General features: G+C 66.7%; 100 protein-coding genes and 3 tRNA genes (2 of these 103 running past the window's edge). 60 read left to right on the forward strand and 43 right to left on the reverse strand.

Annotated elements, in window-relative coordinates; translation table 11 throughout:
- Nucleotides 1-605 carry the end of a sensor histidine kinase gene (locus R1L06_RS02765; RefSeq protein ID WP_049399192.1) on the forward strand. It extends 748 nt beyond the left edge of the window, so only the last 605 of its 1353 coding nucleotides appear in the window; its start codon lies off the left edge, out of view; it ends in the stop codon at nucleotides 603-605.
- A 47-nt stretch (nucleotides 606-652) separates the two neighbouring features.
- Here the strand turns inward: R1L06_RS02765 and R1L06_RS02770 are convergent, their stop codons facing one another.
- Together R1L06_RS02770 and glmU are read right to left on the reverse strand one after the other, a co-directional pair.
- On the reverse strand, nucleotides 653-1186 hold the full coding sequence (locus tag R1L06_RS02770; RefSeq protein WP_317216867.1) for a GNAT family N-acetyltransferase: 534 nt from the start codon (nucleotides 1184-1186) through the stop codon (nucleotides 653-655).
- Complete coding sequence (gene glmU / locus R1L06_RS02775) at nucleotides 1155-2522, reverse strand: bifunctional UDP-N-acetylglucosamine diphosphorylase/glucosamine-1-phosphate N-acetyltransferase GlmU (RefSeq protein WP_317216868.1); 1368 nt, start codon at nucleotides 2520-2522, stop codon at nucleotides 1155-1157. The genes R1L06_RS02770 and glmU overlap by 32 nt, the downstream gene beginning before the upstream one ends.
- Before the next feature lie 83 nt (nucleotides 2523-2605).
- Here glmU and R1L06_RS02780 point away from each other — a divergent pair, with 83 nt between their 5' ends.
- Complete coding sequence (locus tag R1L06_RS02780) at nucleotides 2606-2989, forward strand: GtrA family protein (RefSeq protein ID WP_049460896.1); 384 nt, start codon at nucleotides 2606-2608, stop codon at nucleotides 2987-2989.
- A gap of 210 nt (nucleotides 2990-3199) precedes the next feature.
- Here R1L06_RS02780 and R1L06_RS02785 read toward each other — a convergent pair whose 3' ends face one another.
- From R1L06_RS02785 to R1L06_RS02825, 9 genes are all read right to left on the reverse strand, one after another.
- On the reverse strand, nucleotides 3200-3622 hold the full coding sequence (locus tag R1L06_RS02785; RefSeq protein ID WP_005419509.1) for a F0F1 ATP synthase subunit epsilon: 423 nt from the start codon (nucleotides 3620-3622) through the stop codon (nucleotides 3200-3202).
- A 113-nt stretch (nucleotides 3623-3735) separates the two neighbouring features.
- Nucleotides 3736-5142 (reverse strand): F0F1 ATP synthase subunit beta, encoded by a 1407-nt coding sequence (gene atpD, locus R1L06_RS02790; RefSeq protein ID WP_032129045.1) that lies wholly within the window; start codon nucleotides 5140-5142, stop codon nucleotides 3736-3738.
- Between the two features lie 38 nt (nucleotides 5143-5180).
- On the reverse strand, nucleotides 5181-6044 hold the full coding sequence (atpG, locus tag R1L06_RS02795) for a F0F1 ATP synthase subunit gamma (protein ID WP_032129046.1): 864 nt from the start codon (nucleotides 6042-6044) through the stop codon (nucleotides 5181-5183).
- Between the two features lie 97 nt (nucleotides 6045-6141).
- Complete coding sequence (gene atpA / locus R1L06_RS02800) at nucleotides 6142-7689, reverse strand: F0F1 ATP synthase subunit alpha (protein WP_032129047.1); 1548 nt, start codon at nucleotides 7687-7689, stop codon at nucleotides 6142-6144.
- Between the two features lie 44 nt (nucleotides 7690-7733).
- Nucleotides 7734-8261 carry a F0F1 ATP synthase subunit delta gene (locus R1L06_RS02805; RefSeq protein WP_032129048.1) on the reverse strand — a complete coding sequence of 176 codons (528 nt, stop codon included), beginning with the start codon at nucleotides 8259-8261 and terminating at the stop codon, nucleotides 7734-7736.
- A gap of 2 nt (nucleotides 8262-8263) precedes the next feature.
- Nucleotides 8264-8734, reverse strand: a complete 471-nt coding sequence (locus R1L06_RS02810) for a F0F1 ATP synthase subunit B (protein WP_005419512.1) — start codon at nucleotides 8732-8734, stop codon at nucleotides 8264-8266.
- 106 nt (nucleotides 8735-8840) lie between these two features.
- Entirely contained in the window at nucleotides 8841-9146 is a 306-nt protein-coding gene (gene atpE / locus R1L06_RS02815; protein ID WP_005411133.1) for a F0F1 ATP synthase subunit C, read from the reverse strand.
- Nucleotides 9147-9219: 73 nt separating this feature from the next.
- Nucleotides 9220-10020 (reverse strand): F0F1 ATP synthase subunit A, encoded by an 801-nt coding sequence (gene atpB, locus R1L06_RS02820; protein WP_010481316.1) that lies wholly within the window; start codon nucleotides 10018-10020, stop codon nucleotides 9220-9222.
- 31 nt (nucleotides 10021-10051) lie between these two features.
- Entirely contained in the window at nucleotides 10052-10417 is a 366-nt protein-coding gene (locus tag R1L06_RS02825) for a hypothetical protein (RefSeq protein ID WP_317216869.1), read from the reverse strand.
- A 462-nt stretch (nucleotides 10418-10879) separates the two neighbouring features.
- Here R1L06_RS02825 and R1L06_RS02830 point away from each other — a divergent pair, with 462 nt between their 5' ends.
- Nucleotides 10880-11698, forward strand: a complete 819-nt coding sequence (locus R1L06_RS02830) for a hypothetical protein (RefSeq protein WP_010481314.1) — start codon at nucleotides 10880-10882, stop codon at nucleotides 11696-11698.
- A 457-nt stretch (nucleotides 11699-12155) separates the two neighbouring features.
- Here the strand turns inward: R1L06_RS02830 and lpdA are convergent, their stop codons facing one another.
- The 3 genes from lpdA to R1L06_RS02845 form a co-directional block, all read right to left on the reverse strand.
- On the reverse strand, nucleotides 12156-13964 hold the full coding sequence (gene lpdA, locus R1L06_RS02835) for a dihydrolipoyl dehydrogenase (protein ID WP_317216870.1): 1809 nt from the start codon (nucleotides 13962-13964) through the stop codon (nucleotides 12156-12158).
- Nucleotides 13965-14071: 107 nt separating this feature from the next.
- Nucleotides 14072-15784, reverse strand: a complete 1713-nt coding sequence (gene aceF / locus R1L06_RS02840; protein ID WP_049399181.1) for a dihydrolipoyllysine-residue acetyltransferase — start codon at nucleotides 15782-15784, stop codon at nucleotides 14072-14074.
- Between the two features lie 167 nt (nucleotides 15785-15951).
- Complete coding sequence (locus tag R1L06_RS02845; RefSeq protein WP_049399259.1) at nucleotides 15952-16467, reverse strand: DNA-deoxyinosine glycosylase; 516 nt, start codon at nucleotides 16465-16467, stop codon at nucleotides 15952-15954.
- 186 nt (nucleotides 16468-16653) lie between these two features.
- Between R1L06_RS02845 and R1L06_RS02850 the strand changes: the two genes are divergently transcribed.
- The 3 genes from R1L06_RS02850 (at nucleotide 16654) to glpK (ending at nucleotide 20530) form a co-directional block, all read left to right on the forward strand.
- The gene (locus R1L06_RS02850) at nucleotides 16654-17289 is read left to right on the forward strand and encodes an OmpW/AlkL family protein (RefSeq protein WP_032129052.1); all 636 of its coding nucleotides are present in this window, start codon (nucleotides 16654-16656) and stop codon (nucleotides 17287-17289) included.
- Between the two features lie 183 nt (nucleotides 17290-17472).
- On the forward strand, nucleotides 17473-18951 hold the full coding sequence (gene glpD, locus R1L06_RS02855; RefSeq protein WP_317216871.1) for a glycerol-3-phosphate dehydrogenase: 1479 nt from the start codon (nucleotides 17473-17475) through the stop codon (nucleotides 18949-18951).
- Nucleotides 18952-19030: 79 nt separating this feature from the next.
- On the forward strand, nucleotides 19031-20530 hold the full coding sequence (glpK, locus tag R1L06_RS02860; protein ID WP_125893384.1) for a glycerol kinase GlpK: 1500 nt from the start codon (nucleotides 19031-19033) through the stop codon (nucleotides 20528-20530).
- Nucleotides 20531-20625: 95 nt separating this feature from the next.
- On the opposite strand, the gene R1L06_RS02865 is transcribed toward glpK, so the two are convergent.
- Together R1L06_RS02865 and R1L06_RS02870 are read right to left on the reverse strand one after the other, a co-directional pair.
- Nucleotides 20626-21420 carry a MetQ/NlpA family ABC transporter substrate-binding protein gene (locus R1L06_RS02865; RefSeq protein WP_049399178.1) on the reverse strand — a complete coding sequence of 265 codons (795 nt, stop codon included), beginning with the start codon at nucleotides 21418-21420 and terminating at the stop codon, nucleotides 20626-20628.
- A gap of 26 nt (nucleotides 21421-21446) precedes the next feature.
- A complete protein-coding gene (locus R1L06_RS02870; protein WP_010481302.1) occupies nucleotides 21447-22418 on the reverse strand; it encodes a helix-turn-helix transcriptional regulator in 972 nt (323 codons plus the stop codon).
- Nucleotides 22419-22499: 81 nt separating this feature from the next.
- Between R1L06_RS02870 and R1L06_RS02875 the strand changes: the two genes are divergently transcribed.
- Nucleotides 22500-23102, forward strand: a complete 603-nt coding sequence (locus R1L06_RS02875) for a LolA-like protein (RefSeq protein WP_317216872.1) — start codon at nucleotides 22500-22502, stop codon at nucleotides 23100-23102.
- 107 nt (nucleotides 23103-23209) lie between these two features.
- Entirely contained in the window at nucleotides 23210-23986 is a 777-nt protein-coding gene (locus R1L06_RS02880) for a DUF481 domain-containing protein (protein ID WP_010481298.1), read from the forward strand.
- A gap of 115 nt (nucleotides 23987-24101) precedes the next feature.
- On the opposite strand, the gene hemC is transcribed toward R1L06_RS02880, so the two are convergent.
- The 4 genes from hemC to R1L06_RS02900 all read right to left on the reverse strand — a co-directional run bounded on the left by hemC (nucleotide 24102) and on the right by R1L06_RS02900 (nucleotide 27995).
- A complete protein-coding gene (gene hemC / locus R1L06_RS02885; RefSeq protein WP_049421426.1) occupies nucleotides 24102-25013 on the reverse strand; it encodes a hydroxymethylbilane synthase in 912 nt (303 codons plus the stop codon).
- 441 nt (nucleotides 25014-25454) lie between these two features.
- Complete coding sequence (locus tag R1L06_RS02890) at nucleotides 25455-26357, reverse strand: sulfurtransferase (RefSeq protein WP_317216873.1); 903 nt, start codon at nucleotides 26355-26357, stop codon at nucleotides 25455-25457.
- Nucleotides 26354-27157 carry a CoA pyrophosphatase gene (locus R1L06_RS02895; RefSeq protein ID WP_277779355.1) on the reverse strand — a complete coding sequence of 268 codons (804 nt, stop codon included), beginning with the start codon at nucleotides 27155-27157 and terminating at the stop codon, nucleotides 26354-26356. Before R1L06_RS02895 ends, R1L06_RS02890 begins: the two co-directional genes overlap by 4 nt.
- Before the next feature lie 136 nt (nucleotides 27158-27293).
- Nucleotides 27294-27995: an FKBP-type peptidyl-prolyl cis-trans isomerase gene (locus R1L06_RS02900; RefSeq protein ID WP_032127896.1), complete on the reverse strand. Its 702-nt coding sequence runs from the start codon at nucleotides 27993-27995 to the stop codon at nucleotides 27294-27296.
- Between the two features lie 167 nt (nucleotides 27996-28162).
- Here R1L06_RS02900 and R1L06_RS02905 point away from each other — a divergent pair, with 167 nt between their 5' ends.
- From R1L06_RS02905 to nth, 3 genes are read left to right on the forward strand one after another with little or no spacing between them, the layout of a single operon-like run.
- Complete coding sequence (locus R1L06_RS02905; RefSeq protein ID WP_317216874.1) at nucleotides 28163-28945, forward strand: enoyl-CoA hydratase/isomerase family protein; 783 nt, start codon at nucleotides 28163-28165, stop codon at nucleotides 28943-28945.
- Nucleotides 28946-28949: 4 nt separating this feature from the next.
- On the forward strand, nucleotides 28950-29303 hold the full coding sequence (locus R1L06_RS02910) for a hypothetical protein (RefSeq protein WP_049399879.1): 354 nt from the start codon (nucleotides 28950-28952) through the stop codon (nucleotides 29301-29303).
- A complete protein-coding gene (nth, locus tag R1L06_RS02915; RefSeq protein WP_049463598.1) occupies nucleotides 29303-29995 on the forward strand; it encodes an endonuclease III in 693 nt (230 codons plus the stop codon). The genes R1L06_RS02910 and nth overlap by 1 nt, the downstream gene beginning before the upstream one ends.
- A gap of 81 nt (nucleotides 29996-30076) precedes the next feature.
- On the opposite strand, the gene R1L06_RS02920 is transcribed toward nth, so the two are convergent.
- Nucleotides 30077-31309 carry a porin gene (locus R1L06_RS02920; protein WP_032127900.1) on the reverse strand — a complete coding sequence of 411 codons (1233 nt, stop codon included), beginning with the start codon at nucleotides 31307-31309 and terminating at the stop codon, nucleotides 30077-30079.
- A gap of 552 nt (nucleotides 31310-31861) precedes the next feature.
- Here R1L06_RS02920 and pstS (R1L06_RS02925) point away from each other — a divergent pair.
- The 11 genes from pstS (R1L06_RS02925) (at nucleotide 31862) to rnt (ending at nucleotide 41640) form a co-directional block, all read left to right on the forward strand.
- The gene (gene pstS, locus R1L06_RS02925) at nucleotides 31862-32878 is read left to right on the forward strand and encodes a phosphate ABC transporter substrate-binding protein PstS (protein ID WP_317216875.1); all 1017 of its coding nucleotides are present in this window, start codon (nucleotides 31862-31864) and stop codon (nucleotides 32876-32878) included.
- Between the two features lie 511 nt (nucleotides 32879-33389).
- Nucleotides 33390-34478: a phosphate ABC transporter substrate-binding protein PstS gene (pstS, locus tag R1L06_RS02930; protein ID WP_317216876.1), complete on the forward strand. Its 1089-nt coding sequence runs from the start codon at nucleotides 33390-33392 to the stop codon at nucleotides 34476-34478.
- An 82-nt stretch (nucleotides 34479-34560) separates the two neighbouring features.
- Nucleotides 34561-35529, forward strand: coding sequence for a phosphate ABC transporter permease subunit PstC (pstC, locus tag R1L06_RS02935; RefSeq protein ID WP_049421601.1), 969 nt, complete (start codon nucleotides 34561-34563; stop codon nucleotides 35527-35529).
- Entirely contained in the window at nucleotides 35529-36392 is an 864-nt protein-coding gene (pstA, locus tag R1L06_RS02940) for a phosphate ABC transporter permease PstA (protein ID WP_032127902.1), read from the forward strand. The genes pstC and pstA overlap by 1 nt, the downstream gene beginning before the upstream one ends.
- A gap of 19 nt (nucleotides 36393-36411) precedes the next feature.
- The gene (gene pstB / locus R1L06_RS02945; RefSeq protein ID WP_005408788.1) at nucleotides 36412-37242 is read left to right on the forward strand and encodes a phosphate ABC transporter ATP-binding protein PstB; all 831 of its coding nucleotides are present in this window, start codon (nucleotides 36412-36414) and stop codon (nucleotides 37240-37242) included.
- A 97-nt stretch (nucleotides 37243-37339) separates the two neighbouring features.
- Nucleotides 37340-38047: a phosphate signaling complex protein PhoU gene (phoU, locus tag R1L06_RS02950; protein WP_008265615.1), complete on the forward strand. Its 708-nt coding sequence runs from the start codon at nucleotides 37340-37342 to the stop codon at nucleotides 38045-38047.
- Between the two features lie 258 nt (nucleotides 38048-38305).
- Complete coding sequence (locus tag R1L06_RS02955; RefSeq protein ID WP_032127903.1) at nucleotides 38306-38662, forward strand: HvfA family oxazolone/thioamide-modified RiPP metallophore; 357 nt, start codon at nucleotides 38306-38308, stop codon at nucleotides 38660-38662.
- Nucleotides 38649-39524 (forward strand): HvfB family MNIO-type RiPP peptide maturase, encoded by an 876-nt coding sequence (locus R1L06_RS02960; RefSeq protein WP_121503827.1) that lies wholly within the window; start codon nucleotides 38649-38651, stop codon nucleotides 39522-39524. Before R1L06_RS02955 ends, R1L06_RS02960 begins: the two co-directional genes overlap by 14 nt.
- Entirely contained in the window at nucleotides 39517-40272 is a 756-nt protein-coding gene (locus tag R1L06_RS02965) for an HvfC family RiPP maturation protein (RefSeq protein WP_317216877.1), read from the forward strand. The genes R1L06_RS02960 and R1L06_RS02965 overlap by 8 nt, the downstream gene beginning before the upstream one ends.
- Before the next feature lie 26 nt (nucleotides 40273-40298).
- Nucleotides 40299-40820, forward strand: a complete 522-nt coding sequence (locus tag R1L06_RS02970; RefSeq protein WP_317216878.1) for an HvfX family Cu-binding RiPP maturation protein — start codon at nucleotides 40299-40301, stop codon at nucleotides 40818-40820.
- A 169-nt stretch (nucleotides 40821-40989) separates the two neighbouring features.
- Nucleotides 40990-41640, forward strand: a complete 651-nt coding sequence (rnt, locus tag R1L06_RS02975) for a ribonuclease T (protein WP_014036542.1) — start codon at nucleotides 40990-40992, stop codon at nucleotides 41638-41640.
- Nucleotides 41641-41735: 95 nt separating this feature from the next.
- On the opposite strand, the gene R1L06_RS02980 is transcribed toward rnt, so the two are convergent.
- The 3 genes from R1L06_RS02980 to R1L06_RS02990 form a co-directional block, all read right to left on the reverse strand.
- The gene (locus tag R1L06_RS02980; RefSeq protein WP_317216879.1) at nucleotides 41736-44762 is read right to left on the reverse strand and encodes a two-component regulator propeller domain-containing protein; all 3027 of its coding nucleotides are present in this window, start codon (nucleotides 44760-44762) and stop codon (nucleotides 41736-41738) included.
- Nucleotides 44763-44939: 177 nt separating this feature from the next.
- A complete protein-coding gene (locus R1L06_RS02985) occupies nucleotides 44940-46349 on the reverse strand; it encodes an ATP-binding protein (protein WP_032127908.1) in 1410 nt (469 codons plus the stop codon).
- A 6-nt stretch (nucleotides 46350-46355) separates the two neighbouring features.
- Nucleotides 46356-47084, reverse strand: coding sequence for a response regulator (locus R1L06_RS02990; protein WP_005408779.1), 729 nt, complete (start codon nucleotides 47082-47084; stop codon nucleotides 46356-46358).
- A 204-nt stretch (nucleotides 47085-47288) separates the two neighbouring features.
- On the opposite strand from R1L06_RS02990, the gene R1L06_RS02995 reads away from it, so the two are divergent.
- Genes R1L06_RS02995 through R1L06_RS03005 form a run of 3 tightly spaced genes read left to right on the forward strand, consistent with a single transcriptional unit; the run spans nucleotide 47289 to nucleotide 51921 of the window.
- Complete coding sequence (locus tag R1L06_RS02995; RefSeq protein ID WP_087922020.1) at nucleotides 47289-48530, forward strand: efflux RND transporter periplasmic adaptor subunit; 1242 nt, start codon at nucleotides 47289-47291, stop codon at nucleotides 48528-48530.
- On the forward strand, nucleotides 48527-50485 hold the full coding sequence (locus R1L06_RS03000; RefSeq protein WP_032127910.1) for a MacB family efflux pump subunit: 1959 nt from the start codon (nucleotides 48527-48529) through the stop codon (nucleotides 50483-50485). Before R1L06_RS02995 ends, R1L06_RS03000 begins: the two co-directional genes overlap by 4 nt.
- Nucleotides 50482-51921, forward strand: a complete 1440-nt coding sequence (locus R1L06_RS03005; RefSeq protein ID WP_317216880.1) for an efflux transporter outer membrane subunit — start codon at nucleotides 50482-50484, stop codon at nucleotides 51919-51921. Before R1L06_RS03000 ends, R1L06_RS03005 begins: the two co-directional genes overlap by 4 nt.
- 76 nt (nucleotides 51922-51997) lie before the next feature.
- Here the strand turns inward: R1L06_RS03005 and rlmB are convergent, their stop codons facing one another.
- The 3 genes from rlmB to rnr all read right to left on the reverse strand — a co-directional run bounded on the left by rlmB (nucleotide 51998) and on the right by rnr (nucleotide 55947).
- Nucleotides 51998-52741: a 23S rRNA (guanosine(2251)-2'-O)-methyltransferase RlmB gene (rlmB, locus tag R1L06_RS03010; RefSeq protein ID WP_005408775.1), complete on the reverse strand. Its 744-nt coding sequence runs from the start codon at nucleotides 52739-52741 to the stop codon at nucleotides 51998-52000.
- Nucleotides 52742-52882: 141 nt separating this feature from the next.
- On the reverse strand, nucleotides 52883-53377 hold the full coding sequence (locus R1L06_RS03015) for a GFA family protein (protein ID WP_317216881.1): 495 nt from the start codon (nucleotides 53375-53377) through the stop codon (nucleotides 52883-52885).
- Nucleotides 53378-53481: 104 nt separating this feature from the next.
- A complete protein-coding gene (gene rnr / locus R1L06_RS03020) occupies nucleotides 53482-55947 on the reverse strand; it encodes a ribonuclease R (protein ID WP_032127913.1) in 2466 nt (821 codons plus the stop codon).
- 128 nt (nucleotides 55948-56075) lie between these two features.
- Here rnr and R1L06_RS03025 point away from each other — a divergent pair.
- Together R1L06_RS03025 and R1L06_RS03030 are read left to right on the forward strand one after the other, a co-directional pair.
- Nucleotides 56076-56160, forward strand: a tRNA-Leu gene (locus tag R1L06_RS03025).
- Nucleotides 56161-56323: 163 nt separating this feature from the next.
- A tRNA-Leu gene (locus tag R1L06_RS03030) sits at nucleotides 56324-56408 on the forward strand.
- Between the two features lie 85 nt (nucleotides 56409-56493).
- Here R1L06_RS03030 and R1L06_RS03035 read toward each other — a convergent pair.
- Complete coding sequence (locus R1L06_RS03035) at nucleotides 56494-57240, reverse strand: sulfite exporter TauE/SafE family protein (protein ID WP_317216882.1); 747 nt, start codon at nucleotides 57238-57240, stop codon at nucleotides 56494-56496.
- A gap of 99 nt (nucleotides 57241-57339) precedes the next feature.
- Between R1L06_RS03035 and R1L06_RS03040 the strand changes: the two genes are divergently transcribed.
- From R1L06_RS03040 to R1L06_RS03050, 3 genes are all read left to right on the forward strand, one after another.
- Nucleotides 57340-58239, forward strand: a complete 900-nt coding sequence (locus R1L06_RS03040) for a LysR family transcriptional regulator (RefSeq protein WP_317216883.1) — start codon at nucleotides 57340-57342, stop codon at nucleotides 58237-58239.
- 50 nt (nucleotides 58240-58289) lie between these two features.
- A tRNA-Leu gene (locus R1L06_RS03045) sits at nucleotides 58290-58374 on the forward strand.
- Between the two features lie 323 nt (nucleotides 58375-58697).
- A complete protein-coding gene (locus tag R1L06_RS03050) occupies nucleotides 58698-58976 on the forward strand; it encodes a hypothetical protein (protein WP_049461950.1) in 279 nt (92 codons plus the stop codon).
- 110 nt (nucleotides 58977-59086) lie between these two features.
- Here R1L06_RS03050 and emrB read toward each other — a convergent pair whose 3' ends face one another.
- The 4 genes from emrB to emrR are packed head-to-tail and all read right to left on the reverse strand — an operon-like array spanning nucleotide 59087 to nucleotide 63804.
- Complete coding sequence (gene emrB, locus R1L06_RS03055; RefSeq protein ID WP_317216884.1) at nucleotides 59087-60673, reverse strand: multidrug efflux MFS transporter permease subunit EmrB; 1587 nt, start codon at nucleotides 60671-60673, stop codon at nucleotides 59087-59089.
- A 7-nt stretch (nucleotides 60674-60680) separates the two neighbouring features.
- A complete protein-coding gene (gene emrA, locus R1L06_RS03060) occupies nucleotides 60681-61859 on the reverse strand; it encodes a multidrug efflux MFS transporter periplasmic adaptor subunit EmrA (protein ID WP_049399501.1) in 1179 nt (392 codons plus the stop codon).
- Nucleotides 61860-61870: 11 nt separating this feature from the next.
- Nucleotides 61871-63364, reverse strand: coding sequence for a multidrug efflux transporter outer membrane subunit EmrC (gene emrC, locus R1L06_RS03065; protein WP_317216885.1), 1494 nt, complete (start codon nucleotides 63362-63364; stop codon nucleotides 61871-61873).
- A complete protein-coding gene (gene emrR / locus R1L06_RS03070) occupies nucleotides 63361-63804 on the reverse strand; it encodes a multidrug efflux system transcriptional regulator EmrR (RefSeq protein ID WP_032127923.1) in 444 nt (147 codons plus the stop codon). The genes emrC and emrR overlap by 4 nt, the downstream gene beginning before the upstream one ends.
- A 172-nt stretch (nucleotides 63805-63976) precedes the next feature.
- On the opposite strand from emrR, the gene R1L06_RS03075 reads away from it, so the two are divergent.
- Nucleotides 63977-64858: a helix-turn-helix domain-containing protein gene (locus R1L06_RS03075; protein ID WP_049399506.1), complete on the forward strand. Its 882-nt coding sequence runs from the start codon at nucleotides 63977-63979 to the stop codon at nucleotides 64856-64858.
- A 60-nt stretch (nucleotides 64859-64918) separates the two neighbouring features.
- On the forward strand, nucleotides 64919-67162 hold the full coding sequence (gene parC / locus R1L06_RS03080; RefSeq protein WP_317216886.1) for a DNA topoisomerase IV subunit A: 2244 nt from the start codon (nucleotides 64919-64921) through the stop codon (nucleotides 67160-67162).
- A 263-nt stretch (nucleotides 67163-67425) separates the two neighbouring features.
- Here parC and bfr read toward each other — a convergent pair whose 3' ends face one another.
- Nucleotides 67426-67914 carry a bacterioferritin gene (bfr, locus tag R1L06_RS03085; protein ID WP_005408763.1) on the reverse strand — a complete coding sequence of 163 codons (489 nt, stop codon included), beginning with the start codon at nucleotides 67912-67914 and terminating at the stop codon, nucleotides 67426-67428.
- 123 nt (nucleotides 67915-68037) lie between these two features.
- Here bfr and R1L06_RS03090 point away from each other — a divergent pair, with 123 nt between their 5' ends.
- Complete coding sequence (locus R1L06_RS03090) at nucleotides 68038-70365, forward strand: penicillin acylase family protein (protein WP_317216887.1); 2328 nt, start codon at nucleotides 68038-68040, stop codon at nucleotides 70363-70365.
- A gap of 88 nt (nucleotides 70366-70453) precedes the next feature.
- On the opposite strand, the gene R1L06_RS03095 is transcribed toward R1L06_RS03090, so the two are convergent.
- Both R1L06_RS03095 and asnB read right to left on the reverse strand, forming a co-directional pair.
- Nucleotides 70454-71842, reverse strand: a complete 1389-nt coding sequence (locus R1L06_RS03095; protein WP_317216888.1) for a cation:proton antiporter domain-containing protein — start codon at nucleotides 71840-71842, stop codon at nucleotides 70454-70456.
- 100 nt (nucleotides 71843-71942) lie between these two features.
- Nucleotides 71943-73634, reverse strand: a complete 1692-nt coding sequence (gene asnB, locus R1L06_RS03100; RefSeq protein WP_049399515.1) for an asparagine synthase B — start codon at nucleotides 73632-73634, stop codon at nucleotides 71943-71945.
- 339 nt (nucleotides 73635-73973) lie between these two features.
- Between asnB and R1L06_RS03105 the strand changes: the two genes are divergently transcribed.
- Nucleotides 73974-74852, forward strand: a complete 879-nt coding sequence (locus R1L06_RS03105) for a tetratricopeptide repeat protein (RefSeq protein WP_317216903.1) — start codon at nucleotides 73974-73976, stop codon at nucleotides 74850-74852.
- Between the two features lie 66 nt (nucleotides 74853-74918).
- Here R1L06_RS03105 and dapE read toward each other — a convergent pair whose 3' ends face one another.
- The 6 genes from dapE to map are packed head-to-tail and all read right to left on the reverse strand — an operon-like array spanning nucleotide 74919 to nucleotide 81842.
- Complete coding sequence (dapE, locus tag R1L06_RS03110; RefSeq protein WP_317216889.1) at nucleotides 74919-76055, reverse strand: succinyl-diaminopimelate desuccinylase; 1137 nt, start codon at nucleotides 76053-76055, stop codon at nucleotides 74919-74921.
- Complete coding sequence (locus R1L06_RS03115; RefSeq protein WP_317216890.1) at nucleotides 76052-76423, reverse strand: arsenate reductase; 372 nt, start codon at nucleotides 76421-76423, stop codon at nucleotides 76052-76054. The genes dapE and R1L06_RS03115 overlap by 4 nt, the downstream gene beginning before the upstream one ends.
- Nucleotides 76424-76454: 31 nt before the next feature.
- Nucleotides 76455-77324, reverse strand: coding sequence for a hypothetical protein (locus R1L06_RS03120; RefSeq protein WP_317216891.1), 870 nt, complete (start codon nucleotides 77322-77324; stop codon nucleotides 76455-76457).
- A 2-nt stretch (nucleotides 77325-77326) separates the two neighbouring features.
- A complete protein-coding gene (gene dapD / locus R1L06_RS03125) occupies nucleotides 77327-78436 on the reverse strand; it encodes a 2,3,4,5-tetrahydropyridine-2,6-dicarboxylate N-succinyltransferase (protein ID WP_317216892.1) in 1110 nt (369 codons plus the stop codon).
- Nucleotides 78436-81045: a [protein-PII] uridylyltransferase gene (locus R1L06_RS03130; RefSeq protein ID WP_489686048.1), complete on the reverse strand. Its 2610-nt coding sequence runs from the start codon at nucleotides 81043-81045 to the stop codon at nucleotides 78436-78438. The genes dapD and R1L06_RS03130 overlap by 1 nt, the downstream gene beginning before the upstream one ends.
- Before the next feature lie 20 nt (nucleotides 81046-81065).
- Complete coding sequence (gene map, locus R1L06_RS03135) at nucleotides 81066-81842, reverse strand: type I methionyl aminopeptidase (protein WP_032127933.1); 777 nt, start codon at nucleotides 81840-81842, stop codon at nucleotides 81066-81068.
- A 238-nt stretch (nucleotides 81843-82080) separates the two neighbouring features.
- Between map and R1L06_RS03140 the strand changes: the two genes are divergently transcribed.
- From R1L06_RS03140 to R1L06_RS03255, 24 genes are all read left to right on the forward strand, one after another.
- The gene (locus R1L06_RS03140; protein WP_032127934.1) at nucleotides 82081-82611 is read left to right on the forward strand and encodes a Csu type fimbrial protein; all 531 of its coding nucleotides are present in this window, start codon (nucleotides 82081-82083) and stop codon (nucleotides 82609-82611) included.
- Nucleotides 82611-83360: a fimbrial biogenesis chaperone gene (locus tag R1L06_RS03145; RefSeq protein ID WP_317216893.1), complete on the forward strand. Its 750-nt coding sequence runs from the start codon at nucleotides 82611-82613 to the stop codon at nucleotides 83358-83360. Before R1L06_RS03140 ends, R1L06_RS03145 begins: the two co-directional genes overlap by 1 nt.
- Nucleotides 83361-83367: 7 nt before the next feature.
- Nucleotides 83368-85746: a fimbria/pilus outer membrane usher protein gene (locus R1L06_RS03150; RefSeq protein ID WP_317216894.1), complete on the forward strand. Its 2379-nt coding sequence runs from the start codon at nucleotides 83368-83370 to the stop codon at nucleotides 85744-85746.
- Nucleotides 85743-86780, forward strand: a complete 1038-nt coding sequence (locus tag R1L06_RS03155; protein WP_317216895.1) for a Csu type fimbrial protein — start codon at nucleotides 85743-85745, stop codon at nucleotides 86778-86780. Before R1L06_RS03150 ends, R1L06_RS03155 begins: the two co-directional genes overlap by 4 nt.
- Nucleotides 86781-87039: 259 nt before the next feature.
- A complete protein-coding gene (locus tag R1L06_RS03160) occupies nucleotides 87040-87258 on the forward strand; it encodes a hypothetical protein (RefSeq protein ID WP_154353600.1) in 219 nt (72 codons plus the stop codon).
- On the forward strand, nucleotides 87258-87956 hold the full coding sequence (locus tag R1L06_RS03165) for a fimbrial biogenesis chaperone (RefSeq protein ID WP_317216896.1): 699 nt from the start codon (nucleotides 87258-87260) through the stop codon (nucleotides 87954-87956). The genes R1L06_RS03160 and R1L06_RS03165 overlap by 1 nt, the downstream gene beginning before the upstream one ends.
- 219 nt (nucleotides 87957-88175) lie before the next feature.
- Nucleotides 88176-88982 (forward strand): 30S ribosomal protein S2, encoded by an 807-nt coding sequence (gene rpsB / locus R1L06_RS03170; RefSeq protein ID WP_005408748.1) that lies wholly within the window; start codon nucleotides 88176-88178, stop codon nucleotides 88980-88982.
- A gap of 126 nt (nucleotides 88983-89108) precedes the next feature.
- Complete coding sequence (gene tsf, locus R1L06_RS03175; protein ID WP_032127939.1) at nucleotides 89109-89984, forward strand: translation elongation factor Ts; 876 nt, start codon at nucleotides 89109-89111, stop codon at nucleotides 89982-89984.
- A gap of 276 nt (nucleotides 89985-90260) precedes the next feature.
- Nucleotides 90261-91799 carry a GGDEF domain-containing protein gene (locus R1L06_RS03180; protein ID WP_049399536.1) on the forward strand — a complete coding sequence of 513 codons (1539 nt, stop codon included), beginning with the start codon at nucleotides 90261-90263 and terminating at the stop codon, nucleotides 91797-91799.
- Between the two features lie 121 nt (nucleotides 91800-91920).
- A complete protein-coding gene (gene pyrH / locus R1L06_RS03185; RefSeq protein WP_032127941.1) occupies nucleotides 91921-92649 on the forward strand; it encodes a UMP kinase in 729 nt (242 codons plus the stop codon).
- Nucleotides 92650-92745: 96 nt separating this feature from the next.
- A complete protein-coding gene (gene frr, locus R1L06_RS03190) occupies nucleotides 92746-93300 on the forward strand; it encodes a ribosome recycling factor (RefSeq protein WP_032127942.1) in 555 nt (184 codons plus the stop codon).
- 5 nt (nucleotides 93301-93305) lie between these two features.
- Nucleotides 93306-94073, forward strand: a complete 768-nt coding sequence (gene uppS, locus R1L06_RS03195) for a polyprenyl diphosphate synthase (protein ID WP_032127943.1) — start codon at nucleotides 93306-93308, stop codon at nucleotides 94071-94073.
- Nucleotides 94070-94906: a phosphatidate cytidylyltransferase gene (locus R1L06_RS03200; RefSeq protein WP_010486331.1), complete on the forward strand. Its 837-nt coding sequence runs from the start codon at nucleotides 94070-94072 to the stop codon at nucleotides 94904-94906. The genes uppS and R1L06_RS03200 overlap by 4 nt, the downstream gene beginning before the upstream one ends.
- Nucleotides 94907-94908: 2 nt before the next feature.
- On the forward strand, nucleotides 94909-96099 hold the full coding sequence (locus R1L06_RS03205) for a 1-deoxy-D-xylulose-5-phosphate reductoisomerase (RefSeq protein ID WP_279912328.1): 1191 nt from the start codon (nucleotides 94909-94911) through the stop codon (nucleotides 96097-96099).
- Between the two features lie 55 nt (nucleotides 96100-96154).
- Nucleotides 96155-97513: an RIP metalloprotease RseP gene (rseP, locus tag R1L06_RS03210; RefSeq protein WP_032127946.1), complete on the forward strand. Its 1359-nt coding sequence runs from the start codon at nucleotides 96155-96157 to the stop codon at nucleotides 97511-97513.
- Between the two features lie 74 nt (nucleotides 97514-97587).
- Nucleotides 97588-99951: an outer membrane protein assembly factor BamA gene (gene bamA / locus R1L06_RS03215; protein ID WP_049463624.1), complete on the forward strand. Its 2364-nt coding sequence runs from the start codon at nucleotides 97588-97590 to the stop codon at nucleotides 99949-99951.
- A gap of 384 nt (nucleotides 99952-100335) precedes the next feature.
- Nucleotides 100336-101358 carry a UDP-3-O-(3-hydroxymyristoyl)glucosamine N-acyltransferase gene (gene lpxD / locus R1L06_RS03220; RefSeq protein WP_010486339.1) on the forward strand — a complete coding sequence of 341 codons (1023 nt, stop codon included), beginning with the start codon at nucleotides 100336-100338 and terminating at the stop codon, nucleotides 101356-101358.
- Nucleotides 101355-101813 (forward strand): 3-hydroxyacyl-ACP dehydratase FabZ, encoded by a 459-nt coding sequence (gene fabZ / locus R1L06_RS03225; protein ID WP_032128326.1) that lies wholly within the window; start codon nucleotides 101355-101357, stop codon nucleotides 101811-101813. Before lpxD ends, fabZ begins: the two co-directional genes overlap by 4 nt.
- A 16-nt stretch (nucleotides 101814-101829) precedes the next feature.
- Nucleotides 101830-102621 carry an acyl-ACP--UDP-N-acetylglucosamine O-acyltransferase gene (gene lpxA, locus R1L06_RS03230; RefSeq protein ID WP_317216897.1) on the forward strand — a complete coding sequence of 264 codons (792 nt, stop codon included), beginning with the start codon at nucleotides 101830-101832 and terminating at the stop codon, nucleotides 102619-102621.
- Nucleotides 102622-102674: 53 nt separating this feature from the next.
- On the forward strand, nucleotides 102675-103877 hold the full coding sequence (gene lpxB / locus R1L06_RS03235) for a lipid-A-disaccharide synthase (protein WP_100437555.1): 1203 nt from the start codon (nucleotides 102675-102677) through the stop codon (nucleotides 103875-103877).
- Nucleotides 103874-104542, forward strand: a complete 669-nt coding sequence (gene rnhB, locus R1L06_RS03240) for a ribonuclease HII (RefSeq protein WP_049399552.1) — start codon at nucleotides 103874-103876, stop codon at nucleotides 104540-104542. The genes lpxB and rnhB overlap by 4 nt, the downstream gene beginning before the upstream one ends.
- A 218-nt stretch (nucleotides 104543-104760) precedes the next feature.
- Nucleotides 104761-108351, forward strand: coding sequence for a DNA polymerase III subunit alpha (gene dnaE, locus R1L06_RS03245; protein ID WP_317216898.1), 3591 nt, complete (start codon nucleotides 104761-104763; stop codon nucleotides 108349-108351).
- Nucleotides 108352-108415: 64 nt separating this feature from the next.
- Nucleotides 108416-109285 (forward strand): hypothetical protein, encoded by an 870-nt coding sequence (locus R1L06_RS03250; protein ID WP_317216899.1) that lies wholly within the window; start codon nucleotides 108416-108418, stop codon nucleotides 109283-109285.
- Nucleotides 109286-109398: 113 nt separating this feature from the next.
- Nucleotides 109399-110358 (forward strand): acetyl-CoA carboxylase carboxyltransferase subunit alpha, encoded by a 960-nt coding sequence (locus tag R1L06_RS03255; protein WP_032128332.1) that lies wholly within the window; start codon nucleotides 109399-109401, stop codon nucleotides 110356-110358.
- A gap of 313 nt (nucleotides 110359-110671) precedes the next feature.
- Here R1L06_RS03255 and R1L06_RS03260 read toward each other — a convergent pair whose 3' ends face one another.
- Nucleotides 110672-111127, reverse strand: coding sequence for a CopD family protein (locus R1L06_RS03260; RefSeq protein WP_125893828.1), 456 nt, complete (start codon nucleotides 111125-111127; stop codon nucleotides 110672-110674).
- Between the two features lie 149 nt (nucleotides 111128-111276).
- Between R1L06_RS03260 and R1L06_RS03265 the strand changes: the two genes are divergently transcribed.
- Both R1L06_RS03265 and R1L06_RS03270 read left to right on the forward strand, forming a co-directional pair.
- Nucleotides 111277-111867: a class I SAM-dependent DNA methyltransferase gene (locus R1L06_RS03265; protein WP_032128334.1), complete on the forward strand. Its 591-nt coding sequence runs from the start codon at nucleotides 111277-111279 to the stop codon at nucleotides 111865-111867.
- A 93-nt stretch (nucleotides 111868-111960) separates the two neighbouring features.
- Nucleotides 111961-113268, forward strand: coding sequence for a polyhydroxyalkanoate depolymerase (locus R1L06_RS03270; RefSeq protein ID WP_317216900.1), 1308 nt, complete (start codon nucleotides 111961-111963; stop codon nucleotides 113266-113268).
- A 214-nt stretch (nucleotides 113269-113482) separates the two neighbouring features.
- Here R1L06_RS03270 and R1L06_RS03275 read toward each other — a convergent pair whose 3' ends face one another.
- Nucleotides 113483-114050 carry the 3' portion of a sensor domain-containing protein gene (locus R1L06_RS03275; RefSeq protein WP_132809691.1) on the reverse strand. 422 nt of this gene lie beyond the right edge of the window, so the window shows 568 of its 990 coding nt (coding positions 423-990); the start codon falls outside the window, past its right edge; it ends in the stop codon at nucleotides 113483-113485.

Below are 114050 nucleotides of genomic sequence, written 5' to 3' on the forward strand. Positions count from 1 at the left end.
AGCTCAACAACTCGCTGGCACCGATTGCCTCGCTGGCCCACTCCGGCGGTGTACTGGTGCAGCGTGAGCGCTTTGACCGGCTGCCGGAGATCTTCACCACCATCGAGGATCGTGCACGCCACCTGGAGGGCTTCATCCGCGGCTATGCGCGCTTTGCCAAGCTGCCGCAGCCGCAGTTGCAGACCGTGCACTGGGCCCCCTTCCTGTCCAGCCTGCGCCAGCAGATCCCGTTCGGCATGGAACGTGAGCCGGACGAGGAACTGAGCAGCCGCATCGACATCGCCCAGTTCGGGCAGGCCCTGCTGAACCTGTTGAAGAACGCGCACGAAGCCTGCGCCGAAGCAGAACCGCCCAACGACGACGTACAGGTGCAACTCACGCGGCTGCCGCAGTGGCTGCGCCTGGACGTACTGGATCGCGGCAAGGGCATGAACGAGCAGGTGCTGCAGAATGCGCTGATGCCGTTCTATTCGACCAAGCGCAATGGCACCGGGCTGGGCTTGGCCTTGACCCGCGAGATCGTGGAAGCGCATGGCGGCCGGGTATCACTGCAGAATCGCGGCGATGGCGGGTTGTGCGTGTCGATCCTGTTGCCGGTGGGTTGAGCGGATAGGTCCACGCCATGCGCGGATGTGCCGACCAAGGTCGGCACCTACCAAACCTGCCGCATCGCCACCCGCAGGTGCATCGGGAACCCGAGCGCAGCCTCTTCGGCCATCACCGCGCGCAGGCCATCGTTCCACTGCACCTCGGGCACTACGTCGAATCCTTCGCTGGCATAGAAGGCCGCATTCCACGGCACATCGGACAGCGTGGTCAGCACCGCGGCCGCGTAGCCTCCCACCCTCGCCTGCGCCAAGGCATGGCGCAGCAAAGCGCGGCCGTAGCCACGCCGCGCGTGTGCGGTATCCACGTCCATCTGCAGCACATGGAATTCACCGCAGAGTTCACCGGCCAGCAGGTAACCCGCGATACCACCGTCAGCCGCATCCACCACCCACAACTGGCCACGTTGAAGGCCATCCTGCAGCGTCGGCAGGTCCAGACCATGCCCGGCAAACACCGGGTAGGCCTGGTGACCCTTCAGCAGTTCACCGGCACGTTGTTCAATTGCCGGCAGCATGCCGAGTTCATCGGCATGCGGGATGCGTGGCTCAGGACTTCTTGAGCGGGCGCTTCCAGCCATCGATGGTTTCCTGTCGTGCACGTGCCAGTGTCAGCTTGCCATCCGGGGCGTCGCGGGTGATGACCGAACCGGCGGCAATCGTCGCACTGTCGCCAATGGTCACCGGTGCTACCAGCGAACTGTTGGAACCAATGAAGGCGTTGTCGCCGATGGTGGTGGTCGACTTGTTCACGCCGTCGTAGTTGCAGGTGATGGTGCCGGCACCGATGTTCACCTTGCTGCCGATCACCGCATCGCCCAGGTAGGTCAGGTGGTTGGCCTTGCTGCCAACACCGAGGGTGACCTTCTTGGTCTCGACGAAGTTGCCCACGTGCACGCCGTCTGCGAGCACGGTCCCCGGACGCAGCCGCGCGAACGGTCCCACCAGCGCAGCACCTTCGGTGACCACGCCTTCAAGATCACAATGCGCGCGCACTTCAGTGCCCGGGCCAAGATTGACGTCCTTCAGCCGGTTGAACGGGCCCACGGTGACGCCGTCGCCGAGCACGATGTGGCCTTCCAGAACGACATCGACATCGATCAGCACATCGCTGCCCACGGTGACGGTGCCACGGATATCCAGTCGTGCCGGGTCACGCACGCGCGCGCCCTGCGCGCACAGGGCCCGTACCGCGCGGCGCTGCCAGGCACGCTCCAGCTGCGAAAGCTGCCAGGGATCGTTTGCCCCTTCGGCTTCCTGCGCGTCGGCCACCAGTGCCATTTCGGCAGGGGTGTACTCGTGCGCGGCAAAGGCGAACACGTCGGTCAGGTAGTACTCGCCCTGCGCGTTGCTGTTGGACAACTGCGACAGCCAGCGCCGCAGCGCGGTCGACTCGGCGGCAATGATGCCGGTATTGATCGTGCGCACACGCAGCTGGTCGTCGGTAGCGTCCTTCTGCTCGACAATGGAGCCCACCTTGCCTTCGGCATCGCGCAGCACGCGGCCATAACCGGTCGGGTCATCGACATCGGCGACCAGCACCGCCAGGCGACCCGGCTGCGCCAGCAGGTCGCGCAGGGTCTGCGCGCGGATCAGTGGCACGTCGCCGTACAGCACCAGCACCTGCGCGGCGTCAGGCACCTGCGGCATCGCCTGGGCCACCGCATGGCCGGTGCCCAGCTGCCGTGCCTGTTCAGCCCATTGCAGGTCGGGCTGGTCGGCGAAGTGCTGGCGCACCGCTTCACCACCATGGCCGTAGACCACGTGGATCGCCGAGGGCTGCAGTTCGCGGGCCGCATCGATCACATGCGCCAGCATCGGCTGGCCGGCGATCGGCTGCAGCACCTTCGGCAGCACCGACTTCATGCGCTTGCCCGCGCCAGCGGCGAGGATGATGACGTGCAGGGGTTGGGTCATGGAAACGGCAGTCCGTGGTTCGTTGCCGATGATTCTAGAGCGTGGGCCGTTAACATGTGCATCCCACCTCCTTCACCGCACTGATGGGCCTCGTCCGCCAGGGAAGCACCTATCTCATCATCGGGCTCGTGCAGCTGCTGCTCGACTGGCTGGTGTTCGTCACCGCGACCGCGCTGGGCCTGCCGGTGGTGCCTGCCAACATTGCCGGTCGCCTGGCCGGGATGCTGCTGGGCTTCTGGCTCAACGGCCGTTACACCTTTGCCAACGCAGGTGATGCGCGCCTTGGCTGGCGTCGATTTTCACGCTTCTTCGGGCTGTGGCTGCTGCTGACCGCGACAAGCACGTTGCTGGTGAGCCTGGTCGACCACGCGCTGGGCCTGCAGTACACCTGGCTGGCCAAGCCGCTGGTGGAAGGCGGGCTGGCGTGCGTGTCCTTCCTGCTGATGCGCTGCGTGGTCTACCGCTGATACGGCGCTGGGATCGGGATCGGGATCGGGATCGGGATCGGGATCGGTAGAGTCGACTGTTGGTCGACTGCTCTTCCATCAGACTGCGGAAATCCCGCGCTGCGCGCGATAGTCGACTGACAGTCGACTCTGCCCAGCCGACACTCTACCTCGCACAAACAAAAACGCCGGCACAGGGCCGGCGTTCTCGTGGATGCAGCGCGAGAAACCTCAGTGCTTGAGGTTCTTGCGCAGGCGCTCCAGGGCCTGCAGCTGGACGACGGCTTCGGCCAGCTTCTGCTGGGCTTCAGCCACTTCCATCGCTTCGCCGCGGTTGGCCAGGATGCGCTCGGCTTCTTCCTTGGCCTTGCGGACCGAGGCTTCGTCGATGTCCTGCGCGCGGATCGCGGTGTCGGCCAGCACGGTCACCACCTGCGGCTGCACTTCCAGGATGCCGCCGGAAATGGCGAAATCCAGCTGCTCGCCATTCGGCGTGGTCACCACCACCTTGCCCGGCTTCAGGCGGGTGATCAGCGGCGCGTGCTTGGGCGCGATGCCCAGTTCGCCCAGCTCACCGGTGGCCACGACCAGGGTCGCTTCGCCACGGAAGATTTCCTGCTCGGCGCTGACGATGTCGCAACGGATCGTGCTCATGCAAATCTCTTCGCTGTTCGCGGCGGCGCAATGCCACCGTGGGAGTCCACCGGCGCGGGCGGTTGCCCGGCGCCGGCGTCAGGTCGGGCAGGATCGCTCCCGCCCGTCCCGGATCAGGCCTTCTCGGCCATCTTCTTGGCCTTCTCGACCGCTTCTTCGATGCCGCCGACCATGTAGAACGCCTGCTCCGGCAGGTGGTCGTACTCGCCATCGACGATGGCCTTGAAGCCACGGATGGTGTCCTTCAGCGGCACGTACTTGCCCGGCGAACCGGTGAACACTTCGGCCACGTGGAACGGCTGGCTGAAGAAGCGCTCGATCTTACGGGCGCGCGACACGGCCTGCTTGTCCTCTTCGGACAGCTCGTCCATGCCCAGGATCGCGATGATGTCCTTCAGTTCCTTGTACTTCTGCAGGGTCTGCTGGACGCGCTGGGCGGTGTCGTAGTGCTCGTGGCCGATGACCAGCGGATCCATCTGGCGGCTGGTGGAGTCCAGCGGATCGACGGCCGGGTAGATACCCAGCGAGGCGATCGAACGCGACAGGGTGACGGTCGAGTCCAGGTGGGCGAAGGTGGTCGCCGGCGACGGGTCGGTCAGGTCGTCCGCGGGAACGTAGACGGCCTGGATCGAGGTGATCGAACCGTTCTTGGTGGAGGTGATGCGCTCCTGCAGGACGCCCATTTCCTCGGCCAGGGTCGGCTGGTAACCCACGGCGGACGGCATGCGGCCCAGCAGTGCCGACACTTCGGTACCGGCCAGGGTGTAACGGTAGATGTTGTCGACGAACAGCAGGACGTCCTTGCCCTTGCCGTTTTCGTCCTTCTCGTCGCGGAAGTACTCGGCCATGGTCAGGCCGGTCAGGGCGACGCGCAGACGGTTGCCCGGCGGCTCGTTCATCTGGCCGTACACCATCGCAACCTTGTCGAGGACGTTGGAGTCCTTCATTTCGTGGTAGAAGTCGTTGCCCTCACGGGTACGCTCACCCACGCCGGCGAACACGGACAGACCGCTGTGCGCCTTGGCGATGTTGTTGATCAGCTCCATCATGTTGACGGTCTTGCCGACGCCGGCGCCGCCGAACAGGCCGACCTTGCCGCCCTTGGCGAACGGGCACATCAGGTCGATGACCTTGATGCCGGTTTCCAGCAGCTCGGTAGCCGGGGACTGGTCTTCGTACGACGGGGCCGCACGGTGGATTTCCCAGCTGTCGCTGGCGGCCACCGGGCCGGCTTCGTCGATCGGACGGCCGAGCACGTCCATGATGCGGCCCAGGGTGCCAGCGCCGACCGGCACGGAGATGCCGCGGTCGGTGTTGGTGGCAACCAGGTTGCGCTTCAGGCCGTCGGTGGAACCGAGGGCGATGGTACGCACCACGCCGTCGCCCAGCTGCTGCTGGACTTCGAGGGTGATTTCGGTGTTGTCGACCTTCAGTGCGTCGTACACCTTCGGCACCGACTCACGCGGGAATTCGACGTCGACGACCGCGCCGATGATCTGAACGATCTTGCCCTGACTCATTGCTGCATCCTCTAAATGTGTGCTTTGAACGAACGCGGTCAGACTGCTGCCGCGCCGCCGACGATTTCGGAGATTTCCTGGGTGATCGCTGCCTGGCGTGCCTTGTTGTAGACCAGCTGCAGCTCACCGATCAGCTTGTTGGCGTTGTCGCTCGCCGCCTTCATCGCGACCATACGTGCGGCATGTTCGGAGGCAACGTTTTCCAGCAGCGCCTGGTACACCAGCGACTCGATGTAACGCGTCATCACGTGCTCCAGCACGGTCGCGGCATCGGGTTCGTACAGGTAATCCCAGTCGTGGTGAGCGACCTGCTTCTCAGCCGGCGGCAGCGGCAGCAGCTGATCGAAGCTGGCCTTCTGCGTCATGGTGTTCACGAAGCGGTTGTAGACCAGGTACACGCGGTCGACCTTGCCTTCGGTGAAGGCGTCGAGCATGACCTTGATCACGCCGATCAGCGATTCCAGCTTCGGCACGTCGCCGATGTGGGTCACGCTGCCGACCATGTTGACCTTCACGCGGCGGAAGAAGGTCGATGCCTTCTGGCCGATGGTCACCAGGTCCACTTCCGCGCCCTTGTCCTGCCATGCCTTGGCTTCGCCCAGCATCCTGCGGAACAGGTTGTTGTTCAGGCCGCCGGCCAGGCCGCGATCGGAGGAGATCACGATGAAGCCGACCCGCTTGACCTGCTCGCGCTCGACCAGGAACGGATGCTGGTAGTCGGTGCTGGCCTGGGCCAGGTGACCGATCACCTGCTTCATCGCCTGCGCGTACGGACGCGAGGTCTTCATCCGATCCTGCGCCTTGCGGATCTTGGAGGCCGAGACCATTTCCAGGGCGCGCGTCACCTTGCGGGTGTTCTGCACGCTCTTGATCTTGGTTTTGATTTCGCGTCCGCTTGCCATCTCTTGTTTCCCGTGGCGCGGGGCTGCTGCCCCGCGTTGTTCAACCGTTTGTCATCTGGTCCAGCGGAGCCAGAGGCTCCGCTCTACAGGACCGCGATTACCAGCTGCCGGTGGTCTTGAACTCGGCGATGCCCTTCTTGAAGGCACCTTCGATGTCGTTGTCCCAACCGCCGGTGGCGTTGACCTTGCTGACCAGCTCGCCCTGGGTGTTGGCGAAGTGGGCGTGCAGGCCTTCTTCGAACGCCAGCAGCTTGTTGACCGGCACGTCGTCGAGGTAACCCTCGTTGACGGCGTAGATCGACAGCGCCTGGTTGGCGATCGACATCGGCGCGTACTGCTTCTGCTTCATCAGCTCGGTGACGCGCTGGCCACGCTCCAGCTGCTTGCGGGTGGCTTCGTCCAGGTCCGAGGCGAACTGCGCGAACGCAGCCAGCTCGCGGTACTGGGCCAGCGAGATACGGATGCCGCCCGACAGCTTCTTGATGATCTTGGTCTGGGCCGAGCCACCGACGCGCGACACCGAGATACCGGCGTTCACGGCCGGGCGGATGCCGGCGTTGAACAGGTCGGTTTCCAGGAAGATCTGGCCGTCGGTGATCGAGATCACGTTGGTCGGAACGAAGGCGGACACGTCGCCGGCCTGGGTTTCGATGATCGGCAGCGCGGTCAGCGAACCGGTCTTGCCGGTGACCTTGCCTTCGGTGAACTTCTCGACGTATTCCTCGGACACGCGGGCAGCGCGCTCGAGCAGACGGGAGTGCAGGTAGAACACGTCACCCGGGTAGGCTTCACGGCCCGGCGGGCGCTTCAGCAGCAGCGAGATCTGGCGGTAGGCGACGGCCTGCTTGGACAGATCGTCGTACACGATCAGCGCGTCTTCGCCGCGGTCCATGAAGTACTCACCCATGGTGCAGCCCGAGTAGGCGCTGATGTACTGCATGGCAGCCGATTCGGAAGCAGTCGCGGCCACCACGATGGTGTGGGCCAGCGCGCCGTTCTCTTCCAGCTTGCGCACGATGTTGGCGATGGTCGAAGCCTTCTGGCCGATCGCAACGTACACGCACTTGATGCCGGTGCCCTTCTGGTTGATCACCGCATCGATCGCCATCGCGGTCTTGCCGGTCTGGCGGTCACCGATGATCAGCTCGCGCTGGCCACGGCCGATCGGGATCATCGAGTCGACCGACTTGTAACCGGTCTGCACCGGCTGGTCGACCGACTTGCGCCAGATCACGCCCGGAGCAACGCGCTCCACCGGAGCGGTCAGGTCGGTGCCCAGCGGGCCCTTGCCGTCGATCGGCTCGCCCAGCGCGTTCACCACGCGGCCCAGCAGTTCCGGACCGACCGGCACTTCCAGGATGCGGCCGGTGGTCTTGGCGACGTCGCCTTCGCGCAGGTTTTCGTAGTCACCCAGGACCACGGCGCCGACCGAGTCGCGCTCCAGGTTCAGGGCCAGGGCGAAGGTGTTGTTCGGCAGTTCGATCATTTCGCCCTGCATCACGTCGGCCAGACCGAAGATGCGCACGATGCCGTCGGACACGCTGGTCACGGTGCCTTCGTTGCGCGATTCCGCGGCCAGCTTGACCTTCTCGATGCGGTTCTTGATCAGTTCGCTGATTTCGGAGGGGTTGAGCGTGGTTGCCATCGTCAAGTCCTAGTGCCGGCAGCGGGGCCGGACGTTAAATGAATTCAGTTAGCGAGCGCGGTCTGCAGACGGGCCAGCTTGCCCTTCAGCGAACCATCGATGACCACGTCGCCGGCGTCGATCACGGCGCCGCCGATCAGCGAAGCATCGACCGCGGTGGTCACGTCGACCTCGCGGTTGAAGCGCTTGCGCAGCGCAACCTTGATCGCGTCCAGCTCTCCGGCCGACAGCTCGGAAGCCGAGGTCACCGTGGCCTTGACCACGTGCTCGGCTTCGGCGCGCAGGGCGTCGAACATGCCGGAGATTTCCGGCAGCAGCGGCAGACGATGCGATTCGGCCAGGATGGCCAGGAAGCGCGAGTAGGTCTCGCCGTGGGACACCGGCGCCAGCAGGGCGACGGCGTCGTCACGACCCAGCTCCGGGTTGGCGAGCAGGGCCGCCACGCGCGGATCGGCGGCGACGTGGGCGGAGAACGCCAGGGCGTCCGACCACGGCGCGAACGCGCCTTCGTCGCGCGCGGTCGCGAACGCGGCGCGGGCGTACGGGCGGGCAAGCGTGAGGGCCTGGCTCATCCTTAGATCTCCGAGGCCAGCTCGTCGAGCAGCGCCTTGTGGGCGTTGGCGTCGATTTCGCGCTTGAGCAGCTTTTCGGCACCGGTCACGGCCAGCGCAGACACCTGCTTGCGCAGATCTTCACGGGCACGGTTGGCGGCGGCGTCGATTTCAGCCTGGGCCAGTTCCTTCTGACGGGTGGCTTCGGTGATCGCTTCGTTACGGGCAGCATCAACGATCTGGTTGGCACGTGCGTGGGCCTGATCGATGATCTCGTTGGCCTTGGTACGTGCTTCCTTCAGCGCTTCGTTGACCTTCTCCTGCGCCTGGGCCAGATCTTTCTGGCTGCGGTCGGCAGCAGCGAGGCCTTCAGCAATCTTCTGCTGGCGCTCTTCGATCGCGTTCATCAGCGGCGGCCAGATCTTGGTCGCGATGATCCAGATCAGACCAGCGAAGGCCAGCGCCTGCGCAAGAAGGGTGAAATTGATATTCATGGTTAGCTCGATCGCTGGTTTCGGGGTGGACGCGCCGCCGTAGCGGCGCATCCGGCCTTCATCCGAAACCGGGTGCATCAGCACCCGGTCGTCTCAAACCGCTGTATCAGCCGGCCAGAGCCTTGGTGACGGCGCCAGCGAAGGCAGCCGACAGCGGGTTGGCGAAGGCCAGCAGCAGGCCGACGGCGACCGAGATGATGAACGCGGCGTCGATCAGGCCGGCGGTGATGAACATGCGGACCTGCAGGACCGGGATCAGTTCCGGCTGGCGGGCGGCCGACTCCAGGAACTTACCAGCCATGATGGCCAGACCCAGACCGGCGCCCAGCGCGGCCAGGCCGATCATGATGCCGACGGCAAGGGCGGTGGAGCTCTGAATCTGCGCGAAGTTGGTCAGGACGGCGAAGTACATGGTTATCTCCAGGAACTTAAGTTGCTAAGGGTGATGAAACGGATGAAGGTTGAAACGCGTTGAAGCTTGAAACTCAGTGAGCGTCTTCCGACAGGCTCAGGTACACGATCGACAGCATCATGAAGATGAAGGCCTGCAGCGGGATCACCAGCAGGTGGAACAGCATCCAGCCGAGGCCGAACACACCACCGGCAATGGCACCGAAGAAACCGGCACCACCCAGCACCCAGATCAGCAGGAACACGATTTCGCCGCCGAACATGTTGCCGAACAGTCGCATCGCCAGCGAGATCGGCTTGCTCAGCCACTCGACGATGTTGAGGATCAGGTTGAACGGCATCATCCACTTGCCGAACGGCGCCGTCAGGAATTCCTTGATGAAGCCGCCCAGGCCCTTGGACTTGAGCGCGAAGAACAGCATCAGGAAGAACACGCTGATGGCCATGCCCAGGGTGGCATTGACGTCAGCGGTCGGGACCGGCTTCCAGTAGTGCACGCCCACCCATTCCAGCGGCTTGGCGATGAAATCGGCCGGGATCATCTTCAGCAGATTCATCAACAGGATCCAGAAGAAGATCGTGATGGCGATCGGCGTGACCAGCTTGCTCTTGCCGTGGTAGGTGTCCTTGGCCTGGCGGTCGACGAACTCCAGGCAGATCTCGACGAAGGCCTGCCACTTGCCCGGCACGCCGGCGGTGGCCTTGCGGGTGCCCAGCCAGAACGCGACAACGATCACCAGGCCCATCAGGACCGCGGTGAGGAAGGTATCGACGTGGATATGCCAGAACATACCCTCACCCTTGCCGACCGGCGCGGTCAGGTTGTGCAGGTGATGCTGGATGTAGCTGGTAGGGGTTAGAGCCTCGCCCGCCATGTGTCCGGAACCTTCAGTTAATTGAATTCTGTCAACGCCTGGCCATCGCCAGGACCTGGAACATCAAGCCGACGGCGATACCGGCCAACAGCGCCAATGCAGGCAGCTTGAAGACCAGGAACCCCACCAGCAGGACGCCGAAAACCACCACCCACTTGGCCACGATCGCAATGATCAGGCGAGCCATCGCCGAACCTGCGGCCAGTGCCCCACCGCCCAGTGCCATCCGTGCCGCCACCCAGCCACCGGCCGAAATGGCCACACCGGACGCCAGCGCGCCGAGGGCATACTTCGGACCAACCAGCAGGAAGGCCAGGGCCAGGACAGCCACTGCGGCCAGCGGGTAGACCGCGGCGCGCAGCATCAGTCGCCGACCCGTATCAACGGAGTTCAGCACAGGACGTCCCGCGTGGTTGCAAGTGGAAGGCTGAGGCGGCTACAGCAAGGGGGGCCTCATCGAGCCGCCAAATTATAGCAATGGGACAATTTGCGAGACAACCGCTGCCTGTTCATCCCGGGAAGCCGCAAGTTGCGGTAGCGCTTACATTTTTGCGTGCCACCCGGGGGACAATGACGTCCGCGCGATGTTGCGGCGCAGTATTGAACTTTGGTCGCAGGCCACGGAACTTTCGCCGCAGCGTGCCGGTCCGATCTTTCGACCTGCCTGCAGCAACCTCGTCGACGCTTCGCCCCGCAGGTCCCACGATGGCCCCGAAGCCCCGCTCCGGGGCCATCTTTTTTGCATCGTCGCGACAGCGCTGAACCGTGCACATGCCGTGGACCATACGTTCACGGATGGTGGACGGCGCCGTCCGGCACAGTGGTCTTCATTCTGATGAACCACTGCAAGGACTCTTCGATGCGCCCCGTACCCACCCTGCTCGCCCTTTCCCTGCTCGCCGCCGGCGCTTCGTTCGCCACAGCCGCCCACGCCGCTGAAGGCGATGACCGCTTCGCCCTGCGCCTGGGTGCGATGAACATCGACTCGGACAACACCCTTCGCGGCAAGACCAACGTCGCCGGCCAGGACATCGGCTTCTCCGAGGACTTCAAGCTGGGTGGCAAGGAATGGGAGCCGCGCATCGACGGCATGTTCCGCATCAGCAACCGCCAGCGCCTGCTGTTCAACTACTTCAAGTACGACAAGGACCGCCGCGAGACCCTCGGCCAGGACATCTCCTTCGGCGACGTCAACGTGCCGTCCGGCAGCTTCGTCAAGGGCGAACTGAAGTACCAGGTCGCCAGCCTGGTCTATGACTACTCGGTGGTGGACACCGATACCTTCGACCTCGGCCTGCAGCTGGGTGCCGAGTACGCCAAGGTCAGCACCAAGGCCTACGCCGATCTGGGTACCGTCTACGAAGGCCAGTTCCTCAATGAGAAGACGGACGGCGTGGCGCCGGTGGTCGGTGCGCGCCTGAGCTTCACCCCGTCGGAAAAGTGGATGATCACGCTGCAGGGCCAGTACCTCAACACGCGCTGGGGCAGCTTCGATGACTACAAGGGCGACCTGAGCCGCGCCAACGCCATCGTGGATTACCGGTTCACGAAGAACTTCGGTGTGTTCGCTGGCTACGACTGGTTCAAGCTCGACGCGGACAAGAAGGGCAGCGACGGCACCATCGGCCTGAAGCAGGAATTCAAGGGCCCGGTGGCCGGCGTCAGCTTCGTGTTCTGATCCCCCGCCCCTTCCACGGCACACTGCTCTCTTGGCGCGGCCTCCGGAACATCGGGGCCGCGCTTTTTTGTACTTTTTTTCCCTGCGTGCAGGAGCAAGAGCAGCTGGGTCGAGCGCTTGAGGGAGAGGGGGCTGGGTGCGAATGTCCCCCGGCGCTGGCCTGCGGCCGACGCCTCCTCCTTTACTTCGCACCCAGCCCCCTCTCCCTCCGCGTGTCAGGCGTCCAGGCGGCCTAGGCGGTGGCTCTCGACTGTCCCCGCAAGCCGAGCCGCTGCGCGGGTGGCAGGCGTTTGGACAAAGTAAAGGAGGAGGCGACCGCCGCAGGCGGACGACGGGGGACATTTGTCCAAACGCCTGCCACCCGCGCAGCGGCCCCACCGCTCGCAAAAATCCGGAGCGGAGAAACAAAAAACCCCAGCAGATGCCGGGGCTTCTCGTTCGCGAAGGCGCGGGCGCCTTACTTCTTCTTCGGCATGTACAGATCGGTGATCGTGCCGTCGTAGATTTCCGAGGCCATCGCCACCGATTCGCTCAGCGTCGGGTGAGCGTGGATGGTGTGGCCGATGTCCTCGGCTTCCGCACCCATCTCGATGGCCAGGCCGATCTCGGCCAGCAGGTCACCGGCGTGCACGCCGACGATGGCACCACCGATGATGCGATGGGTCTCTTCGTCGAAGATCAGCTTGGTGAAGCCCTCGGTGCGACCGATGCCGATCGCGCGGCCACTGGCGGCCCACGGGAACTTGGCCACGCCGACCTTCAGGCCCTTGGCCTTGGCTTCGGTCTCGGTCACGCCGACCCAGGCGATTTCCGGGTTGGTATAGGCCACCGACGGGATCACGCGGGCCACCCATTCCTTCTTGTGGCCGGCAGCCACTTCGGCGGCCAGCTTGCCCTCGTGCGTGGCCTTGTGGGCCAGCATCGGGTTGCCGACGATGTCGCCGATGGCAAAGATGTGCGGCACGTTGGTGCGCATCTGGCGGTCGACCGGAATGAAGCCGCGGTCGGTGACCTGCACGCCGGCCTTCTCGGCATCGATCTTCTTGCCGTTCGGCGAGCGGCCAACAGCCACCAGCACGCGGTCGAAGGTGCCCTGCGCCAGCGCAGGCGCCTGGCCTTCCTCGGCGGCGTCGAAGGTCACGGTGATGCCCTTGGCATCGGCGCTGACGCCCGAAGCCTTGGTCTTCAGGTGGACTTCGATGCCCTGCTTCTTCAGGCGGTCGGCCAGCGGCTTGACCAGGTCCTTGTCGGCGCCCGGCATCAGCTGGTCCATGAACTCGACCACGGTGACCTTGCTGCCCAGCGCGCTGTACACGGTGGCCATTTCCAGGCCGATAATGCCGCCGCCGACGACCAGCAGCGAGCCCGGCACTTCGGCCAGCTCCAGCGCGTCGGTGGAGTCCATCACGCGCTTGTCGTCCCACGGGAAGTTCGGCAGCTTCACCGCCTGCGAACCGGCGGCGATGATGCACTTCTGGAAGCGCAGCAGCTGGGTGCTGCCGTCAGCCGCGGTGATTTCCAGTTCGTTGGCCGAGACAAACTTGCCGACGCCCTGCACGCTGCGGACCTTGCGCTGCTTGGCCATGCCGGCCAGGCCCTTGGTCAGCTGGTTGACGACCTTTTCCTTGTACTCGCGCAGCTTGTCCAGGGTAATGGTCGGCTTGCCGAACTCGACGCCGAAATCACCGGCGTGGGCCACTTCGTCGATGACCGCTGCAGCGTGCAGCAGCGCCTTGGACGGAATGCAGCCCACGTTGAGGCAGACGCCGCCGAGGCTGGCATAGCGCTCGACCAGCACCGTATCCAGGCCGACGTCGGCAGCGCGGAAAGCGGCGGTGTAGCCGCCCGGGCCGGAGCCCAGCACGACCATTTCGCATTCGATGTCGGCCGGCTTGCCGCTGGACAGCGCCGGCTTCGGCGCCGCCGGCTCAGCCGGGGCGCGGTGCGACGGGGTCACCGGCGGCTTGCTGGCCGGAGCGGCCGCTGCCGGGGCCGGCGCGGCCGCCTTGGCCGGGGCTTCGGCGGCACCTTCGGCGTCCAGCACCACGACCACGGCGCCTTCGGACAGGGTGTCGCCGAGCTTGACCTTGATTTCCTTGACCACGCCGGCAGCCGAGGACGGCACTTCCAGGGTGGCCTTGTCCGACTCCAGGGTCACCAGACCCTGATCCTTCTTCACCGTGTCGCCGACGGCGACCAACACTTCGATCACCGGCACATCGCTGTAATCGCCGATGTCGGGAACCTTGACTTCAATCGTGGCCATGGTGGGTTTTCCTCGTGCCCGCGCGGCGGTACCGGCGGGCTGTCACTGCATCTGTTCACGCGGCCGCGCCAGGGGCGGCGGCCGCACGGTGGGGGCGAAGCGGTGCCTTACAGCAGCACGCGGCGCATGTCGGCCAGTACCTGCGACAGGTACGTGGTGAAGCGTGCGGCCAGGGCGCCATCGATGACGCGGTGGTCGTAGCTCAGCGACAGCGGCAGCATCAGCTTCGGTGCGAATTCCTTGCCGTTCCAGACCGGCTGGATGGACGACTTGGAGACGCCGAGGATGGCCACTTCCGGTGCATTGACGATCGGAGTGAACGCGGTGCCGCCGATGCCGCCCAGCGAGCTGATCGAGAAGCAGCCGCCACTCATGTCGGCCGGGCCGAGCTTGCCGTCGCGCGCCTTCTTGGCCAGTTCGCCGGTTTCCTGCGCGATCTGCACCACGCCCTTCTTGTCCACGTCGCGGATGACCGGCACGACCAGGCCGTTCGGCGTGTCGGCGGCAAAGCCGATGTGGAAGTACTTCTTCAGGGTCAGGTTTTCACCGCTGGCATCGAGCGAGGCGTTGAACTCCGGGAACTTCTTCAGCGCCGCGGCGCTGGCCTTGATCAGGAAGGCGAGCATGGTCAGCTTGATGCCGGCCTTCTCGTTTTCCTTGTTCAGCGCCACGCGCAGGCCTTCCAGGTCGGTAATGTCGGCCTGTTCGAACTGGGTGACGTGCGGGATCATGGCCCAGTTGCGGGCCAGGTTCGCACCCGAGATCTTCTTGATGCGCGACAGCGGCTGGACTTCGGTCTCGCCGAACTTGCTGAAGTCGACCTTCGGCCACGGCAGCAGGTTCAGGCCACCACCGGCAGCGACAGCAGCACCGCCGGCAGCCGGCACGCCGCCGCTGAGTGCGGCCTTGACGAACTTCTGCACGTCACCCTTGGTGATGCGGCCACCCTTCTCGGTGCCGTTGATCTGCAGCAGGTCCACACCCAGTTCGCGGGCGAACACACGCACCGCCGGGGTGGCATACGGCACCTTGGCCGGCAGCACGCCATCGGCGTTGAACTGCACCGGCGGGCTGGACGGGGTACCGGCCGAGGCGACCTCGCGGGCCGCCAGCTTGTCCGGCTGCGCCGGCACAGCGACCGGCTCGACCTTGGTGGCGGTCTCGGCGGCAGCCGGAGCGGCAGCAGCGGCTGCCTTGGTCGGCGCCGGCGCGGCAGCGCCCTCGGCCTCGATGATGGCGACCACATTGCCCTGCGACAGAGTGTCGCCGACCTTGACCTTCAGTTCCTTGACCACGCCAGCCACCGACGACGGCACTTCCATGGTGGCCTTGTCGCTTTCCAGCGTGACCAGGCCCTGGTCCTTCTTGACCGTGTCGCCGACGGCGACCAGCACTTCGATGACCGGAATGCCGGAATAGTCGCCGATATCCGGCACCAGCGCTTCAACCGCACCACCGCTGGCAGCCGGAGCGGCCGGCGCAGCTGCGGCCGGGGCCGGCGTGCTCTGGGTGGCAGCGGCCGGCGCTGCGGCCTTGGCCGGTGCCGGGGCGGCAGCGGCCGGTTTGGCCGCCTCGCCTTCAGCCACTTCGATCAGCGCCACGACCTTGCCCTCGGACAGGGTGTCACCGACCTTGACCTTGATCTCCTTGACCACGCCGGCGACGGCCGACGGCACTTCCATGGTCGCCTTGTCGCTTTCCAGCGTCACCAGGCCCTGGTCCTTCTTGACCGTGTCGCCGACGGCGACAAGCACCTCGATTACCGGGATATCGCTGTAGTCACCGATATCGGGGACAAGTGCTTCCTTGATTTCGGCCATGGGGATAACTCCGGCAATCTGGTGTAGGGAAACGTCTATTGTGCGGCCAGCGGGGGCCAGCGCCAACCGTTACAGGTGTTTTCAGTACTCACGCAGCCGGGACACGCTGTTGCTCATGGGTTGCGGCCGCGACCAGTCGGTAGCGTATTGTCCGGACGATGTCCGCTTCATGTCGCCAGTGCGTCGGCTACCGGCTGCCAGGCCTGGCGCAGCCGCGGCAGCGACCAGGCCGCGTTGGCCGGGCTGGTGGACGGCAGCGCCAGCAGCCTTGGCGGCGCCTCCAGGCCGGGCAGCACCCAACGCTGGAATGCCTTCAGCGATGCCGCACCGTTGCAGCCGATCAGCTCCAGCTCAGGAAGCGATGCGATCAATGCCGGCAGCGCATTGGGTACTTCCGTGCCACGCACGATGTCGGCATCCAGGCTGCCACGCCGCTCGCACTGACCGATCACATCCCACAGCCCCACACCGGCTGCCTGCAGTGCGCGCAGCCGTTGCGGGTACGCCAGGGCCACATCGAAGCCACAGATATCGGCCAGCACAGGCCAGAAGCGATTGCGCGGATGCGCGTAGTAGCGCTGCTCCTGCAATGACGCAACGCCGGGCATCGAACCCAGCAGCAGCACCCTGCACTCCATGTTCACCTGCGCTTGCAGGCCGATGCACACCGTTGCTGCGCTCACATCTTCTCCAACTGCATGAATGTCGCCGAAGGCCGAAAAGCCCATGAAAACAGGCTTTTCGCTCCAGTCGCTGAACAAGGGAAACTATTTCTTAACGTGCGTCGGATTCGATTCATGTTGGGGCGACTACGGTGTGCTCGCCCCGCAACCGGGGGCCCAAAACAAGAAACATTAGGAGATACCCCCATGCGCTCCATCCGTATCCTGAGTCTCGCCCTGCTGACCTCCGCCGCCTTCGCGCCGGCCGCTTTCGCCCAGGACAGCAGCAGCACCGACACCGCTTCGGGCAAGCATTTTGCCGTTGTTGGCGGCATCTCGCTGCTGGAACCGAAGAACGATCCGATCACCGGCGTCAAGAAGACCGATGGTGGCCCGGCGCCGACCGTCAGCTTCAGCTACTACATCAACGACAACTGGGCCGTTGAACTGTGGGGCGCTGCCGACAAGTTCGACAACAAGTTCAAGGGCCCGAACAACGCCCGCCTGGGCTCGGTCGAGCAGCAGCCGATCGCGCTGAGCGGCCAGTACCACTTCGGCCAGGCTGACAACGTGTTCCGTCCGTTCGTGGGCGTGGGCTACTACCAGTCGAGCTTCAGCAACGAGAAGCTGGGCAACGGCGCTGACACCGACATCCGCTTCAAGGATGCCAAGGGCGTGATCGGCACCGTCGGCGTGGACATGAACATCAACTCCACCTGGTTCGCCCGTGCTGACGCCCGCTACATGCGCGCCCGCCCGGACGTGAAGGTTGGCGGCGAGAAGATCGGCGAAGCCAAGATGGATCCGTGGACCGTCGGCTTCGGCATTGGCGCCCGCTTCTGATCCAGGCTGCACCTGCTTCACTGATGTAACGCGACGGGCCCTTCGGGGCCCGTCGTCGTTTCCGTCACCCGCGTTCTGTAGAGTCGAGCTTGCTCGACTGCCTTTCGTAGAGTCGAGCCATGCTCGACTCTACGAAAGGCAGTCGACTGACAGTCGACTCTATACACAGGATGCGGAGGCGCGATGCACGACGTCGACCTGCTGGTGATCGGTGGCGGTATCAACGGTGCCGGCATCGCCCGTGATGCCAGCGGCCGCGGCCTGCGCGTGCTGCTGTGCGAGCAGCACGACCTCGCTGCGCATACCTCCAGCGCCAGCAGCAAGCTGATCCACGGTGGCCTGCGCTACCTGGAACAGTGCGAGTTCGGTCTGGTACGCAAGGCCTTGGGCGAACGCGAGGTGGTACGCCGGCAGGCACCCTATCTGGTCCGCCCGCTGCGTTTCGTGCTGCCGTGGGAACCGCACCTGCGCCCACGCTGGATGCTGCGCGTGGGACTGTGGCTGTACGACCACCTGGGCCCACGCAGCCCGGCATTTCCAGCCTCGCGCGCCCTGGACCTTCAGCATGATCCGCTCGGCCCCTGGCTCTCCCCGGATCTGCGGCAGGCCTTCAGCTACGCCGACGCGCAGGTCGATGACGCGCGTCTGGTACTGCTCAATGCCCTGGATGCTGCCTGGCGTGGCGCACAGGTACATGTGCGCAGCCGCTGCATCGAACTGCGCCCTGTGCAGGGCCGTTGGCAGGCCGTACTGGAATCCGCCGATGGCCAGCAGCATGTGACCGCGCGCGCCGTCGCCAATGCGGCTGGCCCATGGGCCGGTGGCCTGCTGGAGCAGATGGAGGCCCGCAGCGGCGGCCCCGCGCTGCGGCTGGTACAGGGCAGCCACATCGTGCTGCGCCGCCCCTGGCCCGATGACAGTGCCTGCCTGCTGCAGCAGCCCGATGGCCGCGTGGTGTTCCTGCTGCCGTTCACCCACGATCATCTGCTGATTGGCACCACAGACACCGACTACCGCGGTGACCCGGCGCGCTGCAGCGTGCTGCCTTCCGAGGTGAGCTATCTGTGCGCGGCCGCCAGCCGCTATCTGCGTGAGCCGATCACTCCGGAAGACGTGGTCTGGCAGTTCGCCGGTGTACGTCCCCTGCTGGCCGACCCGGACCCGCGTGCGGCAACGCTGAGCCGCGACTACCGCCTTCAGCTGCAGTCCAACCCGGCGCCGGCGCTGCATGTGCTGGGCGGCAAGCTGACCACCTACCGGGTGCTGGCCGAGGAAGCGCTGAACCTGCTGCGCCCTGCCCTGCCACAGATGGGACCGGCCTGGACGGCAGGCGGAGACCCGCTGCCGGGCAGCGACTGGGGTGACGCCACACAGGCGCGCTCCCGCCTGCAGGCGCTGGCACCGTGGTTGCCCGTGGAGATCGCACGGCGTTGGGCCGAAGCCTACGGCAGCCGCAGCGCCGCCCTTCTGCAGGGTGCACGGGGCATGGACGATCTTGGAGAGGACTTCGGCGGCGGCCTGCATGCGCGGGAAGTGGCTTTCCTGCGCGACCACGAATGGGCCTGGGACGCCGAGGACGTGCTGTGGCGGCGGAGCAAGCTGGGGTTGCGGCTGGATGCTGCGCAGGTGGCGCGGCTGCAGGCGTGGATCGATAGACGGTAGAGTCGAGCTTGCTCGACTGACATGAAAAGCAGTCGAGCAGGCTCGACTCTACCAACACCATCGCTACCGGAGACGCTGCATGACGCCCCGCTACGTGCTGGCCATCGACCAGGGCACCACCAGTTCGCGCGCGATCCTTTTCGACCGCACCGGCGACATCGTCGGCAGCGCGCAGCGCGAATTCGCGCAGATCTTCCCGCAGCCGGGTTGGGTCGAGCATGACCCGCGCGAGATTCTCACCAGCGTCTATGCCACGCTGACCGAACTGCTCAGCCGCGGGCAGATCGACCCGCGCCACATCGCCGCACTGGGCATCACCAACCAGCGCGAAACCACCGTGGTCTGGGACCGTGCCACCGGACAGCCGATCCACAACGCCATCGTCTGGCAGTCGCGGCAGAGCCACGCCATCTGCGAGCGGCTGAAGTCCGAAGGGCATGAGGCGCTGATCCGCGAGCGCACCGGCCTGCTGATCGATGCCTATTTCTCCGCCACCAAGGTGCGCTGGATCCTCGACCACGTGGAGGGCGCGCAGCAGCGTGCCGAGCGCGGCGAGCTGCTGTTCGGCACCATCGACAGCTGGCTGGTCTGGAACCTCAGTGGTGGCCAGGCGCATGTGACCGACTACAGCAACGCGGCGCGCACGCTGCTGTTCAACATCCACACGCTGGACTGGGATGACGACCTGCTGGCGCTGCTGGACATCCCGCGCGCGATGCTGCCGCAGGTGCGCGATTCCAGCGCGGTGTACGCGCATACCCGGCCGCAGTTCTTCTTCGATCACCCGATTCCGATCGCCGGCATCGCCGGTGACCAGCAGGCGGCGCTGTTCGGCCAGGCCTGCTTCCAGCCGGGCATGGTCAAGAACACCTATGGCACCGGCTGCTTCATGCTGATGCACACCGGCGCGCAGGCGGTGCGTTCGCGCAATGGACTGCTGACCACCATCGCCTGGGGCCTGGACGGGCGCGTGGAATATGCGCTGGAAGGCTCGATCTTCATTGCCGGCTCGGTGGTGCAGTGGCTGCGCGATGGGTTGCGCATGATCGAACGCGCCAGCGACAGCCAGGCGCTGGCCGCGCAGGTGCCCGACAGCGGCGGTGCTTACCTGGTACCAGCATTTGTCGGCCTCGGTGCGCCCTATTGGCGAAGTGATGTGCGCGGCGCGATGTTCGGCCTGACCCGTGGCACCCGCAAAGCGCACTTCGTGCGTGCCGCGCTGGAGTCGATGGCCTACCAGACCCGCGACGTGCTCGATGCGATGCAGTCCGATGCCGGTATCGCGCTGACCGAGCTGCGCGCCGATGGCGGTGCGATCGGCAACGACTTCCTGGCCGGATTCCAGGCCGACATCCTTGGCGTGCCGCTGCTGCGGCCGCGGCTGACCGAGACCACCGCACTGGGTGCGGCCTACCTGGCCGGCCTGGCGGTGGGGTTCTGGACCAGCCGCGAACAGATCGCCACGCAATGGGGCCTGGACCGGCGCTTCGAGCCACAGATGGAGGTGGCGCGGCGCGAGAAGCTGTATGCGGGATGGCAGCAGGCCGTGGCGGCCACCCTCGCCTTCCACGTCGACTGACGGTAGTGCCGGCCGCTGGCCGGCAACCCTATGATGTTTGGGGGCGCCTGGAGATTGCCGGCCAGCGGCCGGCACTACCACATGGCCAGCGGCCGTCAGAACGCCGGCAGCACCGCGCCCTTGTACTTGGTCTCGATGAAGGCCTTCACCTGCGGGCTGGTCAGGGCCTTGGCCAGCTTCTGCACGCGGGCGTCGTCCTTGTTGTCCGGGCGTGCGACCAGGAAGTTCACGTACGGCGAGTCCTTGCTCTCGATCGCCAGTGCATCCTTGGTCGGGTTGAGGCCAGCGTCCAGTGCGTAGTTGGTGTTGATCAGCGCCAGGTCGACCTGGTCCAGCACGCGCGGCAGCATCGCCGAGTCCAGCTCGCGGAACTTCAGGTTCTTCGGATTGGCGCTGATGTCACGCTGGGTCGACAGCGCGTTGGTCGGATCCTTCAGCTCGATCACACCGGCCTTGTGCAGCAGGATCAGTGCACGGCTGTTGTTGCTCGGGTCGTTCGGGATCACCACGTCGGCACCTTCGCGCAGCTCGGCCAGTGACTTGATCTTGCGCGAATACGCACCGAACGGCTCGATGTGCACGCCGATCACCTTCACCAGATCGGTCTTGCGATCGCGGTTGTAGGCATCCAGATACGGCTCGGTCTGGAAGTAGTTGGCGTCCACCTGCTTCTGCACCAGCTGGTCGTTGGGCTGCACGTAGTCGTTGAACACGCGCACGTCCAGGTCCACGCCTTCCTGCTTGAGGATGGGCTTGACCACTTCAAGGATCTCGGCATGCGGCACGGCCGTGGCGGCCACCACCAGCTTCTGCGAGGGCTCGCCGGACTTGCCGCAGGCGGTCAGGGCCAGCGCAGCGGCGAGCAGGGGCAGCAACAGGGTCTTCTTCATGGGCGGAAGGGTTCTCGGGGGGAGTGTCAGGAGTTGTCGTAGTTGCTCAGGGCGAGCTCAAGCAGTGCCTTGGCCTGCTCGCGCAGCATCACCGGTTCGACGATCTCGGCATCCGAGCCGTAGTGCAGCACGTCCATCAGCAGCTCGCGCGAGACGCTGTACGGCACCTTCAGTTCATAGCGGCCATCGGCCAGGAAGCGGCCCTGCTGCTTGGAATGCCAGTGCTCGTCGGCCACCCAGCGCGCGGCCTTGGCGCTGAACAGGATGGTCGCCCAGCCCTTCGGCGCACCGGAGAAAATGCCGTAGCTGGCCCCGAGCTGCTCGTCCAGCTCGCTGTCGGCCACGTCGCGGGCGGTGCTGTCGATCACCCGCGCCTTGTGGATGCGATCCACGGCAAAGCTGCGCAGCGCCTCGCGGTCATGGTCCCAGGCATCCAGGTACCAGTTGTCGCGATAGTGGGTCAGGCGCTGCGGCGAAACGGTGCGCTTGGTCGGCTCGTCGGTGGAACGGGCGCGGTACTCGAACGCCAGCTGGCGGCGCTCCAGCACCGCCGAAGCCACGCTGCGGAAGCTGCCTTCATCGAACTTGCGGCCACGGTGCGGAATAACCCGCACCCGGTCCACCGGCCAGCTGGAAACGCCAGCCTGGGCCGCCAGGAGGCTCTCGATGCGCTGCTGCAGCGGTGCCAGCACCGAGGACAGCACGCCGCCTCCGGTCCGCGCCAGCAGGTGCTGCGAGGCCAGCAGGGCATGCAGCTCCTCCGAGCTCAGCCACAGGCCGGGCAGCTCGAAGCGGTCGCTCTCGTCGGCCTGGTAACGGAAGCCGGCTTCGCCGTCGCCCTCGATCGGTGCCATCAGCGCATCGCGCAGGAAGGCCAGATCGCGGTAGACGGTGGCACGGGAGCAACCGAGCTTGTCCTGCAGGGTCGCCACCGTCACCGGATAGCGTGCGGACTTGAGCAGACGATGCAGGGCGGTGATGCGTTCGTATCGGTCCATACCCCCGATTATGTCCGAGTCGCGGGTCTTGTGTGGGACGTTTGGGCTATCGTGGTCGCCCCCACCCCTCTGGAACACCCGATGCGCCGGTTGCCTGCCCTGTCCCTGCTGGCCTGCCTGCTGCTGGCCGCCTGTGATCGCGCGCCCGCGCCGGCCAGCACCGAAGTGCCCGTGCCTGCGGCGGATCCGGCGCAGGCGGTGCTGGGCGCCAGCCAGCGCTTCTCGGCCCTGCGCAGCTTCCACGCCGAACTGGAGGTGCTGGGCGCGCCGCAGCCGGTGCGCAGCGCCATGGACTTCGTCGCCCCCGACCGCTTCCGGGTGCAGACCCCGGCCGGTCCGCAGACGATCATCGGCGACACCATGTTCCTGCAGGCCGACGACGCGATCCGGCAGGTGCCGACCCCGCCGGGCCTGCTCGAGCAATGGCGCAACCCGCTGCCGGCCGATGCCCTGCCCGCCGATCTGCAGGCCGAAGACCTGGGCAGCCAGTCGCTGGACGGGGTCGAGACGCGTCACTACCGCCTGCGCGGTGCGCAGCCCGGCGAACGCCTGGAGTACTGGGTGGACGCGCAGGGCCTGCCGCGGCAGATCGTACGCAGCGGCAGCAGCAATGGCCGCAGCTTCCAGCTGCGCCTGCGCTATTCGCGCTTCAACGACCCGGCATTGCACGTCGATCTGCCCTGAATAGGCGATCGCGGCAACGTCTGCTGAAGAAACCGTTTGGATCGATTCGGACCGCCATCACGCTTCCAGTATCATCACCGGCTGTCAACCGCTTCGGAGAAGCCCCGATGTCCCTGCGCGTGTCCCTGCTGATCCCCCTGCTGCTGTGCGCACCGCTCGCGTATGCGCAGGATGCCTCCGAACTGGCGGCGATGTCCTCGCCGTGGAGCGGCAGTGGCGGCGAGCTCGGTTTCGCTTCGGCACGCGGCAACAGCAGCACCGAGAGCTTCAACGGCCGCCTGCGCCTGCGCTACACCGATGGCGACTGGGTTCACAGCATGGACCTGGCTGGCCTGCGTTCCAGCTCCAAGGTGATCGAGACCCGCGACGACGGCTCCACCAGCCGCCGCAACAACACCACCGCCAACCGTTACACCGGCAGTGCCGGCAGCGCGCTGCAGCTGGGCGAGCACCGCCAGCTGACGGCCACGGTGCGTACCGAGCGCGATGACTTCGCCACCTACGACCGCCAGAGCTCGTTCGGTCTGGGTTACGGCACCCGCCTGTGGAACACCGAGCGTTTCTCGTTCGACGCGCAGATCGGCCCCGGTGTGCGCCGCACCCACAGCACCGAGGACGACCGCACCCGCACCGGCATGATCGGCCGCGGCCTGTTCGACATGAAGTACTCGCTGACCGACAACACCGACCTGGTCAACACCCTGCTGGTCGAGTCGGGTTCCTACAACACCTTCGGCCAGAACGACTTCGGTGTTTCGGTGAGCATGAACGAACATCTGGCGCTGAAGGCCGGCTGGCAGGCGCGTTACAACAGTGACGTGGCCGAGGACAAGCGCAAGACCGATACGCTGACCACGATGAACGTGGTCTACAAATTCAAATAAGAAACGGGCGCCGAAGGCGCCCGTTCTTCTTTCGGTAGTGCCGGCCGCTGGCCGGCAACTGCATTCAATCGGAGCACGAGGTTGCCGGCCAGCGGCCGGCACTAGCTGCGATGGCTCAGACGTTCAGCAGTTCGCCGGCACCGGCATCCAGCAGCATCTTCGCCACGCGCTGGCCCAGTGCTTCCGGGTCACTGGCCGGGCCGATCGCCTCGGCACGCACCGCACGGCCATCACTGGCACTGCCGACCAGGCCCTGCAGGTGCAGGTCGGTGCCCTGCCACTGCGCGATCGCCGCCACCGGCACGTGGCAGCTGCCATGCAACGCACGGTTCATCGCTCGCTCGGCTTCCACGCAGGCACGGGTTTCCGCGTCATCCAAGCCCGCGAACAGCGCCATCAGGCGCGCATTGCCACCGTCGCACTCCACCGCCACCGCGCCCTGCGCCGGGGCCGGCAGCCACTGCGGCGGTTGCAGGCGCGCGACGATGCGCGCGCCCAGGCCCAGACGCTCCAGGCCGGCCACGGCCAGCACGATGGCGTCGTAGCCACCGTTGTCGAGCTTGGCCAGGCGGGTGTTGACGTTGCCGCGCAGGTCCAGCAGTTCCAGGTCCGGGCGCAGCGCGCGCAGCTGGGCCTGGCGGCGCAGCGACGAGGTGCCAACCCGCGCGCCGATCGGCAGCGCATCCAGCGAGGCGTACAGGTTGGAGACGAAACCATCGGCCGGATCGTGGCGGGTCAGCATCGCCGGCAGCGCGAAGGGTTCATCCAGTTCCATCGGCACATCCTTCAGCGAATGCACGGCGCAGTCGGCCTCGCCACGCAGCATGGCCAGCTCCAGTTCCTTCAGGAACAGGCCCTTGCCACCGATGGCGGCCAGCGAGCGGTCCAGCACCTCGTCACCGCGGGTGCTCATCGGCACCAGTTCCACATGCAGGCCGGGGTGGGCCTGGCGCAGGCGATCGGCGACGTGTTCGCTCTGCCAGAGGGCGAGCGGGCTCTTGCGGGTGGCGATGCGGACGGTTTCCATCCGGTCATTATCGCGCCTTCGGCGCGGATACGGCCAACGGCGGAGACCCTCGTGGCTGGTGCGTCGGCTGGATCTATCGCGCTTGGCCGGACGGGGTGGGTTCGCGGGGGACGCCGTGAATCCGTCCATGGAGGCTTGGCCGCGGCTTGCTCGTGTGCGCTGTCCTGCGCACACGGCAAGACCGGGGTTGGGCGTCCTGCCCAACCCGCCCGAGGCATGCCTCGGGCCCATGCGGCTCACGCCCCCGCAACCGGACCCACCCCGCCTTCGACAGATTCCGGCTGCTGTTGGTGGGTGCCGACCGTTGGTCGGCACGGGATCGAATCGATCGGAGGGTGCTTTGTAGAGTCGAGCCACGCTCGACTGCTCTTTGCATGCGAATCGGGCACGAGGGGGGGCAGAGCCGTTTTCCGTTGGAAAACGGATCCGACCCCGCGCGCCTCAGGCGCCGGTCGCCACCGGGCGGCTGCTGTCGCTGACCCAGCCGCTCCAGGAATCGGCGTAGATGCGTGCGCCGGACAGACCGGCCGCTTCCATCGCCAGCAACAGGTGGCAGGCGGTCACGCCGGAGCCGCACATCAGCACCACCTGCTGCGGATCACGGTTGCCGATCACGCCCTGCAGTTCGGCGCGCAGTTCCTGTGCATCACGCAGGCGGCCGTCGGCGACGTTCAACGCAAACGGACGGTTGACCGCGCCGGGCACGTGGCCGGCGACTGGGTCCAGCGGCTCCACTTCGCCGCGGAAGCGCTCACCCGCGCGTGCATCGACCAGCCAACCGGGTGCATGCTTCAAGCGTGCAGTGATTTCATCGGCATTGGCGATCTGGGTGGTGTCGAAACGGCCCGGGTAAACCGGCAGCGCGGTCACCTCATCCTGCCCCGTCGCCAAGGGATGCCCTGCGCCCTGCCATGCGGCGATGCCACCATCAAGCACGGCCACCTTGCTGTGCCCGATCAGGCGCAGCAGCCACCACAGGCGCGAGGCGGCCATGCTGCCATCGCTGCCGTCGTAGACCACCACCTGGGTGTCGGGACCGATGCCCCACTGGCCCAGTTTCGCGGCGAAGGCATCGCTGTCCGGCAGCGGGTGACGGCCGTGGCCGCTGCGGGTCAGATCCGACAGGTCCCGATTGAGGTCGGCATACACCGCGCCCGGAACATGCCCCGCCAGATACTGGCCGTTATCCGCCTGCGGATCGGCCAGCGAGGAACGTGCATCGACCACGCGTACGGCGGTACTGGCAGTAGCACGTGCGTCGACCACGCGAACGCCCTCGCCCAATGCAGCGGCCAGGGTGGCGACATCGACCAGGGTGGTCCACGGCGGATCGATCGGCTTCATTGCACTTGCTCCAGGCGGCGACGCAGGTTGTAGAGGATGGCGGCGGTGGCGCCCCAGATGCGCTGGCCGGGCCAGCCATATTCGAGGACGTGGCGGACGCGGCCGCGATGATTGATTTCGACCTGGTGCAGGTTGTCGGCTGCCATCAGGTAATCGAGCGGCACTTCAAACACTTCGGCCACTTCACTGGGCTGTGGCACCGGCACGAAATCCGGATCGACCACGGCCACCACCGGCGTGACGCGGTAGCCGGTGATTGTCACAAAGGGATCGAGATAACCCAGCGCCTGCACCTGGCCCGGCGCCAGTGCGATTTCTTCCTGGCTCTCGCGCAGCGCGGCCGCCAGTGCATCGCGGTCATCGGGTTCGGTGCGGCCACCGGGGAAACCGACCTGGCCACCATGGGTGCGCAGGGTTTCGGTGCGACGGGTGAGAATGACCTGTGCGCCGTTGGCGCGCGGCACGATGCCGGCCAGCACGGCGGCTTCCACCGGGGGCCCGGGCGGCAGCAGGTCACTCAGTTCGCTGCGGTTCCAGCCGTCGCCGGCCGGCGGCTCGGCCAGTGGATGCAGCGCGCGCATCAGGCGCTCGTGATCAGCCAGCGAGCCGCGCAGTGATTGCTGCAGCTGTTCACGCAGAGGTTGCACGCGATGCAGGATGCGGCTGCGTTCCTCGTTGCTCATCGACGACCACCGCGCGATCTCATCGATATGCCGCCCGCAGCCGGTGCATTGCCGGTGCGGATCCAGCGTGCACACTCCGATGCAGGGACTTGCGACAACACGCGCCGTTTTTTCCATTGTTTGCACCCGACAACAGTAGCGCGATCGGGCTGAATTTGCGCGGGGTCAATATGCAGTGCACGGCAGCGTCGCGCTCCGCGCAAACAAAAACGCGCCGGTGGGATCACCGGCGCGTTTCGTTTACCGCTTCGATTTACTTGACGCTGACCAGCTTGATCTCGAACTGCACAGCCACGTTCGGCGGGAACGGGGTGCGCGGGTCGGCACCGTAGGCCTGGTCCGGCGGCAGGGTGACTTCCCACTTCGAGCCAGCCGGCATCTGCAGCAGGGTCTCGCGCATGGCCTTCATTTCGACTTCGCTGACCTTGATCGACGGAATCTGCTGGGCCGGGCGGGCTTCGGTCGGGCGCTGGCCGTACGGGAACGGACCGGCCACTTCCAGCTGCACGGTGCTGGCCTGGGTCGGCTTGGCGCCCTTGCCGGCTTCAATCACGCGGTACTGGACGCCGCTCGGCAGGGACTGCACGCCGGCCTTGGCCTTGTTCGCCGCGATGAACTGATCGCTCTTGGTCTTGTTTTCGGCAGCAGCCTTTTCGTACTCGGCCTTGGCAGCCTGGGCACGGCCCTGCTCGCGCTTCTGGAACGCTTCAACGGCCGGCTTCAGCTGGTCGGCGGTAATCGCCGGCTGCTTCTTGGCGTAGGCGTCCTGCAGACCCTTCACCACCGAGTTGATGTCCAGCTGCTCACCACGACCGGTCAGCTCCGCCAGGTTGTTGCCGTAGTCGTAACCGAAGTAGTAGCTCAGCTTGCCCTTTTCGGACGAGACGTCCTGGGCGAAGGCATTGCCCGTCAGGGCCAGGGCCGCGACGGCGACCGCGATAGAACGCAACTTCATCAAACAGTTCTCCAGGGGTGGTAACTCAGGGACGTTCTGCGCCGCCCTGAGGCGACGGGTTAGGATAACGGGCACAACGTGTAACCGCTACTCACGATGCAGGCTAAGACCCGTCTGCGTTGGCGGAGTTCAATCTCACTTTTTTTTAACGTTTCAGGAGTTTCCCCGTGGCCGATGCCCTGATCGCTGTCGCCGACGACGGCGCCATCCGCACCGTGACCGTCCAGCGCCCGGACAAGCTCAACGCCTTGAATGCCGCGACCCTGCAGGCGCTGACCGAGGCGTTCAGCGCCGCCGCAGCCGACCCGGACGTGCGCGTGGTGGTGCTGACCGGTGCCGGTCCGAAGGCTTTCGTGGCCGGGGCCGACATCGCCGAGATGAACACACTCAGTGCGGTTCAGGGACGTGATTTCTCCCTGCTCGGCCAGGCCCTGATGCGCCAGATCGAGCGCATGCCCAAGCCGGTGATCGCACGCGTGAACGGCTTCGCCCTGGGCGGCGGGCTGGAGCTGGCCATGGCCTGCCACCTGCGCATCGCTGCCGATACGGCCAAGGTCGGGCAGCCGGAGATCAATCTCGGCCTGATTCCCGGCTTCGGCGGCAGTCAACGCCTGCTGCGCCTGTGCGGCCGCGCCGCCACCCTGGAGCTGTGCCTGCTGGGTGCACCGATCAACGCCGCGCGTGCGCTGGAACTGGGCATCGTCAACGAGGTGGTGCCCGCCGATGCGCTGGACAACCGTGTACAGGACATCGCGCGCCAGCTGGCACGCTCGGCCCCGCTGGCCCTGCGTGGCCTGCTCGACGCGGTACACGTGGGTGGCGAATGCAGCCTGGAGGCTGGGCTGGAGTACGAAAGCGCGCATTTCGGCCTGCTGTTCGCCACCGAAGACATGCGCGAAGGCACCAGCGCCTTCCTGCAGCGCCGCCCGCCGGCCTTCCAGAACCGCTGACGCCATGGCATCCCGACCCAACCCCGCGCAGCTGTTCGCCCGGGTCCAGGCAGACGATCTCGATGGCGCCCTGCAGGCCGGTCTCATGGACTACGTTGCCCGTGCCGGCGACGAACAGCTGCTGCCCGGCCACCCGGACCTTCCACGACGCCTGCAGCAGGCCCAGCAGCAGCTGCACGCGGCCTGGGCCGCACGCGAACGCTACCGTGCCCGTGCCGTGCGCCTGGCGCGCCGCGAGGCCGAACGCGATGCGCGACGCACGCCAGCCCCGGCGCCGGACGTGAAGCCCGCCCTGCCCCCGGCCGCCGCCGCGATTCTCGCCCGGGCCAAGGCCCGCGCCACCGGCAAGGAGCAGTAATGGCCGCTGCGAAGAAGACCCCGCGCGCGCCGGCGCGACGCGGTGGCAGCATGCCGCGCGCCGATGTGGTGGAAATGTTCACCCGCCTGCGCGAACTCAATCCGCACCCGAAGACCGAACTGGAGTACAGCTCACCGTTCGAACTGCTGGTGGCGGTCGCGCTGTCGGCGCAGGCCACCGACGTGGGCGTCAACAAGGCCACGCGCCGCCTGTTCCCGGTGGCCAATACCCCGGCAAAGATCCTCGCGCTTGGCGAGGACGGGCTGAAGCAGTACATCGCCACCATCGGTCTGTTCAACGCCAAGGCGAAGAACGTGATCGCCACCTGCGCGATCCTGCTGGAGAAGCACGGCGGTGAAGTGCCGCGCGATCGCGATGAACTGGAAGCGCTGCCGGGCGTGGGCCGCAAGACCGCCAACGTGGTGCTCAACACTGCGTTCGGTGAGCCGGTGATGGCGGTGGACACGCATATCTTCCGCGTCTCCAACCGTACCGGCCTGGCCCCGGGCAAGAACGTGCGCGAAGTGGAAGACAAACTGGTGAAGGTGATTCCGGCCGAGTTCCTGCTCGACGCGCATCACTGGCTGATCCTGCACGGACGTTATGTGTGCAAGGCGCGCAAGCCGGATTGCCCGGGCTGCGTGATCGCCGACCTGTGCCGGTTCAAGGAAAAGACCACGGCCGAGGCGTGAACGCGTTCGTGGTGTGACAAAACAAGGACGGCGGGCACAGGGCCCGCCGTCTTTGCTTGTAGACAAGAGTGCTTCAGGACATCAGAACGACAGGTCGCCCCAGACGCCGAACTCCTTGGTCTTGTCGTTCTTCTTGTCGCTGGCGTTGGCCAGGTGCGTGTACTTGTACACGGTCGACAGCTTGAGGTTCTTCATAACCGGGAACTCGACGCCGACGTTCCAGTACTTGTCGCTCAGGGTCGGGTCCAGCGTCTTGCTGACGTCGGTGTCATCGTAACGACCGAACACGTTGATGCCGCCGTCGGTGACGCGCACGCTGCCCCACACCGACCAGCCGCTGGTCTTGTCGGTGGCAACGGTCATCACGTTGTTGAGGTTCTTGGCCTGGAAGTACTCGCCACCGACGCGGAAGTCGCTGCTGGCGTAGGCCACCATCGCATTGGCGCGGGTGTAGGTGTTCTCGGCGCTCTGGATGTCGGTTTCCTTGCCCAGCTTGCCACTGTAGCCACCGACGGCAACCACGAAGTTCTCGTTCGGGGTATAGGCCGCGCGGCCTTCCACGTCCATGCCCTTGCTGCGGGTCGGGTTCTTGTAACCGGCGCCGGACACAACCGAGACCGCGTAGTTGAAGTTGTTGCCCAGGTTGCCGAAGCCATGCAGGCCCCAGTCGGACGAGTTGCCGTACTTCAGGCGATCGGTCAGGGTGTTCTCGACATAACGCATGCCGTAGAACTTCTCGACGTACGGAATCCACGGCATGTCGGCGGCACCGACGCGCAGGTTGAAGGCCGGGTCGAAGCTACCCTGCACGTAGGCCTTCTTGACGAACAGTTCGGTGTTGCCGATGGCCGAGCTGTACTGGAAGTCGGTGGTCAGGTTGGCCGACCAGATGTCGTTGAACTTGTGGTCGACGGTCAGGTAGAAGCGCTTGACGTCCAGACCGGTGCCGCTGGCGGCGGTGTCCTTGCCGTTGCTGGTCTTGTCGATGTTGGTCAGGTCGAAGAACATGCGACCGCCGATCTTGTTGTCATTGACCAGCTTGGCCAGCTTGTCGACGCTGGTCTGGGTCTTCTGTGCACCTTCCAGAGCCTGGGCCTGGGTGATGTTCACTTCGGACTGCGCGTCAGATTGTGCCTGCAGCGCCTGCGAATCGTTCTGCAACTGCTGGACCTGGGCCTGCAGGGCAGCGATCTGCGCCTGCAGCTGCTGCAGCTGTGCCTGGGATACGCCCGTGCTGGCGGGAGCTGCGAAGGCGTCGGCGGAAACCAGACCGAGGCTTGCAACGACCGCGGCGGCGAGCAAATGGGAACGCATTTTGGATTTCTCCAGAGGGTTGGAATGGCTTGGGCAGAACGCCACGCCGGCTGGCCGGTCAAGCGTTTTGCGAACATTCCGTTAAAACCATGACAGCCGAATGACAACCTGAGCACCAACCACAGATTTCTTCGTGCGGTCATGCGTACGACTCATTTGCCGCCACATGCTTGTCGATCCCTTGCGGCATATGGCGTCACGTATCAGCGTCCCGGCCCGGGCCGACCGCCGCGCAGACCTCACCAGCAGCGATGGTTTCGTGTGGATGACGCGGCATCACTGCGGAATGCCAGGCCGGGATGGCATTGACGACCACACCGGGCAGTCCATCAGCGACATGTAGAACGTGATCGCAACCGGGCCACGTCCGTCTCCGGCGCATGGTCATCACGTTGCCCGCAGCACTCAGAACCTTCACGCCCCTGGCTGTGCGGACGCCGGGCAGCGCTGTAACGGTTGCGTCATACAACGGTCCCTGCGCTGTCATCGAACCGTTATGGAATGTGCGCCGGGCGGGTAACCCCGCATCCCAATCAACCCAGGAGCCACCCCGTGATCCACGCCTTCAAGTCGCGCGTTGCCGTTGCCGTCTTCGCAGCGTCGTCCGTGTTCGCCGCCAACGCCGCTGAAATCACCGGCGCGGGCGCCTCGTTCATCTACCCGGTGATGTCGAAGTGGTCGGCCGACTACAACGCTGCCACCAGCAACAAGGTCAACTACCAGTCGATCGGTTCCGGCGGTGGTATCGCCCAGATCAAGGCCAAGACCGTTGATTTCGGCTCCTCCGATGCTCCGCTGAAGCCGGAAGAACTGGCCGCTGCGGGCCTGGCGCAGTTCCCGTCGGTGATCGGCGGCGTGGTGCCGGTGGTGAACGTGGCCGGCATCGCCCCGGGCGCGCTGAAGCTGGACGGCACCGTGCTGGCCAACATCTTCCTGGGCAAGATCAAGACCTGGAACGACCCGGCCATCGCCGCGCTGAACCCGGGCGTGACCCTGCCGAGCGCCAAGATCACCGTCGTGCACCGCTCGGATGGTTCGGGCACCACCTTCAACTTCGTCAACTACCTGTCCAAGGTCAGCCCGGAGTGGAAGACCTCGGTCGGTGAAGGCACCTCGGTCCAGTGGCCGGCCGGCATCGGTGGCAAGGGCAACGAAGGCGTTGCCGCTTACGTGAAGCAGATCAAGGGCGGCATCGGCTACGTCGAACTGTCCTACGCGCTGCAGAACAAGCTGTCGTACACCGCGATGAAGAATGCCGCCGGCCGCTTCGTGCAGCCGAGCGACGCCTCGTTCGCCGCCGCTGCTGCCAGCGCCGACTGGGCCAGCGCCAAGGACTTCTACCTGGTGATGACCAATGCCCCGGGCGCCGAGTCCTGGCCGATCACCGCCACCAACTTCATCCTGGTGCACAAGAAGCCGAAGAACCCTGCCAACGGCAAGGCCACCCAGGAGTTCTTCCGCTGGGTCTACAAGAGCGGCGACGCCCAGGCCCGCCAGCTGGACTACGTGCCGCTGCCGGACAGCCTGGTCCGCCAGATCGAGACCTACTGGACGCAGAACCTGAAGTAAGCAAGCGCGTTCCCCCGCAGGAACGGGATCGGCGGGTCCTCTCTCCCCCGCCGATCCCACCCCGGGCGCGAGATCCTCGAGATCTCGCGCTCTTCTTGTTTTTGGGGGTTGGACGTGAAGAGCGCTGCGCTTCCAATCTACTGGCCGGAGCCGACGCAGGGCCCAGCCCGGGACACGCCGTAAACCCGTCCATGGGGGCTCGATCGCGCCATCCATGGCGCGAACGGTCCCGGGCTGGGCCCTGCGCCGACTCTGGACAGTTCATCGGGGGCGCGGTGGGGTCATGAAAGGCAGGAGCAAAGGCAAGAGCGTTTGTAGAGCCCCGGCCGTCATATCGGTGCGCAGATCCGGGGTCTCCGGGGGTCTCCCGGACCGTGGCCAACCCCGTGAAACCCTTGTCAGAACGTGATCCAGGACACCTCTGTCATGGTCGTAATACGGCTGTAACAAAAACATCATTTCATAGCCGCATCCGCCGACGCCGTCGGCTCTTCCCCGCTATGGAGTGACCATGAAACTGCACTCGGCCGGCCTTGCCGCCCTTTCCCTGGCCATCGCCCTGGGCCTGTCGGCCTGCGGTGGCGACAAGCAGGCCGCGCAGCAGCCGGCTGCCGACGGTGCCGCCGCCCCGGCTGCTGCCGGTGCCAAGGTGACCGCCGAAGTGTCCGGCGCGGGCGCGTCCTTCATCTTCCCGCTGGTCTCCAAGTGGTCGGCTGACTACAACACCAGCACCGGCGCCAAGATCAACTACCAGTCGATCGGCTCCGGTGGCGGCATCGCCCAGATCAAGGCCGGCACCGTCGACTTCGGCTCCTCCGACAAGCCGCTGAGCAGCGAAGAGCTGGCCCAGGCCGGCCTGGCCCAGTTCCCGTCCGCCATCGGCGGCGTGGTGCCGGTGGTCAACATCGAAGGCCTGGAAACCGGCAAGCTGCGCCTCAGCGGCGCCCTGCTGGCCGACATCTTCCTGGGCAAGGTCAAGACCTGGAACGACCCGGCCATCGTCGCCGCCAACCCGGGCGTGAAGCTGCCGGACGGCAAGATCACCCTGGTCCACCGTTCGGACGGTTCGGGCACCACCTTCAACTTCTCCAACTACCTGTCCAAGGTCAGCCCGGAGTGGAAGAGCAAGGTCGGCGAAGGCACCTCGGTGCAGTGGCCGGACGGCGTCGGTGGCAAGGGCAATGAAGGCGTCGCTTCTTACGTGAAGCAGATCAAGGGCTCCATCGGCTACGTCGAACTGGCCTACGCGCTGCAGAACGGCATGCCGTACGCCGCCATGCAGAATGCGGCCGGCAACTGGGTCGAGCCGAGCGCGGAAACCTTCGCCGCTGCGGCTGCCAGCGCCGACTGGGCCAGCGCCAAGGACTTCAACCTGGTCATCACCAACGCGCCGGGCGAGCAGGCGTGGCCGATCACTGCCACCAACTTCATGCTGATGCAGAAGCAGCCGAAGGATGCCAAGCGCAACCAGGACACCCTGGCCTTCTTCAAGTGGGCCTTCGAAAACGGCCAGGCCCAGGCCAACGAGCTGCACTACGTGCCGCTGCCGGCCGAACTGGTCAAGCAGATCGAGGCCTACTGGGCGACCGACCTGAAGTGATGGACACGACGGTGCCCGCCCCGCGCGGGCACCGCCTCTTCCACGCCGTGCCGCCCCGCCCCTTCCTGGCCCTGCCGTCCCCATGAATGCCATCGCCCAGCCTGTAGCCGCCCCGTCCACGCGTGATGCGCGTGATGCCCGCAACGACAAACTGTTCCGGTGGGTGCTGGTCGGCACCGTCATCTTCGTCCTGATCGCCCTGGCCTGCGCCGCGCTGTCCATGCTGTGGGGCGGCCGCCATGCCCTGCAGATGCAGGGCCTGAGCTTCTTCTTCTCCGCCGACTGGAATCCGGTCGAAAACAAGTTCGGCGCCCTCGCTCCGATCTACGGCACCCTGGTCACCGCGCTCATCGCGATGGTCATCGCCGTGCCGGTCAGCTTCGGCATCGCCTTCTTCCTCACCGAAGTCGCGCCGCGCTGGCTGCGTGGCCCGGTCGGTACCGCCATCGAACTGCTGGCGGGCATTCCTTCGATCATCTACGGCATGTGGGGCCTGTTCGTGCTGGTGCCGGTGATGACCGAGTACGTCACTCCGTTCCTCAACGAAACCCTGGGCGAGATGCCGATCATCGGCCCGCTGTTCCAGGGCCCGCCGCTGGGCATCGGCATGCTCACCGCCGGTTTCGTGCTGGCCATCATGGTCATTCCGTTCATCTCCTCGGTGATGCGCGAAGTGTTCCTGACCGTGCCGACCCGCCTGAAGGAATCGGCCTACGCGCTGGGCTCCACCAAGTGGGAAGTGAGCTGGGACATCGTGCTGCCCTACACCCGCTCGGCAGTGATCGGCGGCATCTTCCTCGGCCTCGGCCGCGCCCTGGGCGAGACGATGGCGGTGGCCTTCGTGATCGGCAACAGCGTTCGCCTGTCGCCGTCGCTGCTGGAACCGGGCACCACCATCGCCGCGCTGATCGCCAACGATTTCGGCGAAGCCACTGAAACCTATCGCTCGGCCCTGCTGCTGCTCGGCTTCGTCCTCTTCATCGTCACCTTCGTGGTGCTGGCCATCGCCCGCCTGATGCTGATGCGCCTGTCCCGCAAGGAGGGCAACTGATGTCCACCACCGCTGATTCGCTGTACCTGCGCCGTCGCATCGGCAATGTCGTTGCGATCACCGCCTCCTGCGCCACCGCCCTGTTCGGCCTGTTCTTCCTGGGCTGGATCCTGTTCACCCTGGCCTCCAAGGGCCTGGCCGGCATCAACTGGGATCTGTTCACCAAGATGACGCCGCCGCCGATGCAGGAAGGCGGTCTCGCCAACGCCTTCTTCGGCAGTGCCGTGATGTGTGCGCTGGCGATCGGCATCGGCACCCCGCTGGGCGTGCTTGCCGGCACCTGGCTGGCCGAGTACGGCAACGCCCGCAAGGCCGGCACCGTGGTCCGTTTCGTCAACGACATCCTACTGTCGGCGCCGTCCATCGTGCTTGGCCTGTTCGTCTACACGCTGTACGTGATGCAGACCGGCGGCAACTTCTCGGCGTTCGCCGGTGCGCTGTCGCTGGCCTTCATCGTGCTGCCGGTGGTGGTTCGCACCACCGACGAAATGCTGCGCCTGGTGCCCTCGCAGATGCGCGAAGCGGCCCTGTCGCTGGGCATCCCGCAGTGGAAGGTGATCGTGCAGGTGCTGTACCGCAGTGCGTCGGCCGGCATCATCACCGGCATCCTGCTGGCGCTGGCCCGCATCTCCGGCGAGACCGCACCGCTGCTGTTCACTGCCTTCGGCAACCAGTACTGGAACAACAACATCTTCCAGCCGATGGCCTCGGTGCCGGTGGTGATGAACCAGTTCGCCGGCAGCCCGTATGAATCCTGGCAGGTGCTGGCCTGGGCCGGTGCCCTGGTGCTGACTGTCTTCGTGTTGCTGGTCAGCCTTGCCGCCCGCGGCATCCTGCTGCGCAACCGTATCTCCCATGACTGACCTTTCCGTGGATAACGCCATGAACGACCTTTCCAACGCCGTGCCGATGCAGCGCATCGCCGTGCCGTCCTCGCACGAGAGCCTGCACACGCCGTCGCCGGTGAAGCTGGCTGCGCGTGGACTGGACTTCTACTACGACAAGTTCCATGCCCTGAAGGGCATCAACCTGGAGATCCCGGAAAAGCGCGTGACCGCGCTGATTGGCCCCTCCGGCTGCGGCAAGTCGACCCTGCTGCGCATCTTCAACCGCATCTACGCGCTGTACCCGAAGCTGGAGGCGCGTGGTGAAGTGCTGCTGGACGGCGAGAACATCCTGTCGCCGAAGTACCCGATGAACCGCCTGCGCAGCAAGGTCGGCATGGTGTTCCAGAAGCCGGTGCCGTTCCCGATGACCATCTTCGAGAACGTGGCCTACGGCATCCGCCACCACGAGAAGCTGAGCAAGGCCGACATGGCCGACCGCGTCGAGCAGGCACTGCGCCAGGGCGCACTGTGGGACGAAGTGAAGGACAAGCTGGGGCAGAGCGCACTGGGCCTGTCCGGTGGCCAGCAGCAGCGCCTGTGCATCGCCCGTGCCGTGGCCCTGCGCCCGTCGGTGCTGCTGCTGGACGAGCCGACCTCGGCGCTGGATCCGATCTCGACCAGCCGCATCGAGCAGCTGGTGGAAGAGCTCAAGCACGAGTACACCATCGTCATCGTCACCCACAACATGCAGCAGGCCGCGCGCGTGTCCGACTACACCGCCTTCATGTACCTGGGCGACCTGATCGAGCACGACCGCACCGAAGTGATCTTCTCGCAGCCGTCGCAGCGGCAGACCGAGGATTACATCACCGGTCGCTTCGGCTGAAACGTCAGTCGACAGACAGACAATGTCAGTCGAGCATGGCTCGACTCTACAAATCACGTCAGCCAGGCATGGCCTGGCTCTACCCGGATTGCAGACCATGAATCTTCCCAACGACCACATCGTCAAGAGCTACGACGAAGAACAGCAGCGGCTGGTGGCCGAAATCGTGCGCATGGGCGAGATGGCCGTCGCTCAGCTCGAAGCGGCGATGGACGTGATCGAGAAGCGCGACGAGAACGCCGCCCATCGCATCATCGCCAACGACGAAGCGATCGATGCGCTGGAGCAGCAGATCAGCCATGACGTGATGCGCCTGGCGCTGCGTGGGCCGATGGCGCGCGACCTGCGCGAGATCCTGGCCGGCCTGCGCATCCCGGCCGACATCGAGCGCATCGGCGACTATGCGGCCAACGTTGCCAAGCGTTCGATCGCGCTGGGCAAGGTGCCGCCGCTGCCACAGATCCAGGGCCTGCGGGCGCTGGGTCGCCTGGCCGCGCAGCAGGTGCGCCGCGCCATTGCCGCCTACCGCGACAACGATGCCGACGCGGCACTGGCCCTGCGCGAGGACGACGCCCGCCTGGACGCGCAGTACACCGCGCTGTTCCGCGAGCTGCTGACCTACATGATGGAAGACCCTCGCAACATCACCCCGTGCACGCACCTGCTGTTCATGGCCAAGAACCTGGAGCGCGTGGGCGACCACGCCACCAACATCGCCGAGAACGTGTGGTTCCTGGTGCACGGTGAGCAGCCGCTGCCGCCGCGTGAAAAACGCGACGAAACCTCCAGCACCGGCCAGCCCTGACGCTGCACTGCAACACCGGAGTTGACTCCAAGGTGGCCGCTGTCCTGGTGACAGCGGCCTTTTTGTTTTGGGCGTTCCGGCAGTTCATTCACGCATGGCGTGGCCTACCAGGCCGCTGGTCTCCCCTTCTGTAACAAACCTCACGAAAATTTGAGGTCTTGGCGAGGATTCGTTGAGTAGGATCGCTGCACCATCGCTTCCACCGGCATCCCTGCCGGCTACCCGGGCATCTGCCCACACCACCCAGGAGCACCACCGATGAGCAGTTCCAACAAGACCCTGTCCCTGCTGACTGCTACCGCCCTGGCCGCCGGCCTGGGCATGACCGCCAGTGCCTCGGCCCTGAGCATGAGCGACCTGGCCCAGGGCTATCTGGTCGCTGGTCAGGCCGCCAAGGCCAGCACCGATGCCAAGGCAGCGGACACCAAGATGGCCGCGGACGCGACCAAGCACGCCGAAGGCAAATGTGGTGCCGACGGCAAGAGTGCCGAAGGCAAGTGCGGCGCCGACAAGGGCAAGGCCGCCGGTGCTGCGGCAGGCGCCAAGGCCAAGAGCGGCGACAAGAAGTCGGCCGAGGGCAAGTGCGGCGAAGGCAAGTGCGGTGCCAAGCACTGACGTCCGCGCCAGCGCCGTCCACCTGCGGTCGCCGCTTCGTGCGGCGGCCGCTGGGTTGGGGCTGCGCCGGGCGCTGCTGCAGGATCTGCGCGATGCGCCTGCCGGTGACTTCGACTTCCTCGAATGCGCGCCGGAGAACTGGATCCATGTCGGTGGTCCCGCCGGGGATGCACTGGCCGAACTGGCGCAGCGCCATCCGTTGAGCTGCCACGGCCTGTCGTTGTCGCTGGGCGGCAGCGCGCCACTGGATACGCAGCTGCTGGAACAGGTCGGCCAGTTCCTGGAAAAACACCGCGTGCCGCTGTACAGCGAGCACCTGAGCTACTGCAGCGACGACGGCCACCTGTACGACCTGCTGCCGATTCCGTTCACCGACGAAGCCGTGCGCCATACCGCCGCACGCATCACCCATGTGCAGGACCTGCTGGGTCGCCGCATCGCAGTGGAGAACGTGTCCTACTACCTGGCGCCGGAACCGGCGATGGACGAACTGGCCTTCACCAATGCGGTGCTTGCCGAAGCCGACTGCGATCTGCTGCTGGACGTCAACAATGTCTACGTCAACGCCTGCAACCACGGCTACGATGCCGACAGCTTCATTGCCGGGCTGCCCGCAGAGCGCATCGTCTGCCTGCACGTGGCCGGGCACCTGGACGAGGCACCGGACCTGAAGATCGACACCCATGGCAGCGCGGTGATCGACCCGGTCTGGGAGCTGCTGGCGCGTACCTACGCGCGCATCGGCCCACGCCCCACCCTGCTCGAACGCGATTTCAACTTCCCCCCCTACGCCGAGCTGCAGGGCGAACTGCAGACCATCCGCCGCCTGCAGTCCAGCCATGCCGGTATCGCCCATGGCTGATACCTCCCACACTCTGCGCGCACAGCAGCATGCGTTCACCGCACACCTGCGCGATCCGCAGGCGGTGGCCGCACCCGCTGGGCTGGAACCACGCCGGGTCGCGGTGTACCAGCGGCTGCTGTTCAACAACCTGCTGGGCCTGTTGAGCAACGGCTTCCCGGTCTGCGTGCGCCTGCTCGGCGAACCGGCCTGGAGCGACCTGGTGCGCCACTACTTCGCCACCCATCGCTGCCAGACGCCGCTGTTCACCGAACTGGCCGCCGAATTCGTGCAGTGGCTGCAGGCACAGCCGCAGCTGCCGCACCCGGCGTTGCCCGAGCTGGCCCACTACGAGTGGGTGGAAACCGCGCTGTACCAGCTTCCTGCCGAGCCGCTGCCGGCGCCGGGCAACATCGATCCGCTGCAGGTACCACTGCAGCGCTCGCCGCTGGCGTGGCCGCTGCTGTACCAGTGGCCGGTGCACCGGCTGGGTGCCGAGGATGCACCAATGCACCCGCCAGCCGAACCGACCGGCCTGCTGGTGCGCCGTGAGGCTGACGGCGAAGTGCGCTTCGCCGCACTCAGCCCGCTGGCGGTATACCTGCTGTCCAGCATCGGCGAACAACCCGGCCTCGATGGACATACCTATCTGCGGCAATTGGCCGCCGCGCACGGCCTGGCTGAGGAGGCGCTGGCCGAACCCGGTGCTGCACTGCTGCAGCAGTTCCTGCAGGCCGGCGTGATCGGCCCGCTCACAGTCCCTGGCTGACGCCCCTTCCCCCCGGAGAACCACCGATGAACCTTCCGACCCTGGCCGCCGCGCGCGGCCAGCTGGACCGTCTCGCCCCCTGGTTGGCGCCGCTTGGCCTGCGCCTGCTGCTGGCCTGGGAATACTTCGAATCCGGCCGCGAAAAGCTGCGCGGCCAGAACTGGTTCGCCGACCTGCAGGACGCTTTCCCGTTCCCGTTCGACCAGCTGCCGGCCACCCTGAACTGGCAGCTTGCCACCTGGTTCGAGCTGATTGGCGCGGCCTGCCTGCTGGTTGGCTTCGGCACCCGGTTTGCCGCCGCCAGCCTGCTGGTGCTGACCGTAGTGGCCACCTATGCGGTGCATTGGCCGATGGAGTGGAACTCGCTGGCCGACCTGGCCATGGGCTACGCGATCACTGACCAGGGCTTCGGCAACTTCAAGCTGCCAGTACTGTTCATGGCGATGCTGCTGCCGCTGATCTTCACCGGCGCCGGCAGGCTGAGCGTGGATGCGTGGTTGGCGCGGTGGTCTCCCTCGGCCACGCCTGCACGGCCAGCAGTCCGGTAATCGCCAAACCTGGTCGGCGCACCGTGTGCCAACCAGGGTTGGCACCTACCGGAATCCTGAGCGCGCGGTGTCCCGGTAGGTGTCGACCTTGGTCGACACACGCCCGCGCAGGGAACGCATGCACCGAGGGCTGGCCGGGCGCTCAGGGTCGCTCTGCTAGAATTCACGCATGACTGACCCCACCCCCGCACCTGCCGCCGCTCCCGATTCCGCAGTCCCCCAGGCGCAGCGCGCGATGTCACAACGCTTCCGCGGCTTCCTGCCGGTGGTGGTGGACGTGGAAACCGGCGGCTTCGACAGCCAGCGCAACGCGCTGCTGGAGATCGCCGCGGTGCCGATCGAGATGGACGAGAACGGCCTGCTCTACCCCGGCCAGACCGCCAGTGCCCACGTGGTGCCGGCCGAGGGCCTGGAGATCGACCCGAAGTCGCTGGAAGTGACCGGCATCATCCTCGACCACCCGTTCCGGCTGGCCAAGGAAGAGAAGGCGGCGCTGGACCACATCTTCACCCCGGTACGCGCGGCCATGAAGAAGTACGGCTGCCAGCGCGCGATCCTGGTCGGCCACAACGCGCATTTCGACCTCGGCTTCGTCAATGCAGCGGTGGCGCGGACCGGGCACAAGCGCAACCCGTTCCATCCGTTCAGCGTGTTCGACACGGTGACCCTGGCCGGCATCGCCTACGGTCAGACCGTGCTGGCGCGTGCGGCCACCGCCGCCGGGCTGGGCTGGGATGCCAACGAGGCGCACAGCGCGGTGTATGACACCGAGCAGACCGCGCGGTTGTTCTGCACCATCGCCAACGCCTGGCCGCGGTAAGCCAGCCAACGGCGCAACCGCATCCACGCAGTGCGGACCAACGGTCCGCACCCACCACTCACCGGACGGTAGATCCACGCCATGCGTGGATGCGATCAACCAATACTCGTACGATCGCGGCCGTCGCTCTTGGCGCGGTACAACGCGCGATCTGCGCGCTGGTACAGCAGTGCCGGGGTGCGGTCGTCGGCATCCAGTTCCACCAGGCCCGCGCTGAAGGTCACGCGCAGTCCGTCCACCCCGGCCCAGTCGGGATGGTCGTGGAACAGGCCGCGCAGGCGCGCGCACAGCTGTGCGGCTTCCTCCAGGCGGGTGTCGTTGAGCAGCAGCGCGAACTCTTCGCCGCCGGTCCGCGCCGGCAGGTCCGAGTCGCGGCTGGCGGCGGCGATCAACCGCGCCACCTGCACCAGCACGGCATCGCCGATGCTGTGGCTGTGGCGGTCGTTGACGTCCTTGAAGTGGTCGATATCCAGCACCACCAGGCACAGCGGATGACCGCTGCGCTGCGAACGCGCGAAGTCACGCGCCAGCGTTTCATCGAAAGCACGGCGGTTGGCCAGGCCAGTCAGTGCATCCTCGCGGGCCTGCCGTTCGAATGCCTCGGCCTGCCGCGCCAACCGTTCGGCCAGCTCGGTCTTTTCCTGGTTCAGCGCCTGCAGGTGCACGGTCTTGGCCTGCAGGTCGAAGGTCGCCTCGTCCACGCGCCGTGCCAGGCGCAGGTTGCTGGCCTTCAGCTGCTGCAGCAGCAGCCGGTACAGCGCCACCAGCCCGGCCAGCAGCAACATGCCACCCAGCACCTGTACGCTGCGTCGCTGCCACCAGAACGGCTCCACGGTGAAGCTCCATACCGCTTCCTGCTGGCCCCAGCTGCCACTCGGATGGGCAGCGGCCACGTGCAGGGTGTAGTCGCCCGGCGGCAGGCCGACGAACTCCACGCTGCGCTGCGGGCCGCGTTCGACCCACCCCGTATCCAGGCCGTCCAACCGCGTGCGGTAGCGGATCCGGTCAGACATCAGGTAGCTCAGGCCGACATAACTCACCGCCAAGCGGCGGCCGCCGGGAATGTAGTTGCGGTCCGGGCCTTCCCAATGCACCGGTGCGCCATCCACCTGCACGCTTTCAATCGCTGCCGGCGGTGAAAGACGCTCGCGGAAACGCTGCAGGCGTTGCGGATCGACGGTGCTCAGGCCTCCGGCGGTGACCACCCAGAACGTGCCGTCCTGGCGCAGGATCGCCGATGGCCCGGAGCTGCCGTTGGCCTGCGCGTTGGCCATGCCGTCAATCTCGTTGTAGCGCTCCACCACCACCCGGGGTGCGCGCCCGTCGGCAACCGCATTGAGCGTGGCCATGTCGGTGCGCAGCACGCCGCGGTTGCTGCTGATCCACACGTTGCCAAGGCGATCCGGCACCAGTTGGAACACCGCATCCACCGGCATGCCCTGCTCCAGCCCCACCCGTGCCAGCGTGCCGTTGCGCCAGCGGTACAGGCCACGGTCGCTGCTGATCCACATCGCGTCACCCAGCTGATGGAAGCCGAACACGCTGCGGCCACCGCCCATCGGCGCGAGGTCGATCGACTGCACGTGATCGCCGCGCAGTACGCGGATGCCCTCGATGGTGCCGATCCACAGGTTGCCCTGGTGATCGTGCTCAAGCGCGGTGATCAGGCCGCTGGGCATACCCGCAACGCTTGATACCTGCACGCGGTCGCCGTCGATGCGGACCACGCCCTTCTGGGTGCCGGCCCAGACCACACCCTGCGGGTCCACGCTGATCGCGCGGATGTTGCCGCCCGGCATGCCATCGGCGGCGGCATAGTTGTGCCGCAGCCGGCCATCGGGGCCAAGACGGTAGACGCCATCACCGAACGTTCCGACCCACAGGTCACCGTCCGGGCCCTGCGCCAGGCTGAGCACCGAAGGTGCCTTGCCGCCGCGGTTGTGCAGCGGCATCGCGCGGAAGCGGCCATCAGCAGCCTGCAGGTCGAGGCCGCTGGCACTGCCGACCCACAGCTGGCGTTCGCGGTCCTCGAACACGGTGCGCACATAGTCGCCACTGAGGCCATCGCGCTCGGTGTAGCTGCTGAACAGTGTTTCGCGCAGGCGGTACAGGCCACCGTTGGCACCCACCCAGATGCTGCCCTCGGCATCCTCGCGCAGGCTGACCACGCGCCCACCCGGCAGGTTCAGGCCCGCCGGCAGTCGCTCCAGGCCATGCGCTGAGATCCGCAGCAGGCCCTGGTTCTCGGTGCCCAGCCACAGGTCGCCATGGCGATCCTGCAGCATCGAGGTCAGGTGCAGCTGCCCCGGCAGGCGGTGCATCAGCACCAGCTGATCATCCTCCACCCGGTACAGGCGCTCGCCGGCGACGATCCACAGCGCGCCATCCGGAGCGCGGTACGGCCACGACAGGCCACTGCCGGCGCCCAGCCCCCACGCCGCGGGCGCCCGCTTGAGCACCCCGTCGTTGTCGCGCAGCACCAGTCCATCCAACGTGCCGGCCCAGACCCGGTCCTGCGCATCGACCACCAGCTTGGTGAAGCTCATCGCCATCGGCAGGTCGGCGGCCGGAGCGTGGTAGACGATGCCGGTGTCCGGCGTCAGATAGCCGATGCCCTTGCCTTCATACAGCAGCCACAGGCGGCCCTGGCTGTCCATCTGCATGGACTGGATCAGGACCTGCGGGGTATCGGCCTGGTGCTCCCAGACACGCCACTGGCCATCGTTGCCGCGATGGCTGACATTGCCCCGCGAATCACTGATCCACAGCCCACCCTGGCGGTCGACGAACAGCGCGCCGATGCCGTTGTCGCGCAGGCCCGGGCGGGTACTGCGGTCGAACACGGTGAAATCCAGCCCGTTGTAACGCACCAGGCCTTCCCAGGTGGCGAACCAGAGGTGGCCTTCGGGGGTCTGCGCGATGTCGCGCAGCGAGTTGTGCGGCAGGCCGTTGCGCGACGTCCATACATCAATGGCGTAGTCGCGCAGTGGCGGAGCCCCCTCCTGCGCTGCCACCGGCAGTGCAAGGGCCAGCAGCAGCCACAGCAGGCCCTGTCGCAGCCATCGACCGATATCTGATCCGCAGCGCTCCACCCAGCGCCCGATGTCCCCCTGTCCGGCCATCAGTGCAACGGCGGCGGCCAGGCAGGGCTGCCGGGCCTGGCAGCATGCGGGAACTGCCGGGCAGCGCGGGACGGCATGCCGGCGGGAACGGGCTGGCTCATCGGGGGGGAACTGGGAAGATGCGCAGATGATAGGCCAAACCCGGCCCAGGGCGTCACCATCGCCAGCCGCGAAGGCTCAGCCCGCGCGGCCCGGCGGCGTCACCTGTGCACTGGCCGGCCACTGCACTACCGCCTCCAGCCCACCTTCGACGCGGTTGCGCAGCCACAGCCGCGCCCCGTCTTTCTCAGCCAGGGCGCGGGCGATGGTCAGGCCCAGACCGGCGCCGCCGGTTTCGCGCGACCGCGAGGTTTCCACCCGCACGAACGGGTCGAACACGGCTTCCAGCTGATCCTCGGCCAGGCCCGGGCCGTCATCGGCCACCACCACGGTGATCGCGCCACCACTACGCTCGACCCGTACCCGCACCCGGTAGGCATACATCACCGCGTTGTCCACCAGGTTGGAAAACAGGCGATGCATGGCCAGCGGACGCAACATCAACACCGCTCCGCTGCCACCTTCAAAGACGACATCCCCGCCGCCCTCGGCCGTGTCTTCAACGATGCTCTCCAGCAGCGAATCCAGGTCCAGTGCGGCGCGCTGCTCGGCGCTCTCAGCGCTGCGCGCCAGCTCCAGGCCTTCGCGCACCAACGCCTGCATCGCGGCCAGATCGCCGATCAGGCGCTCGCGCAGCACCTCGTCGCTGACATTCTCCAGGCGCAGGCGCAGCCGGGTCAGCGGGGTCTGCAGGTCATGGGTGATCGCCGCCAGCATCTGCGTTCGCTCGGCCAGGTGCCGCTGCAGGCGATGCTGCATGGCGTTGAAGGCTTCGGCGGCGCGCTGCACTTCGCGCGGGCCGCGCAGCGGCAGTGGATCGCGCTGCAGGTCGTCGCCCAGGTCTTCGGCGGCTGCCGCCAGTTCCTGCAGCGGCGCGCTGGCCATGCGCGCGACGATATAGGCCAGCACCGCGATCGCCAGCACCAGCAGGGTCAGGAACCACGGGTCCACGGCGAGGATGCCGTTGTGTGCCACCGCCGGCGAATCCAGCGCCAGCTTGAGCAGCGTGCCGTCGTTGAGGGTCACGTCGACCGCACGGCACTTGGGCGGGATGAACGCCGGATCACGTTCGCGCGGATGCTTGCGATGCCCCGGTGGCGGCGGGGGCAGCAGGTCCTGCAGCTTGGGAATGCAGGAGCGGAACGAAGCGAAGTGCACATGCGCGCGTGCGACCGGGCCGGGCCGGTCATCGAGCACTTCCATCAACGCGGTATCGGCCCGCCCCAGGCGTGCGCCGGGTTGCAGCGCACGCACGCTCGGCCCACCGATTTCGAGCAGGCGCTCGCGCAGTTCGGGGTTGCCGTCGAGCAGGTTGACGTAGCCCTGGAGGCGGTCGGCGATGCGGTTCAGGTTCTGCCGCTCGAACTCCTGCTGGCGCTTGGAAGTGGCCAGCATGGTCGCGCCAATCGCGGCCACGCTCATGCCCAGCAGCAGGATCACGAACAACCGCCCGACCATCGAGGACAGGAAATGGCGCAGGCGCTTCATCGCGGCTTATTCCAGGTTCACCGAGGAGGCCAGTACATAGCCTTCGTTGCGCACGGTCTTGATCAGTCCGTCCGGGCCACCGTCGTCGCCCAGCTTGTTGCGCAGCCGGCTGACCTGCAGATCAATGGCGCGGTCCTGTGCCTCGTAGTTGCGGCCGCTGCTGAGCGCGACCAGCTGCTCGCGCGACAGCACCTTGTTGGCGTGGGCGATGAACACCCGCAGCAGGCGGAACTCGGCGCCGGACAGCACCACCACGCGATCGTCCGGGTCCACCAGGTGGCGATGCTCCAGATCGAACACCCAGCGCGAGAAGCGCGCACGGCGCACCGCCAGCGGCTCCAGGTTCGCCGGCAGCGCCTCGGTCCGGCGCAGCACGTTGCGGATGCGTGCCAGCAGCTCGCGCGGTTCGAACGGCTTGGCCAGGTAGTCGTCGGCGCCCATTTCCAGGCCCAGCACGCGGTCGATCGGCTCGGCACGCGCGGTCAGCATGATCACCGGTGTGTTCGAGCGCGCGCGCAGGTCGCGGCACAGGGTCAGGCCATCCTCGCGCGGCAGGTTGAGGTCGAGCACGATCAGGTCCACGTGTTCGCGGTCCAGCAGCTGGCGCATGGCGGTGCCGTCTGCGGCCGTGCTCACCTGGTAGCCGGCCCGGCCGAGCTGTTCGGCCAGCAGGGTGCGGATGTCGTTGTCGTCGTCGACGATCAGCAGTCGATGCATCGTGTTTTCAGTCTCCATGTCGCGATCATCCCGTGTCGGCAGCTGAACCGCATCCGGGGCAATGCGTACCAGTGTATCCAGCCATGGGCGGGATACCTGTGGTTACGCGTATTCACCGACAGTGTTACATAGAGACATACCCCGAGGATTGAGCCGCCCATCGCCCGGTCTTCACAATGCCCACCAATGCCGCCACCGCGGCCCCGAGAGTGAAGCCACGACGTGACGTTCCGCCTGCTGCCTGCGACCCGCCGGAGTCGCCTGATACTGATCGCCCTGCTTGCCCTGATCGTCGCTGCGGCCGCCTGGTGGCTGCTGCGCAAGCCCGCCGCCCCGGCGGTGGCCACCTCGCCGGTCAGCCGCGGTGACATCGAGCAGACGGTGGACGCCACCGGCGTGATCGACGCCTACAAGCTGGTCAGCGTCGGTGCGCAGGCCTCGGGCCAGATCAAATCGCTGAAGGTGCAGCTGGGCGACACCGTGAAGGAAGGCGACCTGATCGCCGAGATCGACGCCACCACCCAGCAGAACCAGGTGCTCAATGCGCAGGCCTCGCTGGACCAGGTCACCGCCCAGCGCGCCGTGCAGCAGGCCACCCTGCGCCAGGCCGAACTGGAATTCGCGCGCCAGCAGCAGATGCTGGCGGCCGAGGCCACCTCACGCCAGGAATACGATGCCGCCGAAGCGCAGCTGAAGACCGCCCGTGCCCAGCTGCAGTCCTACGAGGCGCAGATCAAGGGCCGCGAAACCGAGCTGGGCACCGCCCGCGCCAACCTGGCCTACACCCGCATTACCGCGCCGATGGACGGCACCGTGGTGGCGGTGGTGGCCGAGGAAGGTCGCACCGTGAACGCCAACCAGACCGCACCGACCATCGTCATGCTGGCACGGCTGGACGTGGTCACGGTCAATGCCGAGATCTCCGAAGCCGACGTGGTCAAGATCAAGGCCGGCATGCCGGTGTACTTCACCACGCTGGGCGATCCGGACCGCAAGTACCACGCCACGCTGCGCCAGATCAATCCGGCGCCGGCCTCGATCGCCAACGAGAGTTCGTCCAGTTCCAGCAGTTCGTCCAGTTCCAGTTCCAGCAGCGCGGTCTACTACAACGCGTTGTTCGACGTGGAGAATCCGGATGGCACCCTGCGCATCGACATGACCGCGCAGGTCTCGGTACTGCTGAAGCAGGCCAAGGGCGTGCTGATGGTGCCGGCGGTGGCACTGGGGCCGAAGCGCCGTGGCGACGAGCGCATGGTGCGGGTGCTGGACGACAAGGGCCAGCCGCAGCCGCGCAAGGTTACCGTGGGCATCAACAACGGCGCCTCGGCCGAGATCCTGTCGGGACTGAAGGAAGGCGAGCGCGTAGTGGTCGGCGAAGCCGGTGCGGCCGGTGCCAGCGCCGGCGGCGGCAACCGCGGCGGCATGCAGATGCGGGTCGGCGGCCCGGGCATGGGGCGCCGATGAGCACGACGGCGCCGCTGCTGCGCCTGCGTGACCTGCGACGCGAATTCCCGGCCGGCGACGATGTGATCGCCGTGCTGCGTGACGTCAACCTCGACATCCACGCCGGTGAGATGGTGGCCATCGTCGGCCAGTCCGGCTCAGGCAAGTCAACGCTGATGAACATCCTCGGCTGCCTCGATCGTCCCACCCGTGGCAGCTACCAGGTGGCCGGCCGCGAAACCGGGAAGATGGAGCCGGACGAGCTGGCCGAACTGCGTCGCGAGCATTTCGGCTTCATCTTCCAGCGCTACCACCTGCTGGGCGACCTCGATGCGCGCGGCAACGTGGAAGTGCCGGCGGTGTACGCCGGCAGCCCCGGCCCGGTGCGCAACGCGCGTGCCGAACAGCTGCTGCAGCGGCTGGGCCTGAGCGATCGCATGCACCACAAGCCGGGCCAGCTGTCCGGCGGCCAGCAGCAGCGCGTGTCGATCGCCCGTGCCCTGATGAACGGCGGCGAGGTGATCCTGGCCGACGAACCGACCGGCGCGCTCGACACGAAATCCGGCGAGGAAGTGATGGCGATCCTCGGCGAGCTGCACGCCGAAGGCCACACCATCATCATCGTCACCCACGACATGAGCGTGGCCGAACACGCGCAGCGCATCATCGAGATCCGCGACGGCGAGATCATCGCCGACCGCGCCAACCCGAATGCACCGACCTACCGCGCGCAGCGCGAGGCCAGCACCGGCGTCGCCCGCGGCAACAGCTGGCGGGCCGCGCGCGACCGCTTCACCGAAGCATTCCGCATGGCGTTGCTGGCGATGAATGCACATCGGCTGCGCACCTTCCTGACCATGCTCGGCATCATCATCGGCATCGCCTCGGTGGTCTCGGTGGTGGCGCTGGGCAACGGCTCGCAGCAGCAGATCCTGCAGAACATCAGTGCGCTGGGTACCAATACCATCGACGTCTACCCCGGCCGCGGGTTCGGCGACATGCGCTCGGCCCGCGTGCAGACGCTCAAGGCCAGTGATGCCGATGCTCTGGCCCGGCAGAGCTACGTCGACAGCTCCACGCCCAGCGTATCGACCTCGGTCACCGCGCGTTACCGCAACCAGTCCTCCACCGCCCAGGTCAGCGGCGTTGGCGAGCAGTTCTTCCGGGTCAAGGGCGTGACCCTGCTCAGCGGCAGCTTCTTCGATGCCGATGCAGTGAAGGGCCTCGGCCAGGTGGCGGTGATCGACGAGAACACCCAGACCCAGTTCTTCCCCGATGTCGATCCGATCGGCCAGGTGATCCTGCTGGGCAACGTGCCGGCGCGCGTGGTCGGCGTGGCCAAGCGCCAGAGCTTCGGGTTCGGCGGCAGCACCAGCCTGAGCGTGTGGCTGCCGTACACCACGGTGATGTCGCGCATGCTCGGCCAGAGCCACGTGTCCAGCATCACCGTGCGCGTGGACGACGCCACGCCGATGGATGCCGCACAGGAAGCGATCACCCGACTATTGACCATGCGCCATGGCACCGAGGACTTCTTCCTCAGCAACAGCGCCGAAATCCGCCAGACCATCGAGCAGACCACGCGCACGATGACCCTGCTGATCGGCGCCATCGCCGCCATCGCACTGCTGGTCGGTGGTATCGGTGTGATGAACATCATGCTGGTGTCGGTGACCGAGCGTACCCGTGAGATCGGCGTGCGCATGGCCGTCGGTGCACGGCAGAGTGATATCCGCCAGCAGTTCCTGATCGAAGCAGTGCTGGTGTGCCTGCTCGGCGGCGTGCTCGGCATCGGCCTGGCCCTGCTGCTGGGCTCGATGATCGGCCGCTTCGCCAGCGACTTCCAGGTGCTGTTCTCCACCGCCTCGATCGTCGCCGCCTTTGCCTGCTCGACCCTGATCGGCGTGGCGTTCGGCTTCCTGCCCGCGCGTAACGCCGCGCAGCTCGACCCGGTGGAGGCCCTGGCCCGCGAATGAAGATGATGACCCGACTGCCCTTCCCTGCCCCCTCGCGCCTGCTGCTGGCGGGCGCTGTACTGCTCGCCCTGTCCGGCTGCGCATCGATGGGCCGCTATCCGGTGCAGGCCCCCGACGTGGCGGCGACTTACGGTCGTGGCGACGCCACCCTCAATGCGCCCGCCGACGATCCGCGCAGCGGCCTGGATACTCCGGGCCGCGACATCCGCCAGGACACCTGGTGGACCGGTTTCGGCGATGAACGTCTCGACCGTCTGGTGGCGCAGGCGCTGGCCGCCAACAGCGATCTTGCCGCCGCTGGCCTGGCCGTGCAGCGTTCGCGCCTGCAGGCCGGCCTGGCCAGCAACGCGTTGTGGCCGCAGCCTTCGTCTTCAGGTGTGAGTGGTAGCGCCAGCCGCGCCACCGACCAGGCCGACGACTGGCGCCGCAGCTATTCCACCGGCGTCTCGCTGGGCTGGGAAGTGGACCTGTGGGGCCGCCTGCGCACCCAGCGCGACATCGCCCGCTGGGAAGCCGAGGCCAGCGAGGAAGACCGGCAGAACACCGCGCTGCTGGTGATCAGCGACACCATCAACCAATACTGGAACCTGGCCTATCTCAACCAATCCATCGCCACCGGCCAGGCCAACCTGGAGCGGCTGGAACGTACCCGCGAACTGGTCCAGGCCCGCTTCGACGCCGGTGCGGTATCGCGCCTGGAAGTACGCCAGGCACTGCAGAACCTGCAGTCGCAGCGTTCCTCGCAGAGTGCGCTGGAACAGCAGCGGGTGGAGGCACGCAATGCACTGACCGTGCTGCTGGACGGCACGCCCTGGCCGCAGCAGGACGAACCGCAGGACCTGCTCGGCGCACGCAGCCCCAGCATCGCGGAGGGCCTGCCGACCGACCTGCTCGGTCGCCGTCCCGACCTGCGCGCGGCCGAACTGCGCCTGCGCAACAGCCTGAAGACCATCAAGGTGACCGCCACCCAGTACTACCCGGCGCTGAGCCTGACCGGCAGCCTCGGCTCCAGTGCAACGTCGCTGGGTGACGTGCTGCGCAACCCGGTGGCCACGCTGGGCGCCGGCCTGTCGCTTCCGTTCCTCAACCTGCAGCGCGCGCAGCTGGATACCGATATCGCCGGCACCGCCTACCAGATCGCCGCGACCAATTTCCGCAAGACGCTGTATACCGCGCTCTCGGAAGTGGACAACGCGCTGTCGGCACGCGAGCAGCTGGCGCGCCAGGTGGCGGCCTCGCAGGCTTCGTACGACGAAGCGGTGGAAGTGGAACGGGCGCAGGAAGTGCGCTACCGCGTGGGTGCCACCGACCTGCGCACCTGGCTGGAAGCGCAGCAGACCCGGCGCGATGCCGAGCTGTCGCTGGCGCGCGTGCGCCAGGGCCAGCTGAACAACGACGTGACCTTGTTCAAGGCACTGGGCGGCAGCGCGGGGTGAGGCGGCAAGAGCGCCAACCAAGGTTGGCGACTACCTGGTGGGAGTCGACCTTGGTCGACACAGCCGCTGCTGCCGATCAACCGCGCTGGCGCACGGCCTCGAACAGGCTGACGCCGGCAGCGACGGAGACGTTCAGGCTCTCGATCTCGCCCGGCATCGGGATCTTGACCAGGCCATCGCAGTTCTCGCGGGTCAGGCGGCGCAGGCCATCGGCTTCACCGCCCAGCACCAGCGCGATGTTGCCCTTCAGGTCCAGCTGGTACAGCGAGGCGGTGGCTTCGCCGGCCAGGCCGTAGATCCACACGCCCTGCTTCTGCAGGTCCTTCAGGCAGCGCGACAGGTTGGTCACCGCCACCACCGGGATCAGATCGGCGGCACCGGCCGAGGTCTTGCGCACGGTGGCATTGACCGTGGCCGACTTGTCCTTGGGGATGATCACGGCGGTCGCACCGGCGGCAGCGGCCGAGCGCAGGCAGGCGCCCAGGTTGTGCGGGTCCTGCACCTCGTCCAGCACCAGCAGCAGGGCCTTGCCCTCGGCTGCGGTGACCAGGCCTTCCAGCTCGTTCTCGCTGTAGGTGCGAGCGGCGGCATAGCGCGCGGCTACGCCCTGGTGGCGCACCGAACCGCCGACACCGTCCAGCGCCTGGCTGTTCACCTTGCGCACGTCGATGCCCTTGCGGCGGGCGTTTTCCTCGATCTCGGTCAGGCGCGGGTTCTTCGCACCGGCCTCGACCAGCACTTCGCGGACGTTCTCGGCGTCGTTCTCGATGGAGGAGGCGACGGCGTTGACGCCGACAATCCACTGGCTGTTCTTGCTCATGCGGGCGGGGACCGGAAAGGGGGTGGCTATGGTAGAGCATCGGCGCCGACCGCGCTGCGCGCTCGCCGGGCACGGCCCGGCGCTACCCGCCGCTCAGCCTTCGGCGGAGCGGCTGCGCGGTGGCCAGTGCAGGGTGTCCGCTCAGCCTTCGGCGGAGCGGCTGCGCGGTGGCCAGTGCGGGGTGTCGTGGTCGGGGTGCTGATGGGACACGATGGTGGCCAGGAAATCCAGCGCCGCGATGTCCTCCTCGGTGCGCCGCGCCGGCAGGCTGGCCAGGCTGTCGACGAAGGGCAGCTTGCGTTCGACTCCGTACTGGATGGTCGGTGGCAGGCGTTCGGGTTGGTCAAAGGCACCAGCGGCCACGGCCACGCCGTCGGGGGCTTCATAGGTCAACGGGGTACCGCAGTCGGCGCAGAAGCCACGCCGCACCACGTTGGACGACTGGAAATAGCGCGGCTGGCCGCGGGTCCAGTTGAACTGCACGCCGCGCACCGACACCAGCGGCGCGTAATAGGCACCGAAGGCCTTCTGGCACATCCGGCAATGGCAGATCGAGCTGTCGGTCAGCTCGCCTCGCGCCTGGAAGCGGATCGCGCCGCACTGGCAGCCGCCGCTGTATTCGGGTTGGCCCTGCATTGTGAGTTCCTCCGAAACGTCGTGCCAACCAACGGTTGGCACCTACCGGGTGAGGCGGGTGCCGACCGGGTGAGGTGGGTGCCGACCGTTGGTCGGCACACCTTTCAATACTGCTTCTTGGTGCGCTTGGCCGGCTTGCCACGCTCGGGCAGCGGCGGCAGGCCATCGCCTTCATCCTCACCCTTGTGCTCGACCAGGCGGAAGTCGATCTTGCGCTCTTCCATGCTGGCCTTCAGCACCAGGATGCGCACGCGATCACCCAGCCGGTAGCTGCTGCCACGGCGTTCGCCGGTCAGCGTCTTGCGGGTCGCGTCGAACTTGTAATAGTCCTGCGGCAGCTGGGTCACATGGACCAGGCCCTGCACCTTCGACTCGTCCAGCTCCACGAACAGGCCGAAGCTGGTCACGCCACTGATCACACCGTCGAACTGCCCGCCTACGTGCTTTTCCATCCACGCGGCGCGGTAGCGCTCGTCGACCTCGCGCTCGGCCTCATCGGCACGGCGCTCACGCTCGGAGCACTGCAGCGCCAGCGCAGCCATTTCGCGTGCGTTGTAGGTGAACTTGTCCAGCGGCTTGCCGGACAGCGCGTGCTTGATCGCGCGGTGCACCAGCAGGTCAGGGTAGCGACGGATCGGCGAGGTGAAGTGCGCGTACGCCTCCAGCGCCAGGCCGAAGTGACCGTGGTTTTCCGGGCTGTAGATCGCCAAACTCTGGCTGCGCAGCAGCACCGATTCCAGCAACGTGGCATCAGGACGGTCACGGATCTTCTTCAGCAGCTTGGTGTAATCGCCCGGACGCACCTTGGACCACGGCGGCAGGCTCAGCTTGAACTCCTTGAGGAATTCCAGCAGGTCGGCGTACTTGGTTTCCGGCGGCTTCTCGTGGATGCGGTACGGGGCCGGCACATGGCGCGACAGCAGGTACCTGGCCGCCTCGACGTTGGCCGCGATCATGCATTCCTCGATCAGCTTGTGCGCGTCATTGCGCACCAGCATGCCGGCCTGGGTGACTTCACCGCGGTTGTCCAGCACGAAGCGCACTTCGCTGCTTTCGAACTCGATGGCGCCGCGCTTGGCACGTGCCTTGGACAGCACCTTGTACAGCTGGTGCAGGCGCTGCACCTGCGGCAGCAGGTCGCCCATCCAGGCCTTGGTATCGGCATCGTCCTCGCCCACCGCCTTCCACACCTGGGTGTAGGTCAGGCGCGCGTGCGAGTTCATCACCGCCTCGTAGAAGCGCGAATGCGTGACCAGGCCGTCGCGGTCGATCTGCATGTCGCAGACAAAGCACATGCGGTCGACCTTCGGCATCAGCGAGCAGATACCGTTGGACAGCGTCTCCGGCAGCATCGGCACCACGAAGCCCGGGAAGTACACCGAGGTGGCGCGCTTCTGCGCCTCCTCATCCAGCGGCGTGCCGGGGCGCACGTAGTTCGAGACATCGGCGATCGCCACCACCAGGCGGAAACCCTCGGCATTCGGCTCGCAGTACACCGCGTCGTCGAAGTCCTTGGCATCCTCGCCATCGATGGTGACCAGCGGCGTGCTGCGCAGGTCGACGCGGTCGCCGATCATCGCCGGCTCGACCACCAGCGGCACCGAGGCCGCTTCGTCCAGCACCTCCTGCGGGAACTCGAACGGCAGCTCGTGGCCGTGGATGGCGGTCTCCACCACCAGCGAGGCGGTCAGCTTGTCGCCGAGCACGGCGATGATGCGGCCGATCGGCGGGCGGCGGCTGTCCGGCGCCTGGGTCAGTTCACAGACCACCAGCTGGCCATCGCGCGCACCACCGGTCTGGTCCGGCGGCACCTGCACGTTGCGCTGCACGCGCTTGTCGTCGGGCACCACGTAGTTGATGCCCATCTCGATGCTGAAGCGGCCGATCAGGCGGGTCATGCCGCGCTCGAGCACGCGGGCGATGCTGCCTTCGCGACGGCCACGATGGTCGATGCCGGTCACACGGGCCAGCACCTTGTCGCCGTGCATGACCTTGCGCATTTCATACGGCGGCAGGAACAGGTCGTCACCGCCCTCGACCGGGCGCAGGAAACCGAACCCTTCCGGGTTGGCGATCACCACGCCGGTGACCAGGTTCAGGGTCTGGATCGGGGCGAAACCGCCGCGACGGTTCTGCACCAGCTGGCCGTCGCGGACCATGGCGCCAAGCCGGCGCGACAGCGCCTCGGCCCGGTCCGGCGCGGTCAGGCCCAGGCGCGCGCCCAGTTCCTCGGCGGTCTGCGGCCCTTCGCAGCGTTCCAGCAGGGCCAGGATGGCCTCGCGGCTGGCGATGGGCTGTTCGTACTTCTCGGCTTCGCGGGCGGCATAGGGATCGTCGATCACCTTGCCGGTCGGCGGCAGCTTGCGGCCCGGGGCCGGGCCCGGAGCGGCGGCATCGGCGCTGCGGACCTTGCGACCACGCGGTGGTGCGCCGCCTTCATTCAATTCGGGGAACCAGCCCGGCAACGGCTTGCCCGGCTTGGTGGTGCGGGCCGTGCCCGCCTTGGCGCCCTTCTTCGGGGCCTGGCTGCGGGAGGTGCTCCCGCCCTTGCTTGGTTTTTTGGTAGTCATCGCCCTACATGGTAGCCGCTGACGGCGTGCAGAACGGGTCAGCGGCTGTCTTGAAGGCCTTGCATGAAAAATATTCAGGAAGTCGTTGACAGCCTGCGGATTCATCTTCACAATTGCGCCTCTGGAACGCCCAGGTGGCGGAATTGGTAGACGCACTAGTTTCAGGTACTAGCGGGTAAAACCGTGGAGGTTCGAGTCCTCTCCTGGGCACCAACGAAAAATCTCCTCGCTTCGGCGGGGATTTTTTTTGCCTGTAATCCGGCCCTGAGGCTCGACTCTTACTCCTGCAGGACGGAACTCCGACCCGGTATCGGCAATGATCTTCACAAGGGTATTGACACCCCCGTAACAACACCCCATAATCTCGCTCCTCGACGCCCAGGTGGCGGAATTGGTAGACGCACTAGTTTCAGGTACTAGCGGGTAAAACCGTGGAGGTTCGAGTCCTCTCCTGGGCACCACGTCGAGAATGAGAAAAACCCGCGAAAGCGGGTTTTTTCATGCCCGTGATTCGGCATCGCCGCGACCGGCGACCGGCGGCCGGCATCACAACAGCGGCCGCAGCACCAGCTCCAGCCCGAGCAGCAGCAGGAAACCCAGGAAGCAGGCGCGGAACACCCGCGCACTGATGTGCTGCCGGATCACCTGCCCCAGCCACATGCCCAGCAATGCCGGCAGCACCGCCAGCGTACTCAGCCCCAGCTGCTGGATGCCGAATGCGCCGTGCAGCACCAGGCCAGTGGTCAGCGAAATCGTCGACACAGTGAACGCCAGTCCCAGCGCCTGCACCAGCTCCTCGCGCTGCAACCCCAGCGACTGCAGGTACGGCACCGCCGGCATCACGAACACGCCGGTGGCGCCGGTCACCACACCCGACAACGCCCCCACCAGCGGCCCCAGCCATCGCTCGCGCCGCTGCGGCACGCGGAACACCGGCGCAAGCAGGGCATAGGCCGCATAAACCACCAGCGCAACGCCCAGCGCAACACGCGACCAGGTGCGATCGACCCGCACCAGCAGCGCCGCCGAACCCAGCGTCACCACCACCACGGCCAGCATCATCGGCCACAGGCGCCGCACGATGTGGCCCAGCGATGGCCCGGACAACAGCTGCCACGCATTGGTGACGAAGGTGGGGATGAACAGCATCGATGCCGCCGCCACCGGCGACAGCGCGCCACCGAGCAGACCCATCGCCACTGTCGGCAACCCCATGCCGGTCACGCCCTTGACCACACCGGCCAGCACGAACACCACCACCAGCAGCACGTAGAAGTACATCGATTCATTCATGCCTTCATTGGATCGGCCGGCCGCTCGGCGCACAATGCGGTCTTCCCGGCCTCGCCTTCGGCTGATCCGAAGGCGCAGGCGTTGCGATGAGGGCATCACATGCGGATGGATATCGCCGACCTGCGCCTGTTCCTGGCCATTGCCGAGGCGGGCAGCATCACGGCCGGTGCCGCGCAGGCAAACCTGGCACTGGGCTCAGCCAGTGAGCGCCTGCGCACGATCGAAGCCGATGCCGGTACCCCGCTGTTGAACCGGCACCCACGCGGCGTCAGCCTGACCGAAGCCGGTGCCGCGCTCGCCCACCATGCACGCTTGATCCTGCAGCAGCAGGCACAGCTGCGCGGTGAACTGCAGGCGTTCGCGCACGGTGCGCGCGGCACCCTGCATCTGTATGCCAACACCGCAGCGCTGACCAACTACCTGCCCTCTCGGCTGGCACCGTGGCTGGCCGAACGCCCGCGCCTGCACGTGGAACTGCTGGAGCGCACCAGCCCTGAAGTCGTGCGTGCGATCAGTGCTGGCCAGGCCGAGGCGGGCATCATCAGCGATGCCGTCGACGCTGCCGGTCTGCAGCAGCATGTGGTCGCCGAAGATCCGCTGGTAATGCTGCTGCCCGCAAACCACCGATTCGCCTCGCGGCGCAGCGTGGCCTTCACCGAGGTAGCCGGCGAGACCTTCGTTGCCCTGGCCGATGGCAATGCACTGCAGACCTACATCGAGGACCAGGCGCGCGACATCGGGCGCCGCCTGGACGTGCGCATCCGCATGAAGACCTTCGAAGGTGTGTGCATCATGGTCGGCCACGGCATTGGTGTCGGCATCGTGCCGCGGACCATCGCCCGCCAGCATCGGCGCGGTACGCACACCGTCGCCGTACCGCTCGCCGATGCGTGGGCACAGCGCCGCCTGTGCGCCTGTTTTGCCGAATGGGCGCAGTTGTCATCGGCAATGCGCAGCCTGCTGCTTCACCTGGGCGTGCAGCCGCAGAAAAAGGTGTGAAATGTTGTTGACACATCTTCTGTCGCTCCCCATAATTCATCTCCTGAGTCGCCCAGGTGGCGGAATTGGTAGACGCACTAGTTTCAGGTACTAGCGGGTAAAACCGTGGAGGTTCGAGTCCTCTCCTGGGCACCACGACTCAAGATGATCAAACCCGCGAAAGCGGGTTTTTTCGTTTCCAGGGTTTGGCGAGCCTGGCATCGCATCTACCGCTGGAACTGTCGTATCTCGCACCACCCGACAGTCGCCTGCTGCGGCATACCGCCTCCCGGCGCGTCGTTACCACGCCTTGAACGGCCCCCTTTTTGGGGCGCATTTCACGTTAGCCGTTCAATTCGTACTTTTCCTAGTCGAGATTTACCCGATTCCTTTTCGGTGGAAGGCAGATTTACAGAAGCCGGTTGCAGGTGTATCGCCACGACCTGACCAGCGCCCCCCCTTCCCCAAAGGACGCACCCATGCAGCGCAGCATCATCTGCCCTCACTGCCATACCGGCTCGAACCATGGCGTACGCGTATGCGTGGGATGCCAGGCCGAGGTCCACTACGGCGCATCGAAGGAGGCCGTAATGCTGGTATTTGTTGCCGCCATCATCTGCGGCGCACTGGTCGGCAGCCGATTGCAGGCCACTGCTGGCTGGCTCACATGCGGCGCCGTACTTGTGGCGGGAATGTGGGCCATCACCCGATTGTTCTGCGATCGGGTGGTGTTCAAGCGCGTCTATCGCACCCGCTGAACCTGCGCCGCGGCACGATCCCAACGGCAGGGCCCGTGCGACCCGCGGCGCACAAACAAAAACCCCGCCTTGCGGCGGGGTCAAAATACAGCACGTGTTTCCAGGGAGTTTCAGTGTCCGCCACCGGCGGCCGCACCTGCGCCTGCGCCAAACGGCGGTTTGGCCAGCCACAGGAACGCGATGATCGCCAGGAAGATCCAGCCCAGCAGGAAGAAGATGTCGTTGAAGCCCATCTGCGATGCCTGGTGGTTGATCATGTTGTTCAGTACCGCTGCGCCATGTTGCAGGTCGCCCTGCCCCATCGCTGTCACCTGGTCCTGCATGCCCGGCTGATAGACCGAGATGTGCTCGGTCAGGTCGGCGTGGTGCACCTGGGTGCGCCGCGCCCACAGCCACGTCGTCAGCGACGCCGCGAAGCTGCCGCCCAGCGTACGCAGGAAGGTGGCCAGGCCTGAGCCCGCCGCGATCTCGCGCCCATCCAGGTCCGACAGCAGGATCTGCAGCACCGGCATGAAGAACAGCGCGACGCCGATGCCCATGATCAGCTGCACGCCCGCCACATGGTTGTAGTCCACCTGCAGGTTGAAGTTCGAACGCAGGAAGCTGGTCATCGACAACACAATGAACGCAATCGTAGCCAGCATGCGCATGTCGAAGCGCGATGCATACTTGCCCACGAACGGGGTCATGATCACCGGCAGGATGCCGATCGGCGCTGTCGCCAGGCCCGCCCAGATCGCGGTGTAGCCCATGTCACGCTGCAACCACTGCGGAATCAGCAACGCCACGCTGAAGAACGCCGCGTAGGCCACCACCATCGCCAGCGTACCGGCGCGGAAGTTGCGATGCCGGAACAGCTTCAGGTCGACGATCGGATCCTTGTCGGTCAGTTCCCAGATCAGGAACACCGTCAGCGTGACCAAGGCCACACACGCCAGCACCACGATCTTCATCGACGAGAACCAGTCCTCGTCGTTGCCCAGGTCGAGCACCAGCTGCAGCGCACCGACACCGATCACCAGGGTGACCAGGCCGACGTAGTCCATCTTCGGCTTCTCGATGTGCTCCGGGCGCCCCTTCAGCTGGTTGCCCACAACGAGCGCAGCGAAGATGCCCAGCGGCACATTGATCAGGAAGATCCATTCCCAGCTGTAGTTGTCGGTGATCCAGCCACCGAGAATCGGGCCGCAGATCGGCGCCACCACCGTGATCATCGCCAGCAGCGCCAGTGCCTGCCCGCGTTTCTCCCGTGGATAGATCGAGACCAACAACGACTGCGTGATCGGGTACATCGGGCCGGCCACGAAACCCTGCAGCGCACGCGACAGCACCAGCATGCCCATGCTCTGCGCCAGGCCGCACAGCAGCGAGGTGATGACGAAGGCCAGCGTGGCCCAGACAAACAGCTTGCGTTCGCCGAAGCGGCGGCTGAGCCAGCCGGTCAGCGGCAGCGCGATGGCCGTGCTGACCGCGAACGAGGTGATGACCCAGGTCGCCTGCTGCGAACTGGCGCCGAGGTTACCGGCGATGGTCGGCAGCGAGACGTTGGCGATGGTGGTGTCGAGCACCTGCATGAACGACGCCATCGCCAGGCCCACGGTGCACAGGGCGACGCTGGGCGGCAGGAACCCGGAGGCCGCACCCGGCGCCGCCGGGGCGCCCGGAGCACCGGGCGCGGCTGGAGCTTGTGCGGACATGGCGACCTCAGCCCACCTTCGCCTGCTGCGGCAGGTTGCCCTGGATGATCGTGTGGATCACCTCGTCGGCATCATGCAGCTGCTTGGCATACACGTCGGTGTCGAACACCGTGCCCTTGGCCGGGGTACTCGGCAGCACTTCGCCCTTCTGGTCGCGCAGGCTCACTTCGGCCTTCATCGACAGGCCGATGCGCAGCGGATGTTCGGCCAGCTGCTTGGCATCAATGGCGATGCGTACCGGCACGCGCTGAACGATCTTGATCCAGTTGCCGCTGGCATTCTGCGCCGGCAGCAGCGAGAACGCCGAGCCGGTGCCCAGGCCCAGGCTCTGGACGCGGCCCTTGTACTTCACGTCACCGGCGTACAGGTCCGACTTCAGCTCAACTTCCTGGCCCAGGCGCATGTGGCGCAGCTGGGTTTCCTTGAAGTTGGCCTCGACCCACATCTGCTCAGTCGGCACCACCGCCATCAGGGCATTGCCCGGCTGCACGCGCTGGCCAACCTGCACCGAACGACGGGCGACGTAACCGGTGACCGGCGCGACGATGCCGGCGCGGGCATTGTTGAGGAAGGCCTGGCGCAGCTGCGCAGCGGCCGCCTGCACGTCCGGCTGGGTGGCGATCACGGTGTCGTCGACCAGCGCGCGGTTGCGCTCGACGGTCTCGCGCGAACCGGCCACGGCGGCTTCGGCAGCGGCCAGCTCGTCACGGGCGTGGGCCAGTTCTTCATTGGAAATGGCGCCGGTGGCGGCCAGATCCTTGCGGCGGGCGAAATCGTCGCGCACGCGCTTCAGGGTCACCTGGCGGGCGTTCAAATCCGCCTGTGCGCCTTCCACGCTGCGGTACAGGCCACGGGTCTGGCGCACGGTCTTGGCCAGGTTGGCTTCGGCCTGCTGCAGCGCCACCGACGTGTCGGACGGGTCCAGCTGCACCAGCAGCTGGCCGCGCTCCACGCGCATGCCGTCATCGGCGTTGATGGCGACCACGGTACCGGCCACCAGCGGGGTGATCTGCACCTGGTTGCCCTGCACGTAGGCGTCGTCGGTCTCTTCGAACCAACGGCCGAACATGAAGTACCACAGCGCCAGTGCGGCAAGCAGCAGCACGACGATCACGAACAGGCCGCGCAGCAGGTTGCCGCGGCGGTTGGGGGCGGCCGGGGCCGCAGTGTCTTGGGTCTGGCTCATGGCGGAAGTCTTCAGGAATGCGAGGAATCGGAATGGGAGGCGATCGGTGCGCGGTCGGCGTCAGAGGGCTGGAAACCACCGCCCAGCGCCTTGCTCAGGCGCACCGAGGTCTGCACCTGCTGCGACTGCAGGCCGGCCAGCTGCTGCTGCGACTGCAGCAGGGTGGACTGCGCGGTCAGCACGTCCAGGTAGCTGCCGATGCCGGCGCGGTAGCGCTGCTGGGCCAGGTCGAAGGCCGAACGTGCGGTATCCACCGCCTGCTGCTGCGAATGCGCCTGCTGTGCCAGCGAACGCACCGCGTTGACCTGGTCGGCCACGTCGCGCAGTGCATCGAGCACGGTCTGGTTGTAGTTGGCCACCGCCAGGTCGTACTGCGCATCGGTGTTAGCCAGGTTGGCGCGCAGCTTGCCGCCTTCGAAGATCGGCAGGCTCAGCGCCGGTCCGATGTAGGCGAAGGTCGAACTGCTTTTCAGCAGATCACCCACGTTCGGTGCGACGACGCCAGCCAGTGCGGTCAGGTTGAAGCTCGGGTAGAACTTGGTCCTGGCGACCTTGATCTGCTTGTCGGCCGCTTCCACGCGCCAGCGCGCGGCAACGATGTCCGGGCGACGACCCAACAGTTCGCTGGGCAGCACGCCCGGCAGCTGCAACGCCATCGGATTCAACGCCTGCGGGCGCTGGATCGACAGGCCACGGTCCGGACCCTTGCCGACCAGCGCGGCCAGCGCGGTGCGGGCCGCATCGATGCGCTGCTGCGCGGCCTGCACCTGCTGCTGCGCGGCGGGCACGCGGGCCTCTGCCTGGCGCACCTGCAGATCACTGTCGATGCCGGCGCTGCGGCGCTGGCGGGTCAATTCCAGCGACTTCTGCGAGCGGCCCAGCTCTTCTTCGGCCACGTCATTGAGCTGCCATGCATACGCCAGGTCGGCATAGGCCTGGGTGATGCCGGTGGACAGGTTCAGGCGTGCAGCCTGGGCTTCGACAGTGGCGGCATGGGCGCCGTCCACGGCCGCTTCCCAGGCAGCGCGCTTGCCGCCCCACAGGTCCACGCCATAGCTGAAATCAAACGCGACCTGGCTGCTGCCAGCGTAATGGCCACCCATCTCGCTGCCGGCCATCGACTCGGGCAGGCGCAGACCGGTGTAACCACCGGACACCGACAGGCTGGGCAGGCGATCGGCACGCGCGGTACCGACCTGCGCCTGCGCCTGGCGCAGGCGCGCATCGGCAGCGTCCAGGCTCGGGTGGCCAGCCAGGCCCTCGGCGACCAGCGCGTCCAGCTGCGCATCGCCCAGTGCCTTCCACCAGTCCTGCGCCGGGAAGCCGGTGGCGCTCAGGTCGGTGTCGGCCAGGGTGCGTTCGCTGTGCAGGCTGTCCACGTCGAGCACGTGGCCCTGCGGGTTGAGGCCACGACTGCTGGCGCAGGCGGCCAGGGCCAGGGCCAGCGCTGATACCAGCAGCGCGCGCCCGGACCGGCGGAGAGTGGATTGCGGGATCGGGTTCATGGGGTCGTCAGGGAATCGCGGATTCGGGTGAGGAGGGACAGCAGCTGCGTGCGCTCGTCGGCGGAAAGATCACGCAGGGCGTAATCCATCACCGCGTCGCCACGCAGCTTCAGCCGCGCCCACAGTGCGCGGCCTTCATCGGTCAGCACGATCTGCAGCGCACGCCGGTCCTGGGCATGCGGTTCGCGGCGGACGCAGCCCAGCGACTCCAGCTTGTCCAGCAGGCGGGTCACCGCACTGGGCACCTGGTCGATGGCCTGGGCCAGCTCGTTGGCCGTGCACGGAGCCATGTTGGAAAGCACCTTCAACCCGATGTAATGGGTGAAGCCGATACCCAGGTCTTCTTCAGCCATGGATGCGTCGAGTTGACGGACCAGGCCGTCGCGCACCTGGCGCAGCAGCAGGCCGAAGCTGGGGGGAGTGGTTGCAGGACAGATCATGGGGGAGCATTCTCTTCCAAAAAAAATATTTCTCAATGGAAATATTCGATCTGGCATCGAATGCTGTGTTGCAGCAGCGGGCTGGATCAACGAAGGCGCCTACCTTAATGATCTGGTCAGGTGGCCCGGTAGTACAATTCAGCCAATGGATGACACATTTCAGCCAGCGGATATGATGAACAAGGCAGAAATCCCCCCTCCCAAGCGGTTGCTGCGCGACGACGCCCTGGATTGGTTCGAGCGCAATGACGGGCCACCGGTTGTCGCCTTTCGCTTCGACAGCCCCTTGGGCCTGGTCCGTGAAGTGGACTGGCACCACCATCAGCGCGCGCAGCTGATCTGCGTCGAACGCGGCCTGTTGACCACCCGCACCTCGCACGGGACGTGGTCACTGGCGCCAGGCTCGGCCGGCTGGATGCCGCCGCTGGAGCCGCACACGGTCACCCTCGACGGCCCGCTGCGTGGCTGGGGCATGGCGCTGGCCGCACCGGCCTGCGCCACCCTGCCCGCCGATCCCTGCGTACTGGGCCTGTCCAAGCTGGCGCAGGCGCTGGCCGACCGCATCTGCGAATGGCCGCTGGGCTACGACACCACGCCCGAGCGCCAGCACATCATCGAGGTGCTGCTGGACGAGATCCGTACCGCGCCGCGCCAGCGCATGCACCTGCCGATGCCGCATGACCGGCGCCTGCTGAAGATCGCCTCGCAGCTGCTGGCCGACCCGTCCGACGAGCGCAGCCTGGCCGAATGGGCGCACTGGGCCGGACTGTCGCCGCGCAGCCTGACCCGCCACTTCCGCGACGAGACCACGCTCAGCTTCGCCCAGTGGCGGCAGCAGGCCCGGCTGTCCGAAGCCCTGCGCCAGCTGACCGACGGCCGCAGCGTGGCCGATATCGCCCACGCGCTGGGCTTCAGCAGCGCCAGCGCCTTCGTCACCGTGTTCCGCCGCCACTTCGGGCTGCCACCGGGGCGCTACCTGGCACGGGCCGGACACGGCCTGGAAACCGGGTTGGACCCTGCGCGCGGCTTGGCATCCCCCGCCGCATCCGGATAATCACAGAATTGCGAGCGGCGACCGCCGTCGCCGCCTCCCGACAACAGGTAACAACGCCGCATGACCGAACTTGCCCGCCCCGTGTTCCACGGATTCGAACAACTGCCGCTGCGCGAGTACGCCGAACGCGCCTACCTCGACTACTCGATGTACGTGGTCCTGGACCGCGCCCTGCCGTTCATCGGCGACGGCCTGAAGCCGGTGCAGCGCCGCATCATCTATTCGATGAGCGAGCTGGGCCTGAATGCCGCGTCCAAGCCGAAGAAGTCCGCGCGCACCGTCGGTGACGTCATCGGTAAGTACCACCCGCATGGCGACAGCGCGTGCTACGAGGCGCTGGTGCTGATGGCACAGCCGTTCTCGTACCGCTACCCGCTGATCGAGGGCCAGGGCAACTTCGGCTCCAGCGACGACCCGAAGTCGTTCGCGGCGATGCGTTACACCGAATCCAAGCTGACCCCGATTGCCGAAGTGCTGCTGGGCGAACTGGGCCAGGGCACCACCGACTGGGCACCGAACTTCGACGGCACCCTGCAGGAACCGACCTGGATGCCGGCACGGCTGCCGCACCTGCTGCTGAACGGCACCACCGGCATCGCCGTGGGCATGGCCACCGACGTGCCGCCGCACAATCTCAACGAGATCGTCAGCGCACTGCTGCACCTGCTGGACAACCCCGATGCCAGCGTGCGCGACCTGTGCGAGCACGTGCAGGGCCCGGACTACCCGTCCAGCGCCGAGATCATCACCGCGGCCAACGATCTGCGGAACATCTACGAAACCGGCAACGGCAGCGTGCGCGCACGTGCGACCTTCACCAAGGAAGCACACAACATCGTGGTCACCGCGCTGCCGTTCCAGGTGTCGCCGTCGAAGGTGATCGAGCAGATCGCCGCGCAGATGCGCGCCAAGAAGCTGCCGTGGCTGGAAGACATCCGCGATGAGTCCGACCACGCCAACCCGGTGCGCGTGGTGCTGGTGCCGCGTTCCAACCGCGTCGACGCCGAGCAGCTGATGGGCCACCTGTTCGCGACCACGGACATGGAACGCAGCTACCGCGTCAACCTCAACGTGATCGGGCTGGACGGCCGTCCGCAGGTGAAGAACCTGAAGATGCTGCTCAGCGAATGGCTGACCTTCCGCAGCAACACCGTCACCCGCCGCCTGCAGCACCGCCTGCAGAAGGTCGAGCGCCGCCTGCACCTGTTGGAAGGCCTGCTGGTCGCGTTCCTCAACCTGGACGAGGTGATCCACATCATCCGTACCGAGGACGAACCGAAGGCCGCGCTGATCGCGCGCTTCGGCCTGTCCGACGACCAGGCCGAGTACATCCTGGAAACCAAGCTGAAGCAGCTGGCCCGCCTGGAGGAGATGAAGATCCGTGGCGAGCAGGACGAGCTGGCCAAGGAGCGCGAGAAGATCCTCGGCATCCTCGACAGCAAGGCCAAGCTGAAGAAGCTGATCCGCGACGAACTGACCGCCGATGCCAAGAAATTCGGCGACGCGCGCCGTTCGCCGCTGGTGCAGCGCCAGGCCGCGCAGGCCATCGACGAGACCGAGCTGGTGCCGAGCGAGCCGATGACCGTCGTGCTATCGGAGAAGGGCTGGATCCGCGCCGCCAAGGGCCACGACGTCGATGCGTCCGCCCTGTCCTACCGTGATGGTGACGCCCTGCAGGGCGCGGTGCGTGCGCGCAGTACGCAGCAGGTCGCGTTCCTCGACAGCGAGGGCCGCGCCTACTCGACGCCTGTGCACACCCTGCCCTCCGCGCGTGGCAACGGTGAACCGCTGACCGGCCGCTTCTCGCCGGCCGCGGGCACCAGCTTCGTGACCCTGGCCAGCGCCGAGCCGGACACCCGCTTCGTGCTGGCCTCCACCCACGGCTACGGCTTCGTCACCCGCTTCGAGAACCTGATCGGCCGCAACAAGGCCGGCAAGGCGATGCTGAACCTGTCAACCGGTTCGACCGTGCTGACCCCGTCGGTGGTGGCCAACGTCGCCACCGACCGCATCGTGGCGGTCACCAGTTCGGGCAACCTGCTGGCGATCGCCGCCAACGACCTGCCGGAACTGGACAAGGGCAAGGGCAACAAGATCATCGAGATCCCGAAGGCCAAGCTCGCCACCGAACGCGTGGTCGCGGTGGTTGCGATCAGCCCCGGCCAGACCCTGCAGGTGCGCAGTGGCCAGCGCACCATGGGCCTGAAGTTCAACGAACTGGAAGCCTACCTCGGCGCCCGCGCCACCCGCGGCCACCTGCTGCCGCGCGGCTGGCAGAAGGTGGAAGGGCTGTCGGTGGAATAAAGGCTGGGGCCTTGCTCCTGGTGGGTGTCAACCTTGGTTGACACGCCTTGCCGGAGACCAGACACGAAAAAGCCGGGGAATTCCCCGGCTTTTTCGTTGTCGGCTGGCGGGCGGTGGAGCGGCTGGCTGGCGAAAGCTGGCTGGCGATGCTCCGGTGCTGGCGGGCGACAGAACGCTGTGCTTCTTCTGGTAGAGCCGACCGCTGGTCGGCTCTACCGGAAGGCAGCCGAGCATGGCTCGGCTCTACAGAAAGCGGTGCCGGCTCAGTGCGCCGGGGCGCCGTTGCCGTCGATCTTGCTCAGCTGGTACAGCTCCAGGCCGATGCGCTTGATCAGGCCCAGCTGCTGCTCCAGCCACCAGGCGTGGTCTTCCTCGGTGTCCTTCAGCTGCGCCAGCAGGATGTCGCGGCTCACGTAGTCGCCCTTCTCCTCGCACAGCTTCATACCGGCGGCGAGATTGTTCCGAACCGCGTATTCAGTGTCGAGATCCTTCTGCAGCATCTCTTCCACGGTCTTGCCCGGCTCGGTGGCATGCGGGCGCATGTCCGGGTCGCCGCCGAGGAACAGGATGCGGCGCAGCAGCGCGTCGGCGTGCTGGGTTTCCTCTTCCATCTCGTGGTTCAGGCGTTCGTACAGCGCGAACAGGCCCTGGTCCTCATAGCGGCGGGAATGGATGAAGTACTGGTCGCGAGCAGCGAGTTCGCCGCGCAGCAGTTCCTTCAGGCAGGCGATGACGTCCGGGTTGCCTTTCATGGGGGGCTCCTGTGAATCGATGTGGCATAGGGTGCCGCATTTCAAAATACGGTGATCTAATCGGAATCAGTCGCAGTTGCGCCTGCGGCTACAATCAGCCCACGAGTTCGGAAAGGACGTGCGATGCGACGTACATGGCGTTGGGTGCTGGGTGTGTTGGTCGCCATCGTGCTGGTCACCGCACTGGCCCTGTGGCTCCTGCTGCGCGGCAGCCTGGCCGACGTGGACGGCGAGCATGCGCTGCCGGGCCTGGCCAAGCCGGTCACCATCGAGCGCGATGCGCTGGGCGTGGTCACCATCACTGCCGGCAGCCAGGCCGACGCGATGCGCGCACTCGGCCATGTGCATGCGCAGGAACGCTATTTCGAGATGGACCTGATGCGCCGCAGTGCCGCCGGCGAGCTGTCGGCATTGTTCGGGCCGAAGGCCATTGAAGCTGACAAGCGCATGCGCGTGCACCGCCTGCGCGCCCGCACCGAGGCGCATCTGGATACCGCGCTGGGCGACAACGGCGCGGTCGTGCGCGCCTATGTGGATGGCGTCAACGAAGGCCTTACCGATCTCTCCGTGCGGCCATGGGCCTACCTGCTGCTGCGGCAGTCACCGCAACCGTGGCAGGCCAGCGACAGCGTGCTGGCCGGGCTGGCCATGTACGCCGACCTGCAGGACCCGAACAACCAGACCGAGCTTGCCCTCAGCCGCATCCGTGCGGTGGTGCCGCCGGCGCTGTACGCGCTGATTGCCCACGACGGCACCGAATGGGATGCACCGCTGTTTGGCGAAGCCACCGGCAATGCGATTCTGCCCGATGCCAGCCAGCTCGATCTGCGCACATTGAAGGGAAAGCCGGGCACCGAGCAGGAGGAGGCGGACGTCATCGGCAGCAACAACTTCGCGGTGGCCGGCGCACTCACCGCCGACGGCCGCGCGATCGTCGCCGACGACATGCACCTGGGCCTGCGCGCGCCTGGCCTGTGGTTCCGGGTGCGCCTGCGTTACCCCGACCCGCAGGCTGCCGGCGGCCAGGTCGACGTCACTGGCTTCTCGCTCCCTGGCCTGCCGGCGGTGATCGTCGGCAGCAACGGCCACGTCGCCTGGGGCTTCACCAACAGCTACATCGACACGGCGGACTACCGCACGGAACCGGCCAACGCCACGGTGACCGTGCACGAAGAACGCATTGCGGTGGCCGGCCAGGCCGACGTGCTGTTCCCGGTACGCGAAACCGCCTGGGGGCCGATCCTGCACACCCATGCCGATGGCAGTGGCGATGCCCTGCGCTGGGTCGCACACCTGCCCGGCGCCGTACGCCTGGATTTCGCTGATCTGGCCCGCGCCGGTGACCTGGACGGTGCACTGCACTTCGCCGACCGTGCCGGCATTCCCGCGCAGAACCTGGTGGTCGGCGACCGCAGCGGACGCATCGCCTGGCGCCTGATCGGCGCCCGCCCCGACCGAGGCCCCGGCTGTGCGCCGGCCGGCTTCACGGCCGCCAGCAACCAGGACTGCGCACCGTGGCCGATCCGCAGCGATGCCTCGCCTGCATTGATCGATCCCCCCAACCATCGCCTGTGGACCGCCAACGGACGCGTCCTCGACGGCGAGGCGCTGGCCAGCGTCGGCAACGGTGGCTATGACCTCGGCGCGCGTGCGCAGCAGATCCGCGACCTGCTCGCCATCCAGGACCGCTTCGACGAACACGACCTGCTGGCGATCCAGCTCGACGACCGCGCCGTGTTCCTGCAGCGCTGGTGGGCGTTGCTGCATGACGTCATCGAACGCAGTGACGACCCTGCACTGAAGCGGTTGAAGTCCGTCAGCCATCAATGGGGCGGCCGGGCCTCGGCCGGCTCGGTCAGCTACCGGGTGGTGCGCGCGTTCCGCACGCAGGTGATGGATACCCTGTCCGAAGCACTGCTGGCACCGGCCAACGCGCAGCTGGGCGATGACTATCTGGACCCGCGCCTGGCACAACTGGAAGGCGTGGCCTGGCCGATGCTGCAGCAACGCCCCGCCAACCTGTTGCCACCGGCCTACGACAGCTGGGACGCGCTGCTGCTTGATGCCGCACGCCGCACCGAAAGCGAGCTGGCCAAGCAGGGCCCACTGGCCCAGCGCACCTGGGGAGAGCGCAACACCGCGACGCTCTGCCATCCCATCGCACGTGCATTGCCGGACATCGCCAAGCGCTGGCTGTGCATGCCCGCCGATCCCCTGCCCGGTGACCGTGACATGCCGCGCGTGCAGACGCCGAACTTCGGCGCCTCCGAACGCATGGTGGTTTCGCCCGGCCACGAGGCCGACGGCATCGTGCACATGCCCGGCGGCCAGAGCGGGCACCCGCTGTCGCCGTACTGGGGCGCCGGCCACGAAGACTGGGTGCATGGGCGGCCGACACCGTTCCTGCCCGGCAAGGCGCAGCACACGATGACGCTGGTACCGGCGCGGTAGCGGTCGTGCCGGCCGCTGGCCGGCATCCATGCAGGTGTGTCCAGCATCATGAGGATGCTGGCTAGCGGCCGGCACGACCGTCCAGCGCTCAGCCCCGGCGCCGCTCGATCAGGTTCAGCAGCGGCCCGGTCATCGCCGTGGTCACCAACGCCATGATCACCAGCACCGCGAACAGCCGATCGCCGAGCAGGCCCAGCTCGTAGCCCAGGTTGAGCACGATCAGCTCCATCAGACCACGGGTGTTCATCAGTGCGCCCAGCCGCCATGCCTCGCGCATGGGCATGCCCGCGCTGCGTGCGGCACTGAAGGTGCCCAGCAGCTTGCCGGCCGTGGCCACCGCGATCACCACCACGCACAACACGATATCGCTGGCCTGCAGCGCATCGGCGCGCATGCGCAGGCCGGTCATGGCGAAGAACAACGGCAGCAGCAGGGTCACCGCGAACGGTTCGACGCGGGCCATCAACAGGTCGCGCAGCTGCGCGTTGGACGATACCGCGACGCCTGCAGCGAATGCACCGAACAACGCGTGGATGCCCAGCATCTCGGTGACCAGCGCACTCGCCAGTGACAGCAGCAGGATACCCAGCAACCAACGTCCCTCACGGCCCGACGCGATCTGCTGGCGGGCAAACCACGGCTTCACCAGCCCCAGCATCAGCGCCACGAACACGACCACGCACAGCAGGTTGAGGCTGGCCGGCAACCAGCCGCTGGCCTGGGCGGCGGCGACGATCAAGGCCAGCAGGCACCAGGCGGTGGCATCGCCCAATGCCGCGCAGGCGATCGCGGTCTGGCCCAATGGCGTCTGTGTGATCCCACGATCGGCAAGGATGCGCAGCAACACGGGGAACGCGGTGATGCTCATGGAGATGCCGACGAACAATGCGAATGCAGTAAAGCCCACACCCTGCGGACCGTGCTGCGGGTACAGCCAGATCGCCAGCGCCACGCCGAGCACGAACGGCACTGCAATACCGGCATGGCTGACCGTGAAGGCGAAGCGCCGGCGGCCACGCAGCGCCGCCAGGTCCAGCTCGGCACCGGCTACCAGCAGGAACATCAGCACGCCCAGCTGGCTGAGCATGCCCAGCGGACCCAGCGAGCTGGCCGGGAACAACGCACCATGCAGCTGCGGCAGCAGGCTGCCGAGCACCAGCGGCCCCATCATCAGGCCAGCGGCCATCTCGCCGATCACCGCCGGTTGTCCAAAGCGCTTGAGCAGCGCGCCCGCGCCCTTGGCCACCAGCAGCAGCACCAGCAGCTGCAGCAGGAACAGGCCCAGTGGGGACGCCAGATGCTGAGCCCAGCCGCCTTCATCGGCGGCGGTGGCGCGGGCAACCGCCTCGGGCGCCGCCGGCCAGGCATACCGCGCCAGCAGTACGCCAGCCAGCAACGGCACCCCGGCCCAGGCCAGATAACGCCATCCCCATTTCGTGGGCGGCACGTCGCCGCCTGCCTGTACGTCCATGAACATTCCCCAAGGCGCAGGGGGCGATCATACAAAAAGGGGACGGAGGGAATTAAGTCGTTAGTGGCACAAACGACTTAATCCCCTCCGTCCCCTTTTTGAGGGCTTAGGCCAGTGCCTGTTCGTGCACGCCGGCAATCGCGCGGCCCGAGGGGTCCGCCGCCGCGGCGAAGCTGGCGTCCCAGGCAATGGCGGCCGGCGACGAACAGGCGATCGACTTGCCGCCCGGCACGGTCTCGGCCGCCGCGCGGCTCGGGAAGAACTGCTCGAACAGGTGGCGGTAGTAGTACGCCTCCTTGGTCTGTGGCGGGTTGTGCGGGAAGCGCTTGTCGGCCGCCGCCAGTACACGGTCGCTCACCTGTGCTTCGGCATGCGCCTTCAGCCCGTCGATCCAGCCGTAGCCGACGCCATCGCTGAACTGTTCCTTCTGCCGCCACAGGATGCTGTCCGGCAGGTAGCCGTCGAACGCCTCGCGCAGCACCGCCTTTTCGATGCGACGCCCGCCAAAGCCGGCGCCGACCATCTTGTGCGCGGCATCGAAGCGCATCGCCACATCAAGGAACTCACGATCGAGGAACGGCACGCGCGGCTCCACGCCCCAGGCCATCATCGACTTGTTGGCGCGCAGGCAGTCGTAGTTGTGCAGCGCGTCCAGCTTGCGCACCAGCTCGTCGTGGAATTCACGTGCATCCGGCGCCTTGTGGAAGTACAGGTAGCCACCAAAAATCTCATCGCTTCCCTCGCCGGACAGCACCATTTTCACGCCCATCGCCTTGATCCGCCGTGCCAGCAGGAACATCGGCGTCGAGGCGCGGATGGTGGTGACGTCGTAGGTTTCGATGTGGCGGATCACTTCCGGCAGTGCGTCGAGGCCTTCCTCGAAGGTGTATTCGAAGCCGTGATGCACGGTACCAAGTGCCTCGGCAGCGATCGCCGCGGCCGCCAGATCGGGCGAGCCCTTCAAGCCGATCGCGAACGAATGCAGGCGCGGCCACCAGGCTTCGGTCTGCCCGCCATCCTCGATGCGGCGACGCGCATAGCGTGCGGCAACGGCCGCCACCAGCGACGAGTCCAGGCCACCGGACAGCAGCACCCCATACGGCACGTCGCTCATCAGCTGGCGCTCCACCGCATGCTCGAAGGCCTGGCGCAGTTCGGCCAGGTCGGCCTGGCGGCCCTGCACGTCGGCGTAGTCGCGCCACGGCTGCTGGTAATAGCGCACCAGCTCACCGCTGGCACTGTCGAAGTAGTGACCCGGCGGGAACTGTGCGACGTCGGCACAGGTATCGACCAGCGCCTTCATTTCCGAGGCCACCCGCAGGCGCCCCTGGGCATCGTGGCCCCAGTACAGCGGCACCACGCCCACCGGGTCACGCGCCACCAGCACGCGCCCGCTGTCGCGGTCCCACAGCGCGAAGGCGAAGATGCCGTTGAGCTGTTCCAGCCACTGCGCCGGCGAACTGCCCTGGCGATACAGCGCGTTGATCACCTCGCAGTCCGAGCCGGTCTGGAAGTCGTAGGCGGTGGTCAGCGCCGCCTTCAATGCCTGGTGGTTGTAGATCTCGCCGTTCACCGCGAGCGCCAGCTGGCCATCGGCCGACAGCAGCGGCTGCGAACCACCGGCCGGGTCGACGATGGCCAGCCGCTCATGGACCAGCAGCGCACCTTCGTCGAGGTATACGCCGCTCCAGTCGGGGCCACGGTGGCGCTGGCGCTGCGACAGTTCCAGCGCATGGCGGCGCAGGGCGGGAAGATCGTCACCGGCCTGCAGGCCGAAGATTCCGAAGATCGAACACATGGGAGAGCTCCTGTTGGGGGATTTCACGGGTGGGAGGGTGTTCGACCGGCCATCCAGGCCCGGGTGGGGCTGCGCCCGGGCACAAAAAAACCCGCATCGGCTGATGCGGGTTTTCTGGTGTCCGGGCGTGTGTTGCTGTCTATCTACCCAGGGCGCAGTCCCGCATCGGCCGCGCACGATTATTCGCGCGCAGATTATTGCGGTTGTTGTTATTGACGGCGGTGGCCAGGCGGATCGACATGGCATCGACCCTACCCCGGTTTCCGGCACGGCGCAACCGTTGCGTTGGCAACCACTCCCCGGCGCGCATAATGGCCCGCCGTGAAACGTGTAATGGAAATGCAACACCGCACTGGACGCAACGCGGCGCTGGCCGCCCTGCTCTGCCTGGGCCTGCCCGCCTGCCAGACCCTGCCTCCGCCCTCCACGCTGCCGCTGGCGCAGCAGCAGGCACTGGAGCAACGCGGCACCGACGGCAGCTTCGACGGAGCCTGGGACACCGCGCAGACCTTCGAACGTTTCAACGATCCGCGCGCCGTTACCTACTACGAGCGTGCTGCCGCGATCACGCCCTGGACCTTCCACAACACCAAAGCGGAAGAAGCACTGGGCCGGATCTGGATCTCCGGCAGGCTGCAGCATGCCGACAGCCCCCACATCAACCCTGCACCTGTCCTGCGCGCGTCCTGGCGACGTGGCGAACGCGCCTATCTGGCGGCTGCCAACCACGGCAATACCTATGCGTTCTACGGGCTCGCCAAGGCCTACCGCCAGCGAGGCGACGCGCAGCAGGCGCTGCGCTGGGACCTGCGCGGAATGATCTACGAGCGCTACCCGAGTTCGTCGTCGCGACTGCCGGATGCGGTGGCCGCACAGGATGACACCGTGCATCCGCTGGTGGCGCAGATCCAGCGTCGTGCCGAGCACGGCGACGCCGAAGCGCAGGTCGACCTGGGCGCGCTGCTGGAGAAAGGCATGGGACTGCCGCGCGATCCGGCGCGTGCGCTGCAGCTGTACCAGCGCGCCGGTGAGAAGGGCAATGTGTTCGGCCAGTACTTCGCCGGTCTGCTGCTGGGCCGCAGTGCGCCGGGTGTGGAGAAAGACACCGACGCGGCGGCGCGCTGGTTCGCCAGAGCCGAGGCGCAACACTTCTACATGGCCGCGCCAAGTTACTGGAAGAAAGCGGTCGAGCCGCCGTTCTTTATTTTTTCCGAGTAGAGAAGCGGCCCCGGCGGGAGGCGTGCCGACCAACGGTCGGCACCCACCCTCGCGGGATTCATTCCGTCATGGGGTTCCCACCAGCAGCCGTTCCACCAGGCGCTGGTACAGCCCCGGCAACGCTTCCAGATCGTCCACGCGCACGTTCTCATCCACCTGGTGGATGCTGGCGTTGACCGGCCCCACTTCGATGCACTGCGCACCCAGTGGCGCGATGAAGCGTGCATCTGACGTGCCGCCGCCGGTGCTTTCTTCCGGCGCACGGCCGATGTGCTCGGCCAGCACCGCACGCGCGGTGACGCGCAGCGTGCCTTCCGGGGTGTAGAACGGCTCGCCGCTGCGGTGCCACTTCAGCGTGTACTGCAGGCCATGGCGGCCCAGCAATGCGGTGATCTCCGCCTCCAGCTTCGGTGCATCCCAGTGCGGGTTGTAGCGGATGTTGAAATCCACCTCCAGCTCGCCGGGAATCACGTTGTTGGCACCGGTGCCGGCATGGATGTTGGAGATCTGCAGGCTGGTCGGCGGGAAGCTCTCATAACCTTCATCCCAGCGCCTTGCGCTCAGGTCGGACAGTGCCGGTGCCGCCTGATGGATCGGATTGCGCGCCTTTTCCGGGTACGCCACATGCCCCTGCACGCCCTGCACGCGCAGCTTGGCCGACAGGCTGCCACGACGGCCTACGCGCAGCAGGTCACCCAGCGTCGAGGTAGACGATGGCTCTCCGGTAATGCACCAGTCGATGCGTTGGCCGCGCTCGGCGAACAGCCGTGCAACGTGACGCACACCATCGATGGCATCGCCTTCCTCGTCGCTGGTCAGCAGTACCGCCAGCGTGCCAGGGTGATCGGGATGCGCAGCGACAAACTGCTCGGCGGCGACCACGAACGCCGCCACGCTGCCCTTCATGTCGGCGGCGCCACGGCCGTACAGCACGCCGTCACGGATCTGCGGCGTGAACGGGTCGCTGGCCCAGGCCTCGCGCGGGCCCGTCGGCACCACGTCGGTGTGGCCCAGCAGCACCAGCACCGGCGCGCCCTGGCCGTGGGTCGCCCACAGGTTGTCGACCTCGCCCAGGCGCAGGTGGTCGCACTGGAACCCGGCCTGCTTCAGGCGTGCCGCCAGCAGTGTCTGGCAGCCAGCATCATCCGGCGTCACCGAGGGTCGTGCGATCAGTTCGCAGGTCAGGTCGAGGACCGCACTCATGCGTCACCCACGCCGAAGCGGGCCTTGAAACCGTTGTCGCTGAAGCCCTGGCTGACCGTGCCATCGGCCGCGACCACCAGCGGACGCTTGATCAGCTGCGGGTATTCACGCAGCAGCAGCTTCCATTCGGCCTCGGAGTCGGCGGCCTTGCGGTTGTCCGGCAACTGCCGCCAGGTGGTGGACGACTTGTTCACCATCGCGGCCAGGCCCCCCAGCTGCCCAGCCCACGCCAGCAGTGTTTCCGGGCTCGGCTTGTTCTCGCGGTAATCGACGAAGGTGTAAGGCACGCCGAAGCGGTCCAGCCACTTGGTCGCCTTCTTGCAGGTATCGCAGTTCTTCAAACCGTAGACAGTGGTGCTCATGGCCATCTGTGATGCTGGAAAACAGAGGGCCAGAATCTCACAACAGGCGCTCGGACACGACCCGGAACGGCACCCGTGGCAGCCGGAAGGCCAGCCCTTCCTGCAGCGCCAAGTCCATCGCCTGCAGCCGCGGACACTGCTGCTCACCGATCAGGCGCAGGGGCTGCAGGCTGTCGATCTCCACCGGCAGCGCGATGCGGGTGCTGGCCCAGCGGCCGTCGCAGGTACGGGCGATGGCCTCGTCCTGGCAGGTGAGGAAACGCAGCAGGGCCTGGTGGCTGTCCAAGGCCGCCGACCACGCCGCCCCATCCTCCCAGCCTGCAGCGGCCTGCCACTGCAGGTGCAACCTCGGCGCACTGCCCTGCCCGCCTTCGATCAGGGTGTGCCCATCGCCATCGGTGCGCACCACATGCTCGAAGCGTGTGGACAGATGCGGCTGCATGGCATCGCTGAAAACGCGCGCGCCGGCGACGAAGGCCAGCTGGTCCATCACGTTGCGGTCGAACAGCACCACCGGCGTCCCGTCCGGATCGTCGTCACGACGCAGGTACCAGCGCCAGTTGCTCTGCCGTGGTGACGGCATCAGGGAACGCAGCGGCCCAGCCAGCGCGGGCCCGAAGTGGCCGTGACGGTAGCTGAGGATGGTGTAAGGCGTGCGTCCGGCATGGACCACGTAATGATGGCCCGGCGGTGGCATTGGTGCGTGACGCACGTCGACCCACCAGCTCACGTAGACCACATCGCGCACGTCACTGACCAGCGCCGGCATCGGCCAGCGCCGCGACAGTGCACGGCGCAGCCGGGTCCAGCGCGGGGCGTGCAGCAGGCGCGGCAGCATCCGCCCGACCAGGGTGTCGGACGGATGCCGGTAGATCGCGGACTGCGCCAGATCCTCCGGCGCAGTCACCTTCAGTCGGCCAGGCCGCGCAGCAGGTCGTTGACGCTGGTCTTGCTGCGGGTCTTGGCATCAACCTGCTTGACGATCACCGCGCAGTACAGCGAATGGGTACCGTCCTTGCTCGGCAGCGAGCCGGACACCACCACGCTGTACGGCGGGATGTAACCGTAGGTGATTTCGCCGGTGGCACGGTTGTAGATGCGGGTGCTCTGGCTGAGGAACACGCCCATGCCGATCACGCTGTGGTGGCCGACCACCACGCCTTCCACCACTTCCGAGCGCGCACCGATGAAGCAGTGGTCCTCGATGATGGTCGGGCTGGCCTGCAGCGGCTCCAGCACGCCGCCGATGCCGGCGCCGCCGGACAGGTGGCAGTGCTGGCCGATCTGCGCGCAGGAACCGACGGTGGCCCAGGTGTCGACCATGGTGCCTTCGCCGACATAGGCGCCGATGTTGGTGAAGCTCGGCATCAGCACCACGTCCTTGCCGAAGTAGGTGCCGCGGCGGGCGATCGCGCCCGGCACCACGCGCACGCCGCCACGGCGGAACTTCGCCTCGTCATAGCCGGCGAAGCGCGATTCGACCTTGTCCCAGAACGGCGCCGGACGGGCGTCGACCACGGCCATGTCATTAACACGGAAGTACAACAGCACGGCCTTCTTCAGCCACTCGTTGACCTTCCAGCCACCCTGGCCGTCCGGCTCGGCAACACGGAACTCACCGCTCTCCAGGCCGTCAATCACGCGGTTGACCAGCGGCTTGGTCGAGCCTTCCAGCTCGTGCAGGGTCAAGGTAGCGCGGCGCTCGAAGGCACTCTCGATGCCGAACTTCAGCTCTTCCACGCCCGGGGCTGAAGGCTTGCGCAGCGACTTGCGGGCGATGGTTTCGGCGCGGACTGCTTCGGCACTCTTGGCCGGCGCCGGCTTCTTCACAGCACGCTTCACCGCAGCCGCTTTCTTCGCCGGGGCCGTCACCGCAGCCGCTTTCTTCGCCGGGGCCGTCACCGCAGCGGCCTTCTTCGGCGCTGGGGTCTTCTTCGCGGCCGGTGCGGCAGCAGCAGGTTTCCGGGCCGCTGCGCTCTTGGGGGTCGCGGCGGTCTTCTTGGCGGGCTTGGTGGCCATCAGGCGGGGTCTCCGGCGTTTCGATCAGGGTCCAGGCAGGCCAGCATCGCGTCATGCAGCTGCTGCCGGGCAGGTTCAGTCAGGGGGAGGTCGTGTTCGTCACTGATCACGAAGGTGTCTTCGGCGCGTTCGCCGAACGTGGCAATGCGCGCATCATGCACGCGCAGGCCCTGATTGCGCAGCACGAACGCCACATCGGCCAGCAGGCCGGGGCGGTCGGGGGCGACCAGGGCGAAACGGGTTGCGCCCGGCTCATCGCGGAATTCGATGCGCGGGGCGAAGCGGAAGTGCCGCAGCTGCCGTGGCACCACGCGGCGTGACGGCCGCAGGCGCGACAGGTCACCACTGAGTGCGTCGCGCAGCGCCGCTTCCAGGTTGGCACTGCTGCCATCGGCGAAGGTATCGGCCGGGTTCACTTCGAAGGTATCGAAGATGGTATCGGCCGGACCGTCCAGCACGCGTGCGCGGTGGATGCCGTAGCCCTTGCGGTCCAGCGTCATCACGATCGCGGCGAACAGGCCGTCGCGGTCCGGCGAATGCACGAAGACTTCCAGCGCGGGATCGTCGACACTGATCCGGCGTACCTTCACCAGCGCCTGGCCCTGCTTCACCGGCACCAGCGCGGCAGCCTGCCAGGCCAGCTGCTCCGGGCGCAGGCGGATGAAGCCTTCGTCGGGCATCACCGCGAACTGGCGATCGATGGTGGCATCGTCGTAACCCCGCTCGCGCACCAGCGCGCGCACGCTGTCACGCGCTTCGGCCACGCGCTCGGCCGCCGGCACCGGGTGTTCCAGCCCCTCGCGCAGCGCGCGCCGGGTGGCGAAGTACAGGTCGGCCAGCAGGCGGTCCTTCCATGCATTCCACAGCTTGGGGCTGGTGCCGGCGATGTCGGCGCAGGTCAGCAGGTACAGGTAGTCCAGGCGGTCGCGGCTGCCGACCAGGGTGGCAAAGCGATGGATCACCTCCGGGTCGGCGATGTCCTGCTTCTGCGCGGTCACCGACATGCGCAGGTGCTGTTCGACCAGCCACGCCACCAGTTCGGTGTCAGACGTGCTCAGCGCATGCGCCTGGCAGAACGCGCGCGCGTCCACCGCGCCCAGTTCCGAGTGGTCGCCGCCACGGCCCTTGGCGATGTCATGGAACAGGCCGGCCAGCAGCAGTAGTTCCGGCTTGCGCAGGCGCGGCCACACTTCGTGCGCGATCGAGAAGCGCTCGTCGGCACGGCTGCTGGCAAACAGGCCGATGTTGCGCAGGACCATCAGCGTGTGCTGGTCGACGGTGTAGACATGGAACAGGTCGAACTGCATGCGCCCGCTGACCTGGGCGAACGCGGGAATCCACTGGCCAAGCACGCCCAGCCGCGCCATGCGCGAGAGCGTATCGACCGGGCGCTGGCCGCGCAGCAGCGCCAGGAACTGCTCGCGTGCATCGGCATCAGCCTGGTCGTAGGCCGGCAGCAGTGGCAGCGCTTCGGCCAGCGCACGCGCGGTCAGCGAATGCAGGCCGCGCACCTGCGGATTGTTGGCCCAGCTGGCGAACAGCGCGAACACCTGGCCGATGTCGCCGCGCGGCCAGTCGGCTTCGTTGGCCGCCAGGTAACCACGGCGCAGGGAAAAACCCACGGTCAGCGGCTCCGGCTGCGCCTCGCCATCGAACTGTTCCTCGAAGCGCTGCAGCAGGCGGTCGCTGATCCGGCGCACGACCAGCGCGGCGCGGTAGAAGCCCTGCATCATCTTCTCGACACCGAGGTTCTCGGCATCGTCTTCAAAGCCCAGGCGTGCCGCCAAGGTCTTCTGGTAATCAAAACGCAGGCGCTCTTCCGGGCGACGCGCGACCAGATGCAGGCCAAAGCGCAGCCGCGCCAGCACCGCACGTTCGCGCTTCAGTGCTGCCGCTTCGTCTGCGCCCAGATGGCCGAGCCCGACCAGCGCCTCCAGGTCACGCACGCCGAACGCACGCAGTGCCATCCAACCCAGCGTGTTGAGATCGCGCAGGCCACCAGGGCCATCCTTCAGGTCCGGCTCCAGGTTGTCGGCGGTATCGCCGAAGCGCTGGTGTCGGTTGCGCAGCTCTTCCAGCTTGGCCAGGAAGAAGGTGCGCGCCGGCCACAGTTCACGATCGTCGACGGCCTCGCGCAGCGCGCGGCGCGCCACATCATCGGCCAGGATCGGGCGCGCCTCGATCAGCGCGGTCAGCACGGTCTGGTCCACTGCCGCCTCGCGGCACTGCGATGCAGAACGCACCGCATGGCTGACGGCCAGCCCGCAGTCCCATAGCAGCGCGAACAGGCGCGCCAGCGCCGCCTCATGGGCCAGCTGTGCCGGCGGATCGCCGAACACCAGCAGGTCGATGTCCGAACGCGGAAACAGTTCACCGCGGCCATAGCCGCCGACCGCGAACAGCGACAGCCCGCTGTCGGCCGGCAGGCAGCGCTGCCAGGCCAGGCGGATCAGATGGTCGGCAGCGCGCGCCCGCAGCGCCAGCAGGCGCTCGATGTTGTCGCCCTGGTCGAAGCGGCGGTACAGGCGCGCGTCGGCCTGCTGCAGCGCCTGGCGCGCGGCAGCAGCCCAGTCCGGGTCGTTGAGCGACGCGGCCGGCGTGTCCAGCAGCGAACTCGCCGGCAGCATCCTCAGGAGACCTGCGACTCGCCCGGCGACAGGGTCAGCACGTCCACGCCGGTCTCGGTGACCGCGATCATGTGCTCCCACTGTGCCGACAGCTTGCGGTCCTTGGTCACCACGGTCCAGCCATCCGGCAGCACCTTGTTGTAGCGGGTGCCCTCGTTGATCATCGGCTCGATGGTGAAGGTCATGCCAGGCTGCAGCACCAGGCCCTGGCCCGGGCGGCCGTAATGCACCACCTGCGGCTCATCGTGGTAGACCTTGCCGATGCCGTGGCCGCAGTACTCGCGCACCACGCTGAAACGCTCGCCTTCGGCATAGCTCTGGATGGCATGGCCGATGTCGCCCAGGGTCGCGCCCGGACGCACCGCGCGGATGCCGCGCCACATGGCTTCGTAGGTGGTTTCCACCAGGCGGCGGGCCATCACCGACGGGGTGCCGACGAAGTACATGCGGCTGGTGTCGCCGTGCCAGCCATCCTTGATGACGGTGACGTCGATGTTGATGATGTCGCCATCCTTGAGCACCTTCCCTTCGCTGGGAATGCCATGGCAGATGACGTTGTTGACCGAGGTGCACACGGTCTTCGGGAAGCCGCGGTAGCCGACGTTGGCCGGAACGGCGCCCTGCACGTTCACGATGTGGTCGTGGCAGATGCGGTCCAGTTCCTCGGTGGTGACACCGGGCTTGACGTGGGGGGTGACGATGTCGAGCACTTCGCTGGCCATGCGGCCGGCGATTCGCATCATCTCGATTTCCTGCGGGGTTTTCAGATTCACGCTCATGGCCCCATTATCGCCGATCCGGCCGCAATCTGAACGAACGCCACCCAACTGGCGATCCGGGCCATGCACGGTTCCGGCAAGGAAAGTGAAAGCGTGATCGCCGCCCCCCTTTCGCCTCCCTGTTTATCACGGAATACAGACACTTACGCCTCCTAAGCTGGGGTCACCGTCGCCGAAGCGGTGCCGAACGTGCCGCCTTCGCCTTGTTCAACGGACCTTCGGGTCAGGGAGGTTGTCCATGCGATCCGCGCTTCGTTCCCCGCTTGCCTGGGCCCTGGCCGGGGTCCTGCTGTCCGGCCCGGCCCTGGCCGCAGACACCACCACCTTCAATGTCACCCTGGTGGTGACCAAGGCCTGCACGATCACGGCTGCTGCCGCCACCAACGTTGACTTCGGCACGGCGGCCTCGACCACCGCGACCCCCACCCTGGGCCAGGGCACGGTGACCGCCCAGTGCTCGGCACTGACCCCGTACACGATTTCACTGAATGCGGGTGCCAATGCCAGCACCGCCAATGACGTCACCACTCGCCGGATGAAGAACACCAACGCCGCGGTGACCGCCAACAACTACGTCGGCTACCAGCTCTACCAGGACGCCGCGCACACCCTGGTCTGGGGTGCCACCTCCGGCACCAACACCCAGGCTGGCATCGGCACCGGCCTGGCCGTGCCCTACATCGTCTACGGCCAGATCCTGAACCTGAGCACCAACAACCCGGCGACCGGCAACTACCTGGATACGGTTACCGCCACGATCACCTATTGATGGAGCACGCCCGCATGGCCGGACCCCGCCCGTGGCGCGCCACCGGCGTGGCGCTGCTCGTCCTGAGCCTGGTATTCGCCGCCCCAGTCGAAGCCACCAGCCTGCAGGTCGCCCCGACCAGCCTGCAGCTGGAAGCGCGCCAGCGTGCCGGCGAGCTTTGGCTGACCAACAGTGGCACCTCGCCGGTGAAGCTGCAGGTTCGGGTGTTCCGCTGGGCGCAGCAGGACGGCCAGGAGCAACTGTTGCCCACCGATGAACTGGTGGTCACCCCGCCGATGCAGGAACTGGCTGCCGGGCAGCAGCAGCTGGTCCGGGTGATGCGTCCGGACAGGACGCCACCGCCGGCACAGCAGTACTACAGGCTGATTGTCGACGAGGTGCCCGACCTGGCCACCCGCGCCGACGGCATGCAGTTCGTGCTGCGCTATTCGATACCGGTGTTCGTGCAGCCCGCCGCCGGCAAGCTTGCGCCGCAGCTGCAGGCCCGCCTGGTGCAGTTGCCCGATGGCCGCAACGGCGTCGAGGTGGCCAACGCAGGCAACAGCTATGCGCAGATCGCCGATCTTGCGCTGGGCAGCCCCACGCGCCCACGCATCGTGCATCCCGGACTGCTGGGTTACGTGCTGCCCGGGCAGGTGATGCGCTGGCCGATCGAGCGCACGGCGATCGACCGCGACAACGACCAGATCACGGCCAAGCTCAATGGCGAGTCGGAACAGACGCCGCTGTCGCCCCCATCGGCTCGCTGAGGCGTTGATGGGCGCGCTGCTTGCTGCCCTGGCTCCTGCGGCGACCCAAGCCGCCGATGTGTCCGGTGCAGCGGCTACCGCCACCGCCGATGTATCAGGCATCTCCGCCGATGCGATGCTGCCACCGCCCACACCGTTGACCGCCAACCAGACGCTGTACCTGGACGTTTCGCTCAACAGCACCCCACGCGGACTGCTGCCTTTCATCGAGAACCGTGGCCGCCTGCAGGCCAGCCCCGACGTACTGCGCCAGCTCGGCTTCAACGCCCACGGCGATGCACCGGTGTACCTGGACCAGATCAGCGGCGCGGTGGTGCGCTATGACGCACGCCTGCAGACCCTGGCGCTGGACGTGCCACTGGACCAGCTGACCCTGCCAACCACCGTGCTCAGCCGCCCGCAGACACGCGCGCCCGCAGGCAGTGCCTCACCCGGACTGCTGCTCAACTACGACGTGTATGGCAGCCGGGTGGATACGCTGGGCAACCTCAGCCTGAGCTCCGAACTGCGCCTGTTCGGCGTCGGCAACGGCACCTTCGAGAACACCGCGGTCAGCCGGCGCTACCAGCAGCCTGGCGACCGTCGCTGGCGAGGGGAGAGCGTGCGCCTGGATACGCGCTGGAGCCTGGATTTCCCCGACCAGGCGATGACGCTGGAGGTCGGCGATTTCTACAGCGGCTTCGTCGACTGGACCCGTCCGGTGCGCCTGGGTGGCCTGCAGATCGGTCGCAACTACGGCCTGCAGCCCTATCGCGTGCTGACCCCCACGCCCAGTTTCCTCGGCCAGGCGGTGGTGCCGTCCACGGTCGAGCTGTACGTCGATGGCCTGCGCCAGTACAGCGGCCAGGTCCCGGTCGGCCCGTTCCAGCTGGCCGCACAGCCGGGGATCAGCGGCACCGGCAGCGCACAGGTGGTGGTTACCGATGCGTTCGGCCGCATGCAGACCCTGGATTTCAGCTTCTATGGCACCCAGCAGCTGCTGGCCAAGGGCCTGTCGGACTGGTCCGCCGGCATCGGCCACCTGCGTGAGGACTTCGGCCAGCGCTCCTTCGCCTACGACGACCGCACCGTGGCCAGTGCCAGCTGGCGCGGTGGCATCAGTGACACGTTCACCGGCGAGGCTCATGCCGAAGGCGGTGGTGGCCTGGCCCAGGCCGGCATCGGCGGCTGGTGGCTGCTGGGTGGCGCGGGCGTGTTCAACGCCGCCTATGCGCACAGTGACTATCACGGCCTGCAGGGCGGGCAATGGGCACTGGGCTACAGCTGGAACAACCGCCGACTCAACGTCAATCTGCGCACCGTGCGCAGCCATGGTGATTACCGCGACCTGGGCGCACTGCAGGGCAACCTGCCACCCAGCATCAGCGAACAGGCCACGGTCGGCGCCGACCTGCTGCGGCTGGGCACGCTCAGCGCCAGCTACCTGCGCCTGCGCTACCCCGATGGCGAAGACAACCGCTACGCCAGCCTGTTCTGGTCGCGGACCTGGAGCCAGCGCTGGTCAGCCTACCTCTCGGTGAACCAGAACCTCGACCAGAGTGATGACCGCAGCATCTATCTGTCGGTAACCGCCAGCCTGGGCAACAACCGCCAGGCCAGCCTGTCCAGCCAGCGCAATGGCGACAGCCAGACGTGGGTGGCCGACGTCACCCAGCCGGTGCCCGGCGATGGCAGTGCAGGCGGCATCGGTTGGCGCGCGCAGGTGCGCCACGGCGAGAACGGCAGTGGCGGCCTGGCCGAAGTCGGCATCCTCAATGACGTCGGTCGCTACTCCTTCGGCGCCTCGCGCCAGGGCGGGCTCAATTATGCCTACGGCAGCGCCAGTGGCAGCCTGGTCTGGATGGGCGGGCACGCGTTCGCCACCCGCGAGGTCTCCGATGCATTCGCGGTGATCAGCACAAATGGTGTCGGTGGCGTGCCGGTGCGGCTGGAGAACCGCCTGATCGGCGTCACCGATGATCGTGGCCTGTTGCTGGTCAGCCCGCTGCTGTCCTGGCAGCGCAACCGGGTCTCGATCGACACCCTGGACCTGCCCGAGGACATGCGTGCCGACAGCATCGAGGACTGGGTGACGCCGCGCCAGCGCGCTGGGACCCACGTGACATTCCAGTTGCGCTCGCGGCCCTCTCTGAGCCTGACGCTTCAGAGCATGGACGGGCAGCCGCTGGAAGTGGGCAGCGAAGTGCAGTTGCCCGGCGGACGCCAGGCCACGGTGGGCTATGACGGCCTGCTGTATCTGGAAGACGTCGCTGCCGGCAGCGTGCTGTACATCACCACCAGCCGCGGCCAGTGCCGGGTGAAGGTACCCGAGCAGCCCAAGGTAGTGGCGTCCGGCGCCCGGCCGAAGCCGGCACCGCTGCCGTGCATCCCGGAGGTGGCGCCATGAGAGTGCTGCTGCTCGGCATGCTGCTGTTCGCCGGCCTGCTCGCGGCACTACCGGCCCGGGCGACAGCGGTCTGCACGGCAACCGCGAACCCGACCCTGCCGTTCGGCAACATCAACAGCAACGCTCCCGGCCCTACGGCGGCGACGCTGAACATCACGGTGACCTGCACCACCGCCGCACTGAGCCTGCTGGCCACCACCGGCGTCCGCGTCTGCGTGGGTGTCGGCGCAGGCAGTGGCGGCGGCAGCAGCTCCACCTTCCGCACGATGTCCACTTCCACCAGCGACACCATGAATTTCCAGCTCTACAACAACGCCAGCTACGGCCAGGTCACCGGCCTGGTGCCACGCGGCACGCCGCCGGCGCAGGAACTGACCATGAGCTACAACGTGCCGCTGCTGACCGGCGGCAGCGGTGCGCAGTCCGTGCAGCTGTTCGCGCAGATCCCCGCCAACCAGATCCTCGCTTCGGGTGCTTACAGCAGCACCTTCAGTGGCGCCAACGTGGTGCTCACCTGGGCCTGGAACGAAGTCCTGCTCGGCAACGCCACCGTGCCGGCCGCCTGCAACGGCGGCGCAACCGGCACCAACAGCGCCAGTGCGGCCTTCAGCTTCACTGCCACTGCCAACGTGCTGCCGCAATGCGGCAGCTACGTCACCACCAACATGGACTTCGGCAACGTCACCGGCAGCATTTCCGCCAACATCGACCGGACCGCCACGCTCACGCTGACCTGCCTGAAGAACACCGCCTACCAGATCAGCCTCAACAACGGCCAGAACAACCCCGCCGCCTCCACCACCCGGCGCATGGCCACCACCATTGGCAGCGGCACCTACTACCTCCCCTATGAGCTGTACCGCGACGCCGCGCGCAGCCTGCGCTGGGGCAATACCCTCAATGTCGATACCGTTGGCGGCACCGGAAGTGGCAGCGCGCAGCAGCTGACCATCCATGGCCGGGTGCCGCCGGTCACCGGCCAGCCCCCGGCCGGTACCTACAACGATCTGGTGCAGGTGACGATCACTTACTGACCTGTGTGCCGACCAACGGTCGGCATCCACCGTGATGGATTGGAATGGTCGGCACCCACCGGGATGGGTTGGAATCGTCGGCACCCACCGGGGTGGGTTCCGGTAGATCCACGCCGTGCGTGGATGCGCGCATCACTCCTGCGGCAGGACCAGTCGACTGGCAGTCGACCCTACAGATTCGGCCGATCCGGCCGATACCGCGCAACGGGTCCTACAGTACGGTGGATGGCAGGTGGTTCGCGCACTTCTGATCGGGGCGATGCTGGTCGCCAGTATGCCCGCGTGGGCCGATCCCGGCAGCACCTCCCTGCAGATCCGGCTGACTGTGGTCGAGGGCTGCAGCAGTGATGCCGGCAACACCCGATGCGCGGCACCGCACCGGAGCAGCGACGCGCCCGAGCTTCCGCAACAGATCCGCGACCTCGCGCCGCCGGCCGACAGCGACGACGCGGCGCCTGCCGTGACCCTCATCTACTGATGCGCATCCTGCTGAGCCTGCTGGCACTGCTGCTGGCACTGCCCGCTGCGGCGCTGGACCTGGTGCCCACCACCCTGCAGCTGCCCGCCGAAGGGGGGCACGGCGAGCTGTGGCTGTACAACCCCGGGCCCGGCCGCTGGCAGGGCGAGGTTCGGATCCTGGCCTGGGAACAGCAGGTCGATGCGGAAAAGCTGCGGCCCAGCGACCAGATCCTGGCCAGCCCCTCCCGGCTCGACCTCCCGCCCGGCACCCGTCAACGCATCTGGCTGCTGCCTCGGGAGACGTCGCCCGTTGCCGTCGAGCAGGCCTACCGGGTGATCCTGAGCCCCAGCGGACCGGGCCTGCCACGCTACTCGCTGCCCTTGTTCCGGGGGCATGCGACGCCCCTGGCGCGGCCGGACCTGCATGCCGGGATCGAGCCCGGCAGGTCGCAGCCTCTTCTGCGACTGCGCAACGCAGGTTCCGTTCACGCCCGCCTGCACGATCTTGCGTTCGTCGCCGGCGATGGACGCCGCACCCTGCTGCTGCCGGGACTGGCCGGCTACCTGCTGGCGGGCCGGGAACGCCGCTGGGCCCTCCCCGTCCATGCCGACGGCTATGCCGGTGGCCATTTCCAGGCCCGGCTGCAGGACGGCCGCGTGGTCGATCTGACCGCGCCGGACCCGGCAATTGCAGCGAGCGCTCCCAGCGGGCTATAATCGACCGGATTCCTGCCGCCTGCGTGCGCGGGAGACCGTCCACACCGGACGTCACCGGTGAATCCACACCTGCTGCCCCCATCCGTGCCGGGGTGCTCCGCAAGGAGTTCGGCCACGGAGGCAACAGGGAAGCCCAACCCCGGAACCATCCGCGCTTCCACGCGTCCCGCATACCTATCCCGCGGGCGGAATCGCCGGTTCCATATCAGGAGTATTGCAATGCCCCAGGTCACCATGCGTCAGATGCTGGAAGCCGGCGTCCACTTCGGCCACCAGACCCGCTACTGGAACCCGAAGATGGCTCCGTACATCTTCGGCGCCCGCGGCAAGATCCACATCATCAACCTGGAAAAGACCGTCCCGCTGTTCAACGATGCGATGAACTTCATCTCGTCGGTTGCCCAGAAGCGCGGCACCGTCCTGTTCCTGGGCACCAAGCGCAGCGCCCGCGAAACCATCAAGGAAGAAGCCGAGCGTTGCGGCATGCCGTTCATGAACCAGCGTTGGCTGGGCGGCACCCTGACCAACTTCCGTACCGTCAAGCAGTCGGTTGCCCGCCTGAAGGAACTGGAAGCCGGTGAAACCGACGGCACCTTCGAGAAGCTGGTCAAGCACGAAGTGCTGGGCCTGCGTCGCGAGCGCGACAAGCTGGAAGCCTCGCTGGGCGGCATCAAGGACATGAACCGTCTGCCGGACGCCATCTTCGTGATCGACATCGGCCACGAAGACATCGCGATCAAGGAAGCCAAGAAGCTGGGCATCCCGGTCATCGCCGTGGTCGACACCAACTACAACCCGGAACTGGTGGACTACGCCATCCCGGGCAACGACGACGCCATCCGCGCTGTGCAGCTGTACGCCCGCGCCGCTGCCGACGCCGTGCTGGAAGGCAAGGCTGCTGCTCCGCACGCCGCTTCGGTGCGTGAGGAAGAGTTCGCCGAAGCCGCTGCTGAAGGCGAAGAGAAGCCGGCCCGCCGCGCTCCGGCCAAGAAGGCTGCCAAGAAGGGCGACGACGCCCAGGCCTGATCCAGGCCCCGGGGTGGACGCCCGGCGTCCACCCTCCCTGCGCGCAGCCTTTGGCGCGTGACAGGCCCGTGTCACACGGGCCGGCCACCATGCCGGCCCAACCCCTTTCTTTCGTGAGGTAATCCCGTGGAAATCACTGCTTCCCTGGTCAAGGAACTGCGCGAGCGCACCGGCGCCGGCATGATGGAATGCAAGAAGGCTCTCACCGAAGCCAACGGCGACATCAACGCTGCTGCTGAAGCCATGCGCAAGTCCGGCGCTGCCAAGGCCGACAAGAAGGCTGACCGCGTGGCCGCCGAAGGCCGTCTGGGCCTGGCCCAGGATGGCGGCAAGGCCGTGCTGGTCGAAGTCAACTCGGAAACCGACTTCGTCGCCAACGATGACAACTTCAAGTCCTTCGTCAATGCCGTCGCCGCTGCCGCCCTGGCATCGGGCGCCAACGACGTCGAAGCCGTGAAGGCTGCCAAGCTGGCCGATGGCCGCACCGTTGAAGAAGCCCGCGCCACCGCCGTGCAGACCCTGGGTGAAAACATCCAGATCCGTCGCATGGTGAAGGTTGATGGCAACAACACCATCGGCGCCTACGTCCACACCAACGGCAAGGTTGGCGTGCTGGTCGACCTGGTCGGCGGCGACGTCGAGCTGGCCCGTGGCCTGGCCATGCACGTGGCAGCCCTGAAGCCGCCGCACAACAAGGCTGCGGACGTCCCGGCCGAGTTCGTCGAGAAGGAAAAGGAAATCGAGCTGGCCAAGATGTCCGAAAAGGACAAGGCCAAGCCGGCCGAGATCCTGGAAAAGATCATCAGCGGCAAGATCAACAAGATCGTCAGCGACGTGACCCTGTACGGCCAGACCTACGTGCTGGGCGACACCACCGTCGAGCAGGTGGTCAAGGCCGCTGGCGCCGACGTGGCTGGCTTCAAGCTGCTGATCGTCGGCGAAGGCATCGAGAAGGTGGTGGAAGACTACGCCGCTGAAGTTGCCAAGGCGATGCAGGTCTGATTCCAGCCTTCCGGCTGTGAAGCGACCAGAAGGAGCCGCGGGAAACCGCGGCTCTTTTTTTATGTATGGGCCAAGGGATGAACCCATGCCCCATCGGCGGGGGGGGGGGGGGGGGGGGGTGCGCACCGTTGGTGCGCACAACCGGCACCTTTGCGTTGCGCGCGAATCAAGCCGATACTCGGCGCAGGGAATCCACAGTCACATAGCAGGAACGAAAATCGCGGACTGTGATGCATTCCTAGGTATTCTTGTCCCAATGGAATTGAACGACCCGACATGCCTCCCGAGCTGACAGCTGCCCTGGCGCTCTGCCGCAACCTGCCCTCGCCACCCGGTATTGCCCTGCGCATCATCGAGCTGGCCCAGGACCCGGAAGCGGACATCGCCACCGCCGCCGACATCATCGCCATCGACATGGCGCTGAGCGCTCGCATGCTGCGCATCGCCAATTCGCCGCTGTACGCCAGCCGCCGCCGCATCGAGAACCTCGGCCAGGCGCTGACCATGCTCGGCCTGAATGCCACGATCAGCCTCGCCCTCGGCTTCACCGTCACCCAGGGCCTGACCGGTGGCGGCGGTGCCGACCACGACCTGCGCCAGCGCGCGTGGAAGCGCAGCATTCTCAGCGCCCTGGCCGCCAGCCAGCTGGGCCAGGCGCGCGGCCTGCGCCGGCTGGAGGAACTGATGCTGGCCGGGCTGCTGCAGGACCTGGGCGTGCTGTGCCTGGCCCAGGCCGAATCGGAGCGCTACCTGCCACTGCTGCGCGAAGCCCGTGACAATACCGATCTGGTCGCACGCGAGCGCGAGGAACTGGGCTGCAGCCACGCCGATGTCGGCGCCTGGGTGGCCGAACAGTGGGGCCTGCCGCGCTACCTGGTGGAGAGCATCAGCCACAGCGAGGACGACGACGCTGCCGATTCGCCGTTCCAGGCCTGCGTGCAGCTGTCCGGCGCTGTCGCCGACATCTGGCTGGACGAAGACGCCGATGCCGCCCGCGAACGCGCCCTGCACCAGGTGCATGACCGGCTGGAGCTCGACAGCGCCCGTTTCGATCAGGTGCTGACCCGTATCAGCGATGCCCTTCCGGACATCGCCAGCCTGTTCGAGGCCGGCCTGAACTCGCCCTCGCGGGTCCGGGAGCTGATCGACCACGCGCAGGAACTGGCCACCCTGCGCAACCTGCGCGAGCTGCAGGATGCCGATCAGGCACGCCGCCGCGCCGACGAATTCGAGGCGCGGGCCAAGCGCCTGGCCGACCAGGCCCACCGCGACGCCCTGACCGGCGTGCTCAACCGCCGCCAGCTGGAGGCGGTGCTGGAACAGGAGTTCCTGCGCGCCGGGCGCCAGGGCTGGCCGCTGTCGGTGGCCTTCATCGACCTGGACGACTTCAAGAAAATCAATGATGCCCACGGCCACCTGACCGGCGACGAGGTGCTGCGCGCCTTTGCCGGCAAGCTGCAGGGCCAGCTGCGCAACAGCGACACCGTGGCCCGCTTCGGTGGCGAGGAATTCGTCGCGCTGCTGCCCAACACCAGTGAATCGGTGGCGCTGGACGTGATCCGGCGTGTGCTGGCCAACATCGTCGCCACGCCGATGGCCGAGCTGGAGGGAGGCCCGCTGTTCGTCACCTTCTCCGCCGGCGTGGCCACCCAGGGCGGCTACGAACGCTTTGCCGACGTGCAGGACCTGCTGCGCGCAGCCGACGATGTGCTGTACCGCTCGAAGAACCTGGGCCGCAACCGGGTGATCGCCCGCTCCCCCGGCGCCCTCGGCCACGACGAGCTTTCAGCCACCGCCGGCGCCGAGCTGGGCTGAACGGGACGCCCCGCCTGAGCGGGGCGGACGGCAGGATTTCGCGCCGCAGTGCACAAAACACTTTGGCCCAACGCCGCATGCGCGTAGAATCGCCCGCGATTTCCACGCACCCGAGGTCCCCATGTCCAAGCTCGCCTATCGCCGCATCCTTCTGAAACTGTCCGGGGAGGCGCTGATGGGAGATGAGGACTACGGCATCGACCCGAAGATCATCAATCGCCTGGCCCGTGAGGTCATCGAAGCCCAGCAGGCCGGTGCCGAAGTGGCGCTGGTGATCGGCGGCGGCAACATCTTCCGCGGCGCCGGCCTGGCCGCTGGCGGCATGGACCGGGTCACCGGCGACCAGATGGGCATGCTGGCCACGGTCATCAACGCCCTGGCCATGCAGGACGCCCTGGAAAAGCTGGGCGCCAAGGCCCGCGTGATGAGCGCGATCAAGATCAACGACGTGTGCGAGGACTACATCCGCCGCCGCGCCATCCGCCACCTGGAAAAGGGCCGCCTGGTGATTTTCGCCGCCGGCGTCGGCAGCCCGTTCTTCACCACCGACTCCGGCGCCGCGCTGCGTGCGATCGAGATCGGTGCCGACCTGCTGCTGAAGGCCACCAAGGTCGATGGCGTGTACGACAAGGACCCGAACAAGCACAGCGACGCGGTCCGTTTCGACAGCCTGAGCTACGACGAAGTGATCCGCCGCGGCCTGGAAGTGATGGATACCGCGGCCTTCGCACTGGCCCGCGACAGCGACCTGCCGATGCGCGTGTTCGACATGGGCCAGCCGGGCGAGCTGCTGAAGATCCTCAGCGGCGCGAACATCGGCACCCTGGTCCAGGGCCGCGACCCGGCCTGAGCCTGAGCGCCAGGCGAGCTCCGGGCCGATTCTGGCCCGGCAGCGTCCCGTATTCGCCTATAATCGCCCGATTCCAGTTACACCCAGGACCGGGCGATGCTCAACGACATCAAGAACAACGCGCAGACGCGCATGGCCAAGAGCATCGACGCTCTGAAGCACACCCTCACCTCGATCCGCACCGGCCGCGCCACCCCGGCCCTGCTGGACCGCGTCACGGTCAGCGCCTATGGCAACGCCAGCACCCCGCTGAACCAGGTCGCATCGATCTCCAACGCCGACGCCCACTCGCTGCTGGTCACGCCGTTCGACAAGAGCATGATCAAGGAGATCGAAAAGGGTCTCTACAACGCCGAGTTCACCCCGAACACCCTGGGCACCGCGATCCGCATCAACATGCCGCCGCCGACCGAAGAGCGCCGCAAGGAGCTGGCCAAGCAGGTGCAGAAGGAAGGCGAAGGCGCCAAGATCGCGATCCGCAACATCCGTCAGGACGCGAACAAGGAAATCGCCAAGCTGGTCAAGGACAAGGCGATCAGCGAAGACGAGAAGAAGCGCGGTGAGGACGACATCCAGAAGTTGACCGACACCAACATCAAGGACGTCGACAAAGTCGTTGCCGACAAGGAAAAAGAACTGCTGTCGGTCTGAAGTCGATGCCTTCAGTCCCGCCTCCGTTGCCGGCCGCCCTGCCCCGCCACATTGCCATCATCATGGATGGCAATGGACGCTGGGCACAGCAGCGCCGTCGTCCGCGCGTGATCGGCCACCGCGCCGGCGCGCGTGCGGTCAACCGCACCATCGAGCGCTGCCTTGAGCTGGGCATTCCGGCGCTGACCCTGTTCGCGTTTTCCAGCGAGAACTGGGGCCGACCGCAGGAAGAAGTCGATGCGTTGATGAAGCTGTTCCTCGGCGCGCTCGACCGCGAAGTGGACGAGCTGCATCGGCGTGGCGTGCGCGTGCGCTTCATCGGCGAGCGCGAACGCTTCGGTGCCGGGCTGGTCAGCCGCATGCAGCTGGCAGAGCAGCGCACCGCAGACAACACCACCCTGACCCTGTCGATCGCCGCCAGCTACGGTGGCCGCCAGGACATCGCCCGTGCCGCGCGCGCGCTGGCCGCTGAAGTCGCCGCCGGCCGCCTGCTGCCCGAACAGATCGACGAATCGCTGCTGGGCAGCCAGGTCGCCCTGGCCGACCTGCCGCCACCGGACCTGTTCATCCGCACCGGTGGCGACACCCGCATCAGCAACTTCCTGCTGTGGCAGCTGGCGTACACCGAGCTGTGGTTCACCGAGGCGCTGTGGCCAGACTTCGATCCCGCCCTGCTGCAGCAGGCGCTGGACGCCTACGGCAGCCGTGAGCGTCGTTTCGGCCTGACCAGCGCCCAGATCGCCGCACTGGCCACCGAGACTTCCAGCCCATGACCAAGACCCGAGTCCTTGCCGCGCTGATCATGGCGCCGGTCGCCATTGCCGCGATCCTGCTGCTGCCGACCCAATGGCTGGCAGCGGCGGCCGCTGCGGTGCTGCTGATCGGCCTGTGGGAGTGGCTGAAGCTGGCCGGCATCGAAGACACCCTGGCGCGCACCGTGCTGCTGGTACTGAACCTGCTGCTGATGGTGCTGCTGGTGTGGGCCGATGGCAGCACGCTGGTGCTGTTCCAGATCACCACATTGGCCGGTGTTGCCTGGTGGCTGGCGGCGCTGGTCTGGCTGCGCTTCTTCAATTTCGGCGCGCAACCGTCGGCGCCCTCGCGCATCGTGAAGATGCTGGCCGGTACGCTGGCCATCGTTCCGGCCTGGGCCGCGCTCGTGCTGATCCATGCGGGCGGCGATCCGCCGGGCAAGCAGGGCCACCTGTGGCTGCTGGCTGCGCTGGCACTGGTCTGGGCGGCCGATTCGGGCGCCTATTTCGCCGGCCGTCACTTCGGCAAGCACAAGCTGGCCCCGCGCATCAGCCCCAACAAGACCTGGGAAGGCCTGTTCGGCGGCCTGCTGGCCGGTGTCGCCGTGGCCGTCGGCCTGGGCTGGCTGGCCGGCATCGATACCGCACACCTGCCGGGCCTGCTGATCACTTCGGTGGTGGCCGTGTTCGCCTCGGTGCTGGGTGATCTGTTCGAAAGCCTGATCAAGCGCCACGCGGGCGCCAAGGACTCGGGCCACCTGATTCCGGGCCATGGTGGCGTACTCGACCGTGTCGACGGCGTTCTGGCTGCAGTGCCGGTGTTCGCACTCGGCAAGGAAATCTTCGGGTTCTGACCATGAATGCTGTCGCAGACCTGCGCCGGGTCGCCGTATTCGGCGCCACCGGCTCGATCGGTGCCTCCACGCTGGATGTGATCGCCCGCCACCCGCAGCGCTACCAGGCCACCGTGCTGGCCGCCGGTCGTCAGGTGCAGGCGTTGCTGGCACTGTGCCGCCAGCACCGGCCCGCCCACGCGGTGATCGCCGACGAATCGCTGTTCGCTGAGCTGCGCGATGGCCTGCGCGATGCCGGACTGGCCACCGAGGCGCATGCCGGCCATGCCGCGCTGGACCAGCTGGCCGCCAGCGATGCCTGCGACACCGTGGTCGCCGCCATCGTCGGTGCAGCCGGGCTGTCTTCCACCCTGGCCGCCGCCGCCGCGGGCAAGCGCATCCTGCTGGCCAACAAGGAATCGCTGGTGCTGGCCGGTGAGCTGCTGACCCGCACCGCAGAACGCGCCGGCGCCGAGATCATCCCGATCGACAGCGAACACAGCGCGATCTTCCAGTGCCTGCGCTCGCGCGATGCCAGCGTCGATGGCGCCGGCGTGCGCCGCATCCTGCTGACCGCCTCCGGCGGCCCGTTCCGTGGCCGCAGCCGCGCCGAACTGGCCCAGGTCACCCCGGCCCAGGCCGTTGCCCACCCGAAGTGGTCGATGGGGCCGAAGATCTCGGTCGATTCGGCGACGTTGATGAACAAGGGCCTGGAAGTGATCGAGGCCCACCACCTGTTCGGCATCCCCGGAGAGCGCATCGAAGTGCTGGTGCACCCGCAGAGCCTGGTCCACTCGCTGGTCGAGTTCGTGGACGGCTCGACCCTGGCGCAGATGGGCCTGCCGGACATGCGCACCACACTGGCCGTTGGCCTGGGCTGGCCACAACGCATTGAATCGGGCGTATCCGGGCTGGATCTGCTGGCCCAGGGCCGGCTCGATTTCGAGGCCCCGGACACCGACGCCTTCCCCTGCCTGGCCCTGGCCTGGCAGGCGATGCGGGCCGGCGGCACCGCCCCGGCGGTGCTGAACGCTGCCAATGAAGAGGCGGTTTCAGCGTTTCTTCAGGGCCGGATCGGTTTCCTGACCATCCCGGAGCTGGTTGCTAACGCTCTTTCAACACTGCCGACCCAGCCAGCCGATACACTGGAGGTCCTGTTGTCCGCCGACCAGCGGGCACGCCAGCTGACCCTGAACGCCATCGACGCCGCCTGAACGACCGCCTCGCCCAGCATGACGACGCCGCCCCTGCCCGCCACTGTGAGCCTGCATGACTGACTTCATCGGATCGGTCTGGTGGATGATTGTCAGCCTCGGGCTGCTGGTCACGTTCCACGAGTTCGGGCATTACTGGGTCGGGCGCCTGTGCGGGGTCAAGATCCTGCGCTTCTCGGTCGGCTTCGGCCGGCCGCTGTGGTCGCGCCGGGACAGGCACGGCACCGAGTTCGCCATCGCCGCCATCCCGCTGGGTGGCTATGTGAAGTTCCTGGACGAGCGCGAGGTCGAAGTGCACCCGCACGAGCGCGGCCAGGCCTTCAACCACAAGACCGTCTGGCAGCGCATCGCCATCGTCGCCGCCGGACCGATCGCCAACCTGCTGCTGTGCATCCTGCTGCTGTGGGCGATGTTCGTGATCGGCAAGCAGGATTATTCGCCGACCATCGGCCGTGTCAGCGGCATCGCCGCCAGCGCCGGCCTGACCAGCGGCGACCGCGTGCTGCGCGTGGACGAGCGCCCGGTGGTCACCCTCGGCGAGGCCAGCATGGCGCTGACCGCCGCCGCGATGGACCGTCGCGACGTGAAGCTGGAAGTGCTGGACCCGGCCGACCAGGTGCGCGTGCGCAGCCTGCCGCTGTCGCAGCTGCCCCCCGGCTTCGATGAACGGCGCGTGCCGATCCTGGCTGGCCTGTACTGGCAGTCGTGGCTGCAACCGGCGCTGGTCGAGTCGCTCACCGCGGACTCCGTGGTGGCCGGGCAGCTGCAGCCGGGCGATCTGATCGTAGCGATCGACGGCCAGCGCATCGACGGCGCCGACCAGGTCATCGGCGAGATCCAGACGCTGGGCCGCGCCGGCGGCCCGGGCATGATCGAGGTCCTGCGGGGCGGCGAGCGCCTGGCGCTGGAAGTCACCCCGCGCCAGGGCAAGGATTCAAAGGGCGAGCCGATCTGGCAGATCGGCGTGCAGTTCCCGACCTCGTTCAGCCCTCCCTACGACACCCTGCTGCGCTATGGCCCGCTCGACGCGGTCACCGTGGCCGTGCGCGAAACCGGCCGCCTGGCGGCCGATTCGCTGGGCATGATGGGCCGCATCGTCACCGGCAAAGCCTCGCTGCAGAACGTTTCCGGACCCGTCACCATCGCCCGGGTAGCCAACATCTCGGCCAAACGCGGCCTGGACTGGTTCCTGCAGTTCCTTGCCCTGCTGTCACTCAGCCTGTGCATCATCAACCTGTTGCCGATCCCGATCTTGGACGGCGGCCACCTGCTGTATTACCTTATCGAGTTGGTCAAGGGCAGCCCGCTGAGCGAGCGTGCCATCGCCGCCGGCCAGTACATCGGCCTGGCGTTGCTGGCCGGGCTGATGGGGTTGGCGTTCTACAACGACATCCTCGGCCTGGTCCCGCGATGAACTTTTCCACGTTGTTGCCGTCTACAGCGTCGGCATCCCGCACCAATGAAATCGACCTTCCTACCGGACGTGACATGACGCGACTCCCCAATCGCCGCCTGCTGGCCCTCGCCCTCGCCGCCGTCACCGGCGCTCCCGCCCTGGCCCAGGCAGCCGAGCCCTTCACTGTCAGCGACATCCGCGTGGATGGCCTGCAGCGCATCAGCTCGGGCACGGTATTCACCTACCTGCCGGTGGAGCGTGGCGAGACGGTCACCGACAACAAGGTCGGCGAGACCATCCGCGCCCTGTACAAGACCGGCTTCTTCGAAGACGTGCAGCTGGACCGCCAGGGCAGCATCCTGGTGGTGACCGTCAAGGAACGCCCGGCGATCAACAAGCTGACCGTGACCGGCAACAAGGACATCAAGTCCGAGCAGCTGCTCAAGGGCCTGTCCGACATCGGCCTGACCGAGGGCGGCACCTTCGATCGCCTGAGCCTGGACCGCGTGACCCAGGAACTGCGCCGCCAGTACAACGACCGCGGCAAGTACAACGTCGAGATCACCCCGACGGTGAGCCCGCTGGACCGCAACCGCGTGGACATCGCGATCGCCATCAAGGAAGGCAAGGCGGCCAAGATCCGTCACGTCAACCTGGTCGGCACCGAGAAGTTCGAGAGCAAGGACATCCTGGAGACCTGGGAGTCCAAGGAGCACAACTGGGCATCGTGGTACCGCCGTGACGACCAGTACTCCAAGGAAAAGCTGTCCGGCGACCTGGAAAAGCTCAATTCCTGGTACCTCGACCGCGGCTATGTCGACTTCAGCATTGATTCGACCCAGGTGTCGATCAGCCCCGACAAGCGCGACATGTTCCTCACCGCCGGCGTGACCGAAGGTGCGCAGTACAAGATCTCCGAGATCAAGGTCAGCGGCGACACGATCCTTCCGCAGGAGGACGTCGAGCGCATGGTGATCCAGAAGTCCGGCGACACGTTCTCGCGTGCGCTGCTGGAATTCAGCTCGGACACCATCACCAACTCGCTGTCCAACATCGGCTACGCGTTCGCCAAGGTGAACCCGATCCCGACCACCAACCGCCCCGAGCAGACCGTGGCGATCAACATGCAGGTCGTGCCCGGCCCGCGCGTGTCGGTGCGTCGCATCCTGTTCCGTGGCAACACGCGTACGTCCGACGAAGTGATGCGTCGCGAAATGCGCCAGTTCGAGAACAGCTGGTACTCGCAGGCCGCGATCGACCGCTCCAAGATCCGCCTGCAGCGCCTGGGCTACTTCGAGTCGGTGGATGTTGAAACCCCGGCCGTAAGCGGCAGCAACGACCAGGTCGACGTCGTCTACAACGTCAAGGAAACCACGTCCGGCAGCTTCGTGTTCGGCCTGGGCTACTCGCAGTCCTACGGCATGACCACCTCGGTGCAGCTGTCGCAGAACAACTTCCTCGGCGGCGGCAACCGCGTGTCGGTCGAAGCCTCGCGCAGCAGCTACCTGCAGCGCTACGGCTTCAGCTACACCAACCCGTACTTCACCGATGACGGCGTGTCGCTGGGCTACAACCTGTCCTGGCGCGAACTGGACTACTCCGACTTCAACACCGCGCAGTACAACAGCACCAATGGTTCGGCGCAGGTGGTGTTCGGCGTGCCGATCACCGAGACCGATACCGTCTCGCTGATGTTCGGCATCGACAGCAACCAGATCACCACCTACCAGGGCTCGACCCCGCAGTCGATCATCGACTACATCAACGCCGTCGGTAGGCGCACGTTCCATGCCTGGCGCACCGAGCTGGGCTGGGCGCGTGACTCGCGCAACGACTACTTCATGCCGACCCGCGGTACCTACCAGCGCATCGGCCTGGAAACCACGCTGCCGGGTTCGACCATCGAGTACTACAAGCTGAACTACCAGATCAGCAAGTACTGGCCGATCATGCCGTCGCTGGTGATCAACACCCGTGCCGAAGTGGGCTACGGCGATGCCTATGGCAACGACTACACCCGCACGCTGACCAACCCGGACGGCACCACCCGTACGGTGACCGCCAGCGGCCTGCCGTTCTTCGAGAACTTCTACGCCGGCGGTACCAACTCGGTGCGCGGCTTCGAAGACAACACCCTCGGCCCGCGCGAAGTCACCAACGGCTACCCGGAAGGCCAGCCGCTGGGTGGTTCGCTGAAGACCGTCGGTTCGGTCGAAGCCTACTTCCCGCGCCTGTTCGACAGCCCGTCGGCACGCGTGTCCGCCTTCGTCGACTTCGGTAACGTCTACAACGGCACCAAGAACTTCAAGGCCAACGAACTGCGCGTGTCCACCGGTGTGGCCCTGCTGTGGCGCGCCCCGGTCGGCCCGATCTCGATCAGCTACGCCTTCCCGCTGAAGAAGGAAGACGATGACAAGATCGAACGTCTGCAATTCACGTTCGGTGGCCAGTTCTGAGGAACGTCGTTCCTCAGAACTGATCCACCTCCGGTGAATTGCCCGCGCATTTCACCTATCCCCCGCGCCGCTGGCGCGCCCCCCCTTAACAAAGGGGGGCTCTCCACCAGACGGGGTACGAAGCGCCGGGCATTGCCCGGCGTTTTCGTTGAGGCAGATGTCACTGCAGGGGACAGGCTTTTGGCCGCGCTCGCAGGAAACTGTCCAGAGGCGGCGGGTGGCCCTGGACAGGACCGTTGGCGCCATGGATGGCGCCATCGAGCACCATGGAGGGGCTTTTGCGTGTCCTGGCCAGGGCCACCCGCCGCCTCCCGCTCCTACCAGGCAGGCGCCAAGCCTTCGCCCCCGCATGACCGCAATGCCGTCACACGTTAAACTCCCGCCGTGAATACTCCCACCTACACCGCCCAGCAACTCGCCGAGCAGTTCGGCCTGCAGGTCCACGGCGACCCCGCCACCGCCATCCATGGCGTGGCCACCCTCGCCCATGCCGGTCCTGGCCAGCTGACCTTCCTCGCCAACCCGCGCTACCGCGCCCAGCTGGCCGACAGCCAGGCCTCGCTGGTAGTCCTGCGTGCCGACGACGCCGAGGCCGCCCCCGGCGCCGCGCTCGTGGCCAAGGACCCGTACACCACCTTCGCCAAGATCGCCGCGCTGTTCGACATCGCGCCGACGCGCCCGCCGGGCATCCACCCCAGCGCCGTCATCGATCCCAGCGCGCAGGTCGCCGCCAGCGCGCATATCGGCCCGTTCGTCTCCGTCGGCGCACGCAGCGTGGTCGGCGAAAACTGCATCATCGGCACCGGCAGCGTGATCGGCGAAGACTGCAGCCTGGACAACGGCTGCGAGCTGATCGCGCGGGTCACCCTGGTCACCCGGGTCAAGCTCGGCAAGCGGGTTCGTGTGCATCCCGGTGCCGTGCTCGGCGCCGATGGCTTCGGCCTGGCCATGGACGCCGGCAAGTGGATCAAGGTGCCGCAGCTCGGCGGTGTGCGCATCGGCGATGACTGCGAGATCGGCGCCAACACCTGCGTCGACCGTGGTGCGCTGGAAGACACCGTGCTGGACGAAGACGTGCGCCTGGACAACCTGGTGCAGATCGCGCACAACGTGCAGATCGGTGCGCACTCGGCCATCGCCGGCTGCACCGGCATCGCCGGCAGCGCCAAGATCGGCCGCTACTGCCTGCTCGGCGGCCACGTCGGCGTGGTCGGCCACCTCGAGATCTGCGACAAGGTCGTGATCACCGGCAAGTCCGTGGTCCGCAATTCCATCCATGAGCCGGGCGAGTACTCGTCCGGCACCCCGTTGACCGACAACCGCACGTGGCGCAAGAACGCCGCGCGCTTCAAGCAGCTGGACGCATTGGCTCGCCGCGTCCTGGCTGCTGGCAAGGAGAAAGAATGAACGACACGCTGCAGCTTCCGATCGACGTCTGCCAGATCCAGGAACTGCTCCCGCACCGCTACCCGTTCCTGCTGGTGGACCGGGTGCTTGAGCTCGACATCGACGCCAAGCGCATCCTTGCGCAGAAGAACGTCAGCATCAACGAGCCGTTCTTCCAGGGCCACTTCCCGGGCCGCCCGATCATGCCCGGCGTACTGATCATCGAAGCGCTGGCGCAGGCCGGTGGCGTGATGACCCAGCTCACGCTCGGCCGTGACTCGCAGTCCAAGCTGTTCTACATGGTCAAGGTGGAAAACGCCCGCTTCAACAAGCAGGTCGTTCCCGGCGACGTGCTGATGCTGGATGTGCAGATGAAGCGCCTGATCCGCAACATGGGCTGGTACTACGGCGAAGCCAAGGTCAACGGTGAAGTCGTTGCCTCGGCCGAAGTCATGTGCGCCGGCGCCAAGGGCTGATCCACTGGAGGCAGGAATGACTGACAACGCACCGCGGATCCACCCGACCGCCGTCATCGATCCGGCCGCGCGCCTGGCCGATGACGTCCAGGTGGGCGCGTTCACCCTGATCGGTGCCGATGTGGAAATCGGTGCCGGCACGGTGATCGGCCCCCACTGCAGCATCCACGGCCCGACGAAGATCGGCCGCGACAACCGCTTCATCGGCCACGCAGCCGTCGGTGGCGAACCGCAGGACAAGAAGTATGCAGGGGAGCGCACCGAGCTGGTGATCGGCGACCGCAATGTGTTCCGCGAGTTCGTCACGCTGAACCGTGGCACCGGCGGCGGCGGCAGCATCACCACCATCGGCGACGACAACTGGATGCTGGCCTACACGCACGTGGCGCATGACTGCCATGTCGGCAACTTCTGCGTGTTCTCCAACAACACCACCCTGGCCGGCCACGTGACCGTGGGTGACTACGTGATCATCAGCGGCTTCGCCGGGGCCCACCAGTTCTGCCGCATCGGTGCGCATGCCTTCCTCGGCATGGGCGCGCTGACCAATGGCGATGTACCGCCGTTCACCATGGTCGGCACCGATTCGTTGGGCCGCCCGCGCGGCATCAACAGCGAAGGCCTGAAACGCCGCGGCTTCGACGCCGAGCGCATTTCCGCCATCAAGCGTGCCTACCGCACGCTGTACGTGGCGGGCCTGCCACTGGCCGAAGCCAAGGTGCAGCTGACCGAACAGGCGCGCGACAGCGATGACGTGAAGGCCATGCTGGACTTCATCGAGCACGCCGAGAGGCCCTTGCTGCGATGAGCAGCACGACCGGCCAGGCGCCGGCCGGCGCCGCCGTGATTCCGCTGGCCTCGATGGCCGGCAGCGTCCCCGCGCAGCGGGTGCTCAGCGAGCGCCCGTTGCGGATCGCACTGGTGGCCGGTGAGGCCTCCGGTGATCTGCTGGGTGCGGGCCTGGTGCGCGAGCTGAAGGCACGCTTTCCGAATGCCGAATTCGCCGGCATCGGTGGCGATGCCATGCGCAGCGCCGGCTGCCTGACCTGGCACGATGCCAGCGAGCTGGCGGTGATGGGCCTGACCGAAGTACTGCGCCACCTGCCACGCCTGCTCAAACTGCGTTCCGCGTTTCGCCAGCGTGCACTGGAATGGCAGCCGGACGTGTTCATCGGCATCGACGCGCCCGACTTCAACCTGGGCATCGAACGCTGGCTGAAGCAGCGCGGCGTGCGCACCGTGCATTACGTGAGCCCCTCGGTCTGGGCCTGGCGCGAGAAGCGCGCCGAGAAGATCGGCAGCAGCGCCGACCTGGTGCTGTGCCTGTTCCCGATGGAACCCCCGATCTATGCCAAGCACGGCATCGACGCACGCTTCGTTGGCCATCCGATGGCCGATGACATCCCCCTGCAGGGCAACCGCGAGGAAGCGCGCGCAGCGCTTGGCCTGCCGACGTCGGCCAAGGTGCTGGCGGTGTTGCCAGGCAGCCGCCTGGGCGAAATCTCGCGCCTCGGTGAACCCTTCTTCGAAGCCGCCTGGCAGGTCTCCGAGCGCATCCCCGGCCTGCACGTGGTGGTGCCTGCCGCCAACCCCGCATGCAAGCGGCTGATCGAAGAGCAGCTGTCGCGCTCGGCGCTGCCGGTCGCGTACTCGCATGTGCTCGACGGCCAGGCGCGCAACGCCATGATCGCGGCCGACGTGGTGGTGCTGGCGTCCGGTACCGCGACCCTGGAGGCCATGCTGGTGAAGCGGCCGATGGTGGTCGGCTACCGTGTCAACGAGCTGACCTACCGTCTGGTCAAGGCATTCGGCCTGATCAAGGTCGACCGCTTTGCCCTGCCCAACATCCTGGCCGGCCAGGACCTGGCACCGGAGCTGATGCAGCATGACTGCACGCCGGACAAGCTGGCTGCGGCCATCCAGCAATGGTTCGACCACCCGCAGCGGGTGACCGACCTGCAGGACACCTATGCCCGCCTGCATGAGCGCCTGCGCCGCAATGCGTCGGCACGTGCCGCCGACGCCGTCGGCGAGCTGCTGATGCGCGACCAGGCCCAGGCATGAGCCGCCGCTACGCCGCAGCGGCCAGCCTGACCCTGTTCGATGGCGCGGCGGTGGTCGAGCCGGAGCGCCTGGTCGCCGGCGTCGACGAAGCCGGTCGTGGCCCGCTGGCCGGGCCGGTCGCGGTGGCGGCCGTGGTGTTCGACCCGGCACGGCCGCGCATCAACGGCCTGGACGATTCCAAGCAGCTGACCGCGGCGCGCCGCGAGCAGCTGCATGACCGCATCATCGAGCGCGCCCTGGCCTGGCATGTGGTGCTGGTGGACGTGGACACCATCGACCGTCTGAACATCTACCAGGCCACCCTGCAGGGCATGCGCGACGTGGTCGCAGCGGTCGCCCACGTGGCCGGCTTCGCGCGCATCGATGGCAACGTGGTGCCCAAGGGTCTGGTACTGCCGGCGCAGGCGCTGGTCGGCGGCGATGGCATCGACCGCGCGATCATGGCCGCCTCGATCCTGGCCAAGGTCTCGCGCGACCGCTACATGCAGGAGGTGCATGCCCGCCATCCGCAGTACGGCTTCGAGCAGCACAAGGGCTACGGCACCCCGGCCCACCTGGCCGCCCTGCGCGAGCACGGCCCCTGCGTGGAGCACCGGCGCAGCTTCGCCCCGGTGCGCGAGTGCCTGGAAACAGCCCCAGCCCCCGCGATCACAGCCATCGCTTGAACAACGGCTGCCGGGTATCGTCCGGCGCTTTCACGGCAATGTGAACGCCTCCGCTGGCGCCGGGCCATGCCCGGCGACATTCGCGCAATCGGCGCACCGTCAAGTCCTTGTCGCTTCCCCCTGCCCTCGCTACCCTGACCGGGCACTCCAGCGCATCCCGACCCCGGCGACGATCTTCCGTCAGCACCCGGGGCCCGCGCGCTCCAACCTGGTCCGGCATGTCCAACTCCCGCTTCGTACATCTCCACGTCCACACCGAGTTCTCGCTGGCGGACTCGACCATCCGCGTGCCGGCCAAGCCCGACCAGGCGGACCCGAAGAAGGCCAAGCAGGCCAACCTGCTGTCGCGCTCGGTCGAGCTCGGCCTGCCCGCGCTGGCGGTGACCGACCTCAACAACCTGTTCGCCCTGGTCAAGTTCTACAAGGCCGCCGAAGGCGTGGGCATCAAGCCGATCGCGGGCGCCGACGTACTGATCGCCGAGGAAGGCCAGGACCCGTGGCGGATGACCCTGCTGTGCCGCGATCGCGAAGGCTACCTGAGCCTGTCGCGGCTGCTGACCCGCGCCTGGATGGAAGGTCATCGTCCGGAAGGCGGCGTGGCCGTGCACCCGGACTGGTTGAAGGCCGGCAACGCCAACCTGTTCGCGCTGGCCGGCCGGCAGAGCCTGGCCGGGCGCCTGGCGTTGGACGGCAAGCATGAACTGGCCGAGCAGCAGCTGGCCGACTGGCAGCGCGTGTTCGGCGATGGCCTGCACCTGGAGCTGACCCGCACCGGCCGCGAGGGCGAGGAAACCTTCAACCAGTTCGCGCTGATGGCGGCCGGCCAGCGTGGCCTGCCGGTGGTGGCCAGCAACGACGTACGCTTCCTGTCGCCGACGGATTTCAGCGCGCACGAAGCGCGCGTGTGCATTTCCACCGGCCGCGTGCTGGACGACCCCAAGCGCCCGCGCGAATACAGCGACCAGCAGTACCTGAAGTCTGCCGAGGAGATGTGCGCGCTGTTCGCCGACATCCCCGATGCGATCGACAACACGCTGGCGCTGGCCGAGCGCTGCAACATCGAGATGCGGCTGGGCACCTACTTCCTGCCCAACTACCCGGTGCCGGACGACGAGACCCTGGACACCTGGATCCAGAAGATGTCGCGCGATGGCCTGGAAGAGCGCCTGGAGAAGAATCCACTGGCGCCGGGCAAGACCCGCGAAGAGTATTTCGAGCGCCTGGAGTTCGAGCTCAACACCATCATCAAGATGGGCTTCCCGGGCTACTTCCTGATCGTGGCCGACTTCATCCAGTGGGGCAAGAACCAGGGAATTCCGATCGGCCCCGGCCGTGGTTCGGGTGCCGGTTCGCTGGTGGCCTGGGCGCTGAAGATCACCGATCTGGATCCGCTGCCGTACAACCTGCTGTTCGAGCGCTTCCTCAATCCGGAACGCGTGTCGATGCCCGACTTCGACATCGACTTCTGCATGGACCGCCGCGACGAGGTGATCGACTACGTCGCGCGCAAGTACGGGCGCGAGCGCGTCAGCCAGATCATCACCTACGGCACCATGGCCGCCAAGGCGGTGGTGCGCGACTCCGGCCGCGTGCTCGGTTTCCCGTACGGCCTGGTCGACGGCGTCTCCAAGCTGATCCCGAACATCCTCGGCATCCACCTGAAGGATGCGCTGGGCAAGGGCAAGGAAGGCCCGAGCTCGGAAATGGCGTCGGCCGAACTGATCCAGCGCTACGAGACCGAGGACGATGTCCGCGACCTGATCGATCTGGCGCTGCAGCTGGAAGACCTGACCCGCAACGCCGGCAAGCACGCCGGTGGCGTGGTGATCGGGCCCGAACCGCTGAGCGAGTTCTGCCCGCTGTACGCCGAACACGACGAGAACGGACTCGGCAAGAACCCGGTCACCCAGTTCGACAAGAACGACGTGGAAGAAGTGGGCCTGGTGAAGTTCGACTTCCTCGGCCTGCGCACGCTGACCATCATCGACTGGGCGGTGAAGGCGATCAACAAGCGCCATGAGCGCGCCGGCATCCCGCCGGTGGACATCGCCGCGATCCCGCTCGACGACACGCCCACCTACAAGGACATCTTCGCCAACGGCAATACCGGCGCGGTGTTCCAGTTCGAATCCTCGGGCATGCGCCGCCTGCTGAAGGACGCACGCCCCGACCGCTTCGAAGACCTGATCGCGCTGGTGTCGCTGTACCGACCCGGCCCGATGGACCTGATTCCGTCCTTCAACGCGCGTAAGCACGGCCAGGAAGAAATCATCTATCCCGATCCGCGCACCGAAGCGATCCTGAAGGACACCTACGGCATCATGGTGTACCAGGAGCAGGTGATGCAGATGGCGCAGATCGTCGGCGGCTACTCGCTGGGCGGCGCCGACCTGCTGCGCCGCGCGATGGGCAAGAAGGTGCCGGCCGAAATGGCGAAGCACCGCGAGATCTTCCGCGAAGGTGCGGCCAAGGACGGTGTGGACGAAGCCAAGGCCGATGCGATCTTCGACCTGATGGAGAAGTTCGCCGGTTACGGCTTCAACAAGTCGCACGCCGCTGCCTATGCACTGGTCAGCTACCAGACCGCGTGGCTGAAGCGCCACTACCCGGCTGAGTTCATGGCGGCCACGCTGTCCTCGGACCTGGACAATACCGAGAAGGTGGTCGGCTTCCTGGACGAAGTGCGCAACCTCGGCCTGACCGTGCTGCCGCCGAAGGTGAACCACTCGGCCTTCATGTTCGAAGCCGTCACCCCGGACACCATCCAGTACGGTCTGGGCGCGATCAAGGGCGTCGGCCAGGGTGCCTGCGAAGCGGTGGTGGACGAGCGCCTGAAGGGTGGCGACTACAAGGACCTGCTCGACTTCTGCACCCGCGTCGGATCGGCCAAGCTCAACCGGCGCACGCTGGAAGCGATGATCAACTGCGGCGCACTGGATGAGCTCGGGCATAACCGCGCCTCGCTGATGCTGCAGCTGCCGGAAGTGATCAAGGCCACCGACCAGATGGCGCGCGAACGTGCGTCCGGGCAGAACTCGCTGTTCGGTGGCCCCGACCCGAGCGCGACCACGATCCAGCTGGACCTGCCCGAAGCCGAGGAATGGCCGCTGCTGCAGCGCCTGAACGGCGAGCGCGACACGCTGGGCTTCTACCTCAGCGGCCACCCGTTCGATCCCTGGCGCGACGACGTGCGCGACCTGGTCGGCAACGACCTGGGCTCGGTGGAGAAGATCTGGAGCGCCAACAGCGGTGGCGGTGGCGGCGGCGAAAAGCGCTGGCGCCCGGAAGTACAGACCGTGCTGGCCGGCCAGGTGGTCGGCGTGCGCCGCAAGGGTGAGAGCCAGATCTTCATCCAGCTCGAGGACGGCCGTGGCCGCGTCGAGTGCAGCGCGTTCTCCGACGCGATGGCCGAGTTCGGCCACCTGATGACCAAGGACCGCATCCTGGTGGTCAAGGGTGGCCTGCGCGAGGACGAATTCAATGGTGGCTTCGCGCTGCGCATCCGCCAGTGCTGGGACTTCGACGAAGTCTGCGCCAACTACGCCACCCGGCTGTCGCTGCGCCTGGACCTGCGCCAGCAGCGCCCGGTCTGGGAACGCATTGATGCGCTGCTCGACCGCCATCGCCCCGGCCGCACGCCGCTGCGCCTGGATCTGCTGCTGAAGGGTCCGCAGGGCGGTGTCGCCGGCATGCTCGATGTGTCCGGGCAGAGCGCGGTACGCATCGATTCCAAGCTGATGGAGGCGCTGCGCGCCGACCCGGCCGTGCGCACCCTGAAGGTGCGCTACAGCCCGCCGTGGGCCAGCTGAAGCTGGCTCCCTGGTTTTGCTGAAACCCCTGCTTTCCCGTTCCATGTATCAAGGACGATTGCCGATGAAGACCCTGCTGTTCCCGTTCGCCGCCGCGCTGGCCCTGGCCGCCTGTTCGCCCTCGAAGGTCGAGTTCCAGATCGACAACCCGACCGACACGCCGCTGGCACTGAGCATCGATGGCAAGGACCTGCCGGTGGCCGCACAGGGCTCGCGCCCGATTTCGCTGGCCGTCGGCGAGCATCGCCTGCACACCGAAAAGCTCGGCGACGTGCGCTTCATCGTCTACGTCGACGGTCGTGGCGGGCTGATCAACCCGACCCTGAGCGAGTACGTGGTCGCCCGCGAGATCTATGTCACCGACGAGAGCAAGCTGAAGAACTTCGGCACCGGCAAGGCCGGCATCGAGCTGGGCGGCGTCGACTTCGAAGGCCCGTTCGAAAAGAGCCACGAACTGTTCATCGAGAAGACCTGGACCTACGGCGTGCGCGAGCCCTTCCCGAAGGAAAAGGTGGTGGCCCATGTCGATTCCAGCGGCGGCCAGATCGTGGCCAAGGTGTTCACGGCCCCGGATTTCATCGCCTACGTCGAGGAAGGCATGGGCGAACCCGGTGCATTCAAGCGCGAACAGCCGGCCGGCTACGTGGCCCCGGCATTCAGCCTGGAACCGGCCCCGGCCAGCCTGCCGGCGCTGGACCCCGCCTTCGAGGCGCACGCCGCGCCGCTGCGCGAGGTCTATGCGCGCTGGCTGAAGGCCACCACCGCCGATGAACAGAAGGCCCTGCGCAAGCAGGACTTCGCCGCGCAGATGGCCTTCACCTCGGCCACCGCCACCCTGGGCAGCGGGCTGGGCCGGGAGGCCAACGAGGCCTACAACGACTTCGTTTCCCAGCGCAGCCAGCTGATGGGCCGCAGCGCCCTGGTGGTGCCCTGAGCTGACTGGCGCCCCCTGCCCGGCTGCGCTACCGTCGCCTTCCAGACGAAGGCGTACGGGTGGTTTGCACGCATTCGGCTAGAATTCCCCTCTTCTTTACACGACGGCTTCCGATGAATCCGAACTACCTCGACTTCGAGCAACCCATCGCCGACCTGGAAGCCAAGATCCAGGAACTGCGCAACGCCAGTGCCGGGCCGGCGGTCAATGTCGAGGCGGAAGTGCACGCGCTGCAGGACAAGCTGCGCATGCGCACCGCGCAGATCTTCCGCAACCTGACCTCGTGGCAGGTGCTGCAGCTGGCCCGTCATCCGTCGCGCCCGTACACCGCAGACTACCTTCGCGTCATGTTCGATGAGTTCCAGGAGCTGGCCGGCGACCGTGCCTTCGCCGACGACAAGGCGATCATGGGCGGCCTGGCACGCATCAACGGCCGTGCGGTGATGGTGATCGGCCACCAGAAGGGCCGTGACACCAAGGAAAAGATCAAGCGCAACTTCGGCATGCCCAAGCCGGAGGGCTACCGCAAGGCCCTGCGCCTGATGAAGATGGCCGAGCGCTTCGGCCTGCCGGTGCTGACCCTGATCGACACCGCCGGCGCCTGGCCGGGCATCGATGCCGAATCGCGTGGCCAGTCCGAAGCGATCGCACGCAACCTGATCGAGATGGCCGAACTGAAGGTGCCGATCATCTGCACCGTGATCGGTGAAGGTGGCTCCGGCGGCGCGCTGGCGCTGGGCGTGGGCGACCGCACCGTGATGCTGGAGTACTCGGTGTACTCGACCATCACCCCGGAAGGCTGCGCCTCGATCCTGTGGAAGGATGCCGGCAAGGCCAAGGATGCCGCCGAACAGCTGGGCCTGACCGCCCCGCGCCTGAAGAGCCTGGGCCTGGTCGACAAGGTCGTGCGCGAGCCGACCGGCGGCGCCCACCGCAACCCGACGCAGATGGCCAAGCGCCTGAAGGCGGTGCTGCTGAACGAGCTGGATGCGCTGGACAAGCTGTCCACCGAGCAGCTGCTGGAACAGCGCTACGCCCGCCTGCGCAGCTACGGCACGTACGAAGCGGCCTGATTCATCGGCTTGTTACTTTCTTGCTCGTACAAGAAAGTAACCAAAGAACACGCCGCCGAACGCGAGCCGGTGCCGTGCACCGGTTCCCTGCGCTTCTCGGTGAATCAGGGGACGGCGCCGAACTCGCTGCGCTCAAACATCGGCGCCTCTTCGCCCCTGTTTCACCTGCGATGCTCGGCTCGCTCATGGCGGACCTGAACATCAAAAGCCACAGCTGCACCCAGTAGATCCACGCCACGCGTGGATGCCTCTGCTTTGGCGAAGAATCACGCGAACCCGTAGAGCCAAGCATGGCTCTACGGATAGCGGGATCTCAGAATGGCTTGGCCAGCACCAGCCACACGATCGGGATGAAGGCCAGCAGCGGGATCTCATTGATCCAGCGCAGCGCGCGCGACGACGGCAGCGCCCTGCCCTTGGCCACGCCCTTGAGCAGGCGCCCGATCCAGCTGAAGTACACCAGCAGCAGCACCACCAGCCCCAGCTTGGCATGCAGCCAACCGGCAGCGCCCGAGGCAACCATCGTCGGGAAATCCGGAATGACCTTGTAGCCCAGCCACAGCACCAGGCCCAGCAGGAACGCCAGGCCGAACATCGAGTGGCCGAAACGGTACAGGCGCAGGCCCATCAGCTGCAGGCGCTCGGTCACCGCCGGTTGGCCTGCGGTCTCGGCCAGATTCACCAGGATGCGCGGCAGGTAGAACACCGTGGCCATCCACGCCACCACGAACACGATGTGGAAGGTCTTGACCCAGTAGTAGCTCTGCATGCGCTCGCTCCGGCGGCTGGCGTAGGTTGGCGGCCATTCTCGCATGCCGTGGCCGGGCCACCCCACGCCCCAGCGCCGCGACACATCGGCGCATGGCACGCCGCAACGCCGTACGATAGACGCCGTTTTCCCCGATCGTGCACCACCCCATGGACAAGACCTACGACGCCGCCTACTTCCAACGCTGGTACCGCCGTGCCGACATCGGTGGCAGCGCCCGCCTGGCACGCAAGGTGGCATTGGCTGTGGCCAGCGCCGAGTACTACCTGGAGCGACCGATCCGCAGCGTGCTGGATATCGGCTGCGGCGAAGGCGCCTGGCGCGCGCCGCTGCTGAAGCTGCGTCCGAAGGTCGAATACCTCGGCTTCGACAGCAGCGAGTACGCTGTGCGCCGCTACGGCCGCACCCGCAACCTGCACCTGGCCCGCTTCGGTGATTTCGCCTGGCTGCGGCCCTGCGCCCCGGTCGACCTGCTGATCTGCTCGGACGTGATGCACTATGTGCCCGACCGTGAGCTGCGTGCCGGACTGGCCGGCGTGGCGGAGCTGACCGGCGGCGTGGCCTTCCTGGAGACCTTCGCCGCCGAGGACGCGTTCGAGGGCGACCACGAGGGTTTCCAGGCCCGCCCGGCGCGCTGGTACCGGCGGACGCTGGCCCGGCACGGTCTGCAGCCGGTAGGGTCGCATTGCTGGCTCGGCCCCGCCCTGGCAGGCGATGCGGCCGCGCTGGAGCGGATGTGAATCCGGATTCATTATTTTCAGCCAACTTAACCTGCGGGGCACCCGGATGGGATATGCTGCGCGGCAACATATGACCATACATATTCGGTCGTCATGCTCTATCAACTGCACGAACTGACCCGCAACCTGCTCGCCCCCTGGGTGCACCAGGCCCAGGCCAACGCCAGGTTCTTCGCCAACCAGAGCCACTGGTGGTCGCAGATGCCCGGTGCTGATCGCCTGGCGGCGGTCAATGAACTCTTCCATCGCATCGGCAAGGATTACGAGAAGCCCGAGTGGGGCATCAACGAAATCGACGTCGATGGCGAGCGCGTGCCGATCGTCGTGCACGAGGAAGTGAGCAAGCCGTTCTGCAAGCTGCTGCGCTTCAAGCGCCACAGCAATGAGGCCGACCAGCTGCACACCATGCTCAACCAGCCGTTCGTGCTGGTGGTGGCGCCGTTGTCCGGCCACCACGCCACGCTGCTGCGCGACACCGTGCGCACGCTGCTGCGCGACCACCGCGTGTATGTGACCGACTGGGTCGACGCGCGCATGGTGCCGGCCAGCGAAGGCGAGTTCGGCCTGGACGACTACATCGCCTACATCCAGGAGTTCATCCGCCACCTCGGCGTGGAGCGCCTGCACGTGGTGAGTGTGTGCCAGCCGACCGTACCGGTGCTGGCTGCGGTTTCGCTGATGGCCAGCCGTGGCGAGCCGACGCCGCGCACGCTGGTGATGATGGGTGGCCCGATCGATGCACGCTGCAGCCCGACCGCAGTGAACAACCTGGCCACGCAGAACCCGCTGTCGTGGTTCGAGAACAACGTCATCCACACCGTGCCGGCCAGCTATCCCGGCGTCGGCCGCCGCGTGTACCCGGGCTTCCTGCAGCACGCCGGGTTCCTGTCGATGAACCCGAGCCGCCACTTCAGCTCGCACTGGGATTTCTACACCGACCTGGTCAAGGGCGACCTGGAAGACGCCGACGCGCACCGTCGTTTCTACGACGAGTACAACGCGGTGCTGGACATGCCGGCCAAGTACTACCTGGATACCATTTCCGTGGTGTTCCAGGACTTCCTGCTGCCGCGTGGCGAGTGGGTGGTCAACGGTGAGAAGGTCGATCCGTCGGCGATCCGCGACACCGCGCTGCTGAGCATCGAGGGTGAGCTGGACGACATCGCCGGCCTCGGCCAGACCGAAGCCGCGCAGGCGCTGTGCACCGGCATCGACGCTGGCCGCCGTGAGCATTTCATCGTCGAAGGTGCCGGCCACTACGGCATCTTCAGCGGCCGTCGCTGGCGCGAAGTCGTGTACCCGAAGGTGCGCGACTTCTTCGCCGCGCATGCCGATGCACCGGCGGCGAAGGTCACGAAGAAGAAGAGCAACGTTACCCCGTTGCGGCGAAAGGCGGGGTAACTCGCCCAGGGTGGGTGCCGACCTTGGTCGGTACGCCCTGGTAGATGCCAACCTTGGTTGGCGCTCTACCCTGAATCCCGGTATCTGAAGGATTGTGCCAACCAAGGTTGGCACCTACCAAAGCGAATTCCGCCAAGCGCCCCTGCACTGATGGATCGTGCCAACCAAGGTTGGCACCTACCAGAGCGAAGCCTACCGAAGCGTGGATTCCCGCTTACAGCCGCACGAGCAGGTTCTTGGCGATCAGCCCGTGCAGTTTGCCGATGCCGCGTGCCAGATGCATCGTCAGCAGCAGCAGCAGCGCCCCCGCCGCGGCAACCGCGATTGCCACCAGCGGCGAGGCCGCCATCGGCAGTACGTTCACGTCGTTGATGTACACGCCGGGGATGTCGCCACTGAAGATCGCCGCGACCGGCGCCCAGATCAGGCTCAGCGACAGCGACAGCAACGTCACCGCGATGGTGAAGTAGATCACGCCCAGCGGCAGCATCAGCACGAAGTACAGCAGTGTCAGCCAGGTGCGGCCATCGGTGAACATGTCGCCGATGCGCTGCAGCCAGGTGCGGCTGCGGTCGGTGTAACGCGGACGACGTGGCATGCGCTCGCCCAGCAGCGCTTCCACCAGCCGCCCTTCCAGCAGCGCCAGCCCGCGCACCGAACCGAAGAACAGCACGGTCAGCGGGATGCCGATGATCAGGATCAGCAGGCCCAGCGACAGCGACAGGCCGGTCACCACCCAGGTGAAGAAGAAGATGCCGGTGGCCAGTGACAGCAGCATGTAG

This window comes from Stenotrophomonas mexicanensis (assembly GCF_032911605.1).
Lineage (GTDB): Bacteria > Pseudomonadota > Gammaproteobacteria > Xanthomonadales > Xanthomonadaceae > Stenotrophomonas > Stenotrophomonas maltophilia_A.

Bases quoted from the DNA above. Each gene is read 5' to 3' on its own strand.
- R1L06_RS02770 (WP_317216867.1), bottom strand. From the start codon at position 1,186: ATGGCTGGAAGCGCCCGCTCAAGAAGTCCTGAGCCACGCATCCCGCAT.
- glmU (WP_317216868.1), bottom strand. From the start codon at position 2,522: ATGACCCAACCCCTGCACGTCATCATCCTCGCCGCTGGCGCGGGCAAG.
- R1L06_RS02780 (WP_049460896.1), top strand. From the start codon at position 2,606: ATGGGCCTCGTCCGCCAGGGAAGCACCTATCTCATCATCGGGCTCGTG.
- R1L06_RS02785 (WP_005419509.1), bottom strand. From the start codon at position 3,622: ATGAGCACGATCCGTTGCGACATCGTCAGCGCCGAGCAGGAAATCTTC.
- atpD (WP_032129045.1), bottom strand. From the start codon at position 5,142: ATGAGTCAGGGCAAGATCGTTCAGATCATCGGCGCGGTCGTCGACGTC.
- atpG (WP_032129046.1), bottom strand. From the start codon at position 6,044: ATGGCAAGCGGACGCGAAATCAAAACCAAGATCAAGAGCGTGCAGAAC.
- atpA (WP_032129047.1), bottom strand. From the start codon at position 7,689: ATGGCAACCACGCTCAACCCCTCCGAAATCAGCGAACTGATCAAGAAC.
- R1L06_RS02805 (WP_032129048.1), bottom strand. From the start codon at position 8,261: ATGAGCCAGGCCCTCACGCTTGCCCGCCCGTACGCCCGCGCCGCGTTC.
- R1L06_RS02810 (WP_005419512.1), bottom strand. From the start codon at position 8,734: ATGAATATCAATTTCACCCTTCTTGCGCAGGCGCTGGCCTTCGCTGGT.
- atpE (WP_005411133.1), bottom strand. From the start codon at position 9,146: ATGTACTTCGCCGTCCTGACCAACTTCGCGCAGATTCAGAGCTCCACC.
- atpB (WP_010481316.1), bottom strand. From the start codon at position 10,020: ATGGCGGGCGAGGCTCTAACCCCTACCAGCTACATCCAGCATCACCTG.
- R1L06_RS02830 (WP_010481314.1), top strand. From the start codon at position 10,880: ATGCGCCCCGTACCCACCCTGCTCGCCCTTTCCCTGCTCGCCGCCGGC.
- lpdA (WP_317216870.1), bottom strand. From the start codon at position 13,964: ATGGCCACGATTGAAGTCAAGGTTCCCGACATCGGCGATTACAGCGAT.
- aceF (WP_049399181.1), bottom strand. From the start codon at position 15,784: ATGGCCGAAATCAAGGAAGCACTTGTCCCCGATATCGGTGACTACAGC.
- R1L06_RS02850 (WP_032129052.1), top strand. From the start codon at position 16,654: ATGCGCTCCATCCGTATCCTGAGTCTCGCCCTGCTGACCTCCGCCGCC.
- glpD (WP_317216871.1), top strand. From the start codon at position 17,473: ATGCACGACGTCGACCTGCTGGTGATCGGTGGCGGTATCAACGGTGCC.
- glpK (WP_125893384.1), top strand. From the start codon at position 19,031: ATGACGCCCCGCTACGTGCTGGCCATCGACCAGGGCACCACCAGTTCG.
- R1L06_RS02865 (WP_049399178.1), bottom strand. From the start codon at position 21,420: ATGAAGAAGACCCTGTTGCTGCCCCTGCTCGCCGCTGCGCTGGCCCTG.
- R1L06_RS02870 (WP_010481302.1), bottom strand. From the start codon at position 22,418: ATGGACCGATACGAACGCATCACCGCCCTGCATCGTCTGCTCAAGTCC.
- R1L06_RS02875 (WP_317216872.1), top strand. From the start codon at position 22,500: ATGCGCCGGTTGCCTGCCCTGTCCCTGCTGGCCTGCCTGCTGCTGGCC.
- R1L06_RS02880 (WP_010481298.1), top strand. From the start codon at position 23,210: ATGTCCCTGCGCGTGTCCCTGCTGATCCCCCTGCTGCTGTGCGCACCG.
- hemC (WP_049421426.1), bottom strand. From the start codon at position 25,013: ATGGAAACCGTCCGCATCGCCACCCGCAAGAGCCCGCTCGCCCTCTGG.
- R1L06_RS02890 (WP_317216873.1), bottom strand. From the start codon at position 26,357: ATGAAGCCGATCGATCCGCCGTGGACCACCCTGGTCGATGTCGCCACC.
- R1L06_RS02895 (WP_277779355.1), bottom strand. From the start codon at position 27,157: ATGGAAAAAACGGCGCGTGTTGTCGCAAGTCCCTGCATCGGAGTGTGC.
- R1L06_RS02900 (WP_032127896.1), bottom strand. From the start codon at position 27,995: ATGAAGTTGCGTTCTATCGCGGTCGCCGTCGCGGCCCTGGCCCTGACG.
- R1L06_RS02910 (WP_049399879.1), top strand. From the start codon at position 28,950: ATGGCATCCCGACCCAACCCCGCGCAGCTGTTCGCCCGGGTCCAGGCA.
- nth (WP_049463598.1), top strand. From the start codon at position 29,303: ATGGCCGCTGCGAAGAAGACCCCGCGCGCGCCGGCGCGACGCGGTGGC.
- R1L06_RS02920 (WP_032127900.1), bottom strand. From the start codon at position 31,309: ATGCGTTCCCATTTGCTCGCCGCCGCGGTCGTTGCAAGCCTCGGTCTG.
- pstS (WP_317216876.1), top strand. From the start codon at position 33,390: ATGAAACTGCACTCGGCCGGCCTTGCCGCCCTTTCCCTGGCCATCGCC.
- pstC (WP_049421601.1), top strand. From the start codon at position 34,561: ATGAATGCCATCGCCCAGCCTGTAGCCGCCCCGTCCACGCGTGATGCG.
- pstA (WP_032127902.1), top strand. From the start codon at position 35,529: ATGTCCACCACCGCTGATTCGCTGTACCTGCGCCGTCGCATCGGCAAT.
- pstB (WP_005408788.1), top strand. From the start codon at position 36,412: ATGAACGACCTTTCCAACGCCGTGCCGATGCAGCGCATCGCCGTGCCG.
- phoU (WP_008265615.1), top strand. From the start codon at position 37,340: ATGAATCTTCCCAACGACCACATCGTCAAGAGCTACGACGAAGAACAG.
- R1L06_RS02955 (WP_032127903.1), top strand. From the start codon at position 38,306: ATGAGCAGTTCCAACAAGACCCTGTCCCTGCTGACTGCTACCGCCCTG.
- R1L06_RS02965 (WP_317216877.1), top strand. From the start codon at position 39,517: ATGGCTGATACCTCCCACACTCTGCGCGCACAGCAGCATGCGTTCACC.
- R1L06_RS02970 (WP_317216878.1), top strand. From the start codon at position 40,299: ATGAACCTTCCGACCCTGGCCGCCGCGCGCGGCCAGCTGGACCGTCTC.
- rnt (WP_014036542.1), top strand. From the start codon at position 40,990: ATGACTGACCCCACCCCCGCACCTGCCGCCGCTCCCGATTCCGCAGTC.
- R1L06_RS02980 (WP_317216879.1), bottom strand. From the start codon at position 44,762: ATGGCCGGACAGGGGGACATCGGGCGCTGGGTGGAGCGCTGCGGATCA.
- R1L06_RS02985 (WP_032127908.1), bottom strand. From the start codon at position 46,349: ATGAAGCGCCTGCGCCATTTCCTGTCCTCGATGGTCGGGCGGTTGTTC.
- R1L06_RS02990 (WP_005408779.1), bottom strand. From the start codon at position 47,084: ATGGAGACTGAAAACACGATGCATCGACTGCTGATCGTCGACGACGAC.
- R1L06_RS03000 (WP_032127910.1), top strand. From the start codon at position 48,527: ATGAGCACGACGGCGCCGCTGCTGCGCCTGCGTGACCTGCGACGCGAA.
- R1L06_RS03005 (WP_317216880.1), top strand. From the start codon at position 50,482: ATGAAGATGATGACCCGACTGCCCTTCCCTGCCCCCTCGCGCCTGCTG.
- rlmB (WP_005408775.1), bottom strand. From the start codon at position 52,741: ATGAGCAAGAACAGCCAGTGGATTGTCGGCGTCAACGCCGTCGCCTCC.
- R1L06_RS03015 (WP_317216881.1), bottom strand. From the start codon at position 53,377: ATGCAGGGCCAACCCGAATACAGCGGCGGCTGCCAGTGCGGCGCGATC.
- rnr (WP_032127913.1), bottom strand. From the start codon at position 55,947: ATGACTACCAAAAAACCAAGCAAGGGCGGGAGCACCTCCCGCAGCCAG.
- R1L06_RS03035 (WP_317216882.1), bottom strand. From the start codon at position 57,240: ATGAATGAATCGATGTACTTCTACGTGCTGCTGGTGGTGGTGTTCGTG.
- R1L06_RS03040 (WP_317216883.1), top strand. From the start codon at position 57,340: ATGCGGATGGATATCGCCGACCTGCGCCTGTTCCTGGCCATTGCCGAG.
- R1L06_RS03050 (WP_049461950.1), top strand. From the start codon at position 58,698: ATGCAGCGCAGCATCATCTGCCCTCACTGCCATACCGGCTCGAACCAT.
- emrB (WP_317216884.1), bottom strand. From the start codon at position 60,673: ATGTCCGCACAAGCTCCAGCCGCGCCCGGTGCTCCGGGCGCCCCGGCG.
- emrA (WP_049399501.1), bottom strand. From the start codon at position 61,859: ATGAGCCAGACCCAAGACACTGCGGCCCCGGCCGCCCCCAACCGCCGC.
- emrC (WP_317216885.1), bottom strand. From the start codon at position 63,364: ATGAACCCGATCCCGCAATCCACTCTCCGCCGGTCCGGGCGCGCGCTG.
- emrR (WP_032127923.1), bottom strand. From the start codon at position 63,804: ATGATCTGTCCTGCAACCACTCCCCCCAGCTTCGGCCTGCTGCTGCGC.
- R1L06_RS03075 (WP_049399506.1), top strand. From the start codon at position 63,977: ATGATGAACAAGGCAGAAATCCCCCCTCCCAAGCGGTTGCTGCGCGAC.
- parC (WP_317216886.1), top strand. From the start codon at position 64,919: ATGACCGAACTTGCCCGCCCCGTGTTCCACGGATTCGAACAACTGCCG.
- bfr (WP_005408763.1), bottom strand. From the start codon at position 67,914: ATGAAAGGCAACCCGGACGTCATCGCCTGCCTGAAGGAACTGCTGCGC.
- R1L06_RS03090 (WP_317216887.1), top strand. From the start codon at position 68,038: ATGCGACGTACATGGCGTTGGGTGCTGGGTGTGTTGGTCGCCATCGTG.
- R1L06_RS03095 (WP_317216888.1), bottom strand. From the start codon at position 71,842: ATGTTCATGGACGTACAGGCAGGCGGCGACGTGCCGCCCACGAAATGG.
- asnB (WP_049399515.1), bottom strand. From the start codon at position 73,634: ATGTGTTCGATCTTCGGAATCTTCGGCCTGCAGGCCGGTGACGATCTT.
- R1L06_RS03105 (WP_317216903.1), top strand. From the start codon at position 73,974: ATGCAACACCGCACTGGACGCAACGCGGCGCTGGCCGCCCTGCTCTGC.
- dapE (WP_317216889.1), bottom strand. From the start codon at position 76,055: ATGAGTGCGGTCCTCGACCTGACCTGCGAACTGATCGCACGACCCTCG.
- R1L06_RS03115 (WP_317216890.1), bottom strand. From the start codon at position 76,423: ATGGCCATGAGCACCACTGTCTACGGTTTGAAGAACTGCGATACCTGC.
- dapD (WP_317216892.1), bottom strand. From the start codon at position 78,436: ATGGCCACCAAGCCCGCCAAGAAGACCGCCGCGACCCCCAAGAGCGCA.
- map (WP_032127933.1), bottom strand. From the start codon at position 81,842: ATGAGCGTGAATCTGAAAACCCCGCAGGAAATCGAGATGATGCGAATC.
- R1L06_RS03140 (WP_032127934.1), top strand. From the start codon at position 82,081: ATGCGATCCGCGCTTCGTTCCCCGCTTGCCTGGGCCCTGGCCGGGGTC.
- R1L06_RS03145 (WP_317216893.1), top strand. From the start codon at position 82,611: ATGGAGCACGCCCGCATGGCCGGACCCCGCCCGTGGCGCGCCACCGGC.
- R1L06_RS03150 (WP_317216894.1), top strand. From the start codon at position 83,368: ATGGGCGCGCTGCTTGCTGCCCTGGCTCCTGCGGCGACCCAAGCCGCC.
- R1L06_RS03155 (WP_317216895.1), top strand. From the start codon at position 85,743: ATGAGAGTGCTGCTGCTCGGCATGCTGCTGTTCGCCGGCCTGCTCGCG.
- R1L06_RS03160 (WP_154353600.1), top strand. From the start codon at position 87,040: ATGCTGGTCGCCAGTATGCCCGCGTGGGCCGATCCCGGCAGCACCTCC.
- R1L06_RS03165 (WP_317216896.1), top strand. From the start codon at position 87,258: ATGCGCATCCTGCTGAGCCTGCTGGCACTGCTGCTGGCACTGCCCGCT.
- rpsB (WP_005408748.1), top strand. From the start codon at position 88,176: ATGCCCCAGGTCACCATGCGTCAGATGCTGGAAGCCGGCGTCCACTTC.
- R1L06_RS03180 (WP_049399536.1), top strand. From the start codon at position 90,261: ATGCCTCCCGAGCTGACAGCTGCCCTGGCGCTCTGCCGCAACCTGCCC.
- pyrH (WP_032127941.1), top strand. From the start codon at position 91,921: ATGTCCAAGCTCGCCTATCGCCGCATCCTTCTGAAACTGTCCGGGGAG.
- frr (WP_032127942.1), top strand. From the start codon at position 92,746: ATGCTCAACGACATCAAGAACAACGCGCAGACGCGCATGGCCAAGAGC.
- uppS (WP_032127943.1), top strand. From the start codon at position 93,306: ATGCCTTCAGTCCCGCCTCCGTTGCCGGCCGCCCTGCCCCGCCACATT.
- R1L06_RS03200 (WP_010486331.1), top strand. From the start codon at position 94,070: ATGACCAAGACCCGAGTCCTTGCCGCGCTGATCATGGCGCCGGTCGCC.
- R1L06_RS03205 (WP_279912328.1), top strand. From the start codon at position 94,909: ATGAATGCTGTCGCAGACCTGCGCCGGGTCGCCGTATTCGGCGCCACC.
- rseP (WP_032127946.1), top strand. From the start codon at position 96,155: ATGACTGACTTCATCGGATCGGTCTGGTGGATGATTGTCAGCCTCGGG.
- bamA (WP_049463624.1), top strand. From the start codon at position 97,588: ATGACGCGACTCCCCAATCGCCGCCTGCTGGCCCTCGCCCTCGCCGCC.
- fabZ (WP_032128326.1), top strand. From the start codon at position 101,355: ATGAACGACACGCTGCAGCTTCCGATCGACGTCTGCCAGATCCAGGAA.
- lpxA (WP_317216897.1), top strand. From the start codon at position 101,830: ATGACTGACAACGCACCGCGGATCCACCCGACCGCCGTCATCGATCCG.
- lpxB (WP_100437555.1), top strand. From the start codon at position 102,675: ATGGCCGGCAGCGTCCCCGCGCAGCGGGTGCTCAGCGAGCGCCCGTTG.
- rnhB (WP_049399552.1), top strand. From the start codon at position 103,874: ATGAGCCGCCGCTACGCCGCAGCGGCCAGCCTGACCCTGTTCGATGGC.
- dnaE (WP_317216898.1), top strand. From the start codon at position 104,761: ATGTCCAACTCCCGCTTCGTACATCTCCACGTCCACACCGAGTTCTCG.
- R1L06_RS03250 (WP_317216899.1), top strand. From the start codon at position 108,416: ATGAAGACCCTGCTGTTCCCGTTCGCCGCCGCGCTGGCCCTGGCCGCC.
- R1L06_RS03255 (WP_032128332.1), top strand. From the start codon at position 109,399: ATGAATCCGAACTACCTCGACTTCGAGCAACCCATCGCCGACCTGGAA.
- R1L06_RS03260 (WP_125893828.1), bottom strand. From the start codon at position 111,127: ATGCAGAGCTACTACTGGGTCAAGACCTTCCACATCGTGTTCGTGGTG.
- R1L06_RS03265 (WP_032128334.1), top strand. From the start codon at position 111,277: ATGGACAAGACCTACGACGCCGCCTACTTCCAACGCTGGTACCGCCGT.
- R1L06_RS03270 (WP_317216900.1), top strand. From the start codon at position 111,961: ATGCTCTATCAACTGCACGAACTGACCCGCAACCTGCTCGCCCCCTGG.